The organism is Robbsia betulipollinis, assembly GCF_026624755.1.
In the GTDB taxonomy this organism is placed as follows: Bacteria; Pseudomonadota; Gammaproteobacteria; order Burkholderiales; family Burkholderiaceae; genus Robbsia; species Robbsia betulipollinis.
This window is the reverse complement of the sequence record NZ_JAPMXC010000001.1, coordinates 977697-1093039: the sequence shown is the minus strand read 5'-3', so window position 1 is coordinate 1093039 and position 115343 is coordinate 977697. Positions and strand designations below refer to the sequence as shown.

The following is a 115343-nucleotide window of genomic DNA, read 5'->3' as shown; positions in this document are numbered from 1 at the left end:
GGGTAGTCTCCGAACCGCGCGACATCGACAGCCGCACCGACCGGCTGTCGCGTGCCTACCGTATCAATATGAACGTGCTGGCGCTGGTGGCGCTGTTCACGGGTGCTTTCCTGGTCTTTTCGACCCAGGCGGCAAGCGTCGTGCGGCGCCGCGCGCAGTTCGCGCTGCTGCGTGTGCTGGGCTGGACGCGCGGGCAGTTGCTGCGTCAGGTCCTGCGCGAAGGCGCATTGCTGGGCGTCGTCGGCGCCGCGCTCGGGCTCGCCGTGGGCTACGCGCTCGCGACCGCCGCGTTGCGGCTGTTCGGCAGCGACCTCGGCGGCGGCTACTTCCCCGGCGTGCGGCCGCAGATTCATTTCTCGGCGCTCCCCGGCGCGATCTTCTTCGCGCTGGGTGTGGGCGTCGCCGTCGCCGGCAGTCTGGTGCCCGCGGCGGAAGCCGCGCGCGCCCGCGCCGCGGCCGCGCTCAAGGCCGGCAGCGAGGAAAACGCGCTGGCGCCGCTCGCCGCGCCCTGGCCGGCGCTCGGCTGCTTCGTCGCCGCGGCGGTGCTGACGCAACTTCCGCCGCTGTTCGAAGTGCCGATTCTCGGTTATCTGGCCGTCGCCTTGCTGCTCATCGGCGGGATCGCGCTGATGCCGCGGGTGACGGCGCTGGTCTTCGGCGCGCTGCTGCGCCGGCGCGCGCACACGCGCGATGCCACGGTCGCGACGCTGGCCCTCGCGCGGCTGGCCAACGCCCCGGGCCAGGCCGCGATCGCGATGGGCGGCGTCCTGTCGAGCTTCGCACTGATCGTGGCGATGGCGGTGATGGTCGCCAGCTTTCGCGAATCGGTCGATGGCTGGTTGACGCATCTGCTGTCCGCCGATCTCTACGTCCGCATGGCGCCGAACGGCGACACCGCCGGCGCCGGTCCCGGCGACCAGCAACGCATCGCGACCACGCCCGGCGTGCGACACGTCGATTTCATGCGAACCGCAAGCCTGACGCTCGACCCCGCCCGCCCCGCCGTCGCGCTGCTGGCGCGCGATATCGACGCGCGCGACCCCGGCGCCAGCCTGCAGCTCACGTCGTCCGCACTGCCGCCCGGCGCCTGGCATCCGGGCGACATCCCCATCTGGGTGTCCGAGGCGATGGTCGATCTGTATGGCTACCATGTCGGACAGACGCTGAACCTGCCGCTCGCGCCGCCGCCGGACACGCGCTCCGGCGGCGCGGACCACCTCGACAAACCGCGCTTCGTCGTGGCCGGCATCTGGCGCGACTACGTGCGCCAGAGCGGCGCGATCGCGTTGCGGCGCGCCGACTACCGCCGCCTGACGCACGACGACACCGTGACCGATGCCGCGATCACCACCGCGCCGGGCGCGGACGTCGGTCCGGTGATCGCGGCGCTGCGCCGCCTCCCTTTCGGCACGGCGCTGAGCTTCGCCCAGCCGGGCGAGATCCGGGCCAAGACCCTGACGATCTTCGACCGCAGTTTCGCCGTGACCTATCTGCTCGAAGCCGTGGCCATCATCATCGGTCTGTTCGGCGTGGCCGCCACGTTTTCCGCGCAGACCCTCGCGCGGGCACGTGAATTCGGCATGCTGCGGCATATCGGGCTCACGCGCCGTCAGGTGCTGGGCATTCTCGCCGCCGAGGGCGGCATGCTGACCGCGCTGGGCATCGGCCTTGGCGCGGTGCTCGGCTTCGCGATCAGCCTGATCCTGATCGACGTCGTCAACCCGCAGTCGTTCCACTGGACGATGTCGCTGCACATGCCGTGGACGGTGCTGGGCATCGTTGCCGCGACCATGCTGGCGGCGTCGTGCGTCACGGCCGTCGTCGCCGGACGCAAGGCCCTGTCGGTCGATGCGATCCGGGCGGTCAAGGAGGATTGGTGATGATCGCGCCTTTGCGTGCTTCGATCAGCGGCGGTCTGGCCGGCACGTGCGCGGCCTTGCGCGCGCTCTGGTGCGCGGCCTGTTTCACCATGTTGCCGGGAGCCATCGCCACGGCCGGTGCCGCCGCACCCGTGGATGCCGCCCCGGTGAACGCCGCCGCGTCTTCCCATGTCCCCGCTTTCGCCACCGTGGTCCCCGGCCGGCCGATCGTCTTCCCGCGCGACGGCGGCGCGCATCCCGCGTTCCGTACCGAGTGGTGGTACGCGACCGGCTGGCTGGTGCGGCCGGACGGCCGCCCGCTCGGCTTCCAGATCACCTTTTTTCGCTCGGCGACGGGTACCGATCCCGCCAACCCCAGCGCATTCGCGCCAACGCAGCTGATCATCGCGCATGCGGCATTGAGCGACCCGGGCCTGGGACATCTGCTGCACGACCAGCGCATCGCGCGCCAGGGGTTCGACCTGGCCTACGCCAGGGAGGCCGGTACCGATGTCAAGCTGGACGACTGGCATCTCGTCCGTGCGGCCGACGGCCACTATACGGCAACGGTCCAGGGTGCGGGTTTCACGCTGAATCTGACCTTGACGCCCACCCAGGCGCCGCTGCTGCAGGGCGACGCCGGGTATTCGCGCAAGGGCCCGCTGGCATCGCAGGCCAGTTATTACTACAGCGAACCGCAACTGCGGGTGAGCGGTGCGATCGGCGTCGACGTCGACGTCGGCGGGGGCACGGGGGGCGCGGGCGGCGCGAATACCGACAGCGCGACGGCGGCGGATGGGAAAGGCACCGGGGCACTCGCACCCGGACAGCACGGCGGCGCGATCCGCCAGACGCCCGTCACCGGCCTCGCCTGGCTCGATCACGAATGGTCGAGCACGGTCCTCAGTACCGACGCCACCGGCTGGGACTGGCTGGGCGCCAACCTCGACGACGGCTCCGCGCTGATGGCCTTCAAGGTGCGGGCGCGCGACGGTCACGCGGTCTGGGCCCACGCGGCGCTACGTGGACGCGACGGACGGATCACCGCGTTCGGACCGGATGCGGTAACGTTCACGCCGCTGCGCGAGTGGTCGTCACCGCGCACGGCGGCCCGCTATCCGGTCGCGCAGACGGTGAAGACCGGCGCGCTGACCTGGCAACTCGACCCGCTGTTCGACGACCAGGAACTCGACTCGCGGCAATCCACGGGGGCGGTGTATTGGGAGGGCGCGGTTCGCGTGCGCCGGAATGGACAAAGCGTCGGCAGGGGATATCTCGAAATGACGGGGTACGACGGCGCGCTGAAATTCGAAAAATAAACACCGGAGACGGCTCGACGGGCGGCGCCCGGCCACCGGCTCGACCTTCGGAGTTCTACCCGGAACAAGGATCGTCGCTCCGCTTGGCAACGGCCGCCCGGATCATCAACTCCGGAAACCCCGTTCGCGCATCGCGCTCGCGCGAAAACGCGTACTCCGGAAGCACCAGCACCACCAGTTCGGCAGTCGTGCGCACCGCGCAGCCGGGCGACACATGTCCTCCCGAGACCTGCCCGCGCGCATCCGCCACGCTCATGTGCAGATGTGCGCCATCGGGCGCAAGCGAACCGGCGAGCGTGAGGATTTCCAGGTCGCCGCGCAGCGTGGCCGGCGCATCGACGCCGGCGAAACGCAATTGCGCGACGCTCAGACTGCCGATGCCCTGGATGACGAACGCCGCGCGCCAACCGCGCACCCGCGCCATCGCTTCGAGGGCGCCGCGCAAATCGTCGCCCGGCAGCAGGCGTAAGGGACAGGTTTGCAGGATCGATTCTCCCATCGCATGGATGATCTCCGTCGTCACGGATCGCGCGCTTCGGAAGTATAGTCGACACATGCCGCCCGTTGTCACGCGCGAGGATTCCCCTGAATCCACGCTGGATCACCGCACAGACCCCACCGGACGCCGCCATGACCTCCTTCGCCACGCTGCATGCCCTGCGCGCGGAACCGGCCTTCGACGCCGACCTCCTGCTGCGCGGGGCGCCCTGCGCCCCGCACGCGGGCGTGCCTCCCGGCTGCGTGACGGTCGAGATCGACGGCAGCGCCGACCACCTGCGCTTCTATGGCCGGTTCGACCGGCAATCGACGCTGCCGCCGGTGATTTTCCTCGATGGCGACATGCTGGGAGGCAGCCGCTTCGATGCGACGCTGCTGGCCGACGACGACTATGCGCAGCGCTCGCCCGCTTCCCTGCAACGGGAAGCCGAGCAATACGCGATCGCCACCGGCCGTCTTTTCGTGCATCTCGCGCGGCCGGGGGTCTACGGCTCGTCCGGGGACCACACCCAGCGCCGGCGCCCTCGGGAGATCGCGCTCGTGGATGCGGCCATCGATCAACTCAAGCTCGCGTTCTCGTGGGACCGCATCGATCTTTGCGGGTTTTCCGGCGGCGCGCATCTGGTGGCGGCGCTCCTGAGCCGCCGCAGGGACGTGCGGCGCGCGGTGATGGCCTCGGGCGTGCTGGCGGTGCGCAGAAGAATGAACGAGGAAAACGCCCGGACCGACGTCACCGGCTATGCCGACTTCGTCGACCCGCTGGATCTGGTCGCCGACGTCGCCGCGCATGCGCCCCGCGGCATCGTCGTCCTCACCGACCCCGACGACGCGGTGGTCTCGGCGGCCGTGCAAACCGCGTATGTCGATGCATTGCGCCGCGCCGGCGTCGCGGTGGATTACCGGATGATGTCGGCGGCCGACCCGGCGCACCACGACCTGCGGCTACCCGCCATCATGTGCGCGCTCACCTCCTGAACCCGCGCGAGCGTTCGGCTGGCGTCGCCGCGCCCGGCGTTCGGGCACGGCCCTGTAGTAGGATGGTTCGCCTACCCTCCCGCCGCCTGACCCGGCTTCCCACTCCAGCCCCATCGAACGGACCGTCATGACCATCGAACTGAAACTCCTCGCCTGGACGCTGATCCTCGCCATCGTGCAGATCTTTCTGCCCTCGATGCTGCGCAACCGGGAGACCGGCACCGCCTACAACGCGGGGCCGCGGGACGAACCCGGCCCGCCCGTGGGCGTGCTTACCGGCCGCATGATGCGGGCGAAAAGCAATCTGTATGAAACCCTGCCGCTGTTCATCGCCGCGATCCTCACCGCCCATATCGCCGGCCGCGAGGGCAGCCTCACGCATATCGGCGCCTGGCTGTACCTCATCGCGCGCGTGATCTATGTGCCGCTGTATGCCGCGGGCATTCCGTATATCCGTTCGATGGTCTGGCTGGTGTCGCTGCTCGGCGTGGTACTCGCCATCGCTGCGTTGTTCTGATCGAATTTCCGATGGCCTACCCCGGCAGAGGAGCCGGGACAGACCGCATGCGGCCCCGTGACAGGATGTCGGAACCGCGGCGCCCGTCTGGCGCCAGTCAGGCGGAACCGTCCCGGTGCCCCGGTTTCAAGCTCCTTAAAGTCGCGACCCTGACCAGCCAGCGTCGTATCGCCTGTTCCTCATCGTGGGACAGATCTGCCGTCAACGTCTGCTCTACCGCAGACACCCGCACTTTCGCCCGCGCCAGCAGTTCACCCCCTTCCCGGGTCAGGCTCAGTTGCTGAATACGCCCGTGAACCGCATGCGCATGGCGGGACACCATGCCGTTTTTCTCCAGATTCGCCACGATGACACTCAGCGTCTGCGGCGTGAGTAGCGCCAGCCGCGCCAGATCCGCGTTCGAATGACCTGGATAGGCGTGCAGCATCGTCAGCACGGCGAACTGCGGAAGCGTCACCTGCAGGTCGGCCAGCGCTTGTTCGACATGGGCGCGGTGCGCGTTACCCGCCTGGCGCAACAGATAGCCCAAATGCCCTTCCGTGCCGCGTTTGCCCTCCCCTGCGGCAGGCGGCGTGATGGCAGCGCTTGTTTTGCTCACGATGTCAAAGCTCTGATAATATGTTCGTACTCTGATAATAGCAGGATAACCGGACACGTTTCATGTCGGAAAACCATGCACGGGTCGACTACCCCGAGTTCGCCGCGCTGGCACCGCAGGTTCACGCCGCCCTGCTTGCGCTCGGGCAGGCCGTGGATGCCAGCGGGCTGGACAAAACCCTCACCGAAATCGTCAAGCTGCGCGTCTCGCAACGCAATGGTTGTGCGTTTTGCATTCAGTTTCATCTGGGCGTAGCGCGCAAGCTGGGCGTACCGCAGGCGAAGCTCGACCTGCTTGCCGCGTGGCGGGATGCCGGCGTGTTTTCGCGGAGGGAAATGCGCGCGCTGGCCTGGGCCGAATGCCTGGACGACCTCACGGGTGCCGGCGGGGCCGACGATGTCCATGAAGCATTGTCCGAATCATTCACGCAGGCCGAGATCGTCATGTTGACGACTGCCATCGCATCGATCAACGCCTGGAACCGGCTGGGCGTCGGACTGCGCTTCGCGCCGCTGGCCTGACGTGTGAACCGCAGCCCGAAGCGCACGTACCTGTCACGGGAACGCGCCGGTCCAGACGCGACGCCGGCTAGGGCGTCGCCGGCGTGCAATACGCGGAGAAGCCCGGACGTGCGGCAAGCCGGTCGAAGTACGCCAGCAGCGCGGGCAGCGACGCGTGCTCCTGCGGCGTGCAGAACCAGCGGTTCACCGACAGCGCGATCGCGATATCCGCCAGCGAGAAGGTCTCGCCCGCGATGAATGCCCCGCTTTTATCGAGTTGCCGCTCGATGATGCGCATGTGTTTCGCCCAGTCCGCGAGGGACCGGGCGACGGCGTCCCGGTCGTCATGCGCGGGAGAATGCCGCACGAGGGCCATGAAGGCATAGGACCATGCGCGATTTAGATCGGTCGCCTGCCAGTCGAGCCACTGGTCGACCCTGGCGCGCTCGCGCGGCGGAGTGGGATACAGCGCCTCGGCGCCCTCGCGCGAAGCCAGATACCGGATGATCGTGTTCGACTCCCAGAGCACGAAATCGTCATCCTGCAGCACCGGCACCAGTCCGTTGGGATTGAGCGCGAGAAAGGTCGGGCTATCGAGCGTCAGCGCGCCGGTGCCCCAGCTTTCATGCGCGAAATCGCGCCCGAGTTCGGCGCAGGTCCACAGCACCTTGCGCACATTGATCGACGAATCCCTACCCAGAATCTTCAACATCGGCCATCTCGATGGTTGTCGGAATGGCCAGTGTAAATCGTTCGGCGGATCGAACGCCGAAACCTTACCCTCGAATTGCCTAGGCGAAGGCCAGGGCGTCCTCGCTCTCGTCCGCGCCGGCATACAGACCGCAGGCCATGAGCACCGATTCCAACGCTTCCCGCCGTACCGGCTTTTCGACGAAGGCCACCGCGCCGCTCGCGCGGATCTGACCGCGCATGCCCGCGGGCGCTTCGTCGGACACGATGATGACGGTGGTGGCGGCATTGACGCGTTGCAGCGCGTCCATCAATTCCAGCCCCGTCATGCCCGGCAGCATCAGATCCAGGAACATCACCGCGGCGTGCCCCTGGCTGCAGGCGGCCAGCGCTTCGTTACCCGTGCTGGCTTCGGCCAGCGTAACGTCCCAGTGATCCGGCATCGCGGAAATCAGGCTTTCGCGGGCGGAGGCGGAGTGATCGGCAATCAGAACAGAGAGGCTCATGATGGGCTACCGTTTCGGTGTCAGGTAATTGTTTCCAGTATATCGACCCGTATCGGTATAAATTAACCCTCGTTTTCCCTATCAGGTTAACGCTGAGGCGAGATCGCAACACCTTCGCGCGTCTCGTTATAATGCGCGCACCCGTGCCCGGGGACCGTTCGCTACCCCTTGTTCCGCGCTACCGGAGTTCGATTTGACCACCCGTTCCATCGTCGCCTTCCCGGACCCGCGTCTGCGCGTCCCGGCCCATGCCGTCACGGTCTTCGACGCCGCCCTCGCCGCCCTGGCGGCGGACCTGCTCGATACGCTGCACGCCGCCGACGGCATCGGCATCACCGGCCCGCATATCGGCGTGCCGCAGCGTCTCGTCGTGCTCGAACTACCGGAGGCGCCGGCCTCGCAGGTCTACGTCAATCCGTGCATCGTCTGGTCGTCGAGCGAGACCGTCCAGCACGACGAAGGCAGCGTCTCGATGCCCGGCGTGATCGAGCGAATCACGCGGGCCGCCGCGGTACGCGTGCGCTACGACGACCTCGACGGCCGGGAGCAGGTGGAGGAAGCGGAAGGCTTGCGCGCGGTCTGCCACCAGCATGAAATCGATCAACTGGACGGTATTTTCTGGATCGACCGGCTGTCGCGGCTCAAACGGGAGCGCGTGCTCGCGCGCTTCGCGAAGCTCAGACGCGGCTGAACGTCGGCGGCACTTCGAGCAGAGAGCCCTGGCCGCCGGGCCCCCTCACAAGTCCAGATCGGACAGACCGGGATGGTCGTCGGGACGGCGCCCCAGCGGCCAGTGAAACGGGCGGTCCGACTCGTTTCTCGCCGCCTTGTTTCTCAATATCCCACCGTGCCCAGCAGCGCGGGCGTGCCGAATTCCCCGATCGACGCGTTCGACCGCTCGAAGTAAAGCGTCCAGAACTGCTTCAAGGCGTTTATCGTCTGCGGATCACGGTAGACGTTCCTGACCTTTGCATCCCCAGCCAGCAAACCCGCGCCAATCACATAAACCCGCGCTCCGCCGAAATCACCAATCATCCCCGCGGCGCTCGCCTTCTTGATTTCCACGCGCGGGTCGATTCGGCGAACGGCGTCATGGGCGTAAAAGCTCGAAACAGAACTGTTCTCGAGCATGTCCGACGCCAGCAGCACAACCTTGTCGGAGGCAGGCGATGCCCGGACTTTGTCGCTGATATCCTTTAAGGCCGCCAGGATGTCCGACTTCGCCAGATCGTTCGTCGCCATTGATTCGACATGCGTGACATCCGAAAGCAACACCTTTCTTGCGAATGCCGCTTGCCCGGTCATGCACGCGTCAAAGCTGCGCAAGGCACGCTCGCTGATATCGTTGCGCACTTTTTCCGGCATTTGCGACTCGATCACCCCGCGCGTCACGACCTCCGTGTAATGCCCTTGCGAGAAGGCCGAGAAATCGAAAAGCGTGTAGGCCCCCGCAGGTCGAATGGCCTTGCCTGCCATCTCCATGATTTGTGCCCGCAGCTTCTCGTCGAATACCGTCGTCTGATCGATGGCGATGAAAAGCTCGTGAGCGGCGCCCCCGGCCATCGGCTCGATGTGGTTGGCAGCGTAGCAACTCGGAATATCGTTCGTGACGCCGGCATATGCCGACGCGGCTATCGCGCTCAGGCAGACTGCCGCTGTTGCGATGCTGAGGTATCTGCTCATGTTTGTCGCGTCAGGCCTTGAAAAGATCATCGAGTTCGGACTCGAGCGTGAGCCGCGCCTGTTGCGCGCGTTCCTTGCGAAGCTTGATCGCCGCGAACACTTCGGCACGCACCGAGGCGTCGAGCCCGTACATCAGCGCTTTCTTGCGCGCCACGTCGGGCTCGGCTTCGATCCTCGCGACGACTGCGTCGATGCGCGCAGTCGCCGACGCGTCGCCGACAGTTGCGGCCGGTCCCGGGGCTATCTGCGGGTGTGCATCCGGCGCGAGAGCGTCGACAGCGGCGTGTCCCGCCACGGCCTGTCCCGCCGGTCCCCGCGGCGCCGGCCGATCGGTCGCCGGCGCTGTTGCCACGGCGGACGCGCGAACCGGAGCGCTTTCCAGATCCGTGAAGGCGCGATGCGCAAGGACGTAATCCCTGAAGGTCTTCGAAAACGTCTTGCCTGAGATATCCGCGTTCTCGGCCATCTGTTTCTGGAGATTCTCGAGTTGCGACTGTGCGATCGCCCGAAACGGCGCGTAGTAAGTGTTGTAGTCCTCGAATGTCTTGAAGCCTTTCGTGGTTTTCCATGCAGCGAAACTTTCCCGGCCGCCGAAACCCCACGCGAAGCCGCCGAAAATGCCTACGATCTGCGTCACCACGAAAATCACCGCCAGCGTGATGAACGCCGCCGCGCCTTCGCTCCGGGTTGACGACGACGCCTCTTCCTTCGCACGGTCGTCGGCGGCTTTCTGGCTGGCGACAAGCTCGGCCGGCATCGAATTCGCCGTCGAGAACGGATTGCCGGCGTCGGCGCCCTGCTGCATGCCCATCGTCTCCCGCGTCTGTTCCGCGTTGAGATTGCTCCAGCGCATCCACGTCGACGTTCCCGCGATGACGATGATCACCGCGACAGTCAGGACGACCATGAAATAGCTGTGACTGGTCCCGACGCGATTTGCGACCTGCGTATAATCGGGTTCGCTGTCATCAACGGATTGATCGTCATCGAGCTTGACCTTGCGGCTGGAAAACCGCTCCTGTGCCTTATCCTGCTTCCATTGCTTCCTGCATCGCGCGACGAGGTTGGAGCGATAAAGCTGATGGCCCGCGACGTGCGTCAGGAACACCATGATCACGCATAGCACGAACACGATTGCCAGCATCAACAACGTGTGCGTGTTGGCGCTGCCATCTCGGGCCATCCAGCTGCCCAATAGATAGGAAAACCCCAGACCTTCCGCGATCACCAGCACGCTCAGAAGCGTGAGGAGCCACAACGGCGTGGGCGAGCGTCCGCCATCGTCCGACTTCCCGAGGTAATCGTTGCGCTTGCTGAATTCGGTTTTCGAAAGATAGGAGATGAACTTGTTGTAATCGCCGCACAGCGTGCGCTCGGAATCGGTCCAGCCATCTTTACCATGGATGCCATGGCGTGAAAGACGCGCCGTCTTTCCGAGAACCGGGAACGTGTAATTCCAGTGGTTCAGCCAGAACGCAAGCGTCGAACGGAAGGAAAATGCGCCGATTGCAAGTAATACGACAACGACGCACCAGATAGCTGGCCCAAGGTTGGCTTGAATGAAATCCATCATGTTCCCTACTCCTTCTTATCAAGTGCGCGCGATGACCGGCACGTAGTTCACCGTGAAATACTGATCGTTCCTGCGGCGCACGAGCTCGCCCGAAATTGCTTTGCCGTTGGAGAAGAGAATGTCCGCGCAGTCGAAAACGCCGCGATCGTTCACGAAGACGCGGTACAAAACGCCCTCCCTGACCGCGTAGGCATTGACCTCGGGTGACAGCGTCAGTTGCGGCGTACCGCTCGGGCCGGCGCGCAGGTCGTCGTTTTTCCATACCAGCAGTGTCGGCCTCGCGCCGGCCGTCGTGCCGTTGCGCAGAACCGAGACGTCCTTGAGCGCGAGATACTGCCCATTCAGCGTCGTGCCCCAGCTGCTGCCGTACAGATTCGGCAAATGATCCCGCACGGGCACCGCACGGTCGTCGACCACGGATTTCAGTGCCCGTGAAACGCGCGCCCGATCATTTATGCAGCTCTTCGCCACCGGCGCCTCGTCGGCAACCGCCGAGGAAAGGAACGAGAACGCCGGGGACGAGGGCGGGAGAGCGGCGAACTGAAGGCCGAGCGTCGCCGAAGGCACTTCCCGCCAGCCAAAATCGATGCCGTTGGCAGACGGGGACCGCACGGACGCGGCGGCGGTTGCGGGTAGGGCATTCGCCGCCGTCGCGATGTTCGCCGAAACGCGCGGGGATCCGGCGCGCGTGATTGACGGATCCGTCGCCGCGCCATGTGCCGCCCTGCCGGCCGACCTGCCGGATGTCGCGCGCTCGGCGCCGCCTGTAGCGACCTGCTCGGCATGTGCCGTCACTGCCCGGTAGTATTGATATTTTGGCGTGCGACTGTTTGCGTAACTCTGGAGGATGTCGGTTCTGGCGCCAGCGAGATCGACGATCTCGACCCGGCGATTGGCCGAGCGACCCTGCTCCGTATGGTTGTCGGCGATCGGCAACGTCTCGCCGGCCCCCTGGTAGAACACATTCTCCGGTGCAATTCCGTGGCTCGCGAATAAACGCGCGACCGCTCGGGCGCGACGCTCGGACAAATCCGCGTTTAACTCCGAGCTGCCTGTGTCATCCGTATGGCCGATGAGAAGAATCTTCGTTCCGGCCGCAGCGGCTTTATCGGCCGCGCTCGATGCCTCGGCCACGCGGCTGGAAGTGCGGTACTGTTCGGCAATTTCAGCGAAATAGCCCGCCGCCTCCGCAGTCAACACCGCCGATCCCGTGAGGAATTGGGTGTGTTGCGCGGTATCGACGATCGTGAAGGAACTGCCGACCTGCTCGGTCTTGCCTGTTTCCTGCGCGCGCGATTCGAGCGCGCTCGCTGTATAGGTGAGGTCATGCCTGGCGGCGATCTTCGACAAGGCGCAGCGCCGGCTATCCACCGAGTGTCCGATGAGGCCTCCGGCCAAACCGCCGGCGGCACCAGCGATCGTCGCGGCCGCGACCTTGTTCTTGTTGGCAATCACCGCGCCCAACACCGCACCCAGCCCGGCGCCCACTGCGATGCCGATATTCCGGTTGCTGTTCGCGCAAGGGTCCGGATTTGCAAAGGTGCTCTCGAAAACATTCGATTCCGGGTCCGTTCGCCCGTCGCGCGTCTGCTGGAATCCGCTGGGGTTCGCACATCCCGATAATGCAAAAGCAGTGACCGTAGCAAGCCAAAGTGGCCGCGCCTTTCCTATTTTTTTCACTGAAAACCCCTCGAACATTTATTTTTGTTTGTAAAAACCGATTCGATCGAAACAATTGCCGTGCCGCAATCAAAACAGGCACATCATAGCGGGGTTCGGATGAACTTTGAAGAATCCGGTTTTTATTGAATCGGAGGGTTTTAAAAAAACTTTGACAATTCCGGCGAAATTCACGGGAAAACAAAAAGCAGAGTTTTGTACGCTAGAATTAATTCATCAATTTCGATTGCAAAAGGTCGTGGATCGGTTCGACGATGTCAAAACAAGACCGCAGTGCCGGTAGGCGTTGCCGCATGAATCGGCTGCCGCGCGTCGGGCTGATGTTGACGCGCAACAAACGGTGCGGCTGTCGCGGCTCAAACGGGAGCGCGTGATCGCGCGCTTCGCGAAGCTCGGGCGCCGCTGAACGTCGGGCTGAACATCCGGCAGGAATCCCGGCGCACCAACTCCCTCACAAATCCAGATCGGACAGACCGGGATGGTCGTCCGGACGGCGCCCCAGCGGCCAGTGAAACTTGCGGTCCGCCTCGCCGATCGGCAGGTCGTTGATGGAGGAGAAGCGCCGCGTCATCAAGCCGACCGCGTCGAACTCCCAGTTCTCGTTGCCATAGGAACGAAACCAGTTGCCGGAATCGTCGCGCCACTCGTACGCATAGCGCACGGCGATGCGGTTTGCGGTGAATGCCCACAATTCCTTGATCAACCGATAATCCAGTTCCTTGCGCCATTTGCGCTCGAGGAATGCCTGGGCCTCGTCGCGGTCCCGCACGAATTCCGCGCGGTTGCGCCACCGGGTGTCCAGCGAGTACGCAAGCGCCACCTTCGCCGCATCGCGGGTGTTCCAGCCGTCTTCCGCCAGACGCACCTTGCGCGTCGCGGACTCGTGCGTGAAAGGGGGCAACGGCGGGCGGGTTTCGGTGGGAGCATGCATGGCAGGGGTCCTATTGAACGGTGTAACCGATACATAGCACAAAAGGGTTATCGAGATAAGCGGTATGGCCCGCCCCCGGGCCCGCGGAAAGCGCCGTCATGCGCGAAGGGACGAATCGCCACGACAGGGCCAGTCGCGCCGCCCACGACGGGGGGGGCGCACATCCCCGCCACTGTCGGTCCGCTCACAAGGTCATATTGCTGACATGGGCCGCGACGACGCGCCAGCCTTCCGGCATGCGCACCCAGGTTTGGCTCTGGCGTCCGATCGCCAGCGTGCCCGCGCGGCGGTACTCGATATTCGCCGTGGCACAATCGCGGCCGAACGTGGTGATCACGGTGCGCAGCACCGTACGGGCAAGATTCGTCGACGGGCGCCCCTGCCGAAACGCCGCGATGTCCTCGGCACCGTAGAGGACCTCGCCCACCCCGTAGCGCAGCGTGTGCGGACTGGCCCAGAAGAGTTCATCCAGGACATCGATCTTGTTGTTGACCAGGGCGTCTTCATAGCGCGCGAAGACGGCCGTCACTTCCGCCACGACCTCTGGAAGATTGATCGGGTTCGATTCCATCAGTTTGTTTTTCCGATATGTACCGGTTATCAGTCAGGCTGTCGGGTTCGCTGAACCTGGCGCCAGCCACCATGGCGAATCCCTCGATATCGAAGCGATGCCCCATGCCTGCAGGGACGCGCCGGACCGCCCGGTCCGATCACCCGGCAATGGGTCTCGACCGACGGGTCCACTGCAATTTCCTACAGGCGGGATCGAGATCCCGAAAAACTCGTCGGCCCGCTCGAGGGCGCCCTGCATAACGGTGCATCCAGCAAACCGTTGGCCAGCAGCGGCGACCGGCGTGCCGGCAATCCCGCCCACAGGCGCACGGTGTCTTCCGTGCGCCTGGACGCGGCGAGAATCGGATCCACCAGCTTGCGCCACATGGCGGTCTTCGACGAAACGATGCGGATGTTCTGCATCATCCCCTGATCCTCGTGATCGAGAATATGGCAGTGCATGACGAATTCGCCCGTGTAGTCCTCGTACTTCGTATGCAGGACCGCGGTATAACCCGCCTTGATGAACATCGTGTCGCGAAAGACGTGATACAGGCTGCAGTATTGCGTATCGCCGGTCGCGATTTCCGCGGCGGTGCAGGCGCCTGTCGTATCGTAGATCGACGTGCCCGCGCCGTTCAGGATATCGACGACCTCGAAGGGGTTGATGTGGATGTGGAAGATATGCCCTCCCGCCGCCGAGGCGGATACCCGCCACTCGTCGACGGTACCCAGCGTGGCCGTGTAGTCGATGCGGTTCGGGTCGTAGCTTTCCCCATTGATCACGAAGCGGCTCACCCCCGTGGACCTGTCGATGCTGAAAACGGTCGGCACCTTCTGGCTGACCACGCCCGCGATCTCCGTCTGCGGCGCAAAGGCCGTCGTGTTGAGGTTGCGCAGATTCGCCAGCACATCGCCGGGCAGATCCGCGTTCGCCGTCGTCAGCTGATTGCGCAGATATTGCCAGTACTTGGTGTGCCCGGCCCCATCGGTCGCGTATTCGGGAATGTTCACGCCCGGCCCCACCCGCGCGAATGACAGGAGCCGCCGGTCCTTGATCCGGCTCGCGCCCGCGCGGAAGTTGACCGTGGTTGCCGCGTCGGCCGCCTCGTCCAGGATGCAATACAGACCCGGCGAGGGAAAGGCGACCAGGACATCGCTGCGATAGCCCGGGTTGAGCGGGTTGACCGCCTTTTCGACGATGGCGCTTCGCGTGAGCCCGTCGACGGCGATTTCCTCCTGCTCCACCACCTCGCCGCTGCAGATCCTGTCCAGCGTGGTGGTCTGCCCGGCGGGAGACTTGCCGCTCAGCAACGCCGTCACCGCCCGCGTGGCGGCATCGAGCTGCGGGGTTCCCACGGTTCCCGTCATGTTCATGCCGAAGGCACTCAGGTCGGCCTTTACGATCTTGAAATTGATCGAGTCGCGGTTGCCGCCGTGAACCAGCCGCAATCGACGAATTTCCCCGGCAGGAACCACACCGTTCGACGACGGAAAGACGGGCTGTACCACGCCGTTGATCTGCGTGTAGCGCCCGGAGATCGACCAGGTCGAATTGAATTCACCGGCGTAGGCGGGGCGCGGGTCCGCGATGAAATTCAATTGCGCGGTGTAGTTGCGCAACTCGCCGACTTTTCCGCCAGGACAGCGCCAGGCGTACGTCGTCGGATCCGCGATGGGCGCGGTGGCGGTCGCGTCCTGGAAACATCCGTATTCGATCTGCTGAAACAGAAAGACGTGTTCCGGAAAGGCCGCTTTCGTAACCGGCCGATGCAGGATGGTGTCGATGTCGGCCACGCCGCCGTTCTGCCCGCGGGCCGCGGCGGTCCGTGTCCCGCGCACGATCAGGACACCTTCCATGCCGCTCGTGACATCGATGGCGGTCGAGCCATGGCTATGCGAGTGATACCAGAAGGTACCGGCGGGATGATTCGCCGGAATATCGTACCGGTATTGAAAACTGCCGCCCGGCGCGATGTGCAGCAGCACATTGTCCGCATGACCGGAAGGCGACACGTGCAGCCCGTGCAGATGAAGATTGACCGTATTGAAACATGCCGGCGTGGTGGGATCCATCACCGCGGGACACGTCGACGCCGTCTCCGCCGGCAAATCGTTTCTCAGGGACACCCGCAGCGTGGCACCGGGGTTGATGCTCACGGTGGGACCCATCGGACAACCATTGTAGCTACGCAGATTCACCTTGTCGTATGCGTTCGTCGCAGGGTTGTAGAGGCTGTAGGCGCCATACTGGACGTCCAGCAGAAGCGACGTCGACCTGCCGCCGGGATTATCGCCCGACGCACATCGGGCGCTGTTGAAACCACGGGACGATCCGTCGGCGAGACGGGCCAGGGCGTTTTCGGTCATTGCCTGAGGAAGATCGCTCAGATTGATGAATGAGCGTTCATCTGCCCGTGCCGGGCCGCTTGCCAGCAAAAAGAGCAGCGCGAATGCGCCTGGCAGCGCCGCCCGGGGCGTCGAAAGCATTGCCGCCGCGCGCCTCCCGCAGCGCGCCATCCTTGCGGAATCGCCTTGTCGTACTGGGTCGGCCGACCTGCTCGGGTCGGCGGCGACGACCAGTCTGTTTTTTGGCATGGGGGATTATTACTTTTTGATGTCAGTTATATTACTAGGGCATTTCGCCTGCAATGAATCGAAATGGCAGTTATCGTTACTATTGCATGGCGATAGGACAAGAAGAAATGTTATATGCCGGCGGCCGCACAATAGTTTCCTGTCCTGACGTCGACGGCGATGTCCGCGCCTCGCTCCGGCGTTTCTTTCAGTGCGTTTCCAACGGTAAAAAGTCATGACCTCCACCCGACGCATGCATCTCGGCGCCTTCATGCGGCCCGCCAGCATCCACACGGGCGCCTGGCGCTATCCCGGCGCGTATCCCGATGCGAACTTCAACTTCGTGCATCTGCGGGACTTTGCAAGACGGCTGGAAGCAGCGAAATTCGATGCGTTTTTCATGGCGGATCACCTCGCGGTGCTGAACATGCCGACGCCCGCCCTCATGCGCAGTCACACCGTGACGTCGTTCGAACCGTTTACCCTGCTCTCGGCGCTGGCGGGCGCAACCGAGCGCATCGGTCTGATCGCCACGGCGTCGACGACCTTCGACGCGCCGTACCATGTGGCGCGGCGCTTCGCCTCGCTCGACCATCTGAGCGGCGGGCGCGCGGGCTGGAATATCGTGACGACGGCGAACCCGGACGCGGCGCTGAATTTCGGCTTCGACAGCCAGATGGATCACGACGCGCGTTACGCGCACGCGCGCGAGTTCTACGATGTGGTGACGGGCTTGTGGGACAGCTTCGCCGACGACGCCTTCGTGCGCGACGTGGCGTCCGGCATCTATGTCGATCCCGAAAAAATGCACGTGCTGAACCACAAGGGGCCGCACCTCGCGGTGCGCGGGCCGCTAAACATCGCACGCCCGGTGCAGGGCTGGCCGGTGATCGTGCAGGCGGGGTCGTCGGAATCGGGGCGGCAGTTCGCGGCAGAACACGCCGAGGTGATTTTTGCCGCGGAGGGTTCCCTGGAAAAGGGCCAGCGGTTTTACGCGGACATCCGTGCGCGCATGCGGCGGATCGGCCGCGCGCCCGAGGGCCTGAAGGTACTGCCCGCGGCTTTCGTGGTGGTGGGCGACAGCCTCGCCGACGCCCGGCGCAAGCGTGCCCACCTGGATAGCCTCGTCCACTACGACAGTGGCATCGGCTCGCTGAATGCGGCGCTCGATTACGATGTCTCCGGTTTCGATCCCGACGGCCCGCTGCCGGAGATCCCGCCGACCAATGCCAGCAAGAGCCAGCGCGACCGGATGGTGGACCTGGCGCGTGCGCAGAACCTCACGATCCGGCAACTGGCCGAACGCGCGGGAAGCTACGCGGGGCTGGCCTTCGTGGGCACGCCGCAAAGCATCGCCGACGAGATGGCGGCCTGGCTGGACGCCGACGCATGCGATGGATTCAATATCATGTTCCCCTGGCTGCCCGGCGGACTCGACGACTTCGTCGATCGGGTCGTGCCCGAGTTGCAACGGCGCGGGCTGTTCCGCACGGAATACGAAGGCCACACGCTGCGCGAGCACCTGGGTCTTGCCCGCCCGGCGAATCGCTTCTTTCCCGCTGGGTGATCGCGATTTGTCATGCTCGCGCGCGTCGCGCGGGCGCGGCCGGCCGCTCATTCGCGGAATCGCGGCGCCCGCACGCGGGCCGTGGTTCGCGCCGATGGCGTTCTATCCGGTAGCGCCGCCGGCACGGACCGCCACCGCGGGCCGGCCGGCCACCCAGACCAACACCGCCGCGACCACGAGTCCCGCCGTCGCCAGCCACAGCGACGGCGTCAGCGAGCCGACGGCATGCGCGATCGCCGACGACACCAACGGCCCGAGCAGTTGACCCAGCGCATAACCCGTGGTCAGGAGCCCGACGACCTTCGGCGCATGCCTGGGCGCGAACGCGCGCCCCATGCCCATCGTCAGCAGCATGACGGCGAGAAAACACCCGCCGCACAACAAGGCGCCCAGCGTCAGGCCGACCGCGCCGGGCAGCACGATCACGCTCGCCACGCCCACCGCCTGCGTCAACAGCGCCGCCGCCAGACGCCAGCGCAGGGAGCAGGATCGGCCGATCACGATCACGCCGCCCACGCCGAGCGCCGCCGCCGTGCCGAACACGGGCCAGAAGAGGTCCGCGACGATGCTGTCGTGAAAGCGCGCATGGGCCATCTGCGCGAGAAAGGTGGCGGGCAGGATATAGCCAAAGCCCGCCAGCGCGTAGGCGAACAGCAGCTTGCGCAGCGGCGGCGTCAATACCCACGGGTCGTGGGCGATGTGGGCCGACGCACCGCGCGCGGCGATGTCGCGCGGCAGCGCGCCGGAAAACAGCAGGGTGATGGCGAGCGCGACGCCGCCATAGACCAGCCAGTCCGCGGCCGAGGTCCAGTGCAGACGGCCCAGCGCCATGGCCAGCAGACCGGTCAGCAGGATACCGACGCCCGGGCCGGCGAACACCGTCGCCGATAGGCGCGGCGCGCGCGCGGCGAGCTGTTCCTGCGTCCAGGTGGTGACGGTGACCAGCGCCCAGGCGCCACCCATACCGGCCACGAAACGCAACAGCGCCTGCCAGTAAAAGTCGCCGGACAGGGCGGAGACGCAGGTCGCCACGGTCGTCGCCCACAAGCCCATGCGCAGGTACCGCGCATGGCCGGACGACAAACGCATCGCCCAGGCGGCGCCCACCAGATAGCCGACGTAATTGAGCGAGGCCAGCACGCCCGCGGAAGCGAGCGTGACGTGGCCTTCGTTCAGCATCAACGGCAATTGCGGGGTGAGCGCGAAGCGCCCCATGCCCATCACCGCAATCAATACACAAAAGCCCGTCAGGGCGACACGTCCAGGCTGCACGATCGGTCTCCAGGAAAGAACGTCATACTATGCAGCGCCACCATTTCTGTAAAATGAATAATTCAGAACAAGTTGTTCACTTTGGAAGAGCATATGGAGTTGGCACAGCTGGAGATCTTTCGTGCGGTGGCGCAGCACGGCTCGATCGCCAAGGCGGCGCGGGCGCTGCACCGGGTGCCGTCCAATCTGACGACGCGCGTGCGTCAACTCGAGGCCGAACTCGGCGTCGCGTTGTTGATCCGGGAAAAACAACGCATCCGGCTGTCGGCGGCCGGGACGAATTTCCTGGACTACGCGTCCCGTATTCTGGATCTGACCGACGAGGCGCGGCGCTGCGTCACGTCGGACGAACCCGGCGGCCGGTTCACGGTGGGCGCGGTCGAGAGCACCGCGGCGTTTCGTCTGCCCGAGGTGATGGCGGCCTACCACCAGCGTTATCCCGCCGTCTCGCTCGAGCTGTTCACGGGGTTGTCCGGGCCGGTGATCGACGAGGTGGTCGCGGGACGGTACGCCGCCGCTTTCACCGATGTCATCAGCCTGCATCCGGCGCTCGAAGGCGTCCCGCTTTACAAGGAAAACCTGGTGCTGATCGCCGCACGCGACCAGCCGGCGATACGGCGGCCCGCGGACATCGCGGGGGGCGCCATCTTCACGTTCCGGCAGACGTGCTCGTACCGGCGCCGTTTCGAACGCTGGTTCGAAGCCGACGGCGCGATGCCCGCGCGCATCGTCGAGATCGAGTCGTATCACAGCATGCTGGCCTGCGTGAGCGCGGGCGCGGGCGTGGCCCTACTGCCGGAACGCGTGCTCGCCGGTCTGCAGGGCGGCGGGCGTGTTTCGGTGCACACGCTCGACGCGCCCCACGGCACCGGCGAAACCTGGCTGGTCTGGCGCAAGGGGACGATGACCCCGAATCTGCGCGCCCTGCTCGCGCTCTCGGCGCCGGAGGCATTGCCGGTGTCAACGAACGCGACGGCGCACCGCCGGTTATGATGGGAAATACGCCTGTTTCATGCGCTCCCCGGCTCCACGCCCAGGCAACCCCGCAGCGCCGCTTCCCACCCTCTCGTCCGGTATCCAGGAGTTCACCATGCTGCACATTCCGACCTCGCTGCCGCCCGAGTGGGGCGTCGGCGCGGTCTTTCTGAGCGTACTAGTCGTGCAGCTCGGGGTGCCGATCCCGGCCGCGCCGATGCTGATCGTCGGCGGGACGATGATCGCCGCGGGCGAGGCGTCGTTCCCGCGCATGCTCGCCGCGGCGATGATCGCGACGCTGATGGCCGATTCGCTCTGGTTCGCGACGGGCCGCGCCCATGGGCGAAAGATGCTGAACCGCCTGGTGCGCTTCTCGCTCTCGCTGGATGCGGCGGTCCGCATCGCGCGGGGCCGCTTCGAACGCTTCGGCGCGCCCCTGCTGGCCGTCTCGAAATTCGTCCCCGGCCTCGGGCTGGTGGCCCCGCCGCTGATGGGCACGACCTCCGTGGATGTCCGGCTGTTTCTTTTTTGGGACGGTGTGGGCGCGGCGCTATGGGCGAGTTTCTGGTTGCTCGGCGGCGCGGCGCTGCGCGACCAGATCGCGCGCTTCTTCGTTTTCGCCCGGCACAATGGCGGTACCGTGACCGATGCCCTCCTCGTGCTGGCAGGGGTCTTCCTGCTGTACCGCTGGCTCAGGCGGCTGCGTTTTCGCCAATGGCTCGCGCGGGTGGGCATCACGCCCGACCAGTTGGACGGGATGATGCGCTCGGCCTCGCCGCCGGTCATTTTCGATGCCCGTCCCGAAGTCATTCGGCGGGCCGAGGCCTACCGGATCCCGGGCGCGCTGCCGCTCGATCTGACGTCGTCGTCGAAGCTCGACGACGCCCTCCTCGAACGGCCGATGGTGGTGTACTGCGTGTGCCCGAACGAAGCCACCGCCAAACGCATCGTCAGCCAACTGCGCCGCAAGGGCATCCATCACATTCGCGCCCTCAGGGGCGGACTGGACGCCTGGGAGAAACGCGGTTTCCCGCTTGAACCGATCCCGGCCGGGAGCGCGACGGAAGACCCGCCTGCCTTTCCGCGGTTCTTCGCGGGCGACCCCCTGATCGCGGACGACTACACGGTGCGCGCCACTACGGCAAAGTAGCTTCCGGCGGGGCCGCGCGCGGTGCGCGGTTCGCCGTCACGGCACTGCCCGCCGAGGCGACGATGACGCTGGTGATCGCCGCCCATTGAATCACCGTCAGGCGCTCGCCGAGCAGGATCCAGGCGGCGAGCGCGGCCACGACGGGTTCGAGACTCAGGAGAATGCCGAAGGTCTGCCGCGGCAGATGCCGCAGCGCGGCCATGTCGAGCGAGTACGGCAACGCCCCGGACAGGATCGCGACGCCGAGCGCCAGCGCCAGCAGCCGGGGGTCGTGCAATGCGATACCGATGTGGCCGGCACCGAACGGCGCGACACAACACGCCGCGGCGACAAGCCCCCAGGCCACCGCCTGCCCGCCATGGCCGCCGCTCAGTCTTTGTCCCACCAGAATGTACAGCATCCAGCACAGACCGGCCCCCAGCGCGAAGGCGATACCCTGCGGATCCAGCGCGGACGCCGTCGCCATTCCAGTGTGGATCGGCAGAAGCACCGCGATGCCGGCCACGGCGAGCGCCACCCAGACCAGTTCGATGGCACGCCGCGAGGACAGCAGCGCCAGCGTCAGCGGCCCGATGAATTCGATCGCCACGGCGATGCCGAAGGGAATGGTGCGCAGCGCCTGGTAGAACGACAGATTCATCGCCCCCAGCAGAGCGCCATACAGGATGATGGTGCGCGCGCGCCGCCCATCGCACGGCTGGCGCCACGGACGCTGGAGCGCCAGCATGATCGCCGCGGCGAACCCGACGCGCAGGAAGGTGGTGCCGGCCGCCCCGATGAGCGGAAACAGCGTTTTTGCGAGCGAGGTCCCGATGGCGAGGGACACGATGCTGCCGACCAGGCACAGCATCGGCAGGAAATGCGGCGCGCTCGGGCGGTCGCGACGGCTGCTGACCTTCATCTGAAACCGTTCGAATGAGGAAGGGGCCTCATTGTAGCGTCCACGCCGCCCCAAAAGGGTGCGCTGTGCGCGCCGCGCGGAAACGTTCCCCTCGCATGGGCGAGTGCAGTATCCTACGGGCGCACTACGTCCGATACGTCCCTACAACGCCGGCATCCGCGGCCTCCACCGCGAGCCGGCGGACTTTCCTTCCATCGTCACGGCACGGCCCCTCTCCTATGCGCAACGCGCCCGAACACGACGAGGCGTCCGCCCCCCCGCCCTCCGTCGTCGGTCCCTCCAAACCCCGGCTGGCGGGGTTCCTCGGCGCGGGCCTGATCACGGGCGCCTCGGACGACGATCCGAGCGGCATCGCCACGTACAGCCAGGTCGGCGCTGCGTTCGGCTATGGCCTGTCCTGGACCCTCCTGTTCAGCTATCCGCTGATGGTTTCGATCCAGATGATCAGCGCGCGGATCGGACGCACCACCGGGCAGGGCATCGCCGGCGTGTTGCGCCAGCATTATCCGAACTGGCTCGTGCAGGGGGTGGTCGCGCTGCTGCTGATCGCCAACGTCGCCAACCTCGGCGCCGACCTCGGCGCGATGGCCGACGCGACCGGCCTGCTGCTGCCCGGGCCGAAGTGGCTCTACGTGCTGCTGTTCTCGGCGATCTGCATCGCGATGCAGGTCTTCCTCAGATACAGCCGCTATGTGGCGGTACTGAAATGGTTCACCGTCTCGCTGTTCGCCTACCTCGCGGTGCTGGTGGTCGCGCATGTGCGCTGGCGCGAACTCGCCACGCAGTTTTTCATGCCGCATATCCAGTGGAACGCGGCCTATCTGGTCGCGGTGGTGGCGATCTTCGGCACGACGATCAGTCCTTATCTCTTTTTCTGGCAGTCCGAGGAAGAGGTCGAGGACATGCATGCCCATCCCACCCGCCTGAGCCTGATCGACGCGCCGGAGCAGGCACCGCAGGCGCTCAGGCGCATCCGGCTCGACACGATGGTCGGCATGGGTCTGTCGAACGTGGTGGCGCTGGCGATCCTCGCCACGGCGGCGGCCACCCTGCACATACATGGCGTCCTCGACATCCAGACGTCCGCGCAGGCCGCGCAGGCACTGCAACCGTTCGCGGGCCGTTTCGCGGCGGTGCTGTTCACCTGCGGCATCATCGGCACCGGCCTGCTGGCGGTGCCGGTCCTGGCAGGTTCCGCCGCCTATGCGATCGGCGAAGCGCGCAGCTGGCCCGTGGGGTTTTCGCGCAAACTGGGCGAGGCCAAGGCGTTCTATCTGACGATCTCGGCGGCCACGGTGCTCGGCATGATCATCAATTTCACCGCCATCAATCCGATGAAGGCGCTCTACTGGAGCGCGGTGATCAACGGCGTCATTGCGGTGCCGGTCATGGTGGTCGTGATGCTGGTCGTCGCCCGCCAGGACATCATGGGCGCCTTCGTGGTGCGCGGCTGGCTGCGCGCGCTCGGCTGGCTGGCCACCGCGGTCATGTCGGTCATCGCGGTCGCCATGGCGGTCACGAGTCTCTAGCGAAAAAATCCGGCATGATGGACCATGCGGCCGCCCATGGGCGGTCTCTCATCATGACAGCCGCACCTTCGAGGAATTTCCATGCTGACCATCCACCATCTCGGCATCTCGCAATCCGAGCGGATCATCTGGCTTTGCGAAGAACTGAACCTTCCCTACGAACTCAAGCGCTATCCACGGGACCCGGTGACGATACTGGCGCCCGCCGAGTTCAAGGCGCTGCATCCGCTGGGCACCGCGCCGATCATCACGGACGGACCGCTGGTGCTGGCCGAATCCGGCGCCATCATCGAATACATCCTGGCGAAATACGGCCAGGGCCGCCTGGCGCCCACACCCGATGCGCCGGAATTCGCCGACTATCTGTACTGGTTCCACTTCGCGAACGGGACGCTGCAACCGGCGATGGGACGCAATATGTCGCTGCGTCGCCTGAACCTGCCGGCGGACAATCCGGTGCTCGCGGGGGTCAAGGCACGTCTCGACCATGCCTTCGACCTCGTCGAAAACCGGCTCGCCGCCGTGCCGTATTTCGCGGGTGACGCGCTGACCGCCGCCGATATCGCGATCGTGTTCTCGCTCACGACGATGCGGCACTTCCTGCCGATGTCGCTCGCGCCCTATCCCCACATCCTGGCCTACCTGCAACGCATCGGCGAACGCGAGGCGTACCGGCGGGCGATGCGCAAGGGCGACCCGGACTTCACGCCGATGCTGACCTGATACGCGGTCGCGCGCAGTACCGGGCCGCCGTCAGGACATTTCGACGGCGGCAGGACCGGTCAGATCGAGCAGCAGCGACAGCGGCTCCTGGAATACGGGATCGCGGGCGAATTCGGCCGGGGGATTGTCGATCGCGGTCTGGATGAACTGGCGCAGCACGCCGGTATCGAAACCCGGCGACAGCTTGATCGATGCGACGATGGCGAACAGCGCGAACTGCACGCCGGACCGATAGCTCTGCAGCTCGTCCAGCGCCTTCGCGTCGGTCTCGACATAGCGCTCGATATCGTGAAGGGCGTTGAAGAACGGATCGTTTGTACTCGACATTCGGAACTCAGGCGAAGGGAAATGGGTGAAGCTGCGGCGTCGAACGGGTCGTCATTCTACCGTTTCCCGTTCCCGACCCTACAATGCGCTTGCCGCGAAAGTGTCGCATTGCCGCACATCCCCCGAATCCAGTCCGCGCTTGAGCCAGCGCTGGCGTTGCTCGCTGGTGCCATGGGTGAAGGAATCCGGCATCACGCGGCCGCCGCTCTCCTGCTGCAGGCGGTCGTCGCCGATGGCGGCGGCGGTTTGCAGACCCTGCTGGATCTCGCCCGGTTCGATCAGTTGCCGGTTGTCACGCTGCGCGACGGCCGCCCACACGCCGGCAAAGCAGTCGGCCTGCAGTTCGACCCGCACCGATAGCGCATTGGCCTGCACCGTCGACATCCGCGCGCGCGCCCGATCGACCTGATCGGAGATCCCGAGCAGCTTCTGCACGTGGTGGCCGACTTCGTGGGCGACCACATAGGCCTGGGCGAAATCGCCGCCCACGCCGAACTGATCGCGCATCTGCTGGTAGAACGACAGATCGATATAGACGCGTTGATCCGCCGGGCAATAGAAAGGTCCCATCGCGGTCTGGCCGGTACCGCAGGCGGTCTGCGTCTGGCCGCTGTAGATCACGAGCGTCGGGTCGGTGTAGTTGCGCTGGAGCTGGGTTTGGAAGACTTCCTGCCAGGTCCGTTCGGTATTGCCCAGCACCTTGCGCACGAACACGGTTTTCTCGTCCTGTGCGATGGCGTGATTCTGCGATGGCGCGCCCGGCGTCTGCTCGCGCTGTTGGGTGCTCACGCCGCCGCCTGACAGGGCATTGAGCACCACCGACGGGCTGATGCCGAAGAAGTAGGAGGCCGCCAGCGCCACCACGACCGTGCCGATGCCGATGGACCGGCCGCCGAACCCGAAGCCGCCACCGCCACCACCGCCATCGCCGCGGCGGTCCTCTACGTTCTGGCTTTCCTGATCATTGTCGAGACGCACGGGTCTGATTCCCTTTCGCAAATCGGGGAGTAAAGCACGAATCGCTCCAGAACGGAACCGGCACGGCATGCAAGGAAGCGGGGCGGCAAGACGGGAGAGCGAGACGCCGCGGCGCCGACGCGCGGCACGTCGTTCGGTCGTTCACCGCCCCGCCGCCCCCGGCCCTCCTCAGGGCGCGGTTTGCAGCACCGGACGCATCAGGATCTCCTCGACCTGCACGTTGCCCGGTTGCGCGAAGGCATACACGAGCGCCTGGGCGACATTCTCCGAGGTCAAGGCATCGAGTTGCGTGCGCCGGCTCCGCATGGCCTCGCTGACTTTCTCGCCGAACTCGGTCCAGACGGCGCCCGGCTCGATCACCGATACCCGGATGCGCTCCGGTCCCAACTCCTTGCGCAGCGCATCGTGGAATCCCACCACCGCGAACTTCGTCGCGCTGTAAACCGACCAGTTCTCGACGCCATACCGGCCGCCCACGCTCGACACCGAGCAGATCATCGCGCCGTCCCGGCCCCGCAGCAAGGGAATCGCCGCCTGCGTGCAGTGGAGCACGCCATAGAGATTGGCGTCGATCATCTGCTTCCAGTCGGCGGGATCGCTGTTCTCGAAGCGGGCGTTGATGCCCAGACCGGCGTTGTTGAACAACAGGTCCAGACCGCCGAAACGCGCACGCACCGCGTCAAACAACGCCTTGACCTGCGCGGCGTCCGCCACGTCGGTCTCGATCACCGATGCGGCGCTGCCCAGATCCGCCGCCAGGGCGTCGAGCCGGTCGCGGCGGCGCGCGGCCAATACGACATGCACGCCCTCTTCGACCAGCAATCGCGCCGCGGCGTCGCCGATACCGCTGGAGGCGCCCGTGATGACCGCGACCTTACCCGTCAGATCCTGCATTTTCATGGGATATCCTTGCACGCCGTGGCGACGCGACGTCACGCGGGTCGCCGTCGAACATCGGCGGCGTCAGTAATTACCGTGGGCGAATTGCGCGGCCGATACCCATTTCAGCGGCGGCGGCGCGCTGGAGACGACGCCGGGCTCGTCCTTCGGCCGGACGCACACCTGGCCGTTCACTTTCGCGCCCATCGAGTAACTTTTATTGGCGAAATAGCAATAGGTGAAGGGGTCCTGCGCAGCCTCGCCCGGCGTCGATCCCGATTGCGACGGCGCCGCCACATCGATGCGCACACGATCGAGCGCGGAAGTGCCGGAGGTCGCCGAGGTCGTCTGCGCATGCGCGCAGGCAGTGGCAATCAACAGCGAACCCACCATCAGGTATTTCAATTGACGAACTGTCATGGCGTGACGCGCTCCGGTTTATCGTACTGGACGGATACGCCAGGCTCCGGCTTTACGCCTGGATCAGAAACCGCGAGCGCTCCTGCCCGATGATCCAGCCCGGCGTGCGACCGCGACCCGACCAGGTCACGCCCGTTTCCGGATGCTGATACATCGCCGCGCTCGGCTTGCGTTGCGGAGCGCCCACCCGCGGCGCCTTCATGTGCAGGCCCAGTTCCCGTTCCGTGAACGCGAACATCGCGATCTTGGTGCGGATATCGGCAACCACCTCGGCTTTTTCCGCCTGACGCGTTGCTGCGATCTTATCGTCCAGCGCGGCTTTCTGCTTCAGGAGTTTTTGCAATTCGTTCATTCGACACCTCTTAAATTCGGCAATTTCGGAAAATATAAACAATCATGCATTTATACCATCAAACCGAAAACGCTTCAGAGATCTCGATACGGCGCAATGGGGAGAAACGACAGACGACCGGCTTCGAGCCGTCTGTCCCGCCGCGACGCGCATTGGCGGCGCTTCGTCGCGAGTGAATGGCGTCTATTTAACCGATACGCCATCGAAGCGTATATAACCCAGCGGCTCGATCTTCAGACCGACGACTTCCTTGCGCACGGGCTGATAGACGGTCGAATTCGCGATCGGCGAGAACGGCAATTGATCCGCAAAGATCTGCTGCGCCTTCATATAGATCTTGGTGCGCTCGCCGATATTGGACGTGGTGCGGCCTTGCAGCACGAGATCGTTCATCGGCTTGTAGCACCACTTGGAGAAATTGCTGCCCTTCACCGCCTCGCAGCCCAGCAGCGTGCCGATCCAGTTGTCGGGGTCGCCGTTGTCGCCGGTCCAGCCGATGAGCATCGCTTCCTGTTCGCCGGCATGGCCACGTTTCAGGTATTCGCCCCATTCGTAGGTGACGAGTTTGGCGCGCACGCCGATTTTCGCCCAGTCCGCCTGGATCATCTCGGCCATCACCTTGCCGTTCGGGTTGTAGGGCCGCTGCACCGGCAGAGCCCACAGGTCGATATCGAAACCGTTCGGATAGCCCGCCTTCGCGAGCAGCGCCTTGGCTTTCGCCGGATCGTAGGCGGCACCCCGGATACTCTTGTCGTACGACCATTGCGTGGGCGGCATCGGCGCCGACACCGCCTGTCCCGCGCCCTGGTAGACGGATGCGATGATGGCCTTCTTGTCGATCGCCATGTCGAGCGCGCGGCGCACGTCGACATTGTCGAGATGCGGCTTCAGGACGTTGTAGGCGAGATAGCCTTCGTTGAAACCCGCCTGGGACGGCATGTCGATCCCCGCATCGGCCTTGAGCGCGGGGACGTCGGCCGGACGGGGATAGCTCATCACCTGGCACTCGTTGCGCTTGAGCTTCTGCACGCGCACGGCCGCATCCGGCGTGATCGCGAAGATCAGTTTCGACAGTTTGACCGCGCCCGGTTTCCAGTACTGCGAATTGCCGTCGAAACGGATCGTCGCATCCTTCGTGTATCCGCGGAAGACGAAGGGTCCGGTGCCCACCGGGAATTGATTGAGATCGCCCGGCCGGTTCGCCTTCAGCAACTGGCTGGTGTATTCGGCCGACATGACCGACGCGTACTCCATCGCCAGATTCTGCAGGAACGGGGCGTTCACTTCCTTGAGCACGAACCTGACCGTGTAGGGGTCGACTTTCTCGACACGGGCGATCAGCTTGTCGAGACCCATGTCGGTGAAATACGGGAACGCGACCGGATTGGCCTTCTGGAACGGCTGATTGGGGTCGAGCATGCGTTCGAACGTGAAAATCACGTCGTCCGCGTCGAAATCGCGCGTCGGCTTGAAATAGGTGGTGGTGTGAAACTTCACACCGTGGCGCAGGTGAAACGTATAGGTCAATTGGTCGGGCGAGACCTCCCAGGATTCGGCCAGACCCGGCTCGACTTTCGTGCCGCCGCGCTCGAATTCCACCAATCGATTGTAGACGGTGAAGGTATTCGCGGTGAAATCGGCGCCCGTCGTGTATTGCGCGGGATCGAAGCCGGCCGGACTGGCTTCGGAACAATACACGAGCGTACCCGCCGCGTGCGCGCTCATCGCGCCCGCGGCCAGCAAGGCCAGCGAAGCGGCCTTCAGAGTGGTTTTCAGCATTGTCGGTATGGGGTTCATTGTTTTCATCGGACACTTCATTGGATACTTCATCAGACATGCTTCCCGTCGGCCGGTCCGGACCGGGGAAGGCGCGACGCCGCCAGGGAACCCGGTTCGGTCCGCTGGCGGCGTCGGCGTGCGGCATCAGTGTAGCCGCACGTAATTTTTTTGGGCAAGCGATCTTCGGCGCGACCGCGCCAGGGAAAATCCGTGACTCAGGGTTTCTGCTCGATCGCGTACAGGCGCGTGGGCAAGGCGTTGGGGCTGCCCGGTTTGAACCAGTTCATGTCGGGAATGCGCGAGTCGGTGACGTACATCGTGCCGTCCGGGCCGAGCGCGAAAGTGTCCGGCCAACGCATGTGCGGATCGCGCAGCAGGGTGCGCAGGGTGGCGCCCTCGCGCACCTTGATCGAATGGTCCTCGACGCCGGATATGAACAGCCGTCCCGTACGATCGAATTCGAGCCCGTCGGCGGGACCGTCGACGCCGACCGCCTCCACCTTCGCGGCGACCTTCTGCGGGCTCAGCGCCGTATCCAGCAGGCTCTGGGTGGGAATGCGATACAGCGTCCTGCCCTTGACCGCCTGCCAGTACAGGAAAGCGCCGTCGGCGCTCAACGCGATGCCGTCGGCGGAGAACTCGACGCCGCGTCCGTCGGGACGGCGCAGCGGCTCATCGTCGAGCATCACGGTCACGCTCTTGTCGGTCTGCGTGCTCGGGTCGTTGTCGAGCACGCGCCGCGCCTTGCCGGTTGGCAAATCGACGATCACGAGGGCGCCACGCACGCCGGAATCGGTGATATACGCGGTATGCCCGTCGGGACTGAAACGCACGTCGTTCAGATAGCTGCCCTGCAGGGCGATGGTCGCGTCGAGGGGAATGATCTGCGACACGCGGTTCGTCGCGAGATCGATGCGCACCAGCTTGGCCGCGCCGGGGACGACGACAGACTGCGCCGGCGCGCCGGCATCGAGTACCCAGAGACCGCCATGCTTGTCCGCGACGACGGACTGCACGCACACCCAGTGGTCGCCCGGGGAGATCTGGTCTTTTTTCGCGTTGCGCCAGCTGTTCCACTGCGCGTCGGGGTAGGGCTGCACCTCGCCATCCGCACCCAGCTGCGCGACCGATATCGGCGCGTCCTCGGTCCAGCGGGGGAAGTTCACGAAGATGCGGCCATCGGCGGCCACCGTGACGCCCGTGACCTGGTGTTTGAACGACGCGATCTTGTGCAGCCGGGCATGCCCGACTGGCGCGGCGGCGCTGTCGGCCGCGCCTTGGGCGAAGGCGGGCGACGCCGCCAGCAGCAGGGTCAGCGTAAGCGGAGTGAACGTGGACAGGCGCATGAAAGGCGGTTCCAGATCGAGGTGGCCAGGGGTGAAGTTTCCTTACACGAGCCATAAGAATACCCGAGCCGTCCCCGCCGCGCCGTCTTATCGCGCCGTCCCGCCACGCTGTCCCGAAACGGCGCAATGTCGCCCACCGCACGCGACCCGGGGCCGCAGCCGGCGACGCCACGGACCGCGCGCGGGTCGGGATCACGGCGCCGCGGCGATCACCTCCGCGACCGTGGCCGTCAGTTTCTTCGCATAGGCGATATGCAGAAACTCGTTGGGGCCGTGCGCGTTCGATTTCGGACCCAGCACGCCGCACACCATGAACTGCGATTTCGGGAAACCGTCCTTCAATACCTTCATCAAGGGAATCGTGCCGCCCTGCCCCATGTAGGCGGCGTCCGCGCCGTAATGCGCGCGCGACGCGTCGTTCAGCGCGCGTGCGAGCCAGGGCGAGAGCTCCGGGGCATTCCATCCGGTGGCGGCACCGGCGTCCGGGCTGAAGGTCACGCGGGCGTTGTACGGCGGATCGACCTCGAGCAGCGCCCTGAGTTTTTCGACCGCCTCGGCGGCGTCCACCAGCGGCGGCAGGCGCAGCGACAGCTTGAACGCGGTACGCGGACGCAGCACGTTGCCGGCATCCTCAAGCGCCGGCAGGCCGGCCGCGCCGGTGACCGCGAGCGAGGGCAGCCAGGTGGATTCGAGCAGCGCGCGCTGCGGATCCGTGGTGGTGGGCAGCGCCAGGCGGCCGTCCATGCCGCAGGCCCACGGCACGTTGCGCCACACCTCGTCGCCCAGGATACGTCCGGTCGCTTCGGCTTCGCGCAGCCGGTTAGCCGGCGTCGGGCAGTGGAAATCGGCCGGCAGCAATTCACCGCTCGCCGCGTCCTCCAGCCGGTCGAACAGCTGACGCATGATCCGGAAGCTCGACGGTGCGATGCCGCCATAGCCGCCCGAATGGATCCCTTCATCCAGCACCTGGACTTCGAGATTGCCCGACACCAGCCCGCGCAGCGACGTCGTCAGCCAGAGCTGATCGTAGTTGCCCGCGCCCGAATCCAGGCACACGACCAGGCTCACGCTGCCCAGACGATCGCGCAGCGCATCGACGTACGGCAACAGATCGTAGCTGCCCGATTCCTCGCAGGTTTCGATCAGGCCGACGCAGCGCGGCCGCTCGATGCCCTGCGCATCCAGCGCCGCGAGCGCGGTCAGCCCGGCATAGATCGCGTAACCGTCGTCCGCACCGCCCCGGCCGTAGAGCTTGCCGTCGTCCAGCTTCGGGGTCCACGGTCCGAGGTCGCTGCGCCAGCCGTCGAACTCCGGCTGCTTGTCCAGATGCCCGTAGAGCAGGATGGTGTCGGTACTGCCCGATTTCGTCGCAGGCGATTCGAAGAAAATGACCGGCGTGCGGCCGGGCAGCCGCACGACCTCGACTTTCAGCCCGCGCACCGCCTGCCGCTGCGCCCACTGCGCGGCATCGGTGACCACCCGTTCGAGAAACCCGTGTTTCACCCAGTCGGGATCGAACGCCGGGCTCTTCGCCGGCACCGCGATGTAATCCGTCAGGGCGGGCACGATCTCGTCGTGCCATTTGCGCTCGACGAACGTCGTCAGCGCGGCCTGATCGAGTTGGCGGGCGGTAACGGGGGTCTCGTAGTCGCTCATCGCGGGGCTCCGTGGCGTGGAAAACTGCATGATAGTCCGAACCGCCGAAGCTTGACGCGGGCCGGTCCGTCCCGATCATGTCACTGCCATGGCCAGCAACACCGCGACCAGCAGCCCCAGATAGACCTTCGCGTAGAGGCCGTCGGGCAGCCGGCCGATGCAGGGGCTTCCCAACCGAATCCCGCACCACGACCCGGCCACCAGCACGGCCAGCGCGCGCAGGTCGACGTAGCCCAGATGCCAGGCGCCCAGCGCGGGGCCGCCCCGCCAGGCGAGCGCCGCGTAGGCGGCCGCGCCGGCCACTCCCACGGGCAACGACAACGGGTTCGCCAGCGCCGTGGCGCGCACCATGTCCAGGCCACGCCGACGCATCAACGGCACCGTCATCACGCTGCCGCCCACTCCCAGAAAGGCCGCGACCGCGCCGACCGCGCCTCCCAAGAGCATCGATTCGGCGCGCGACGGCGCCCGGGCCCGAGGCGCCGGGCGCGCGAGAAAACCCGCACGGCACACGCAGTCGAGGATCGTGATCCCGAGATACAGCACGAATGCCCACCGCAGCCATGCGCCGTTGACCGCCGCCGCGGCGGCGGCACCCACCATCGCGCCACACGCGATGCCGGGCAGCAGCGGCCGCGCCTGTCGCCAGTCGATATGGCCCGCGCGCCGATGCCGCAACGTGGCGAACCACGCGCTGAAGATCATCACGCAGGTCGAGGTGGCCACCGCGATCTGCATCGCGTGCCGACCCGCCGCCCCGTGCGGCCCATCCACTGCAAGCAGCAACCGATACAAAAGCGGCACCACGACGAAACCGCCGCCGAATCCGAACAACACGGTGGTCACGCCGGAAAAACAGGCGCATATCGCCAGCACGATATATGGCGTCATGACATTGGATCTCGCAAAGGAAGCGGCAGACACGCTCACGATACGGCGAGGAAGGCGTGGCCCGCTTGCGAGGAATGGTCAATAATGTTTGCGTTTCGGCCAACCTGCCCGCTCGTGATGCGCAACATTCCACTGGACGCGCTGGACGCCATCGCGCGCCCGGTGCTGGCGATCGGCACCGATTATCCGAAAGGCACGTTGCTCGACACGCACCGTCACCGGCGCGCGCAGTTTCTCTATGGCGCGACCGGCCTGATGGAAGTGGGCACCGACGACGGCGCGTGGGTGATCCCGCCCCATACCGGCGTGTGGATTCCCGCCGGCAAACCGCATCGCGTGCGCATGGTCGGCGTGACCACGCGCAGCCTGTATATCGCGCCCCGGTGCGCGCCGCGCAAGGGAACGCAGTGCGAGGTGCTGAAGGTGTCGCCCCTCCTGCACGCCATGCTGATGGACGCGGTCGACGTGCCCGCCCTGTACGACCGGCGTGGCCGCGATGGCGCGCTGATGCAACTCCTGCTGCACGAGGTCGCGCGCGCGCCCGCGCTGCCTTTTTTCGCGCCGATTCCCCGTGAGGCCGGTCTGGCCGCGCTGTGCCTGGCCTTTTTGCATGCGCCGCAGATTCGCACTTCGCCGCAAAGCTGGGCACGTCGCCTGCATCGAAGCGATCGCACCTTCAGTCGGCAGTTTCGCCAGGAAACCGGCATGGCGTTCGGCGAGTGGCGCCAGCAGGCCTGCCTGCTGGCCGCGCTGTCGCGGCTGTCCGCGGGACATGGCGTCACCGAAGTGGCGCTCGAACTCGGCTATGACAGCCCCGGGGCGTTTTCGACGATGTTCCGCCGGAAACTGGGCATGCCGCCGTCGCTTTTCCCGGGCGCGGCGCGTTTTGCCGCGCGGCGCTGAGCGGACGACCGTGCCGCTAGGTGGCGCGCACGACCACGCCGCGCCGCCGCGTGGCGCACCGTCTCGTGCCCCACTGCACCAGCAACGCGAGTGCCACCGCCTCGGCAAAAGCCGGAAGGGGCCGCTGGTAAAGCAGGGAAAACGACAACGACAGGCAAAACGCGGCGAACGAGAAGCGCCCCAGCACCATGCCTCTGAGCAACGCGATGACATACGGCGGGCCGTGCGCGCGGTGCGAAGCGACCGAGAGAACGATGCTCAGCAAGGGAAACACCGAGAGCAGGCCGCTCCATTGCGGCCCCAGTCTCTGCGACAGCGACGTGACGCCAAGCGTCAGCACCGACCCCGCCACCATCCTGCCGAGCAAATCGGCGCGCGTCAGGGGCATCCCGGCGGGGAGCGCCAAACTGCGCGGCAAGAACGACTGTCCGATGCACACCGCGAGCAGCGCGGCGGCTGTCGCCCATAGCGGCGAGGGTGGCAGCCGTGACAGTGCGCACGCGCAGACGAACCACGCGGCAAGCCCCGCGCCCAGCGCCCACGGCCAGGCACGGGCGCGGCACGTCCACGCATAGGCAAAATTGAACGCCTCCGAGGCCAGGATGGCGGCCACGGCCAGCGTGGCGGCTCGCGCGCCGAAAAGGGGGCCGTGCGCCAGCACGAGAAGATACAGGATTGGCCCCGCCACCACCGGCAGACCCGCCAGCCAGCCGGCGACGGCAGGCCCCCACCATCTGCCCGAGAGCGAAACGGCCAGCAGGAAAAACGGCACCAGCGTCAGTTTGAGGGCGAGCATCGGGCGAGGATCCGAGGCAAAACGGCATCATACCGGCCGTCTGCCCCACGCGGCGCGCGAATCCGACGGCGCGCGCCCGTCGGCGAGGTGCCCGCGTGGCAATCAATCGCCGCCAGGCAGGTCGAACGTCCCTTCCATGACCTGCACGCAGTGCCCGCCGACCCGCACGGCCCGCTTGCCGCCAATCGTCTCCGCCGTGACGAAGAGCGTGCTTTGCCGACCCATGTCGCTACCCTGCCCCACCGTCATCGACAACCTCGGCAGATCATCCAGATGCGCGAGAAACGCCACCAACGCGCCGGCGGCGCTCCCCGTGGCCGGATCCTCGGTCATATGCGGGGTAAACATGCGCGACTGGAGGTCGGTCGACGATTCGACGCCATGCGGCGGCACCGCGCGCGTATAGGCATAGATGGAGACCGCTCCGTCCAGCGGCATGAGGTCCCGGAACGCGCCGCGATCCGGCATGCACCGCGACAACGCTTCACGCGAGCGCAGTTCCACCACGAGGAACGGCAGCCCGACCGACACGACACGCGGCATGTGGGCCTCGGTGCGAATAGCGTCCGACGACAGCGACAGGCACGCCGCCACGCGTGCGGGCGCCACCGCCGAGGCCAACGACAGCGGCTCGGGCGCGATCAGTTCGGCCCCCACCACCGCCCCATCCTGCAGCAACTGACGCACGGGAACGAGGCCCGCCAGTTCCTCGAAACACAACGCCTCGGGCAGCGGCGCGGATCGGTCCGCCGCGGCGCGCGCCAGCACGAAGGCCGTGCCGATGTTGGGATGCCCGGCAAACGGAATTTCACGGCTCGCGGTAAAAATCCGCACCCAGGCCGTGTGCGCCGGATCGCGTGGCGGCAGAACGAACGTGGTCTCGCTGTACGCGAATTCATTGGCGATCGACTGCATCTGGGCGGTCGACAGGCCCTGCGCGTCGAGCACCACCGCGACCGGGTTGCCCTTGAACGTTGTGAAGGTGAACACGTCCGCGGTAACGTAGCGTCGCTTCATGCATTTCTCCTCATCGGGGCGCTGCCGGCGCGCCCGCGCTGTCCGTCCGCAGCAACGTTCGTGCGAGAACCGACCCGAGCAAACCCACCGCGCCGAACACCGCCCACATCTCGAACGCGGGACGGTGCAGTATAAGCCAGCTGCCCACGTAATATCCGGCGCAGCCGGCCAGCGCGCCCACGGCGCTCAATGCGCCGAAAAACGTCGCCTCGCTGCCATCGACCAATAAATAGCCAAGGCTCAAAACCTGCGCCAATTGCCGGTGGGCGTTTTACGATCGCACGCGCAACGCGAGCAGGCGCTGGTGCGGCATGACGAAGGACGGACCGGGAGGGCGGGCGTGCGGCACGATCGCGAAGGTCGGCGCTTACCGCGCGCGCCAGATAGCGAAGCAGGGAAAGACGTCCCCGCGTTAGAATTCACTCCTGCTGCGCAGCCCCGGGGTACAGACCCATGGACCGCTTCGACATCCCGAACATCGTATTTCAAGGACCCCTGTGAAAACGAAAGACGCGATCTTGCTGGTCATCCTTGCGGCGCTATGGGGTGCCTCGTTTCTTTTCATCCGCATAAGTGCGACGGACTTCGGCCCCATCCCCCTGATGACCGTACGCGTGACGGTCGCAGCGCTGTTCATGAGCGTCATCTTTTTTCTTAAAAAAGGAGGCGTGCGCGGCGCGTCGGGAAAGATCCTGCCGATCTTCGTCATCGGCGTTCTCAACCAGGCCATCCCCTTCTGCCTGTTCGCCTATGCCGAATTGTCCCTCTCCGCCGGGGTCACGTCCGTCGTCAACGCGACCACGCCACTCTGGGCGTCGCTGATCGCATTTTTCTGGCTCGGGGACCGCTTGACGCGCGGCCGCATCGCCGGGCTCCTCCTCGGCTTCCTGGGCGTCGTGATCCTCGTGTGGCACGATCTGGCGCGCCTCGGCACGCCGAGCGGAATGGCCCCGCTGGCGGTCCTGGCCGCCACCTTCTTCTATGGCGTATCGGCGAATTTCAGCAAGCGATTCCTGCGCGGCGTCGACTCGCTCACGGTGGCGACGGGAAGCATGATCGCCGCGGCCGTGGTCCTGCTGCCGATGGGCGCGGTACACTGGCCGGCCGCCGCGATTCCCGCCGGGTCCTGGCTATCGGCGATCGCCCTGGCAATCGCCTGCACCGGCGTCGCCTACATCATCTACTTCCATCTGATCGCCGCCGTCGGTCCCGCGAAAGCCGTCTCGGTGACGTTTCTCATACCGATTTTCGGGATTCTATGGGGCATGCTGTTCCTCCACGAGACGCTGAGCGTGTCGATGGTTCTGGGGTGCGCGGTGGTGATCGTCGGCACGCTTTTGGCAAGCGGTATGATTCGGCGCCCCCTTTCCTTTGGAAGGCCGTCTTCCCGAAACCTGCGTAAGTAGGCCCCGATCCACGCCCACTGGCCGGCACGCCGGCGCGGACGCGAGAGCGCCGACGATTGCGGGTACCATGAAGACTCACCTCATCGACCAGGAGGCTTCATGTCAGTGAATTACGGCGTACTCAAAGGCACGGTAACCGGGCATCTGCGCGATGCCGACGACGATCATTACCAGATTCTCGTGCAAGGCGGCGACACCATTTTCCGGATCGCGTCGAACGTCAAATCGTCCGCGCCCAAGGCGCCCTCGATCGTGCTGTTCGAGGAACGGGACGCGTTGCCCACCGCTTTCGTCAGTGGCGTTGCCGCCCTGGCGCCGGGCTTCACGAAACTGCCGTCGACCCCCGGCGGTCTCGCGATCGACTATGTTCGAAGCGGACTGGTGGATACGAAGACCATGACCCCGGTGCCGCCGGATGCGACCGGCACATCGAAGAACGATTTGAAGGATACGCTCGAAGGCGCGGTCGTGGCGGCCATGGCCATGGCGGGTTCGCTCGTGTACGCGTTCGGCTCGCGCTGGGGCCCCGAGGAAGGCGTCCCGGATCAATACTTCAAGTTCGTGCCGGGAAATGGGGTGCACGACATCCATATGAATCAGGGCAACGGTGGCGGCTATACCCAGGACAATGGCACCTACCAGGACGGTGCGTTGATGTTCGCGTATGCGGACGGCACCTGGCGCGCGTTCTTTTTCGCGTTTCAGTCGCAAAGCTTCGATACGGATGCCCACGGCAACCCCGTATAGGGAAGAAAACGAGGAAGGCCCGTGGTCGTGGCGCACAACGCCAACGCCACGGACAACCCCGCCTTCCCCGCCACCCGCCTCACATGTCGGCGGGTACTTCGCCACCACGCTGCGCCTGCGCGAGCGCACGGATCAGGCCCTCGCGATCCAGGGAAACGCAATAGCACGGCTGGGCACGTTCGAATCGCCAGCTATCCGCCAGACTCCCACCATCGACCGTATCGAAGCCAAACCGATCGAGCAGGCGAATCGCCGCGGCCTTGGCATCGACATCGTTTCCCGCCACCGGCAGCGCCCGACGATCGTGCGCGCCTGCCGGCCGACCATCGCGTTCCAGATCCACCGCCTGAATGGCATTGAACGCTTTCACTATCCGCGATTGCGGCAAGTGCCGGGCGAGCCGTTCGCTGGTGGTGATGGCCTGGCTGTCCAGTTCGTCGATATGGCCGTCGCGTTCCGGATAATAATTGCCGGCGTCCAGCACGATCCTGCCCTCCAGTGGCGCCACGGGAATCGTCGGATATTGATAGAGCGGTATCGCCACGACGACGATATCGCCGAAAGCGATCGCGTCTGCCACCGTGCCGACCTCGCACCCGATGCCGCTGGGTATGCTGGCGAGGGAACGGGGACCGCGTGAATTGCTCACCATGACCTGATGTCCCGCCGCCACACCGAGCTTTGCCACTGCCCGTCCGATGAATCCCGCGCCAATGATGCTGATTTTCATAGTGTCATGCTCCTTGTGGGTAAGCGCATTTTCAGCGCGACGCATTGCGTTCAGAGCATCTTAGATTGATCGCTATAATGAGATAAATAGCGTTCCGATGCTTTCATTCGCAACCGGGAGTGGGCAATGCTTGACCGTTTGACCAGCATGTCGGTTTTTCTAAAGGCAACGGACGCAGGCTCCTTCGCGGCGGCCTCGGAAGCGCTCGGTGTCTCACCACAGATGATCGCGCGGCATGTGGCGCAGTTGGAGGACCGTCTTGGCGCACGGCTGCTCAACCGCACGACCCGCCGGCAGAGCCTGACGGAACTGGGTGCCGCGTATTACCAGCGCTGCAAGCTGATTCTTGCGGACGTGGAGACGGCGGATTCGCTCGCGGCCGAAATCCACGCGGTTCCGCGCGGCCGCCTGCGCGTAACGGCGCCCTTGACCTTCGGCGCGCAACGCCTGATGCCGATGATCACGCGCTATCTACGTGATCACATGCAGGTGGAAATCGATCTGGTGCTGACCGACCGCTGCACCGATCTGATCGACGAGGGCTATGAGGCGGCGTTTCGCATCGGGCCGTTGCTCGAATCCCGGTTTGCGGCACGTACCTTGTCGCCCTACCGGCTGGTCGCCTGCGCGTCGCCGGACTATCTCGCGCAACGTGGCGTTCCGGCGGTGCCGGCGGATCTGGCAAAGCATGAGTGCCTTACCTATGTGTATCCGGGTCGCACGACCGATGCCGAATGGCGATTCACACGGGAGGCTCAGGCACAGACCGTTCGCGTGCGCAGCCGCCTGCACGTCAACGATGCGAAAGCGTTGCTCGCGGCCGCCCTCGACGATTTCGGCGTCGTTCTCGGACCGGAAGATATACTGAGTCCCTGGCTCGCCGCCGGAAAGTTGGTCCAGGTGCTGCCCGGCTACGACGCGCCTTCGCGTCCGATGCATCTGCTGTTCTCGCCGGATCGGCGGCCAACGCCGAAACTGCGCAGTTTCATCGATGCGGCAGTGACGGAATTTTCGTCCCGCGGCGCGGCGCATCCTTCATGACACTGGCCTCCATGACCGAATCTTCCATCGATATCGTATCGTTTGACGGCAGCCATGCCGAAGGCGTCCTGGCGCTGATCCTGCCCATTCAGCAAATCGAATTCGGCGTGCCGGTGACGCTCGACGCGCAACCGGACCTCCTCGACATCGACCGCTTTTACCGGCAGGGCAAAGGCAATTTCTGGGTCGCGCTGGCGCAAGGAAACGTGGTCGGCAGCATTGCCTTGCTGGATCTGGACAACGAGCAGGCCGCACTTCGCAAAATGTTCGTCGCCGAGGCGTATCGCGGGAGCGCGCACGGCGTGGGTCTCGGCCTCCTGCGCACGCTGCTGCAATGGGCGCAGGAAAAGGGCATCGTGGAAACCTTTCTGGGGACCACCGAACAATTTCTCGCCGCGCACCGCTTTTACGAGAAAAACGGTTTCGAGCGAATCGCGAAGGAAGCGCTGCCGGCGCGTTTTCCGGTGATGACCGTCGATACGCGATTCTATGTCCATCGCGCCATTGAATGAGATTCGGCATTGATGGCCCGCACCGCCTGACCCCGCGTCGCCGTGGGGTCAGGCAATCCAGCTCAGGCGATCGTAAACCGCGACGCGTTGCTCTGCAGAATCCGCGACTGCTCCGCCAGCGACAGCGCCGCCGCCGCGGTCTCCTCCACCAGCGCGGCGTTCTGCTGCGTCACCTCGTCCATCTGCACCACCGCGCGATTGACCTGCTCGATCCCGTCGCTCTGCTCCTTGGAGGCGGCGGCCAGACCGTTCATGATGCCGCTGACCTTCTGGATCGCCTGCACGATGTCGTCCATCGTGCGTCCCGCCGTCTCGACCAGGGACGAACCGTCGTTGATCCGCACCGTGGCGCCGTCGATCAGACCCTTGATTTCCTTGGCGGCGGACGCCGAGCGCTGCGCCAGCATCCGGACTTCCGTGGCGACCACCGCGAAACCGCGGCCCTGCTCGCCCGCCCGCGCGGCTTCCACCGCCGCGTTCAACGCGAGAATGTTCGTCTGGAACGCGATGCCCTCGATGACGCTGGTGATCGACGCCATCTGCCGGGAGCCGGCATCGATGTCCGCCATGGTCGCGACGACGCGATGCATGAGCGTGCCGCCCGAGCGCGCGACATCGCCAGCCCGATCCGCGAGGACCTGCGCCTCGCCCGAACTCGCGTGATTCTGTTTCACGGTGGCCGTGAGTTGCTCCATGCTCGCCGCGGTCTCCTCCAGCGCCGCGGCCTGGGACTCGGTGCGGCGCGACAGATCCGCGTTTCCCGAAGCGATTTCGCGGGTCGCGGTGGCCATCGCGTCGCTGCTGCCCAGCAGGGCAGCGATGGTCTCGGTCAACCCGTCCCGCATCGTTTGCAGATGGCGCATCAGATCCGCCATCTCGTCCCGGCCGCTGCTCGCGATCGGGTGCGTGAGGTCGCCGCGCGACATCGCCGCGCACGCTTCCCTGGCCCGCGCCAATGGCACCGAGATGGCCTGCCGCAGCCCCCACACGCACAATGCCGCGATCGCCAGACTGATGGCGAGGAGCGCGGCGGAGGCGATACCGATTCGATTCAGGTCCCCCTGGAACCGGTCATAATTTCCCGCACCCTGCGCCATCAGATAGCTGTTCAACGCCGTCGTGCTCTTGGTCAGGGCAAGGGCGAGCGGCGGCGTGATGTTCATGCCCACGTTATCCGCGGTCTGCATGTCGCCGCGATCGATCGCCTGTATCGTCGGTTCGATGCCCTGGCTCATGAGGCGCGTGAAATCGTTTTCGACGGCTTCCGCGAAATGCTGCTCTTCGGGCTTGTGCGGCAGGCTCTGGTAGTGTGCATAGGCCGCCTTGGCGCCGCTCAGATAGCCCTGTATTTTGGCGGAGAGCGCCTGACTTTCCGGAGAGCCCGGCTTGAGCGGATGCAGCACGCCGCGGTCCATCGTCACGCGGGCGACCGCCAGATTGTATTTGAAATCGCCGATGGCCACCGCCGCGGCGAGCTGGACGCCATACGTTTCGCGTAAAGCGGATTTTCCGGAACGCGTGCCGATCTGTCCGAGCGCGGTGGCGATCACCAGAAGCGCCAGCAGCGTGGCGAATGCGACGGTGAGGCGCAATTTGATGGAAAAGCGGGAAAAGAACTCGAACGCCGTCATGGGGCTGCTCCGGAAAACGACACTGATACACAGGCTCGTTTAACGGCAATCCCGGAGCAAAGTTTAAGACAATCGGACGTTTCGCGATTCGTTATGGCTTGATCCGGTTTTCCGGCCTTGATATCGGGACAGCAGGTAAAGTCCCGCGCGTTGCTGGTGACCGGAACGACGTCCGGTGCAATCGTGTCGAGCATGAAACGGCGCATCGCAACGCCTCGCGCTCGACCGGGTCCCGTTCGCCGCGCCCCTCGACCATGAAACTCGCCCCGAATTTCGCGAATTTCCCGAGCACCCCGGCTGGCGGCCGACGCGCGGGCCGAATACGAAGTTCATCGCCGACCCGCTCGATTTCGAGTTCAACGTCGCTGTGGTCGCAAGCGCGGTCGGCCGGTACGCGCGGTCCGATCGTTTATTGAGAAGGCACCACCCCGCGCGGGCCGGTCAGCACCGTTTCGGTCACGTTCGGCATGGCGGACAGCTCCCGCGCGGTGAACGGAAACCGCGACCATGCCTTGCGCGCGTAGGCGCGCGTCGCGACGCCGGCCTGCCCGGCGGTGGCATCCGCCACGCCCGTGCTCAGCAGGGTGTCCGCGTGCGGGCCGTCCGCGTCGAAGCTGACGACCTGCATATAGCTGTTGCCGTGCGCATCCCGATTCAGGGAATAGCCGTCGCGATCGAGCGGGTGCATCGCGCACGCGACGGTGAAATAGCCCTGCTGGTCGCACCCGCCGTACAGCGGCACTTTGTCCGCGCCGTGGCCGACATAGAGCAGATCGCCCCGCATCGTGTCCAGCGCGACGCCGTGGCGCTGCATGTTCAACACCGCTGCGGCCAGGGCGACGCCCAGCGCTCGCCCGGTGGCCGGACGCGTCATGTCGAAGCCCGCGGGCGTGGTCAGATCGAACGCCACCGCATGGTGCGCAAGATCGGGCAGGCGGACGGCGCGGATCCAGAACTCATCCCACAAATTGGCGCCGCGCGCGGCGACGTTGGCGGTGCCATCCCAATGACGCAGGACCTCGCAGGCAGGGGCGAGATCCACCGTCACCGGTTGCGGCAGGGCGGCGGCGTCCAGCGGATCCTGCGTCACGGTGACGGAGGACGCCCCGTCGCCGCGACATACGGCATCCACCAGCGGTTGCCGATACAGGCGCGCGGACATCGACTCGCTGGAGAGGACGGTGTGTTCGAGCGCGGCGCGCCCGACGCGAGCGCGTGACCCAGGCGGGTACGCAACGACTGCGGCGTACCGGTTTGCCCGGTCACCAGCGGGAAACCGGTCAACGGCGTCTGGGGATGCGTGAGCCAATAACTTCCGTTGAAATTGCCGACATAGTCGCGACGCAGCAGGCTGGGCATCGCGTCGACGGGAAGACGCCCCACCGCGCCCGCGCCGGGAAGGGTTTGCGCCGTCCAGTCGCAGGCGGCGCGCGACCCGTCGAGGAACGGCACGCCGGGCAGCCGGGCATCGACCATGCGACCGGCCGGCGTGGTGCACGCGGCCAGGGTCGTATCGTTCACCCCCGGCACGGCACCGATATCGCCAAACCAGACGCGGGCATCGTTGCGACCGATGGCGAAGGTATTGACCCAGGGCATCGCGACATCGCGCTTTTGAATGGCGATGAAATCATCGAGCGAGCGCGCCTGGTCCCAGTCGAGAAAATTCGCGAACGCGGCGCGGTTGCCCGCATTGACGTCGGACAGCGCGAACGCCTGCGTGCCGTTCCAGGCCAGCGCCGGCGACATGGGCGACAGGTCGACGATGGGGCCGAAACGCGAGCGGTACAGGGTGCGTGTGACCGGCGTGAGCGCGCCGGTGCCCGGGTCGCGCGCCTGCACGGTGATGCGCACGGCCTGCATCGCTTCCTCTTGGCCGTCGTAGCGGTAATGCGTCGGCTCGCCGGGCACCAGCGACAGCGCGAAAATGCCGAAGCGGCGCGCGCTGGATACGGTGTGCGTCCAGGCGATGTCCTGGTTGAAACCGATCATCACCAGGGGAACGCCCAGAAACGCGGCGCCGGCGACATCCAGCTGGCCCGGAATCGTCAGGTGCGCCTGATAAAAGCGATCGGGGCCGTGCCAGAACCAGTGTGGATTGCCAAAGAGCAGGCTGTGGCCATCTTGCGTCGCATCCGCGCCGAACGCCATGGCGTTGCTGCCGATGCCCGCGTGACCGCCGACAGCGAACGGCGCCACGCCGGAAGGCGCGCGCGCGCCCGTTTCCCGCAGCGCGATGCTCGCGTCAGGACGGTATGGCGCGGGCGACGCGGACGAGGACCGCGCGGCAGGCGATCGGGCGACAGGCCTTTGTGCCGCCGGCGGTTGCACGCCCGACGGTTGCCCGCTCGGCGGTTGCGCGGTTGCGATCTGCGCGAGAAACGGCATCGTGCCGCCCGCCAGATTCGCCGCGATGAAGCGGCGATAGACATCGCTCGCCGAGATGGGCTTGACCCATTCCCCGGCGGCGCAGGCGGCATGCGCGCCAGGGAAGCGCCCGCGCTTCAATTCCGAGATATACCGGTTGTAACCGTCCGCATAACCGGCGATCAGCGCTTGCTCGCGCGGCGGTTGCGCGGCGCGATAGGACGCGACGGCCGCGTCGTCGATCACCGAACGGAAGAAAAAGTCCGCATCGAGATTGCGCGGACGGCCGAACGTGGCTTCGGTGGCGGGCCGATTCTGCGGACCGAAATAGGCGGACCGTTCGCCGCGCCAGGTGACGAACGCGTCGGCCAGGGTGCATGCCGCGTCCTGTGCCTGCGCATAGCCATAGCCATAGCCCAGACTGCCCCAATCGTCGGCCCGGATATGCGGGACGCCGTCGGCGGTGCGATGAATGTCGACGCGATAGGGGCCGGCCGCGCGGTCGGCGGCGTGATTCGTGACGGAAGGCCCCGCGCACGCAGCCAGCGCCACCGCGGCGGCGCTGGCCGCCACGACGACGCCACGCGTCGCCACGGAACGTAAATTCAGAACGGTCATAGCGGAAGATCGATCGGGTGGGACGCGCCATGCGCAGCACGCGAGGACGACGGGGGCGGCCGCGGCGCCAGCGTTTGCCCGGCGCCCTCCTGCACGACCTGACCTTGGTCGAGTTTGATGAAACGGTCGGCGAGCGAGAAATACCGGTCGTCGTGCGTGATCACCAATACGGTCTTGCCCCTGGCTTTCAATTCAGGCAACAAGGTGCGGTAGAACACGTCCTTGAAGGTCGGATCCTGATCGGCCGCCCATTCGTCGAACACATAGAACGGCCGGTCTTCGAGATACGCGACCAGCAGGGCAAGCCGCTTGCGCTGGCCCTGCGACAACGCCGTCGTGGAAAAGCGGCCGTCGCGGATCGTCACTTTGTGCTGGAGTTGCAGCAGTTCCAGCAGTTGCTGCGCTTTCGCGTCGAGGCCCGCGATCTGCATGCCGTGCAGCTCGTCGAACAGGAAAAAATCGTTGAAGACCACCGCGAAGTGCTGGCGATAGCGATCGCGCCCGGCTTGCGTGACGCACTCGCCGTCGAGTCGCACCGTGCCGCTCTCGGGTATGTACAGGCCGACCAGCAGCTTGGCGAGCGTGGTCTTGCCGCTGCCGTTGCCGCCGATCAGGTAGACCACCTCCCCCGGAAAGAAGGCCAGATCGATGGGGCCCAGCGTGAATACTTCGTTTTCCTTTTCACGAAAATAGCTGTGCGTGACGGCTTCCAGCGCGATGCGCGAGAAAGCCCGCGCGGGCTCCGCTGGCACGACCTGCTCGGCGGGGAGATCGCGATTGAGTTGATGCACGCGCTCGAGCGCCACTTTCGCCGACCCGATCGACGGGATCGCCGAGAGCAAACCCTCGATCGGCATGATCAGATACAGGAAGACGACCGCATAACCCGATAGCACGCGCGTGGGCACCGGCTCGAATTGCGTGTACAGAAACAGCACGCAGCCGATGAAGGCCAGCAGAATCATGCTGCCCCAGCTCGCGGCGGCCGTATAGAGGACGTAGCCGCGCGTGCGTTGCGCGCGCACCGCCTCCACACTCGTGGCCAGCGAGCCGTCGACGAACGCGTCCTTGCGGCGGCGATGCAGCTTCAACTCCTTGGCGCCGTCGAACAGGGCACGAAAATCCTTGACCAGTTCGTCCTCGCGTCGGCGCGACCCGCGCAGATGGAACATCGCGCGGTTGTTCGCCCAGCGAAAACCGAGCGAGCCGACGAGTATCGTCAGCACCGCGAACAGCAATACCTGCCACGACAGATACCCGAGATACGCCAGGCACCCGACGACCACGGCGCTATTGGTGGCGAGCACCGGCAGGTTGAGAAACAGGACGACGATCGTGTCGAGATCCTGCGTGAGGACCGTCAGGGCCTTGGCCGAGCCCTGCCGCTCCAGGCTCTGATAGGACGTGTCGGTGACGTTGCGAATCGTCGTCATGCGCAACGCCGCCTTGCTGGCCTGGCCGAGCCGCACGAAAATCGTCTGCGACAGCGTGCGGGCCACCATCACCACCAGCGCGAGCGCGAGGAACCGCCACCCCAACGCGGCGAACCCGTCGGCGGGAGCGCCCAGCGCCTGGTTGATGACCGCGACCAGCCCCGCGTTGCTGAGGCCGCCTACGACGCCCGCCAGGAGCGCCAGCAGCAGCATCCCGCGCGATTGCCGGATCAGGTTGAGAAAAAGGGACATGACAATCCTTAAGTTCGTACGAACGGCGACGCTGCGCCGCGGGACCTCGGAAACGGACGTCCCGTACGGACACGGCGGCGCGCACGGGGGTTATAACGAATTTCGCGGATGGCGACAACGATCGGCGCGTCGACCGGCCTCCGCTCGCGCGGCGGACGCGCCTTCACAGCTGCGCCAGGATATCGCGCATTTCATCGGCCATGACCGCGTCCTGCGCCGCTGCCGGGCGCAACGCCCGGAGCGTGTCGGCCAGGGCATGCAACGGCTGGTTGCTCATCAGATCGGCAAGCGGCGCGTCGCATCCCAGCCGCGTGCGAATCGCCGATTGCACCTGCATGGCCGCGAGCGAATGCCCGCCCAGCGCAAAGAAGCGGTCCGTGCGACCGACCGGCGACGTTGCCAGCACCTGTTCCCATATCGCGGCAAGCGTCGTTTCGATTTCTCCCTGGGGACGTGTCGCAGGATCGGACGGCGCGGGCGGATCGACGGGCTCGGGCAGTGCGTGCCGGTCGATCTTGCCATTGGGGTTCAGCGGCAGCGCGTCCAGCACGATGACCGCCGAGGGCACCATGTAGTCGGGGAGCCGCTCGGCCACCCGCGTGCGCAACGTCGTGGCGGCGTCGGCCGCCGCGCCGCCGGACCTGTCCCGCGCCAGCGAGACGTAGGCGAGCAGGCGAAGACCGCCGGACGCGGCCCGGGTCACCACCGCCGCTTCGCGCACCTCGGGCTGGTGCAGCAGGCACGCTTCGATCTCGCCCGGTTCGATACGGAAACCCCGTATCTTGACCTGGTGATCGTTACGGCCGAGATACAGCAACTCCCCGTCCTCCCGCCAGCGCACGATATCGCCGGTGCGGTACAGACGCGCGCCAGCGATCACGTCGGGGGCCGCCGCGGCGCGCGGATCGGCGATGAAGCGCGACGCGGTGAGCCCGGGCCGATCGTGGTAGCCTCGCGCAAGGAGTGCGCCACCGATGCACAACTCGCCCACCGCACCCATCGGCGCCAGGTTCGATTGCGCGTCGAGGACGCAGACTGTCCGGCCGCCCAGCGGCCGTCCCAGCGGGACGCCGCCCGGCCACATCGACGCGGCCGCCGTGCCAGCCGTGCCAGCCGTGCCATTGGGCGTGCAGTCGAACGCGGTCGCTGTGACCGTCGCCTCGCTCGGGCCATAGGTATTGACCAGCGTGATGTGCCCGAGTCCGGCGGCGTGCCAGGCGCGCACGGCGTCGGCGGGCATGGCCTCGCCGCCCGCGTGCACCCGCCGCAACGTCGCGCAGGCCTGGCGCGCCCCGGGTTGCCCGGCGAAATCCTGCGCGAGGGCATGCCAGTACGCGGTGGTCAGATCCGCCACGGTGATGCGTTCGCGGGCCAGCTCGGCCTGGAACTGCGCACTGCTCCACAGGTCCGGGCCCCGCAAGACCAGCGTCGCGCCCACGCACAGGGTGGGAAACACCTGCTCGATGAAACCGTCGAAGTTGAACGTCGAGAACTGCAGGACGCGATCGTCGGACGTCACGTCGAACCAGCCGATGCCGAAGTCGGTGTGGCGGGCGAGCGCATCGTGCGTGATGCCCACGCCCTTGGGCTGTCCGGTTGAGCCGGAGGTGTAGATGAGATAGGCGAGCTGTTGGGGATGCGGCGGATGGGGGCCTTCGTCCGTTTCTCCGGCCGGCGCGGCGGTGCGGGTTTGTGCGATGGCGGTGACGTCCAGGGTGGTCACGCCCAGGCGCGCGAACGCGGCGCGAGCCGTCGTGCCTGTCCCCCTGTGCGTACCCGTCGCGTCCGTCGAGCGCGTCCCATCCCGCCCGTTCGTCGCATCCGCATCCGCCGTCAACGCCCATTTCATGCCGCTGTCCTGGATCATGAACGCCAGGCGCTCGTCCGGGTAGGACGGATCGAGCGGCACGTACGCGCCGCCGGCCTTGAGCACGCCCAGCACCGCGACGATCATGTCCAGGGACCGCGCCATCGCGATGCCCACACGGTCGTCCGCGCCGACCCCGGCCGCGCGCAGCGCGTCCGCGACCCGGGCGGCGCGGCATTCGAGCGTACGGTAGTCCAGCGACGCGCCGTCCAGCACCACCGCTTGCCGGTGCGGGCGCAACGCGGCCTGCGCGGCGATGCGGGTGCAAACGTCCGGCGCGACCGGCACGTCGACACCGCGGCCCCAGCGCGCGAGCAGCGCGCGTTCGGCGTCGGGCAGCATGTCCAGCGAGCCGAGCGTGGCCTGCGGATGCGCAACGAACGCATCGAGCAACATCGAGAGCTGCGCGGCGATCCGCTCGATCTGCGGCGCGTCGAACGTGTCCCGCGTGTAATCGAACGCGATGCGCAGACGCGCCTCGCCCGACGCGAGCGACCCGGATTCGGCTTGTGCGGCGTCGCCTCGCGCCGCGCGGTGCTGATGCTGCCCGGGGCCGCCGGCCTGCGCATGGGTGATCGACAGCGTCAACGCATAGCTGGTGCGGTCCTCGTTGCGCAGCCCGGAAAAATGCAGGTCCCGCGTACCCGTCGCGCTCAGGATCTCGTCGACGGGATAGTTCTCGAACACCAGCAGGCTGTCGAACAGCGCCTGCCCGCCCTCCAGCCCGGCCCACCGCTGGATGTCGTAGAGCGCGACGTGCTCGTGCTCCCGCGCCGCCACGCCCGCTTGCTGCAGGCGCGCGAGCCACGCCGCCACGCTCAGCGACGGCTGCGGCGCGCCGATCACGGGAATCGTGTTGATGAAAAGACCCACCATGCGCTCGACGCCGGCAAGCGTTTCCGGGCGGCCCGCGACGGTCGCGCCGAACGTGACGGTCCGCTGCCCGGTATAGCGCTGCAAGAGGATCAGCCACGCGGCCTGCACCAGCGTATTGAGCGTCACATGGTGCGACTGGGCGAAGCGGCTCAGCGCGGCGGTGCGCGCGGCGTTCCACGCGAGCGACACGGTGCCATGGGTGTGCGCTGCCTCGTCCGCGCCTTTTTTCGCCGGCGTGTTCGTTTTTCCGTGCGCGGTCCGGGCGGGCGGCAAGGCCGCGCCAAGCAGCGTCGGCCCATCGAGCAAGGCGACCTGTTCGCGCCACCACGCTTCGCTCGCGGCACCGGCGCCCGAAGCGAGATGCGCGATGAAGGCGCGATACCGCCCGGCCGGTTCGGTTGGTGCGCGGCCCTCATAGGTGGCAAGTACCTCGGCCAGCAGCTGCGCGGCGCTCCAGCCATCGATCAGCGCATGATGGAACGTCCATACGAAATGGTGGCGTGCCGCGCCGGTGCGCAGCAATGCGACCCGCCACAGCGGGGGCCGCGCCAAATCGAAGGGCTGGGCGAGCTGGTCCGCGGCGAAGCGTTCGAGCCGCGCCTCCCGCGTGCCGGGATCCGCCGCGCGCCAGTCTTCGGCGCGCAGCGGCAGGCTCACGGCGCGCGTCACCCATTGCCGCGGCGCATCGTCCAGCATCAGAAAGCCCGTGCGCAGGGCGTCGTGCCGGGACGCGGCGGATTCCCATGCCGCGACGAAGCGCGCGGCGTCGAGGCGGTCGATGTCGACGCGCAGCTGATTGACGTAGGCCCCGGATTGCCGCCCCAGCAAACTTTGGAACACGATGCCGGTCTGCATCGGCGAGAGCGGGTAGAGGTCCTGCACGGTTTCGAAGGGGATCGGCAACGCATCGAGCTGCGCCTGATCGAGCCCCGCGAGCGGGACGTCCGACGGCGTGAGGCCAGACGCGCCGCTTTCGCAGTGCGCGAGGATGCCGGACAATTCGGCGCGCAGATCCGCGGCCAGGGCGGCGAGTTCCGCGCTGCCGTACCGGTCCCCTCGCGGATGCGCGAGCGTCAGCGACAGCGCGCCGTCGCGCACCTGCGCGGCGATGTCCAGTACGTGGGTAGCGCGATTGCGCGCGCTCGACGCCGCGCCGCCGGTCTCGTCCGCCAGCCGCCAGATATCGCGCGCGGCAGCCGGCGCGGTGGCCGACGCGGTGGCCGGCGCGGTGGCCGACGCGGTGGCCGACATTCCCGCCGCGTCTGCCGTCATCCGGTCGAGCTGCCCCAGATAGTTGAAAAGCACCTCGGCATGCCCGACGTCGGCCAGCGCCTCGCGCTGCGCCGCCGTGCCCAGGTACTTCAGCATCCCGAAGCTCATGCCGCCATGGGGCACGGCGCGGCGCGCCTCCTTCACGCGCTTGAGTGCGGCGCCGATGTCGCCCATGGCCGCGAGCCGGAACGGATACACGGTCGTGAACCATCCGACGGTCCGGCTCAGATCGGCGGGACCGAAATGGCTCTCGCGTCCGTGGCCTTCGAGATCGATGCGCAATTCCGCGCGTTCGGCGAAACGGCACAGCGCGCGGCCGGTGGCCGCCAGCAACACGTCCACCAGGGCGAGCCGGTACGCGCGCGCCCCGCTCAGCTGCAAACGATGCGTCGTATCGCGGTCCAGCCGCACCGTGGCGTGGACCGGCGCATCGACCGGCGCATCGATCTGTCGCGCGCTCGGCGCGGCGTTGCCCACCGCACGCGCGGGCAACGCCGCGTCGAGCGCGCCGGTCGCCCGCCAGTACGCGGCGTCGGCCGCCAGCGCCGGGCTGCGCGCCGCGCGCTGCAACTGCCGCCCGAATGCCTGGTAAGACAGCGTGGGCGCGGGCAACGATGCCGCCGCGCCCGCACGCCGCCGCAGATAGACCTGCTGCACATCATCGAGCAGGATGCGCCACGACACGGTATCGACGACGAGATGATGCGCGGCGATGAACAAGCGCCAGCTGCCGTCGCTGACCGCGAGCGCCAACGCCCGGATCACCGGACCCTGGGTCAGATCGAGGCCGCGCTGCGCCACGTCGCAGTGCGCGTCGATCTCCTCCGGAGCCACGTCCGCGAGGAGCGGCAGCAGAGAAGCGTCCGAAGCGGATGCGGGGGATGCGGGGGATGCGGCCGCATGGTACTGTCGCCAGCCGGCGCCGCCCGGAAGGGCGCAATCGGGCGCGAACCGCAACTGCAGCGCGGGATGATGCGCGATGACTTCGCGCAGCGCGTATTCGAGCGCCGCGACGTCGGGCGCCGCGTCGAGGTGCAGCAGGACCGACTGGTTCCAGTGGTGGCGATCCGGAAACGGTTCGGCGAAAAACCACGCCTGGATCGGCAGCAACGGCACGGGCGCGGCACGGTCGATCGGTTCGTCGACCCCGTACCCGGTCGGCGCGTTGCTCTCCAAAGGCGTCGCGCACGCCGCCAATTGCGCGATGGTCTGCTGCTCGAAGATCTCGCGCGCGCTCACGCTCAGCCCGGCCCGCCGCGCCTGGGCGACGATTTGCAGGCTCATGATCGAATCGCCGCCGAGTTCGAAAAAGTTGTCGTGACGGCCGATGCGCTCGCGCCGCAGCAAACGCTGCCAGATCGCGGCCAATTGCGCTTCCACCGCCCCCTGGGGCCCGGCGTCGTCGACGGGCGGCGCCGCATCGGGCACGGGCAATGCCCGCCGGTCCACTTTCCCGTTGGGGCCGAGCGGCCAGTCGTCGAGCAGGACGATGGCGCAGGGCACCATGTAGTCGGGCAGGACGGCCGCGAGCGCCGCCCGTAGCGACGAAACGCTTGCCACCACGCCCGGCAAGGCGGTCGCATACGCGACCAGACGCCGTGCGCCCGGACCTTCCACCACCATGACGATGGCACCGCTCACGCCCGGTTGCGCGCGCAGGCGCGCCTCCACCTCGCCCGGCTCGATCCGGAAACCGCGAATCTTCACTTGCTGGTCCTGACGTCCGAGGTACAGCAACTCGCCGTCGGCACGCCAGCGCACGATGTCGCCGGTGCGGTACAGGCGCGCGCCGGGTACGCGCGAGAAAGGATCGGGGACGAACCGCTCGGCACTCTGCGCGGGCTGATCGAGATAGCCGCGGGCGAGTTCGAGGCCGCCCAGGTGCAATTCGCCCGGGACGCCGGGCGGCACCAGGTTGAGACGCGCGTCCAGCACCCACGCAGTGCGCGTTCCCACGGGCCGGCCGATGGGCATGACGGTCAGGGCCGCATTCGCCGCGTCGTCGCGCGCTTCCCATACCGTGGGGGTGATGACCGCCTCGGAGGGACCGTAGGCGTTGAACGCGCGTTGCGCCGCGAGCCGGGTGCGAACCGCCTCGAACCCGGCGGCGGACCACGCTTCGCCACCGACGATGCAGACGCGGACGTTCACGGCCCCGGGCGCGACCTCGCGCGCGAAGGCGTCGGCGTAAGCGGGCGGCAGATCGAGCACGGTGATGCCGTGCGTGCGGATTTCCTGCGTGAGGCGTTGTACCGACCACACTTCGTCATCGCGCAGCAGCAACGCGGCGCCGTGCATCAGGGGCATCAACAGTTGCTCGGCGGCCGCGTCGAAGCCGATCGAGGCAAAATGCAGGCAACGGTCTTGCGCCGTGATGCCATAGCGCGCACCGATGGCCGTGCAGTGCCGGGCCAGCGCGCCATGCGGAACCGCCACGCCCTTGGGCCGTCCCGTCGATCCGGAGGTGTGGACGATGTAGGCAAGGTTGTCCGCGCGTGTTTTCGGCGTGGCGGCGTGAGACGGATCGCATGCCGGATCATATGCCGGATCATATGCCGGATCGCATGCCGGATCGTTCGGCGCCGCCGCGGCGATATCGCGCGTATCGATCTCCAGCACGCGAACCGTCGTCGATGTCGGCAGACGCGGGCGGGCTGCCGCGTCCGTGAGCAGGAGCGGCGCGCCGCTTTCGGCGAGCATGAGGGCCAGGCGTTCGGTGGGATAGGCTGGGTCCAGCGGCACGTAGGCGCCACCCGCCTTCAGCACCGCGAGCAATGCGACGACCAGCGCCGGCGAGCGCGACAGCGCCAAACCGACCCGCACCTCGGGGCCCACGCCCGCGCGTCGCAACCGTGCCGCCAGTCGATTGGCGGCCGCGTCGAGTGTTCGGTAATCCCAACGCGCGTCGCCGTGTATCACGGCAAGCGCCGTCGGCGTTTGCGCGGCGCGCGCGGCGAAGACCTCGTGCACCAATGCCTGCGCCGGGGCCGGCACGGCATCCTGCTGCGCGATGTCCCGATCCGCGTCGTCCTGTCGCGCCGCGAACGTGCTCCATGCGCGCAACTGTTCGCGCTGCGCGGCATCGAGCAGTTCCACATCTCCCGCGCATTGCATCGTATCGTGCGAGAACGCCGCCAGCATGTTCAGGTAATGCGTGGCGAACCGCGCCATCGTCGTCGCCTCGAACAATTCCCGTGCGTAGATCAGCTCGACGTCGCATGCGCCCGCGGCGTCCTCCACCACGTTCAGCGTCAGTTCATAGGGGGCGGCGGCATCGGGCAGCGCGTGGCGCTCGACGCCCAGGCCGGGCAGGCCGTCAAGCGCGCGCCAGTCGCTGCGCTGGTGGTTGAACATTACCTGGAACAGCGGCGTGTGATCCAGACTGCGCTCGGGGCGCAGGGCGTCCACCAGCACGTCGAACGGCAGATCCTGATGCGCCTGCGCGCCCAGCGTCGCTTCGCGCGCACGCTCCAGCAAGGTCCCCAGCGTGTCGTGTCCCGTCACGCGCGCGCGCAGCACCTGCGTGTTGACGAAAAATCCGATCAACGGCTCGGTCTCCACCCGATGCCGGTTCGCCACCGGCACGCCCACCCGGATGTCGTCCTGTCCCGTGTAGCGGTGCAGCAGTGCCTGGAACGCGGCGAGCAGCACCATGAAGGGCGTCGCCGAACTCGCCTGCGCGCGCGCCCTGAGCGCCTGCGACAACCCCGCGGGCAGCCGCACCCGATGCCGCGCCGCACGGTACGACGCGCGCGCCTGGCGCGGCGCGTCGGTGGGCAGCGCGAGCACCGGATGCGTCTCGCCCAGCGTCGCGCGCCAGTACGCGAGCTGCCGCGTTTGCTCGCCCGCTTCCAGCCAGTCGCGCTGCCACGCCGCGTAGTCCGCGTACTGCACCGGCAAGGCCGCCACGCACGGCGCCCCGCCCGCGAGCGCGGCGCGATAGTGCGCCACCAGCTCCTCGAGCAGCACCTGGATCGACCAGCCGTCGGCCACGATGTGGTGCAGCGCCAGCGCCAGCAGGCAGCGCCCGCCGGCGCCCGCCGCGCTCGTCTCGTGATGCAGCGCCGCGCGCAGCAGCGGGCCCTGCTCCAGGTCGAAGGGCGTGTCCGCCCAGGCACGCGTCACCGGTTCGATCTGCGTCGGCGCGAGGCGCGCCTCGCGCCAGTCCAGCCGTCCGGCCGCATCGATCCATTGCTCGACCCGCCCCGCCTCGTTCGCCACGAAGCGCGTCCTCAATACTTCATGCCGCGCGACGATCGCTTCCAGGCTCGCGCGCAATGCCGGCGCGTCCACCGTGCCCGTCAGCCAGAGTCCGCCCGCGATGTGATACGCGCTGCTGTGCGGCGCCAACTGCCACAGGAACCACTGCCTTTGCTGTGCGTGGGAGGCCGGCGTGCCGACGCCGGCCGGCCGGTGGCGACGCACGATCGGCAACTGCGAACAGCTGACCCCCTGCTGCGTCATTTTTTCCCAGAACAGGCGACGTTTGTCGGGCGTCAACTCGCTGAACCGTTCGGCGATGCGCCGCGCTGTATCCTTTTCCATGACCGAATTCAAAGTGTATCCATAAAAAGATCCAGGCCCTGCAACACGGCATCGCCAGGCTGATCCGCACGCGCGCGCTCGATCGCGGCGGCGTGTCCGGCGAGCGTCGTCGCTTCGAAGAGCGCGGCGAGCGGCAGACCGACGCCCAGCTCCAGGCCGATGCGGGCGTTCAGACGCACCGCCAGCAGGGAATGCCCCCCGAGATCGAAGAAATCGTCGTGCCGTCCGATTTGCGCGACGCCCAGCAAGGCGCTCCAGATCGTGGCCAGTTGCGTTTCGACGCCGGGGCGCGGCGCTTCCCCGTCCGCGTCGCCCGCGACATCGCTCGCCGGCTCCGGCAGGGCGCGTCGATCGAGTTTGCCGTTCTCACCCAGCGGCAATGTGTCGAGTACCACGATGCGCCAGGGCACCATGTAGTCCGGCAGCGTGCCGGCGAGCCGCGCGCGCAGTGCCGCCGGTTCGGGCACGGCGCCGGTGACGTACGCCACCAGCCGCTCGCCGGATGTCGTCACCACCGCCTCCCGCACGCCGGGTTCCTGTCTCAGGACCGCCTCGATCTCGCCGGGTTCGATGCGCAGGCCGCGGATCTTCACCTGGTGATCGAGCCGGCCGAGATAGTCGAGCGCGCCGTCTTCGCGCCAGCGCACCAGGTCGCCCGTACGGTACAGGCGCGCTCCGCCGTCCCGCGAAAACGGGTCCGGCACGAAACGCTCGGCCGTCAGGGCGGGTTGCCGCAGATAGCCGCGCGCCAGCCCCGCACCGCCCAGATACAGCTCGCCCGGCACGCCCGGCGGCACCGGCGACAGCTGCGCATCGAGCACCCACGTTTGCGTGCGCGCGATCGGCCGGCCGATCGGCACCGGCCGGCCGGGTTCGTCGACGCAGGTCCAGGCGGTGACGTCGATGGCCGCTTCCGTCGGCCCGTACAGGTTGTATAACGCCACGCCCGGCAGGTCCCGAAACACGCGCCGCTGCAGATCCGCGGACAATGCCTCGCCGCTGCAGATCACCCGGGCGAGCGTGCCGGCGCACGCCGCGCCCGCGCCGCTGTCCATGAAGGCCTCCAGCATGGAGGGCACGAAATGCACGGTGCCGACCTGCTGCTCGCGAATGATGGCAGCAAGCCGCGACGGGTCGCGGTGCGCGCCGGGTTCCGCGAGCACGAGGCGGGCGCCCACCATCAGCGGCCAGAAGAACTCCCATACGGAGACGTCGAAGCCGAAAGGCGTTTTTTGCAGCACCGCCTCGCCGCGCCGCAGGTTATAGGCGTGCTGCATCCACGCCAGCCGGTTCCGCAAGGCGGCGTGGTGGTTGCCCACGCCTTTCGGACGGCCGGTGGAACCGGAGGTGTAGATGACGTACGCCAGGTTGGCGCCGTGCAGCGGCGGCGCGGGATCGCCGGCAGCGAACGCATCGGTCGCGATCGCATCGAGCGCGACGCACGGCGTGCCGTCGATCTCCGGCAAGCTCAGGCCGGATTGCCGCAGCACCAGCGCCGGCCGGCTGTCGGCGATCATGTAGGCGAGCCGATCGGCGGGATAGGCCGGATCGAGCGGCACATAGGCGGCGCCCGCCTTGACGATGGCACACAAGGCGATGACCAGTTCGAACGAACGTTCCGCGGCCACGCCCACGCGCGATTCGACGCCGATGCCCTGCGTGCCCAGCCAGTGCGCGAGCTGATTGGCCCGCGCGTTCAATTCGCCATAGCGCATCACCGCCGCGCCGCACACCAGTGCGATGTCCTCCGGATGACGGGCCGCGTGCCGCTCGAAATGCCGGAACACCGGTTCGCTGTCGGCACTGTCGACGCCGCCGGCGGGATGGCGGCTCCAGCCCGCGATCATGTCGGTCTCCGCGTCGTCCAGCAGGACGACGTCGTGCAACGGCCGGTTCAGCCCGCCATGCGCGTAAGCGCTCAGGCAGCGCTGGTAATGCCGCACGAAGCGCGCGATCGTCGCGTCGTGAAACAGTTCGCGCGCATACGTGACCTCGACGCTCAGCGTGCCATCGGTTTCCTCGCGCGTATCCAGCATCAACTCGAACTGCGCCAGGGGTTGCGGCAGGCGGTAGCGCTCGACGCGCAGGCCGGGCAGGCCGTCGAGGGCGCGCCAGTCGCTGCGCTGGTGGTTGAACATCACCTGGAACAGCGGCGTGTGATCCAGACTGCGCTCGGGGCGCAGGGCGTCCACCAGTGCGTCGAACGGCAGATCCTGATGCGCCTGCGCGCCCAGCGTCGCTTCGCGCGCACGCTCCAGCAAGGTCCCCAGCGTGTCGTGTCCCGTCACGCGCGCGCGCAGCACCTGCGTGTTGACGAAAAATCCGATCAATGGCTCGGTCTCCACCCGATGCCGGTTCGCCACCGGCACGCCCACCCGGATGTCGTCCTGTCCCGTGTAGCGGTGCAGCAGTGCCTGGAACGCGGCGAGCAGCACCATGAAGGGCGTCGCCGAACTCGCCTGCGCGCGCGCCCTGAGCGCCTGCGACAACCCCGCGGGCAGCCGCACCCGATGCCGCGCCGCACGGTACGACGCGCGCGCCTGGCGCGGCGCGTCGGTGGGCAGCGCGAGCACCGGATGCGTCTCGCCCAGCGTCGCGCGCCAGTNGGAGATGACCTGTCATGTCGAATTGGCCCGGCAATTGAACTTGGATATCTGGTTCGCTGATCCGTACGCGCCATGGCAACGCGGCAGCAATGAAAACACGAATGGTCTGCTACGTCAGTTCTTGCCCAAAGGGATCGACCTGTCGGGAGTGAGCCAGATGCAACTCAACGACATTGCCAGATTGCTCAATGGCCGTCCTCGTCAGACACTGGGCTGGAAAACCCCGGAAGAAGTCATGGCAATGGAGTTGGCCGCCGAAGGATTCGCTAACCGTTGCACTTGACTGTTGAGACCGCCCTGTAGTTGATCTCGGCGAGGCCCGCCTCCCTGAACGATTCGACCATGCGCTCAGCCACCTTCGGCGTCACAGCCCACGACGCGTTGGTCACCATGCGCGTCTCTAGCCCCTTGCTTGCGCAGAATGCAATCGCATCGAGCAGGTCGGATTTTAGCAGCGTCGGCTCCCCTCCCGCGAAAATCACCAGCCTTAATGGGCTACCATGTTCCAGAAGATTGGTGATCGTTTCAGAAATGGTGTCTAGGGAGAGCCGTCCGCGCCGCTCCGGCGACGAATTCATCAGGCAATGGCCGCACGCTGCCGTACATTGATTCGTCGTCAAAACAGTGAATTGACTGACATCGACCATCTCATTTACCTCTCAAAATAAGCAAGTCGGATTTTTCGAGTGTTCCGCGTGGCGCGAGCGGGACAAGCATGCTGCGCCACGTTATCACTTGGGTCTCTCGTGTTGAGTTTGCAGCCGTGCGCACGGCTTTCGACATGCCGGAAGCCGTAGGAACGCAACCGACAACGGCGAGACGCTATCGCCTACGGAGTTGGGCTGCCTGAATCATGCCTAGAACCGTCTCCCGGAGAGACCTCCACATACCGCCAGGCGTATCCCGATGCCATTAATGAAACAGATCGGCCTTCAGGAGCTGCCATTTGTTGCTGTCACATGCCACTGTCAGTTCGATCTTCAGGTTCTTGTACTGCGCCAGCACCGTGATGCGTTCCTCGCCGTGCGCTTCGAGCGGACGATACTTCCATGCCAGATGCTTGAGCAGCGCGGCACGGCGATATACGTTCAGCCCGCGATCTTGCAGCGTATCAGTGAGCTTTTCGCTCGATACATTCTCGCCGATATGTATCTGAACACTGCCGGCCGCTTCATCGTCCAAATTTGCCGAACCGAAGCCGAGCGAGTTCGAATTGGAAATCGCATTAGCATTTGAGATGGCATTGACATTGGCGGTCGCGTTGGCGTTGGCAACCACATTGGCATTTGCTACGGTGATTACGTTGACCACTGCAACAGCTGTTGCCGCAATTCCGCCATGTACGTCGTCGATCCAATCGTCGCCGGTATCGTCACCGGCGGCTCGCTGGCCGCGCGAAAAGTCCGAATTAATTGGTCCCATTATGGAACTGACGATCACACGCCTTGCCGTATCGGAAACATTTTCAAGATAATGGGATAGCATAATCTGCTCGCCATTCTGATCTATCGAAAAATCCAACACATTTTCGCGAATTGTCTTGACAGGATTTTTCCTGAAATCCGACAGAAGTGTCGGATTTCCAGCCAGGGAGTTTCTTAGGCTTAACGAGTTCTGGTAAAAACCAACCTGTTCCATGTTCTTTCCTTATCTTAAATAAGAATTGCTATATAACAAGCTGATGACCGTAGGGACACCGACCTGCACCACGAACAAGCCGATATTGATTGCATCGTTTCCCGTTTTTCGCCAGCCCCCGACCACAACACTTACACAAAAAAACAGCAGCGTCGACAAGACCATGCACTCGCCATACAGCTTATTTGTTTTGTACCAGTTGTCCCCATTGGCGAGCGTCGAATGAGTGCGGACTCCATAAAACTCGTTGGGCGGTACCTTTTGCAGGATCAGCGGTATCGAGATGGCCAGCAGCAGCAGGCTGGCAACGGCGAGAAAGATAAATGTCTTTTTCATTGTCACCCACACTCCTTAGAAAATCGGCCAGCTGCCGACGTATTCGACCAATATTCACGGCTGATCAAAGCCCTTGCCAAATCGGCAAATTTGGTAAATACGATAAATAAAAGCTATTCAGGGGAGCTATTTGAAATAGCAAAGCCAATAATCTTTGGCAATAAAATTGACTATCATGATGCGCTCGGGAGTCATGATATATTGATTTATCAATCTTCAACAGTTTACAAGAATCATAAAAATAATAGATTGGGGAATTGATGTCAACAAAATTTTCACTTACCAGGCTTTCAATCGGCTTGCACAAATAATCTGAGCCCGGGCGGTCTCAACGGTCAAGTGCAACGGTTTGCTAATCCGGCATCGGCCAATTCCATCGCCATGACTTCTTCCGGGGTTTTCCAGCCCAACGTCTGACGGGGACGGCCGTTGAGTAACTTGGCAATGTCATTCAACTGCATCTGGCTGATTCCCGACAGGTCCATTCCCTTTGGCAGGAACTGACGCAACAAACCGTTCGTGTTCTCATTACTACCGCGTTGCCATGGCGCATACGGGTCCGCGAACCAGATGTCCAGATTCAACTGCCGGGCCTGCTCGACATGACAGGTCATCTCCGTGCCGCGATCGTAGGTCGGACTCTCGCGCAGGAAGGCCGGCAGCTTTTTCATCTGACGCGTAAAGCCTTCCAGGGCATCGCTGGCCGTGCAACCATCCATGCAGCACAGCACCACGAACCGCGTTTTGCGTTCGACCAATGTTCCCACGCACGAACGATTGGATGCGCCTTTGATGAGATCGCCTTCCCAGTGTCCAGGCCATTTTCGCGTGGCGATCTCTTCAGGCCGATGCACAATACGCAACTCATCAGGCACGAAGCTTTTGCGCCCCAGGCTGCGGTGAATCGCCCCGGATTTTGAGGAGGCACCAATTCTTGAGAGAATGGTGTCATGACGAAGACAAACAAATTTTCCCCAGAGATGCGCGAGCGGGCCGTGCGCATGGTGCAGGAACACCGTGGCGAGTACCCGTCATTGTGGGCAGCGGTCGAGTCCATCGCGCCGAAGATAGGCTGCGTGCCGCAGACGCTGTTGGATTGGGTGAAGCGCGACGAGGTTGGTAAGGGGCAGCGCGAAGGCCTGTCAAGCGACGAACGAGAGCGCCTGAAGGCGCTGGAGCGCGAGGTCAAGAAACTACGCCGCGCCAACGATATTTTGAAGACGGCCAGGGCACGTTCAACGGGTCGTTGCAACACCTTCCTATTAATATTGAATAAGGGAGGGTTAACGAATGGCACAAATGGGACGGCCTGGTTTGCCGGTAGAAGGTAAGGCAGAGGTGTGGCGGCGGTGGCGGGCAGGTGAATCGTTTCTTGGCATCGGACGGGCGCTAGGCAAGCCAGCGGGATCGATTTACGGTGTGATCCGTAAGCGTTCAGCCAGCACATCTTCTCCATCCGATCTAAAAGCGCGACGATTTCCGATTTCATAACGGAGTCGGAAGCGATGAGAGAAGAGCCGGATGTAGTCGAGGTCAAGCCGTCGACAGCACGTCGACGCTTCAGTAAGACGTTCAAGCGGGAGTTGGTGGAACAGACGTTGCGCCCCGACGTCTCGATGGCCGCGGTGGCGTTAGCCAACGGCCTCAACACGAACCAGCTTGCCCGGTGGCGGCGCGAGTATTTATTGGATACGGGTGTTAGTCCGATGCCGTTGCCCGCACTGGTACCCGTCAGGATGATCGAACCCGCTCCGCTCGCGGCGTCTCAGCCTGGGGCCACCCCGCCCGTGTCAGGCGAGATCGAGTGGCGGCAGGGGGCGAACACGATCGTGCTGCGTGGCACGGTCGATGAGGGAGCGTGGTGCTTGCTGCTGGCTCATCTACGAGGCGCACGTTGATCGGTCTGCCCGGTGGCACGCAGGTCTGGCTGATCGCCGGTGTCACCGACATGCGCCGGGGCTTCAACGGCCTGGCCGCTATTGTGCAGAACACGCTTGCCTCGAACCCCTTCGGCGGCCACGTGTTCGTCTTCCGTGGGCGCCGCGGCGATCTCATTAAAGTGCTCTGGTGGGATGGCCATGGCCTGTGCCTGCTGAGCAAACGTCTGGAGCGCGGGCGCTTCGTCTGGCCTCAGGTTGCCACCGGTGGTGTGCATCTAACGGCGGCACAACTCGCGATGCTGCTCGAGGGCATCGACTGGCGCCATACGGTACGCACCGCTCCGACGCTGGCTGCGTGAGGCAGAGGTTGTAAACGTCCCGCGGCGCCGGTAACATGGCGGCCATGGCCGCGTCACGTCCTCCTCCCGATCCCCTACCCGACGACGTCGAGGCGCTTAAACGCATGGTCGAGCGCCTGAGCGGCGAGGTCCGCGCACTCGAAGTGGCCGCCGACGTGCGCTCGTTGCTCATCGAGAACCTGCAGATCCAGATCGCGGCGCTGCGGCGGGCGATGTACGGCCGTAAATCCGAGAAGATGGAACAGGAGGTCGGGCAACTCGAGCTCAAGCTCGAGGAGGTGCTGCTCGACAAGGGTGAGGATCCGCCTCCGCAAACGCCCGAGACCATCGAGCGGACCCAACGCACGCGCAAGCCCCTGCCCGAGCATCTGCCGCGTGAGACGATCGATCACGCGCCCCCGCACGATCAGTGTCCGGACTGTGGTGGCGCGCTTCAAGTCATCGGCGAGGATGTCGCCGAACAGCTCGAGTACGTGCCGGCAAGCTTCCGGGTGATCCGTCACGTGCGCCGCAAGCTTGGCTGTGCCTGTTGCCAGACGCTCGTGCAGGCGAGCGCGCCGTCCCGGCCGATCGCCCGCGGCCTCGCCGGCCCGGGCCTGCTGGCTCACGTGGTGGTGAGCAAATACAGTGATCATTTGCCNCTGTACCGGCNGGTGCAGATCCACGCGCGAAGCGGCGTGGAGATCGAGCGCTCGACCCTCACGGAGTGGGTCGGTGGCGTAACGCGCTTGCTGCGCCCGCTGGTGGAGGCGCTGCGNCGCTACGTGATGGCCGGGGCCGCGCTGCATGCCGACGACACCCCAGTACCCGTGCTCGCACCAGGGCGAGGCAAGACGGCGACGGGGCGCCTGTGGGCCTACGTGCGTGATGAGCGGCCCAGCGGGAGTACGGCACTTGCNGCCGTATGGATGGCCTACACGCCGGANCGGCGCGGCGAACATCCGCAGAGCCATTTACAAGCGTTCGACGGCATCATCCATGCCGACGGCTTCGCGGGCTACGACAAGCTCTACGTCGACGGTACGCGCGTGCCGGCCGCATGCTGGGCCCACGTGCGCCGCAAGTTCCACGACATCACCCAGTCGCACCCGTCACCGACGGCCGGCGAAGCGGTGCGCCGCATCGCGGCGCTCTACGCGGTCGAAGCCGAGATACGCGGCCAACCGCCCGACCAGCGCCTGGCGATGCGCGTCGAACACACGCAACCACTGCTGCGCGATCTGCATGCCTGGATGCAAGGCTTGCTGCCGGCCCTGTCGAGCAAGTCCGCGCTTGCCGGGGCGATCCAGTACGCGTTGAAGCGCTGGGAGGCNTTGAACACGTTCGCNCGCGACGGCCGTGCCGAAATAGACAATAACGCAGTGGAACGCGCCCTACGCGCGGTCGCGCTTGGGCGTAAAAACTATCTGTTCGCGGGCTCGGATGCCGGTGGCCACCGGGCGGCGGCGATGTACAGCCTCATCGGCACAGCCAAACTCAACGGCCTGGACCCCGAGGCATATCTGCGCGAGGTGCTCACGCGCATCGCCGATCATCCGGTCAACCAGATCGATGATCTACTGCCGTGGACGCTGATGGGTTCAACTCCCGCGTCATCGCGCGTCTGAAAATAGGTCCCCGCTTACGAAAATAAGTGGGGACGTAACGGGCGGGCATCCCACGCTTCATCTAGCCCGAACTCAGCCAAATCCACCAAGCAAGATGCCTTGCCTGGACGCTTACGCCTAAGACTACATATAGTGAAAAGCGACGTACCTGCGCCGAAGGCAGGGCAGTTCGATATAAAGGTCAATTCCATCGCACTCGTCTCACAGGGTGCAGATGGTCTTGGATCTGCTCAGGATAGCGGTCATTTCATACTCCTGCGTCGCGTTATGCTACTGCTTGACGGTAGTATAAAGTAGGTGTATGGTACGGTCATGATCCTAAGTTTTCGTTGCTCCGACACTCAAACACTTTTTTCCGGGAAAAGAGTGGCTCGCTTTGTGAATTTCGAAAGCGTGGCGATGCGAAAATTGGCGATGTTGAATCGGGCAACAGTACTGGATGATTTACGCGTCCCACCGGCCAATCGTCTAGAGTTACTCCGTGGCGATAGGGCTGGGACATGTAGCATCAGGATTAACGACCAGTTTCGTATTTGTTTCCGCTTTCAAGATGGCAATGCATTTGAGGTGGAAATCGTTGACTATCATTAGGGGAAAAATATGAGCAGGGAGGTCCAATATCCCACTCCGGGCGAGATTCTTCAGGAAGAGTTTTTGGTCCCGATGGGAATTTCGATGTATCGATTGGCGAAAGCGATTGGGGTCGCACAAAGTCGGATCGGTGAGATCATCGCGGGCCAGCGGGCAATCAGCGTAGATACGGGCCTGCGGTTGTCTCGATTCTTTGGCACAAGCGATGGATTCTGGACTGGTCTTCAACTCGACTACGATATCGCAGCTAGGAAAGACGCAATGGGTGATGAACTGCTCAACATTGAGCGGTACACCACGGCAGTCGTTTGATGCACTGTTTTGCCATATTCGAAGGACGCTACAAGCCCGTTCCCAGGCCCGCGCCAGAATAGGCTCGAGCTTCCAATAAAGCCCAATTCAATGCCTGAAAACCCTTGAAAGGTCGGGAAGGCACGCTAATGGGGAAATTGGACATATGAAGCGTAAGTATATGAAAAGAATAGAGAAATTTTCGTTCTAATGCTGCATGGGGTGCAAGTGGTCGGAGGTTCAAATCCTCTCGCCCCGACCAGATTTAAGCCAACATAATCATATGGTTATGTTGGCTTTTGTCGTTTCTGGGGTTAAAGTTTTGAGGGCAGAAATGCGTGAAAGTATTAGACGTGTCTAATACTTTTAGTTTTTGATACGCGCTCGCGTGACTTCATGGTTCCAACCTGTCTCATCTCAAGGACGTGGATGACAGCCATAGCGTTGGGAACAGTCCTGATGACCCGTAACGGCCACGCCTCCCCAGTTCCTGTAAGTGCTGCGCTTCCATTTGGCGAACGAGAAAAATCGGCCAGACATCTATCAGGTGGAATTGTACGGCAAATAGCCGTACAATTTGGAAAAGGAGCTAGACCATGTCCACAAGTGCCACTGCTCGCCTAGAAGCTCGTATCAGTCTCGACCTTCATTCCTTGTTGAAGCGTGCTGCCGAGTTGCAGGGTAGAACCATGACCGATTTCGTTGTTGCGGCCGTCCAGGAAGCTGCCCAAAAGGCTATTGAACAAGCCGAGGTGATGCGCTTGTCGTTAGCCGACCAAGAGTGCTTTGCGCAAGCGTTGCTTTCCCCTCCGGCCCCCACACCGGCGTTGGTACGGGCCGTGGCGCGTCGCCGTAAGCTTTTGAGGCCCGAATGACTGACGAAACTTTCAGAGTTGTTGCTTTGAACAGCGATATCGAACGATCACAGTTCGATAGTGGCTCAGAGCCGTTGGATCGATATTTTCGAACGCAAGTCTCGCAAGACGTACGTCGACGGATTACGGCATGCTTCGTCGCGGTGACTAATGCTGGGAGAGTTGCCGGGTTTTACACTTTGGCGTCTACCAGCGTACTCCTTGCTGATTTGCCTTCTGCTGTTGCAAAGAAGTTGCCTCGGTATCCTTCTGTGCCTGCCATATCGATGGGACGCTTGGCGGTCGATCAATATTTCAAAGGTAAGGGATTAGGAGGGGCATTGTTAGCCGATGCGTTGAGCCGGGCTGTATGTGCAGAGATTGCCGCGTATGCGCTGGTCGTTGACGCGAAAGACGGAATTGCAGCATGTTTCTACAACCATCATGGGTTTATAACTTTTCCTAGCAACCCGCTAAAATTATTTTTACCTCTTGCAACGGCACGGAACGTAATAGTATAAAGTCGCGTTATCGACCATCTCATACTCTTGAGATGATTTGCAGTACTTATCTAATGCAGCCGGGAGCATTGCACAAGTAAGCGGGTCCTTCACGGTACATAGCCCGAGACATCGGATAAAAGTTCCAGGAAAAGCGCCTTGTCGACTGTGGGATGGTAGTCCCCCCACAGAATGACGGTCGTTCAAGGTAGAATTTTCTCGCAGCAGCACCGACAGGAAATTTTGCATGAAGACGTCTCGATTTACGGAAAGCAAAATCATCGCGATATTGAAGCAGGCAGAGGCTGGAACGCCGGTTTCAGAGCTCTGCCGCGAGCATGGCATGAGCAGCGCGAGCTTCTACAAATGGCGATCAAAGTACGGCGGCATGGATGCGGTGTTGATGACTCGAATGAAAGAAATGGAGATCGAAAACGCGCGACGGAAGAAGATGTATGCCGAGGAACGCTTGAAGGCGGAGGTCGTGCGCGAGGCGCTTGAAAAAAAGTGGTGAGGCCATCTCACCGACGAGAGATGGCCCACCGAGCGGTGCGAGAACGCGGGATGAACGTGCGTCTGGCGTGCATGACATTTGGTATTGGCGAGACCTGCTATCGCTATGAGTCGAAGCGCTGCGCCGAAAATGAGGTCATCGCTGATTGGCTGGTGAAGCTCACACACAATCAGCGAAACTGGGGTTTTGGCCTATGTTTTTTGTACCTGCGCAACGTCAAAGGGCTCGGCTGGAACCACAAAAGGGTTTATCGAATATACCGGCAGCTGGAACTGAATTCACGTATCAAGCCACGCAAGCGCCTCGTACGCGAGCAGCCAGAGCCATTAGCCGTGCCCACGGCACTGAGCGAATGTCGATCGATGGACTTCATGCACGACCAGCTCGCAGACGGCCGTAGCATTCGATTGTTCGACGTGATCGACGACTTCCAATCGCGAAGGACTATGCATCGATGTGGACTTCTCGTTGCCGGCACGACGCGTGATTCGCTCGTTGAATCAAGTCATTGAATGGCGTGGAACGCCGCTGAAAATTCGCTGCGACAACGGGCCGGAATATGTCAGCGGGGCATTGAAAGACTGGGCCGAAAGACCTGGCATCGCGCTGCAGTTCATACAGCCTGATAAGCCACAACAGAATGCCTACATCGAACGCTGTAACAAAACCGTGAGGTAAGATTGGCTTGCTCATTACCACTTCGACACCGTCGTCGAGTTGCAAGACTATGCGACCAAGTGGTTATGGTCATACAATCACGAACGACCGAATACAGCCATTGGCGGCATCCCGCCAAAGCAGAAGTTAACTATCGCGGTACGACCGTTAAAAATGGGGGGACTACCGCGGCTTCTTAAAAAATTCTCACGCATCGACATGATCACATTACGCCTACTTACTGAAAGCGACGCCGAACAGTTTAAATCATTGCGTCTCGTTGCAATTGAGAATTCACCAACAGCGATATGGCCAACGCGGGAAGAACAGATGGTTCTGACGCTGGAACAGATTGCTGACCGCATTCGAAAAACATCGATACAAGCCGTTTTTGGTGCTTTCGACGGCGAGGTATTGGTGGGCATCACGGGCATACGTCGCGAACCACTGCAACAAGTCGCTCATATGGCGACGGTTTGGGGCGTATTCGTTGGCCCTTCGCACCGCGGCCATGGAATTGCCCAAAAGCTTTTGGCGGCAGCGACAGCGCATGTGGCTGAGAAATGGAAATGTGTTCAATTGATGTTATGGGTAAACACGGAAAATACTCCTGCAAAAGGCCTTTATGCGTCGCAAGGATTCCAGAAGATTGGAATGGCGCCGCGGGCACTGCGAGTCAACGGGCGGTTCTATGACGAAGAACATATGTATAAGCCGCTGCTTTAACGATTGATGGGAAAAAGAAAATTGTTTTCAAAAAATTTACACCTCAGACGCCAGCGGTAGATCAAGTTTCACCGTCGAAACTGGGATGTCGCGTGATTTGATATATCCCGCTGTCGTCGCACGATCCGCGTGTGCGCCCGCTATCTGCAAAACATCCAGGTCATACCCCTGCCGTTTGGCATCGGTCATGGCCTTGGCACGAATGTCCTTCACGGTATAGGGTCGGTCTTCCGAATCCGCACGTCGCTTACCGTCACGCCGAGCATCGTGGCATGCGGCGTCGCGCTTGGGTTCCCCATGCCGATCGAGAACTACGTATTCGCTACGCACTCCGATAGTTTTTGCTCGGTCGAGAACTGCCGCTATCGGAGGAGTAATGGGCCAGTCAACCGCTTCACCAGTCGAGGACGCTGTTTTACTCGGCACGAAGTGAATGACGCCTTCTGTGTAATCCACCTGGCTCCAGCGCAGCTGGCGAATCTCGGTGGAACGTTGGCAGGTCTGAATCGCCCTGGGGCGATTCAGGCTCAGAGCCATTGAATCGATATTTTCGAACGCAAGTTCGCAAGATGTACGTCGACGGGTTAGGGCATGCTTCGTCGCGGTGACTGATGCTGGTCGAGTTGCCGGGTTTTACACTTTGGCGTCTACCAGCGTACTCCTTGCTGATTTGCCTTCTGCTGTTGCAAAGAAACTGCCTCGGTCGGGCTGTATGTGCGGAAATTGCTGCGTATGTGCTGGTCGTTGATGAAAAAGACGGAATTGCAGCATGTTTTTACAGTCATCATGGGTTTATAACCCTTCCCAGCAATCCGCTGAAATTATTTTTACCTTTTGCAACGGCACGGAGTGTAATAGTGTGAAGTCGCGTTACTGACCATCTCATACCCCTAGTATGGTCTGTCGTGCTTATCTAATGCAGCCGGAAACGTCGCGCAGGCATGTGAGTCCTTCACGGCACATACATAACACGGGACATCGGATAAAAGTTCCAGGAGAAGCGTCTTGTCGACCGGGTGGGGCCACCGGTCCGTTCGGCCCTCAAGCCGGTACCAACGCCCTTGGCCCCCGGCCCGATCGGCCACTCCGTTTTGATCGGAGTCGTCGCCGGCGAATTTGAACGGCGACATCAGATACGGTCACGCGCTGCGGATGCTTGCTCCGCCTTTGCGCCTGCGTCCGGCCAGCCGATGCTGCCCTGGTGACCGCGGAAGTTACGAAGCCACCAAGCCCAGTCCTGCGGCACCAGGGAAAACGGATCGTCGTGGCCGAGTTCGCGTGCGGCCCAGACCGGCCAGTGCGGATTGGCCAGGGCCGGGCGGCCCAGCATGACGAGGTCGACCTGCTCCTCGCGCACTGCCCGATCGGCATTGGCCGGTATGCCGAGGTTCCAGCTGGTCGCCACCGGGATGCCGACCTCGCGTCGCACGCGGTGTGCGCGCTCCAGCATGAAGCCGACCTCGTTCATCGGCGCCGCCACCATCTCGTCGGTGTTGAAGCCGAGCGAGAGGTCGGCGAGATCGAGCCCGTGCTCCTTCATCATCCCGATGGCGACGATGGAATCCTCGAACTGCGTGCCAGCGGGATGCAGGTCGTCGGAGCCGAGCCGCATGGTCAGCGGATAGCGCTCCGGCCAGACTGCCCGTACCGCGTCGAGCGCCTCCAGATGGAAGCGAACCCGGTTCTCGACGCTGCCGCCATACTGGTCGGTGCGCTGGTTGGCGAGAGGAGAGAAGAAGCTGGCGCCCAGATAACCATGCGCGTAGTGCATCTCGAGCCACTTGTAGCCTGCTTCGAGCGCACGGCGTGCGGCATCGGCATAGGACTGGTGCAGCGCCTTGATCTCGTCGACGGTCAGCGCATGCACCGGGTAGGTGTGGCCACCGCCGCCATAGGGGATCGCCGACGGGGCCTTGCAGGTCCAGCCGTCCGGGTGGTCGGGCGGCAGCTGCCGCCAGGTGCCCTCCGAATTCGTGCCCTTGTGCGGCGGCAGCTCGCTGCCCTTGCGCCCGGTGTGGCCAAGCTGGATCGCCGGCACGCCGCCCATGCGCTCGATGATCGCGGCCACACGGGCGTGACCTTCGATCTGGTCATCGCTCCAGATCCCGGCACAGGATTTCGTGGTGCGCCCATCCGGCGTGATCGCCATCTGCTCGCCGAACACGAGGCCGAAGCCGCCGGCGGCGCGAGCACCGAGATAGCTCACATGATAATCATCGAGCCTGCCCTCGACGGAACTGTACATGGTCATCGGCGACATCGCGATGCGGTTGCGCAGCGTGACATCCTTGAGCGTGTAGGGACTGAACAGATTCGGCATGATGGCCTATCCTCGGGCGGCGTTTTCCAGCGATTTGGCAAGCATCGCGTCAGGCACTGCGTAGGGTTCCAGACATCTTCGATGGAACGTCATGCGGAGCACAGTAGGTGGGCCATGGGCCCGTACACCAGCTTGACAGCGACATGATGGCGAATGAGAAGACGGGGCTAACCAGTAGGACTTCGGTAAAGACATCTTATCGTGGACAAAATTCTTGCCCATGGATGTATGACCCATCGGAACCTGCACACATCAGGCTGTTAAATTGAATGCCTGTACGGGCGTGCGCATTCCCGACGCTTGGTGCCGGTACCGGTGGTTGTAAACTGGCTTCAGTCTCCGATCGTGCGACTCGCGTGCTGCAAGCTCTCGAAGCGATGCCGGTCGTGCACGGCTCTTTGAGCGTGCAGATCACGCGCTCGACCATGCCGTTTTGCTGCGAACAGTGCGGCGTGGTGAACGGCTGCGACAGCCCGTAGTTCCTGACCAGCGCTCGTTTGGCGCCTGTGCGACCGAGGGCAGCGCATGAATCCTGGGTCTGAAGCCAAGGGCCCGTTCGTCAGCTTCTATCTACTACTCGATCTCTGAAGGCGAAAGATCGAACGCTGGGCTGACCTCCGCGACCGTTTTGTACTCAAGCATTAGTCCCACCATCAACGGTAAACACTCCACCCGTGGCGAAGCGGCCGGCAGGCGATGCCAGAAACGTCACCATTGCGGCAATATCAGCCGGCTTCCCGTAATGCCCCAATGCCGTCATTCGACGATTCATCTCGGAGAAATCGCCGTTATCGGCGGGGTTCATATCGGTATCGATCGGGCCCGGTTGCACCACGTTGACGGTGATGCCGCGCGGACCGAGTTCGCGCGCAAGACCTCGTGTGAACGACAGCAACGCGGATTTGGTCGCCGAGTATGCGGTCACGCCGCCGACCGCTACGCGCTCGGCAAGGCAAGAGCCGATGGTGATGATCCGGCCGCCTTCGGGTAGAAGGGGGATGGCCGCCTGCGACGCCAGCCACGGAGCCCGCACGTTGACGTTCAACAACGCATCGATATCGTCGAGCGACATGTCGACAAAGTCGCCGCCCCGCGCAATCCCGGCGTTGTTGACGAGAATATCCAAGCCATTCAAATGTTCTGCGGCATTCGCGACCGAGCGTTTCACCGCGGCCGCATCGGCACTGTCGGCCTGGATGGCGAACGCCCGTCGGCCTTGCTTTTCGATCGCGGTCACCACCTCTGCGGCGTGATCCGCGGACCGCTCATAGGTGATGGCGACATCTGCGCCGCGTTCGGCCAACGCCCATGCAATCGCTGCGCCGATTCCGCGTGAACCACCTGTCACCAATGCGTGCTTGCCTGTCAAATCCGTTGCCAAGGAGGTGAATGCCGTCAAAGTAGTGCTCCAGTTGTCTTCAGTAAAGGGCTGCTGTCTGCGTCACCAATTATGCAGTGATCGTTGCATAAATGTATATCGTCTTGCCGCTGATAGTCAAATGGTTTATACAGTGAACGATGCAGAAACCAATTTCGACCCAGTCCCTCGTTCCGGATAGCAAGACGACCGCGACACGCGCGCGGGGTCGTCCACGTGCGTTCGACCGTGACCTGGCGTTGCGCGAAGCGATGCGCCTGTTTTGGGAAAAGGGCTATGAGGCAACTTCCCTGAGCGATCTGACCGAAGCGATGGGTATCGGGGCGAAGAGCCTTTATGCGGCGTTCGGCTCGAAGGAGTCGCTGTATGCGGAGTCCCTCGCACATTACTGCAAGCACTCTGAATCTTTCGTCTGGGCTGGATTTCAGGCGGCAAAGACGGCACGCGAGGCGATCACCGCTTTTCTGACGGATTCGGCCGAGGCGTTGGGGAATGCGGCCAGCGACTTGCCGCGCGGCTGCATGGTGACCTTGTCGGCGGTCGGCAGCGAAGGGTATGCAACCTTGGGCACACAGGTCCGGGCAGCACGGGGCATGACATTGTCACGCTTGACCGAGCGCATCGCGCAGGCGATTGCCGCGGGCGAGCTGGCCGCGTCGGTCGATGTGCATGCTTTGGCGCGCTTCGTTCAGGCAGTGCAGGGCGGTATGTCGATCCTGGCGCGCGATGGCGCGACGCGGGAAGAGCTGCTCGCCGTGGCACGGACCGCAGTATTGGGATGGGATGCACGTGTGCTCGAATGATGCCGGTTGCGCCGTGTCCCGGGACGATGTGCGATCTGGCGCTCGCGTCTCGCCCTGCATGCCCGGCAAAACGACATGACGATCTGGCAGGCCTGTGCCCAGGCGCCGCACACGACGGATTGCCACGACAGTCTGAAGAAGGCGCGAAACCTCGAGGACTGGAGTCCCGACGGTTTCACGCCTGTGCGGGCGTGATCGTTACGGTGATGAGTGGGGGGCGGCGTTGTTCTAGCCGGGCAGTGTCGGTACGGGTCGCGCGGAGCCCGAGCCGGTGGAAACCCACGCATGCGTTGCGGTGCGCGCGAGCCGGGTGCGGATCGCGCGCACCGTCGTTATCTCGCAAGCCTGCCCGTCTCACTCCACAATGATGTTCACCACCCGCGAAAATCGCCCCGTCGCGGTCATGATCTCGTAACGGAAGTGGTCGGTGCCGTGAAATCCAGGGTCGGACGCGTAAAAAATTTGCGTGCCGTGGATTTTTCCATTGTCGCAAAACACGGGCGTGTCGCCGTCTGGCGCGACGAAGGTACCTTGCTTGATATCGAGTGTCCCGTGTCGCGGTGCATCGAGCATTTTGACCATGGGCGACCCGCCATCGGTCTTGCACGGTTGCTGCCAATCGGCATGTGCGGCAATCATTGTTGCGGTACCGCTTGCAACGTTCCGCTGTACGTCGAGCAATTCTGTTACGAAGCCGTCGGAGTCGTCCTGCCCGACTTTCGCGACTGGCGCCGAAGCCGCAAGGCGTGGCGACATGGTGGTGGTTGGGGCCGCAGCGGCAGTGGGCGCCGACGTCGCAGTGGCGTGTACCGGTTCAGCACGGGTGGACGACGACGGAGCAACGCGCGATGCTTCGGCGACCGGCGACCAAACCGCTGTACGCGGTGCCTTCGCAACGAACGAAGACGCTGTCTCCGAGTTGAAGTTATTCCTGCCCGAAACCGTGATATCGACCGGATAGTTGAATCCGGCACCCGTTCCAAGGTCGACGCCCGCACCGATGAAACCACCGAACACGATATTGCCGAACATCCAGCCTCGGACCGATGATATCGCTGTGGCATCGCCGAACGGGTCGCCGAATTTTTTGCAGGAAATCGACAGGTCGCCGTATGCCCGATGTACGACAAGACTGCCCGGCGTGGTCATATACCAGGTGCCCTTCGCATTCTGTAGTTTGCAGCTGGCACCATTGATCATTTTTCCATCGGCCGATTGTGTCTGGATGGAGACCGATTGCTGCATTCCTCCTACAATGGACGCACAGCCAGCCGTCAAAAGTACCACGCAGGAAAGCCCGCCAAGGGATAGCCGCCGTATGACTCGCCGCGTTCTCATTCTTGTTCTCGTTCGTGGCGCAACTATTCGATTTTTTGAATTTGCTGGTGTAGCCGCTTTCGGCTTGCGGCCTCACCCGATGAAATCGCTTTATCGACTTCATTTGCCATTGCAGAAGGAACCCTCTTTCTTTCTCCAGCGTCAAGGTTCCGACGGCAGGCGGCGACCCGGACAGGGTGGTCGCAGCCGGTGCAGTTTCCGTTACCCCGGTAGACGATCGAAATGGGTCTTCCCGTTCAGCGTTCCTGCAGACGATGCATCAGCGGCTTGAGCGCAGGATAGAGATCGGCATAGATCTGGAACCGGTCATCGTAGCGCGCCTGGCGCGCCGGGTCGGGCCGGGCTCTTTCCACGAGAGTGACCCAGCCTTTTTTCGCAGCGTCGCGGTCGACGAGCCCGGAGCCGAGCGCGGCGAGCAGCGCGGCACCCAACGCGGCCTCGACGTCCTCGGCGATCGACAGCACCGGAAAGCCGGTGATATCGGCGATGATCTGCATCCAGAGGTCGGAGTGCGCGGCGCCGCCGACGACGATCAGCGATGCGTCCAGCGATTGCGCGCCGCGCCGTCCGGCTTCGATATTGTGTCGCAGCGCGAAGGCGACGCCTTCGAGCACGGCGCGGTAGAGCGTGGCGCGCGAATGGGTGAGGCTCAGGCCTACGAACGCGCCGCTGGCCTGCGGATCCCAGACGGGACTGCGCTCGCCCATCAGGTAGGGCAGGAAGAGGACGCCGTCGGCACCGGCCGGCACCTGTGCGGCGTCGGCTTCGAGAAGACGGTGCGCATCGTGGTGCGGGGTGTCGCGGGCCGCGGCGACTTCGGCCTGACAGAACTGCTCGACGAACCAGGTGACGGACGCGCCTGCGGTGAGCGCGCCGCCGAAGACGTACAGGTCGTCCCGGCCGTTGAAAACGTGCGGCATGCTGACCAGGCCGTGACGGGCGTCCGTTTGCTGGTTGATGTAGCCCCAGCACATGCTGGTGCCGATCATCGCGACATGTTGCCCGGCCTGCGTGACGCCGGCGGCGAACGTGGCCACGGCTGCATCGACGCCGCCGGCGATGAGGGGGGTGCCCGGCGCGAGTCCGAGCGTCTCTGCCCAGCGCGGCAGCAGGCCGCCGACGACCTCCGAGGAGTCGACCAGGCGCGCGGGCATCATCGCCGCAGGAATGCCGAGCATGTCCAGCGCTTCGTCCGACCACTGCCGGCGCCGGATGTCGTAGACCCCGCCGATATTGCCGGCGGACGAATGATCGACCGCGAGTTCGCCGCTCAACTGCTGGATGATGTAGGCGTTCGGCGGCAGGAGATACCGGGTGCGCGCCCAGATGTCGGGCCGGTTCTCGCGCAGCCAGAGGATTTTGGTATAGCCGTAATAGCTGTCGAGGCCATTGCCGGTGATGTCATACAGGCGCTCGACGTCGAGCGTGCGGCGCACCCAGTCGACCTCTTTTGTCGCGCGGCGGTCCATCCAGATCAGGCAGGGGTGGAGGACCGTCATGTCGTCGGCGACCGGAATGCCGGAGCCGCCATACAGGCTGCTGATGCACAGGCCGGCGATCTGCCCGGGGTCGATGCCCTGCGCGCGTGCCTGCGCGACGCACAGCGCGATGGTGCGCGTGACCGCGTCGAGCCAGACGGCCGGCCACTGTTCGGCCCACAGCGGCGCGGGCGTGTCGGGACGGTACGCGGCGCTGTGATGCGCGACGATGCGTCCGGTGGTGTCGGTGAGGAGGGCTTTGGTACTCTGGGTACCGATGTCGATGCCGATTACGTAACGCATGTCTCTGGCTCGCTGGAGGGTGGCGGCGGGGTGGTAACCCGAAACGGTCACTGCGGTTTCAACAATACCTTGATCGAGTCGAGCGAGTCGGCGACCCGGATGGCCTCGTCCCATTCCTCGAGGCTAAAGCCGTGCGTGACGATGCCCCGGGACGTGACAAGTCCGCGGGCGAGCAGGTCGATGATGGCGGCGTCCTCGAGCGTGATGCCGTCGGGGGTGCGGTGGACGAGGGCCGTTGCTGGAATGCGCATGTAGTGCGCGGCATCTGCCAAGGTGTGAACGGCCCCGGCCCGGCACGTCGCTGCCGGGCTTTCAAAGCCGGCCCGGGACGAATGCCGGACGGGTGAGCTGAAGCCGTCGTCAATCATGGTTGACGGCAGTCGCCTTCCGCTTGCCCGTCACCCAACGCGCGGCGCGTCGAAGTAGTCCGCCCGTACCGCCGCACCGATCATATTGACGATCAGGCGGCCCGCGGTGATGGACGTGATGTTGTTGACGTCCAGGGACGGCGTGATCTCGACGATGTCCATGCCGACCACGCGTCCCTTTTTGACCAGTCCGTGAATGAGCTGGCGCATTTGCACATAGGTGATGCCGCCCAGCGCCGGGCCCGCGACGGCCGGCGCGATCGCCGGGTCCAGGCCGTCGGCATCGATCGTCAGATAGTAGCGGCCGCCGTCGGCAATGCGGTCCAACACGGATTGCATGCCTTTTTCGTGCACCTCGTACGCGGGGATCAGGTTCGAGCCGTATGCCACCGCCGCGTCGTAGTCTTCCTGGCGGCCGCTGCCCTGGGCGCGCAAGCCGATCTGGAAGATGTCGCCGATGTGCGCCATTTCCGATGCCCGGCGAATGGGGCTGGACAGGCCTTCCCGTACGCCGTTGATCTCGTCGCGCCAATCCAGATGGGCATCGATCTGGATCAGGGTGATCGGGCCCTGGTCGTCGTAGGCGCGCAGCACCGGGATGGGAATGGCATGGTCGCCGCCGAGGATGATCGGCATGGCGCCGGCCTTCAGTATTTTGCGAACGGCGAGTTCCGAACGCGGGCCATGGGTGTTCAGATCGCGCGGGTCGATGGGGACGTTGCCGCAGTCCACGACCTTCAGGGCGCGGTTGTCATAGATGGGGCCGCCGACGTCGAAGTCGTAGTGGTGCAGTGCCCGGCAGATGCGATCGCTCATCGCACGGATCGCATCCGGTGCGGTGCTCTGGTCGTTGCTGATGTGTTCGCCGATGTAGGCCTGCCCGAAAGGAATGCCCAGGATGGCGATATGGGCGTCGAGGGTATCGAGGTCGCTACAGATGGGCGACCAGAGAAAGCTCTGGTGCTTTTTCGAAGGGGGGTGGGTAAGCGGGAATGTCACGGTGAGGCTCCTGATAAAGTCGGTTCGACACGCATCGCTGCGGTGCAGCGGAAAGGGCGGTTGCGGAACATCCGCGGTTCAGCCGGACCAACCCGGCAGTTTTGTAAACAGCGTGCGGGTGCATGAACATTGATCGAGCGCGCGCAAGCGTTCCAGTAAATCCCCGGATGCAGGCAGGCCCCAGACCGGGCTCACGCATTCGACGAACTTCTCGTCGAGCTGTCGATCGGACAGCGGTCGCGAACCGGCGCCCGGCGGCATGGCGCAAAACCGCTCGACGGTGGCGCCGTCGCGGAATTCGACACGTACCCACGCGCCCTCGGGGGCGCTGCGGGAAAGAGCGGGGTCATCCCAGCGGGCGCTGGATACCATGTGGACGCGCTGCATCATGGCGATGACATCCGGGCGTCGCAAAATGGAGGCGTGCAGCTGCGCGCGCGCGACACTGCCTTCGATGACGGTTGCCGCCATGGCGAACGTCATGCTGAATTGCGCCTGTTGCGGCGTATCCGGCAGGATATATCCGAGATTCTTTACGACGATCGGTGGAACGTCGCATACGATGCGATCGATTGGCGCGTTGCCCGGCCTCTCGATCAGGATGTGCTGCAAGGCATCCACCGCGGCGTGGGACGAGAGACAGACCGGCATGCGCTTGATGTCGATGCCCGGCGATAGGAGCCGCCATTCCCGCCCGAGCATGGCGAAGGCGTCGCGATCGCACTGTCCATCGCCGACGAGACCTGCGAGGCCATTGGCGGCCTCGACGGCATTCAGGGGACCCGTGCATCCGGCATCCGCCAACAGCGCGGTCAGGATGCCGGCCTGCGCCGTGCGCCCCACCATGAGGGGCTTTGCATCGGTGCCAAAACCCGCTTTGGCGCCACCCGCGCCGGTCAATGCCAGACCGAGCGCGGCCTGGGTGGTGACGACGTCGAGTCGCAGCGCATGGCAGGCTGCTGCGCAGGCGCCCACGCTGCCGAACAAACTCGTCGTCCACCAACCCCGGTCATAGGGGACCGTCCCGAGTGCAGTGGCGAGTGCGAATTCGCATTCGACCCCCACGATATAGGCGTCGATCATCGCGGCACCGGAGCGCGCGCGATCCTGCGCCATGGCCAGCGCGGCAGGAACGACGACGGCCGAGGCATGCACGAAACCGGCATAGCTGTTGTCGTCCCAATCCAGCGCGTGCGCGGCCACGCCATTGGCCAATGCCGCCGTCGCGGCATGACGTCGGGCATGAACGGGGCCGAAAACGGTTGCGTCGCCCGCGCTGCCGCACAGGAGCGCGACATCGCGCGCGCTGCGTGCGACGGGCAGGGCGCTGCCGGCGACGCCGACCCCCACGGTGTCGATGAAGGCGCGCTTCGCGACGGATCGGACCTGTGCCGGTATCGACTCGGTGCGCACCGACGTCAGCCAGCGCGCCATCGACGCAATCGGATGGATGCCTGTCTGCATGCAACGTTACTCGGGCAGGTCGCCCGACGGCGCACCAAGCCATTTCATGGATATCGCGTTGATCGTGCCGTCGGCCTTCGCGGCTCTCAGGATGCCGTTGAGTTTCGCGACCAGGTCGGGATTGCCCTTCGGCACGCCGATATAGCAGGGCGAATTCGACAGGACGGCTTTCAAACCCAGATCCATCCCGGGGTGCTGCTTCTCCATCGCGGCCGCGACGGTCGTCCCGATCGCCATCATCTGCGTTTGCCCGGAGAGAAAGGACTGGACGGTCGTATTGTTGTCCTCGTAACGATGAATCACCGCGCCGGGCGCCTTGGTGCTGACTTCCTGATCCTGCATGGAGCCTCGGGTAACCGAGATCGTCTTGCCGTTCATATCGGCGAAGCCCTTCACGGGAAGTTCTTTTCTGCCAAAGACGGCATCGAAGAAGGGCGCGTAGGCGATGGTGTAATCGATGACTTTTTCGCGTTCGGGGGTTTTACCCAGCGAGGAAATCGTGATGTCGGCCTTGCCGGTCTGCAGATAGGCGACACGGGTGGGCGCGGTGACGGGAACCAGTTGCAGATTCACCCCGAGCTTTTTCGCGACCAGCTTTGCGGTATCGATGTCGATGCCTTCCACCTGCATGTCGGGGCCGACGGAGCCATAGGGCGCGTAGTCATTTGGTACGGCGACGCGAAGGGTTTTGCTGCTGACGATGTGCTGCAGCAAGGTCTCGGCCCGGGCCGCCGGCGCAACCAGCATCGAAACGGCCGCCGCGGCGGCCAGCGCTTTGATAATCGGCTTCATTGATGTTTTCCTCGTGGGGTGAATAACGGGAAAGGCGCCCGTGATCGCGAAGTGCATTGACGCTAGCGTCCGTCCCACCATTCGTCCAGACCGGTAAGCTGGGCCTCGGACGCCGAGACGCGTGCTTCGGTGTCGGTCTTGGGGTCGGTCGCCAGCAAGGCGATGAGTATCTCGGTTACCAGCAGGGCGGGCACGATGGTGTCGAAGAACGATGCGGTGCCGTTGCCAACGAGAATCGTCTCGCATGCCAGGCGTCCGACCGGCGAGGTGGGACTATCGGTGATGGCGATGATCGGCACGCCTTTTTTGTGCAGAAAACCCGCGAGCGCGACGGCGCGCCGGGAATAACGCGGCAGGCTGCATACCAGCGCGATGTCCTGCGTCGACGTTTGATGCAGGAGGGTCATGACGCCGCTATCGCCGGCACCGTCGACCAGCCGCACGTTCCCGGCGAAGTAGGAGGCGACGTGGCTGAGCTGATACGCGACGGCAAACGACGATCTCAGCCCGAGACAATGGATCTGACGCGCGCGGCGAAGTTTGCGTGCCGCGCGAATGATCGCGTCGACGTTGTCTTTTTCGTAGATTCTCTGGATGTGATCGACGGCGCCGTGAATCAACTCCTGGACATGCGCCCGCTCGCCGATTTTTTCGTTGAGCAGAACCATTTTTTGGGCGCGACCGCCGTAGGGCGAGCCTTGCGAGCGCATCGTTTCCACGAATGCGGACTTCAACGGTTCATAGCCGCTCAGGCCCAGCCGCTTCGCGAGTCGCGTCATGGTGGCCGGCGCGACGGCGCTCAGGCGGGCGAGATCGCGCATCGACATCACGGCGACCTTGTTCGGATGGGCGAGGATATAGTTCGCGGCGATGCATTCCTGCTTTGAAAGCGATTCGAATCGCTCCTTGATGAGCTGCAAAACCGTCGATTTGTCCATGCGCTGTACTCTCGAAGTGGGGCCAGAATACAGTCGACTGTCTCACGAAAATTATTCGGTGAAACACTTGAATCAGAGGAATCGGGGTCGAGAGACGTCGTACCGATGCGATGAGCGGGGAGGGGACCCGGGGACGGTCCATTGGTGGGTGGGGAGGGGACGCGAACTGAAACGATTGAAACAGCGTTTTCTTATTTTTATGCGTTTACGCTGCGTTTTTGAAGCGGGGCGGTACGGGGTTGCGGCGGCCGCGCTGCGGGTGCGGATGCGGATGCGGATGCGTTCGGACGTATGCAACGAAGCGATCCCGTGGCGTCGGCGATTCTGCCCGACGCCACGTGCGATGTCTCGGGCGATTTAGCGCTGCAGTCATTCCACGATCGTGGAAAATCAGCGCAATCTACATCACTGAACGACGATGTCCACCACGCGGGTGAATCGCCCGGTAGCAGTCGCAACCTCGTACTGGAGGCGGTCGGTGCCATGAAATCCCGGGTTCGGAGTATAGAAAATCTGCGTGCCATAAATCTTTCCGCTCGTGCACGTCGGAGAGGCGTCCTCGACCGGCGCAACGAATACGCCCTGTCTGATTTCCAGCGTTCCGTGTTGTGATTCGCCAAGCACTTTGACAACGGGCGTGGCGCCGCGGGTTTTGCACAGTTTTTCCCAATCTGCGTGTGCGGCAACCAGCGTCGCAACGCCGCTTGGGACCTCCCGCCGTATGGTCGGCAATTCGCTGGCGTCTCGATCGGCTCCGTCGTCCGCGACCTTCGCGACGGGCGACATCATCAAGACAGACGATGACGCGACGGGAGATTGTTTCGCGACGGGAGATTGTTTCGCGACGGGCGTCGTTTTCGCGACGGGCGGCGTTTCCGCGACGGGCGTCGTCGTCGCCACGGATGCGGACTCCGCGGGCGAGCCGATGTCGTTCTCGGACGAAACGGTGATATCGACCGGATAGCCGAATCCGGCGCCCGTTCCGATATCGACGCCTGCCCCTATGAAGCCGCCGAAAACAATATTGCCGAGCATCCAGCCTCGAGCCGATGATATCGCGGTTGTATTGCCGAATTGCTTGCCGGATTTTCTGCAGGAGATGGATAAATCGCCATAAGCGCGGTGCACTTCGAGGCTGCCTGGCGTATTTATATACCATGTGCCTTTCGCGTTCTGGAGTTTGCAACTGGCACCGGTAATCATTTTTCCATCGGCCGACTGTGTCTGGACAGATACCGATTGATGCATTCCGCCGACAATGGAAGCACAACCGGCTGTCAGAAGTATCGCGCAGGAAAATCCGCTAAAGGATATCTGCCGTACGACTTGTCGTATTCTCATTGTTGTTCTCGTTCGTGGCGCAACTATTCGATTTTCTGAGTTTGCAGGTGTGGGTGGATGCCCTTTCCCGCATGCGGCTATACTCGATGAAATCCCTTTATCGACTTCATTCGCCATTACTTGAGTAAACGATCGAATTAATCGCCATGCGCTGTGTGGCGATCCCCCTGACTGTCGCGTGATTTCAGCTGACAGGCGATGGTTGCAGGAGCGGGCGTCGCTCTTTTGCGCATTTCCGATATGGCGCGTGTCCCGAGGATATCGAACGATCGCTCACTGCGCCGTCGTTATCCCCCGCGGCGTCGAAGGTACCCATTTCGACCATGCCCTGCGGTGTCACGCGCTGGCATTGCAAGGTCTGGAACACGATGGCATCCGCGGGAACGCGCCCCGGGGCGACCCGTGTGCCGCCCCCCGACAATGCCATCAGCGTACCGGGGGCCGGCGTACCGTCTTCCACGCGCGCGGTCTTGACGGCATGCTCCGGGGAGCATGGTCAATCCCTGCGAAGTTGCCCCTGCGTAGAACGACCCGCGCGCCGACGCCCGCGAGATTGGTGGGATGGACGTCCACCAGACCAGGCCGAATCTTTCCAGCCGGCCGGACGCTCAGGCATCCAATCCGCTGAACGACGCCAGTTTGTCCAGGTCGAGCAACCGGATCTGGCGCGGCCCGACGCGCAGGATGGCGGCCTCGCTTTCCAATAGGTGCAACGCCCGGCTGATCGATTCGACCGATAGCCCGAGATAGTCGGCGATGTCCTGGCGCGCCATCGGCAGACAGAGCGGGTCGGCCGGACTTTTCAATGCATCCCTCAGCCAGAGCAGAAAGCCGGCGACGCGGGCATGGGCGGCGTTTTCCGCCAGCGTGATCGCATGGTGCTGCGCATCGCGCAGGTCGTGGCAGAGCTTGAGCACCAGGCCGACGCTGAGCGTTGGATCGTGGGTGAGCGTGTCGCGCAGCGCATCGATCGGAATCCTGTAGGCGACGACCGGACTCAGGGTCTCGGCGGTGGCGATATACGCGCCGTGCGTGCTCAGGCCGAGCAGGTCGTTCGGAAAGAGAAACGCCGTGATGTGCCGGTTGCCGTTCGCCAACAGTTCGTAGGTGAGTACCGCGCCGCCGACGATGTTGTAGACGCAGTCCGCGGACTCGCCCTGGCGGTAGAGCACCTGGTGCGCGGGCAGGCGGACCAGTTCGGAGATGCCCGCAAGCGCGTCCTGCGCCTGCTCGGTCAGCAGTTCCCGCGCCGCGGGGTGCGGGCTTTTCTCGAACGGCAAGGCGACGATCGACGGTCTGAGCCGACCCTTCGCTATCCGTAAGTTTTGCGGATTCGGATGCGCCATGGGTTCGCACGACCTCGCTTTTCATAGATGTGTCGGCAACGATTCTAACGTATATCAATATCTCCATAGGACTGTCCAGCGTTCGAGCGTTACGGCCGCGCCATTCGACCGGGCGGTCACCGGGCCCGGCAGGTAAGATCGTATAAAACCCCACGGACCGCCATGCCCGTTCCTGCATCGACACCCGCCACGTCTCCCGTCACGTCTCCCGTCGCGCCGCCCTTGTTCGTGTCGCTGCGGCGCGTCATCGCGCTGGCCGCGATCGCCGGCTATGTCGAAGTCATCGGTTTCCTGGATATCGGCGGCGTCTATCCCGGCATCATGACCGGCAACACGGTCGAGCTTGGCCTGACGTTCGCGCGAGGTCAGTGGCCGCGCTTCTTGCTGATCGGCCTCGCGGTGGCGTTGTTTTTCATCGGCGGCATCGTCGCCAGCCTGTTGAAGCGGCATCTGCGCCGGCCGGGGGTCGAACTGGTCGTGGCGGCGGCGGTGCTGGTGGCAGCGAGCGTGGTCCGGCTGCGTGCCGGGGCGGGCGTGCCGCTGGAGCTGCCGTTGCTCGGCCTGGCGATGGCGATGCAGGGAGAAACCGTGTCGACATTCGGCGGGGTGTCGATCCAGACCATCGTCGTGACGAACAATATGGTGAAGTTCAGCGACGCGCTGGTCGGACGCTATCTCTCGGGCTGGTTCGGCCGGCGGCCGGGCGAGAAGGTCCCCTCGCTGGGCGAGGTGTTGCTGCCCGGTCTCGCCTGGCTCTTCTACGGTCTGGCGGCCGGCGTGGGCGCGCTCGCGGCCGGCTTGCGTCTGCCCCTGCTGGCGCCGGCTGCGCTGCTGGTGCTGGTGGCCGGCGATCTGTTGCTCACGGGGCAGGACGCGCCGAAGTCCGAGCCACGGCCCGCGCCGTCATCCATCGCCGGCGACGCACCGAAGCGCGAACGGGTGTGACGCACCTTTGCAGGCAAGGCTGTTTCCGGGATCGGGAAGGGGCTGTCGCCCTATAGTCCGGTCGCCCTATAAATCGGCAGGGGCATCGCGCCGCGTCAATGGTGCCGCAACGGCGTTGACTCCGTCACGACGAGCTGGCGGGCAGGAAGCCATTCGCTGCCGTCGCCCCGGGGCCAGTGGACCAGCGCTCGGCCCCACGGACTGATCGCTTCGACGCGTCCGTCCGTGTGGATGAGGCTACCGAAGTGCAAGTGGTTCACGCGCGCACCCATGACGACGCCGCGCGCGGGAGGATTCAGCCAACGGCCAATTGCTGCAATAAGGTTGCCCATGCCAGGCTCCGCTTCTCAAATTGGATCTCTGCATGGTGTCATATCCTCGGGATGGCAAAAGCCTGAACAAAAGGCGTTTTCCGGCTGTTTCCGGTGCGGATGTCACGCCGCCGGACTGCACACGAAGCTGCTCGCGGCATTGACGTCGCCGCCCGCGTAGCGGACCCACGACGGATAACGGCACAGCGGCCGGGTACGGCCGAGCGTTGCCGTGTTCAGATCGCTCATCGTGAGCGCATCCGGCGTGACGCCGCGCTCCACCCACGCCTCCAGCGCGGGCAGCGAGTCGATCGCCGGGTCGAACGGGCCGGTGCCATGGCCGACGCCCGGCAACTGGAAGTAACGCACGAAGCCGTTGACGCGTGTTTTCCCGAAGCGGGTGACCAGGGTGTCGTAATACGCGGCGCTCGAATCGGTGCTGACGATTTCATCGGCGAGGCCGTGCGTCATGATGATCTTGCCGCCCCGGGCCTGGAAGATCGCGAGATCCGGATTGGTGGCATCGGTCAGCGCGGACAGCAATTGCACGCGGGATTGATAGGTGCCGGGGCTGACGGGGTCGATCGACAGCGAATCGATCGTCGCGTCGCGGGTCAGGAAATACTTGACCCATTGATCGCCCGTCACCCATTGGTTCGCGTCGGCCTTGGTCGCGGGATTCGCCGGTTGCGCGCGGGTGCCGAGATCGCGCGTGGTGTAGGGTCCGGCGAAGACCGATCCGGCGAGCAGGTTGTAGCCGGGGTAGACGGTCACGCCATTGGCGAGCGGATAGGGCAGGACCAGGGGCGCGGCGATCGTGTCCACCGTGGCGATCTGCGCGTCGGACAGGCAGGTGTCGCCGGCGTCCACGCCACCGGCGCAGCGCAGCGACGCCAGGATCGCAGCGGATTGGGCCTTGCAGGCCGGGACATCGGCGATCAGGCCGTCGGTCGCGCCGTCGAGCGCGTCGCAGCGGGCCATCACGGCGTTTTCCAGCAGCACGGTCTTCGCCACGTCGAGCCAGCCCACGCCATTGTTCAGATAGAGCGCGCGGCCCAGGCGCACATTGCTCAGCCGCAGGCCGGTATAGGCCAGGGCCGGCCGGTTGACGACGATGCCGTCGTAGTCCAGGGGCCAGCGCTGGATCGCGCTCAGGCCGTCGCGGCCGCCGGTCGAGCTGCCGAAGAAATAGGTATGGGTGGGCTGCGTCGCGTAGCGCGCGAAGATCAGGGCGCGGGCCACATCGTGAGTTTTCTTCAGATCCAGGCCGCCATAGTTCGCAAGCTGTTCGTCGTTCTGCGCGAAGGTGCCGTTGGTGATGCTCGAACTCTGATGGCCCGAGTCGTCGCCGAACGTGACATAGCCCCGTTCGAGCGGCGTGGCAGAGCCGGTGGGTGCCATGTCGAGCGCCGCGACGCCGGTGATCAGGGTGCCGTCGAAGCCGCCGCCGCCGTATTGCAGCGCCCGGTGGTTCCAGTGGGTCGGCAGATTGACCTGAAAGGTGATGTTCTCCGCGGTGGGATCGACCGGTGCGATCGTGCCATTGATGCGGCAGTACTCGGCGCCACCCTCGACCAGCGTGGCGGCCGTGACGACCGCCCCGGTCGTCGGCTCGCCGATCGCCGCCGCCGGCAGGCGCGCGCCGAGCAGGGCCGAGCAGGCGGCGGTGGGCGTTTTGGCCTGCGAGCTGGCTTTGACCAGGGCCGCGGCGGCGGCGAGTTCGGAGGGTGTGGTGCTGCCGCCGCCGCACGCGGCCAGGCCCAGCGTTCCGGCGATCAGGACCGGGATCGGGTGGATTCTCATCGTGTCTCCTTCCTTGGAGTGACCCGGCCGCCTGCGGCGCCCGTGTCCCCGTTTATTCATGTTATGGAATGGTGCGCTCCCAGATTACGAATTGTTACGCGGAAAGTACAATACATACGAAACCCATGTCGCATACGTCATGGATATCGCAGGGCGCACGCAAGGCGTCATACGGCGTTGAAGCAGCGTCGAAGCGATGGCGGGGGTTCAGCGGCATGCGGGATCGAATCGCGAGATCGGGGTGTCAGCCGGCGCGGGCGTTTTGAACGATCATGGGAAGGTACATTCCCCGCGCGGCAGGCGGCAGCGCGGCGCGACCTTTTCCCCGCCACCGAAGGATCTACCCATGTCGAAGAAAACGAGTTGGCTCGCGGGCGTTTTGCTCGCCCTGGCGGTGGGCTTGCCGCTGTCCGCGCTGGCGCAAGGCAGCCCGGCCGCGACCGGTGCGTCGCCGCCCGTGCCGGTAGGCGACGGTACCTTCCTGCTGACCATCTTCCTGCGGCACGACGAATCCAGGCCGCTACCCAGGATCAACCAGCAGCTCGCCGAGCAGGGCTATTTCAAGACGTTCCCGCCCCCCGGCGTACAGGTCGTGTCGTGGTACGTGATGATGGGCATCGGGCAGGTGGTGACGTTGCGGGTCCCCGCGGAGAAATTGCGCGAGGTCAACCGCGCGATCGAAACGACCGCATGGGGCGGCTATCGCACCGAGTTCTATCCGACCTACGACTACAGGGCGGTCGCGCAGAAGATGCACGAGGACGCCCTGGCGAAATAGCGCGCGACGTTCAGCGTGTGCGGAACACGCCCACTGCGGTGCGCAGTTGCCGGGACTGTTCGTCCAGCGATTGCGCCGCCGCCGTCGTCTGCTCGACCAGCGCGGCATTCTGCTGCGTGCTTTCGTCCATATGCGATACCGACCGGCCGACGCCGTCGACGCCGCTCGCCTGTTCGGCCGAGGCATGCGCGATATCGTTGACGATGTCGTTCACGCGCCGCACCGAACTGAGGATTTGCGCCATGGCTTCCGCCGCGCCGTGAATTTCGGTGGCACCGGTGTGCACGCGCTCGACCGAGGCACCGATCAATCCCTTGATCTCCTTCGCGGCGCTGGAGGAGCGTTGCGCGAGCGAGCGCACTTCCGTGGCCACCACCGCGAATCCCCGACCCTGCTCGCCGGCGCGGGCGGCTTCGACCGCGGCGTTCAGGGCGAGAATGTTCGTCTGGAAGGCGATGCCCTCGATCACCGAGGTGATGTCGGCGATCTTGTTGGACTCCGCGGTGATGCCCGCCATGGTACGTACGATGCCCTGCACCATCGTGCTGCCGCGCTCGACCTCGGTCGCGGTGGTGGTCGCCAGCGTGCGAGCCTGTTGCGCGCTGTCGGCGGTATTGCGCACGGTGATCGCGACCTGTTCCATCGACGCGGCGGTCTGTTGCAGCGACGAAGCCTGTTCCTCGGTACGCTTTGCCAGGTCGGCGCTGCCCTGGGCGATCTGACCGCTGGCGGTGGAGACGCCGTCCGCATGTTCACGCACATCGTCGACCACGGTACGCAGCGCAGTCTGCATCCGGCCGAGCGAGGCGAGGATACTGTCGGTGTCGCCGGTACGCAGGTTCAGGGGCAGCGCCAGATTGCCGTCGCCGATCGCCGTCGTGATCCGCTTCACGTCCTGCGGCTCGCCGCCCAGCGCGAGCGTGATATGACGCGTGATGCGCCAGGCAATGACCGAACCGAGCAGGATGGCGGCGATGCTCAGGCCAACCATCAGATACTGGAAGTTCACGCCGACACTGCGCGCCGCCGCGGTCTGCGTGCTGTTCAGCCCTTCCTCCATGTCGATGAAGCCGTTGATCGAGGCGAGCCATTCGATGAAGGCGGGGCGTGCCTGCGCGAGCACGAGCGCGATGGCTGCCGGGGTCTCGCCGCGCTGTTGCATGGCGATCGCCTGATGCACCAGCGGCATGGTCCGCGCTTCGGCCGCCTTGATCTTCTGCAACTGTTCCTGCTCGGCCGGGGAGACGCCCGTGCCCGCGGCGAACAGCCGATCCATCGGCTCTGCGGATTGCTGGTAGACCGCTTCGAGTTGCGCGATGTGGTCGACCACCGTGGGCAACTCGCTCGCCGGCACGAGCAGGATGTCGCGCACGGCGATCGCGCGATCGTGCACGCTGCCGCGGAAATTGATCGCGTAACGTTCTTTCACGCCATTGACGTCGTTGATCGTGATCAGACTGTTGTTGATCTTGTTGACCTGAACGATGCCGACCCCCGTCAGCACCACCAGCGAAAGCAGGAGCGTGGCGAATCCGGTTGCGATCCTGGACGCGAGTGTCGATTGAAAGAACATGCGAGTGATTCCTCTTGATGTCTACCGTATTTTACGGTTCCTCTATAGCGGCAGATCGATCCCGAACTTGAGCATCAACCTGATGCGGAATCACACCGTCAAAAACGATAGCTGATGCCGATCTGTACCACCGGGTAGAGGCGATAGTGCTGGATCGTGTCGCGAATCTTGTTCTCTTCGTCCACCACGGCCGAGCCGCCCAGCACCGCGAGCGCTTCGGGTCCGGAGAAGCTCACCCGCGGCCGGCCGTAGGCGACGCCGATGTCGGCGACGAAGCCCAGACCCTTGCTGACCGGCTTGTGACCGAAGCCCAGACCCAGATAGGGCATGACCGTGGGAAAGCGCGCCTGCATCGACACCGTCTGGCCGGCCAGCAAGGCTGCCGGGAAACGCGTGCCGTCGAGCGAGTAGTAGCCGTTCTCGGGCACCGCGTCGCTTTCGAGGCGGTCGCGGTTGAACAGCGCGCCGGTGGTGACCCGAAAACCGCTGCCGGCGAACGGGAACAGGTCCAGATACAGGCCCGCGTGCCGTACGTGCATCGTGCCGTGGAACTCGTTGTCGCCCGCATGGAAGTCGTGGGTCACGTTGAAACCGTCGATATCGGTATGCAGGCCCGCCCAACTGGTCAGACCCAGCGCCGCGCCGATGCCGCCGCCTTGCGTGCCGCCTTGCACAAACACTTCCTGCGCCATCGCGGGGGCAGCGCTGACGATCGCGGCGGTCATCGCGCCGAGCGCGATTCCTTTCAGGTAATTCACGTTACGGTCCTCTTGGGGAGTGCTGCGTGGGGTTACGCAACGTGACTGTAACGATTCGAGAAAAAAACCATCCGGGGATCAAAACGGTATTTCTCGGTCATTTCCCACGGTCTGCGCGCCGCCTTTTGTCCGGCGCGCGGGATCGCCACGTGTTTTCTGCGTTGCGATGCCGGGCAAAGGCGATCCACAGGACATGACGTCACGCATAGAAACGTTGGTTTTTCGTCACTTTCACGAACTTGCGCGTCTTCCGCAATATGACAGTGCGTAACGGTGCATGACGACGATGCGCGTCGCACCCCATTTCGCAGGGGGTTGTCCGGGTCTGCGTTACACGGCTGCAAGCTGCGAACGATTGGTAATCGATTGCCGATCCCGGCCCTCTCGTCACGCGTGGCCCGGCACGGTGTAATGGCTCCGTTCGAAACCCTGTATTTCTGGAGAAATGGCATGAAGAAGTCCCTATTGGCCCTGGGTGTGCTCGGTACGATGGCCGGCGCCGCGCACGCGCAAAGCAGCGTGACCCTGTACGGCTTGATCGATGCGGGCGTGACCTACACGAACAATTCGGCGGGCAGCAAGAACTTCGCGATGACGAGCGGCGCCGTCAATGGCAGCCGCTGGGGCCTGCGCGGGTCGGAGGACCTGGGCAACGGCCTCAAGGCCATCTTTGTTTTGGAAAATGGTTTCAGCATCGCCAATGGCACCATGGGCCAGAACAGCCGTGAGTTCGGTCGTCAGGCCTATGTCGGCCTGTCGAGCACCCAGGCGGGTACGGTCACCCTGGGCCGGCAATATGACTCCGTCGTCGACTACATGGGCCCGATGTCGCTCACGGGAACCGGTTCGGGCGGAACCTACTTCGCGCACCCGTTCGACAACGACAATCTGGACAATTCTTTCCGGATCAGCAACTCCGTCAAGTACCAGAGTGTCGATTACAACGGCTTCAAATTCGGCGGCCTGTACGGGTTCTCGAACGACGCGGACGGCTTTGCGACGAATCGGGCCTACAGCGCGGGCGCATCGTACACTTTCGGCGGCTTCAACGTTGCCGGTGGCTACCTGCAGTTGAACAACTCGGGCACGACGCTCAATTCGACCGGCGCGGTGTCGTCCGACGCGACCTTCACGGCGGCACGTCAGCGCACCTTCGGCGGCGCGATCAATTACGCATTCGGTCCGGCGGTGGTGGGATTTGTCTATACCCAGACGCATCTGGACGGCGCGACCGGCATCAGTGCCTCGTCCTCGGGCACGACCAATGGCCTGACGCTGAGCAACGGCAGCGCGCGGTTCACGAACTACGAAGCCAACGTACGCTATAACCTGACACCCGCCTGGTCATTGTCGGCGGCTTATACCTTCACCGATGCGCATCTCGACGGCGTGGATCCGAAGTACAACCAGGTGGGCGTGCAGACCGCGTACGCGCTGTCCAAGCGTACCGACGTCTATATGGAAGGGATCTACCAGCACGTCAGCGGCACCGGCGACTCGGGCCTGACGGCGAGCATCAACGGTTTGACCGCGTCCTCGACGAACAGCCAGGTTGCGGCGACCGTGGGTATTCGTCACCGCTTCTAGGCCGGTGCCGGGACGCGTCAGATCAGGTCGATCACGCGGACCAGAGAGAACAACGCTTCCTGGCGTTCGGCGTCGGATTCGTCGAACGCCAGGGTGACGACGTCGGCGATGGCGCGGGCCTTGTGTTCGAGGAACAACTGCTGGCGCTCGGGTTGCCGGCGCAGGCAGCTCAACAGGTTCAGGGACGCAATCGCCGTGTCAAGTGAGGTCTGTCGCATGATGGATTTCAACGTGGCGGAAAGGCCGGACCCGACCATCGCGAAGGTCGCTGGGGCTCGCGATGGGACTTGCGCGGTGGCTCGCGTAGTGGCTCGCGCTGTGATTTGGTTAATTTGATTCATCAAACATAGGATGGCAAACCTATTAAGTGAATAGGATGATTCCTATAGGATGAAGAAATCTCGGCCCCCGTCAAGTGCGCCACATGCCCAAAAAAAAGCCGGCCTTCGCAGGAAGACCGGCTTTTTCACGGCTGCGCTACCCCCCCGGATGGCGGGGTGTCGCGGCTTCGGCGATCAGGCTGCGACCGCTTCCTTCACGGCCGGGGCCGTCTCTTCGCTGTCCGAGTGACGGATCAGGTGGTCGAAGGCGGACAGCGCGGCCTTCGCGCCTTCGCCCACGGCGATCACGATCTGCTTGTACGGCACGGTCGTCACGTCGCCTGCTGCGAACACACCCGGCACGGATGTCTGGCCCTTGGCGTCGACCTGGATCTCGCCATGCTTGGACAGTGCCACCGAATCCTTCAACCACTCGGTGTTCGGCACCAGACCGATCTGCACGAAGACGCCTTCGAGCGCGATGTGCTTCGTCTCGCCGGAACTGCGCTCCTTGAATGCCAGGCCATTGACTTTCTTGCCGTCGCCGGTGATTTCGCTGGTTTGCGCATTCATGATGATGGTCACGTTGCTCAGACTGCGCAGCTTCTTCTGCAACACCGCGTCGGCGCGCAGCTCGGTGCCGTATTCGATCAGCGTGACATCCGAGACGATGCCCGCGAGATCGATCGCCGCTTCCACGCCGGAGTTGCCGCCGCCGATCACCGCGACGCGCTTGCCCTTGAACAGGGGCCCGTCGCAATGCGGGCAGTAGGCCACGCCGTGGTTGCGGTATTCGCGCTCGCCCGGAACGTTGATCTCGCGCCACCGCGCGCCGGTCGCCAGGATGACGGTCTTGCCGGTCAGCACGGCGCCGTTCGCCAGCTTGATCTCGATGTTCTTCGGGCCCTTCACGAGACTCTCGGCGCGCTGCAGGTCCATGATGTCGACGTTATAGCTCTTGACGTGCTGCTCCAGCGCCGCCGCGAATTTCGGTCCCTCGGTTTCCTGCACGGACACGAAGTTCTCGATCGCCAGAGTATCCAGCACCTGACCGCCGAAGCGCTCGGCGACCACGCCGATGCGGATGCCCTTGCGCGCGGCGTAGATCGCCGCGGCCGCTGCGGCCGGTCCGCCGCCCACCACCAGGACATCGAACTGTTCTTTCGAGGCCAGCGCCTCGGCCTTGCGGGCCACCGCCCCTGTGTCGAGCTTCGAGAGGATTTCCTCGACGCTGGTGCGACCCTGGCCGAAGACCGCGCCATTCATGTAGACGGTGGGGACCGCCATGATTTCCTTCTTCTCGACTTCGTCCTGGAAGAGGGCGCCGTCGATCGTCACGCTGCGAATGCGTGGGTTGATCAGCGCCATCACGTTCAGTGCCTGAACGACTTCCGGACAGTTCTGGCACGACAGCGAGATATAGGTTTCGAACGCGAAGTCGCCATCCAGATTGCGGATCTGCTCGATCACATCCTGTTCGAGCTTGATCGGGTGGCCGCCGACCTGCAGCAGTGCCAGGACCAGCGAGGTGAACTCGTGTCCCATCGGGATTGCCGCGAAGCGGATGCCGACATCGGCGCCCGGACGGTTGATCGAGAAGGACGGCTTGCGGTGCTCGTCGTCTGCCCGCTCCGTCACGGTGATATGAGCCGACAGGTCGGCGATTTCGCGCAGCAACCCCTGCAGCTCGAACGACTTCTCGCTGTCGTCGAGCGATGCGACGATCTCGATCGGCAGCGTGACCCGTTCGAGATAGCCCTTCAACTGATTTTTGAGATTTGAGTCGAGCATGGCTTGTGAAATTCCGTGAGAATGATGAAGCGAGGCACAGGACGAGGGCCGCGTTCGGGCGCTACGCGCGGGGCGGCGCGCCCGGGGGGCCCCTGGACGGTTCGTCCAAGGTGGCGATGGCCGGCTGTTTTCCGGCCGGTTCGTCCGGCCGAACTGCTGCGCCGGACTATCGCGTAGACTGCGTGTTGCGGATCGCGACGATCAGATCTTGCCGATCAGGTCGAGGGACGGCGTCAGCGTGGCTTCGCCTTCCTTCCACTTCGCCGGGCAGACTTCGCCCGGGTGGGCGGCGACGTACAGCGCGGCCTTGACCTTGCGCATCAGTTCGCTGGCGTCACGGCCGATGCCGTTGTCGTGAATCTCGGCGACCTTGACCTTGCCTTCCGGGTCGATCAGGAAGGTACCGCGATAGGCCATGCCTTCTTCGTCGATCAGCACGTCGAAATTGCGCGACAGGATGTGCGTCGGGTCGCCGATCAGCGGGTAGGTGATCTTGCCGATGGCAGGCGACGTGTCGTGCCATGCCTTGTGCGCGAAGTGGCTGTCGGTCGAAACGCCGTAGACTTCGACGCCCAGCTTCTGGAACTCTGCGTAGTGGTCGGCCAGGTCTTCCAGTTCGGTCGGGCACACGAACGTGAAGTCGGCAGGGTAGAACGCGACGACGGACCATTTGCCCTTCAGGCTTTCCTCGGTGACGGGAACGAACTTGCCGTTATGGAAAGCGGTCGCGTTGAAAGGCTTGACTTGCGAATTGATGATCGGCATCTCTTTTCCGTTTGGTTGAAGTTAAACGTGATTCGATGGACACAGTATGTGCCACCGGCTCCCATTTTAAAAGTTAATTAAATAAAATGAAACGATTGTTTTTGACTATCGCGGATCGGGGTATTTCTGCCCTGCAAACGCCTCGATCCGGCGTCGCCGGCATGCCCTTGCGCACAATCCCATGCCGTGCGCCGGAGGCCGTATGAGCGACGCGGACATGCCGCACACCGAGGCCGTCCACCGGCAGCATACCGCGCTCAGCGTGCTTTATGCAGCGTTGACCGTGCTCGCGATATGGGTTGTGCATGAATTCGTGCCGGCCGTTTTGTGGGCCGGCGTGCTGTCGATCGCGCTCTGGCCCCTGTTCGAACGCATTGGGCGCTGGCCGGTGCTGCAGAGCCGGCCACGGCTGGTTGCCGCGGTCCTGGTGGTGTTGGTGGCCATCGTGTTCGTGGTGCCGCTGGTTTTCGGCGTGGCGAATCTGAGCGGCGAGATCCACAATTTTTATGGACAGATGCAGTCCATCGAGCGTGACGGCCTGCCGCCGCCCGACTGGCTGGCGAAGTTGCCCTTCGGCTCGCAGCAGGTCACCGCCTGGTGGCGCGCCAATCTTGCCGATCCGCATTCGGGAGGGGCCTTGCTCGGGCGCCTGCCACGCGGCTCGCTGTTGATGTACGGCAGCCATTTCGGCAAGCAACTGGTGCATGCGCTGGTGACGTTCGGCTTCATGCTGATGGTGATGTTCTTCGTCTTCTCCGCCGGCCCGACTTTGCGCGTGCAATTGCTGCGCGCGGCGCGACGCGCCTTCGGCGACGATGGCGCGAGCCTCGCCACCCGGATGGCGATCTCGGTGCGCGGCACGGTGAGCGGCCTGGTGCTGGTCGGATTGGGCGAAGGCGTGCTGCTCGGCGTGGCGTACTTCTTCACGGGCGTGCCGCATGCGGTGCTGCTCGCGGCACTGAGCGCGGTCGCGGCGATGCTGCCGTTCTGCGCGCCGGTGATCTTCATCCTCGCCGCGCTCTATCTGCTCGCGCAGGGCTCCACGGTCGCGGCGATCGTGCTGCTCGTGGTGGGTGTGGTGATCGTTTTCGTCGCCGAGCATTTCATCCGGCCGATGCTGATCGGCGGCTCGTCGCGGCTGCCTTTTCTACTGGTGCTCTTCGGCATCCTCGGCGGTTTCGGGACCTTGGGCCTGCTGGGCCTGTTCGTCGGACCGGCCCTGATGACGATCCTCATGGTGCTGTGGCAGGACTACGCGCAGCGAAAGTAAACGCGGAACGGGACGCCCGCTGGGGCGCCCCGTTCTGTGTATCGCATCATGCTGTCGCGTTACGCCATGTCACGCGCCGCGTGGCGTGGTCCCGCACATTTGGCGGCGGGCAGGCTCACGTCGGGGCTACCAGCGGGCTGCCGGCGTCAGCATTGGGTGTGAAGTCCCGCTCAGGCGAGGTGCGGCGCGCCCGGCACCGCAACCGCGCCGTGCGGGCCACCGCCGCCATAACCGCCGGGACCGCCGTGGCCACCGCCGCCCCAGCCCGGGGGCGGGCCCCACCAGCAACCGCCCAGGGTGCTGGCCGCCACGACGATCGCAGTCAATGTCAGGAATTTACGCATACCATTCTCCTTGTGTCTTACAGGGTCAGCATCTACGAGGTGCAGCGAGCGCCGCTGCAACGGGTCTTGGAAGACCGATGGGCGAACAATAGCAGCGCGCGATGCCGCGGTTGCTACAGTTGGTAACAATCGCAACCAGTTCTGTCTTCCTGTGCCCGGTGCCGCGGCAGTACTTTCCGGATCCACCCAGAGTGTCCGCCGCGCGGCGCGCTCATGGGCAACACGCGCGGGTACCTGTCGTGGCTGCGCCGATACAAACGGACATACATGAGGCTGGGACGTAATGTGATGTAATGAATCCCTACACAATCGTACGGTGAATTGCTGGAGAATGATTTCCATGCGCTTCCGTACAAGCGTGGTGGTTTCAGGAGTCCAGGAAATGAAAAAAATTGCGATGGCACTGATGTTGGCGGGTGGGATGGCGGCAGCCGGACAGGCGAGCGCGCAGGGCTGGCATGGCGGCGGCGGGGGGTGGGGCGGTGGCGGCGGGGGTTATGCCGGCGCGGCCGTCGTCGGCGCCGTCGCGGGCCTGCTGGTCGGTTCCGCCGTGGCGAGCGCGCCACGTCAGCAGGTGATCTATGCCCAGCCGGCTTATGCCCAGCCGGTCTACGCCGCACCGCCGCAGTATTGCTACGATGCCTATGGCCGTGGCTACGCGTGCGCGCCGCCGGTGCCGGTCTACGGCCCGCAGCCGGGCTGGTGATCCTGCCTCACGGGCAGTAGGCCCAAAGGAAAAAAGCGCGTCGACCTACCGGTCGACGCGCTTTTTTCATGGTTTCAATGGAAATGCTGCTGCGCGGGTTCCGCGTCCTCCGGCATCTCCGCATGCACCACTTCGCCCACCGGGTCCGCATACAGCGGCACGCCGCAATCCTCGCAGTAGTCGGGATCGAAGCGTCCGGGGTGGCGCCGGATATCGGTCACCCCCGTCTCGCGCAGCAGGCCGACGATGGCTTCGAGCGGAGCATCCGGGGGCGGCCCGTCGCCTTCCTGCAACGCCGCAGCATCGGCCTCGGCATCGCTTTCCCGGCCGTAGAGCGGCCAGACCACTCCATACAACACCGCATTGCTGCCCCGGCGGGTGAAGCCGACACGGTATTCGTCCACGTGCTGTTCGCCAAAGCCGCCCACCACCGCACGCAACTCGCTCGCGCTGGTCTGCAGCGTTTCCTCGAGATAGCGCACGGCCGTGCGGATCGTGTGGGGCCGGATGCGTTCGTCGGCATCGCGGCATGCCGAATGATAGGCGTCCGGCAGCAGGCATTCGAATTCGCAACCCGGCAGGACGTTGGCCAGGGTGGGGCCGGCCTGATCACGCCATTGTTCGAGACAGTGGACCCGTTCGATACGCTGTCCCCGCGCTGCCTCGTCGCTGCCGCTGCCCGTTTCCTGCCAGTGAAACAACGCGGCACCCGCGGGCGCGGCGATCACGCCGAGCAGGAAGCGAGGATCGGCCAGAATCGGCGCGCTCTCCGGCATGCCACCGGAACCCACGCGCGGCGGGGCGCCACTCAGGGCGGACTGCGCGAGCTGCTGCGTCAGACGGAACGCATCCGTATGCGCCCGCGGCAACTGGTCGATGCTGTACAGATAGGGAACCAGCGCGACACGCGTGCCGGCGGCGGCCAGATGGGCCTGGAACTGATTGGCGATGGCGTCGAGCGCATCGCGCTTCAGCGGTCCGGACGGAATCAGAAAACGCGTCCAGGCGAGAATCGGCGCGGCCACCAGGACGACGTCCCAGAGCTGGCCTTCGTGTTCGATCTGCACCGATTCGCTCTGCGTCTCGGCGAGATCGGCCAACGCGCCATAGGCTTCGGCGTGCTTTTGCTGTAGCTGGTCGAGCGCCGCGTCGAGCGTCGGCTGCTGACCGGCACGCAGCAGCCGGGTGAGCAGGGCGTCGAGACGATTTTCCCAGAAGCGGTCTTCGACTCGGCTGCCCGAGGCATACAGGGCCAGCGACAGACCGACCAGCTTTTCGGCGTCGGCGGGAATTCGTTTTGCGGTACGCGGGCGCATGACTGAGAGGTTCGTTCCTATAGGCTAACCTCGTATTTTAATCCTAACCGCGCATAGGGGTTTTCTTTTCCCGCCATCGCGCCGTCCGTGGCGATGCTTGCCAGGGCAGGCGCCCCGTCCCCGGAATGCAAACGACCCGGCGAGCCGGGTCGTTTCGTGTCGCGGCCGCCGTTACCGCCTTCGGGGCGGTTGCGGCATGCGGGCTCAGGCAGCCAGCAATTGGCGCAGAACGTACGGCAGGATGCCGCCGTGCTTGTAGTAATCGACTTCGATCGGCGTATCGATGCGCAGCAGAACGCCCGCGCGATCGGTCTTGCCGTCGGCGCGATGGATGACCAGCGTCACTTCCTGCTGTGGCACGAAATTGTCGCCCAGACCTTCGATATCGTAGGTCTCGTCGCCGGTGATGCCCAGCGATTGCGCGCTCTCGCCGTCCTTGAACTGCAGGGGCAGCACGCCCATGCCGACGAGGTTCGAACGGTGGATACGCTCGAAGCTGCGGGCGATCACGGCTCTCACTCCCAGCAATTGCGTGCCTTTCGCCGCCCAGTCGCGCGAGCTGCCCGTGCCGTATTCCTCGCCACCGAAGACGATCGACGGCGTGCCGCTCTCGACATAGCGCATCGCCGCGTCGTAGATCGACAGCTGTTCGCCGCTCGGTTTGTGAATCGTCAGGCCGCCTTCGATGCGCACGCCTTTCTCGTCCAGCGGAATCATCAGGTTCTTGATCCGCACGTTCGCGAAGGTACCGCGCATCATCACTTCATGGTTGCCGCGGCGTGAGCCGTAACTGTTGAAGTCGACCTTCTTCACGCCGTTCGCCTTGAGCCAGACGCCGGCCGGCGAGCTTTCCTTGATCGAACCCGCCGGGCTGATGTGGTCGGTGGTGACCGAATCGCCGAAAATGCCGAGCGCGCGCGCGCCGGTGACGGGCGCGATCGACGCTGCCGGGGTCATGCTGAAATCGTCGCCGAAGAACGGCGGCTCGGCGATGTAGGTCGACTTCGGCCAGTCGTAGACCTGGCCGTCCGCGCCTTCGATCTTGCTCCAGAGGTCGCCTTCCTCGGTCAGCTGCGAGTAGTTCTTGCGGAACACCTCGGAATTGAGCGCGAATTTCAGCAGCGACTGCACTTCCTCGCTGGTCGGCCAGATATCGCCGAGGAAGATGTCCTTGCCCTCGGCATTGCGCCCGACCGGCTCGGTCATGAGATCGCGCGTGATGTTGCCGGCGATCGCGTAGGCGACCACGAGCGGCGGCGACGCGAGGAAATTCGCGCGGATGTTCGGGTGGATGCGCGCCTCGAAGTTCCGGTTGCCCGACAGCACCGCCGCCGCAACGATGTCGTTGGACGTGATGGCCTCGTTCAGCTCCGGCGTCAGGTCGCCGGCATTGCCGATGCAGGTCGTGCAGCCATACGCAGCCAGGCTGAAGCCAAGCTGGGTCAGGTAGGGCAGCAGGCCGGTGGCGGTCAGGTACTCGGTGACGATGCGCGAGCCGGGGGCCAGCGACGTCTTGATGTGCGGCGCGACCGTCAGGCCCTGCTCGACGGCCTTCTTGGCCAGCAGGCCGGCGGCCAGCAGCACGCTCGGGTTCGACGTGTTGGTGCACGAAGTGATCGCGGCGATCAGGATGTCGCCGTTGTGCACCGAGATGCCGTCCGTCGTCTTGTACGCCTGGTCGAGCTGCGCGGCGGCCTTGGCGAAACCGTTGTCGGCCACGGGCTTGGAGAACAGGTCCGTGAAGGTGCTCTTGACGCTGCCGATTTCGATGCGGTCCTGCGGACGCTTCGGGCCCGCCAGCGACGGCGTGACCGTCGCCAGATCGAGACTCACGACCTTGGTGTAGTCGATCGAGCCGGAGGCCTGAACGCCATACAGTTCCTGCGCCTTGAAGTAATTCGCGAACGCGGTGATTTCTTCCTGCGTGCGGCCCGTACCCTCGAAATAGTCGATCGTCTTGTCGTCGACCGGGAAGAAGCCCATCGTCGCGCCGTATTCCGGCGCCATGTTGCCGATCGTCGCGCGGTCGGGCACCGAGAGGGACGCCGTGCCTTCGCCGAAGAATTCGACGAACTTGCCGACGACCTTCTCGCGGCGCAGCATCTCGGTGATGGTCAGCACGAGATCGGTCGCGGTCACGCCTTCGCGCAAATGACCGGTCAGTTCGACGCCGACGACGTCCGGCGTCAGCAGATACACCGGCTGACCGAGCATGCCGGCCTCGGCCTCGATGCCGCCCACGCCCCAGCCCACCACGCCGATGCCGTTGATCATCGTCGTGTGGCTGTCGGTGCCGACCAGCGTGTCGGGATAGTAGACGCTATCGGCGCCGTCGGCACGTTTGTGCACGCCGCGCGCCAGGTATTCGAGATTGACCTGATGGACGATGCCGATGCCCGGCGGCACGACTTTGAACGTGTCGAAAGCCTGCATCCCCCACTTCATGAACTGATAGCGTTCCTTGTTGCGTTCGAACTCGAGCTTCATATTGAGATCGAGCGCGTTTTCCTGGCGGAAGTAGTCGATCTGGACCGAGTGGTCGACCACCAGATCGACCGGCACCAGCGGCTCGATCGACTTCGGCTCCTTGCCGGCGCGCTGGGCGACGCCACGCATCGCCGCGATGTCGGCGAGCAGCGGCACGCCGGTGAAATCCTGCAGCACGACGCGTGCGACGACGAAGGGAATCTCGTCGGTCCGCTTCGCGTTGGGCTGCCAGCGAGCGAGTTGCTCGATATGTTCCTCGGCGACCTTCTTGCCGTCGAAGTTACGCAGTACCGACTCCAACACCAGGCGGATCGAGACCGGCAGGCGCGACACGTCGATCCCGAGCGATTTACCGAGCTGTGGCAGCGAATAATACTTGCCGGTGCCGGCGCCGCTGTCGAATTCCTTGAGCGTTTGGTGGAGATTGTGGGCCATGGTTTGTCCTTGGTGTTGACGCGTCGTTACCGCGTGTCTCGAGGGGAGGAGTGGTCCGCGGCCCGGTTCCCGCGGAATGCGGGGACCGGGTGCGGTGCCTTATTTTTTGTGCGTTACTTGTTGGGCAGCAACTCGTTCGCCTGCGTCGGCGCGGGAGCGTTCTGTTCCAGCATCGCCGTCGTCTTGCATTCGTCGGCCAGGCGGGTACGGTCGCCGCGGTCGTTGAACAGCATGGCCTTGACGGGAATCACCACCAGATCCATGCCCGATGCGGGATCGTAGAAACGGTCCGCGCCGGTCGTGGTCGGCACGCGCGGCAGCTTGTAGTTGCGGCCGTCCCAGAACAGCGTGAGGATCTGGTCGCGCTTCATGTCGCCGGCCAGGAAGAGGTTGGCGTTGTCGTCGCAGCGCCATTTCTCGGCGCCGGCGGGCATCGTCGCGGCAACCGGCGCGGCGGCGACGGCCGTTTTGCGGCCAGCGTGGCGCGAGGCGCGGCGTTCGCTCTTCTTCACGGTTTTCTGGGGGGCTTTCTTCGGGGCTTTTTTCTTCGCCGCCGCTGGGCCGGTAATGGTGATCTGCGCGAATGCCTGCGTGGAGAATCCGCTCGCTGCCAACATGCAGGCGCCGGCGAGAACTGCGGCCATCACTTTCTTCATTTTCAAAATAACCTTTCAGATGTGTCGTTTGAGAGTCGTGCCACGGGGGAGCATCGAAGCCCGACAGGCGCCGCGGAATGCGGAGCCAGGCCGGTGTTTCCGAACGCAGGCGCTATTCTGGCGCATTCGGTGCCCGCTCTCTTGAAATTTGCGTGCCGCCGGCCCCGGAGCGTACGCCAGGCGTTGTCATTGCGCATCGTCGGCTGCCGGAAAAAAGTCCGCGGCGCGCGGCGGTAGCGGCCGGCCCGCCCGCCGCGCGCGCCGCAGGACCGACCAGTAATAGCGGTAACTGGCGCGATCGTGCAGGCGGTCCCGATGCCGGATCGGTCCCCAGCCGGCGCGCGTCGCGGCATCGAGAATGTCGGTGGCCAGCGCGATGTCGTCGTCGTGAGGCGCGAACGCGGCGACGATCGGCGCGACCTGTTCCGGGTGGATACTCCACATCCGCGTGAAACCGAATTGATCGCGTGCCCGGCGCGCATCGTCGGCGACGGCGTCCGGATCACGCAAGGCGGTGCTGACATTGTGCGAGGGCACCTTGCCATGCGCATGGCATGCCGCGGCAATGGCCAGCTTCGCGCGCATCACCAGCGGGTGCTCGAATTGTCCGGGGGAGCGCATGGCGCTGTCCGGAATCGCGCCGTGGTGGGCGGAGACGAAATCCATCAGGCCGAAGCTCAGCGCCTCGACCGGCGGCAACGCGGCGATCGCCGCCGCGTCGGCCAGCGCGCCGTGCGTCTCGATCAAGACGTGGATGGGAATCGCACGGCCGATGCCGGCATGGCACCGCGCCGTTTCGACATACGCGCACATCTGCGCGGCCTCGGCCACGCCGCGCACCTTCGGCAGCGTAATGTAAGCCGGCGCGCGTCGCGCGTGCTGCAATACGATGCGCACGTCGTCGCGCCAGGCGGAATGGCGAAAATCGTGGATTCGCAGGCCGACGCGGCCGTGCGCGTTGTCGCTGCCGTCCAGCAGCGACGCGGCCATTTCGGCGTGCGCCGCTTCGTGGCCCACCTCGGCGCCGTCCTCGCAGTCGAGGGTGACGTCGAACACCGGGCCCAGTTGCCGTTGCAGCGCGAGCGAACGGCGCATCAGCTTTTCGCTGCCCGCGTAATGATCGCAGGCCGGCAGCAGGATGGGCGGCGCATCGCCGTCGTACAGCACTTGAGCGGGTTGCAGCACGCGCATGGCGTCGGCTCGACAGCTCGGCCCGGGATGACCGCGTGCCGCCTTGGGCGGAGAGGGGTCACATGGCGGAGCACCAGGCCCGTTCGGGCCGAATTGCGCCGCCGCGCCGGCGAACCGGGCGGCGGCGCTCCGTTCACCTGCGGCAATCAACCCAGCAGATGCTTGACGCCGTCCTGCTCTTCACGCAGTTCATCGAGTGTCTTGGCGATCTTTTCCTTCGAGAAGGCGTCGATCTCCAGGCCCTCGACCAACTTGTACTCGCCATTCTCGGTGGTCACCGGCATGCCGAAAACGATGTCTTCGGGAATGCCGTAGGCGCCCGACGACGGAATGCCCATCGTGACCCACTTGCCCTGGCTGCCCAGTACCCAGTCACGCACGTGATCGATGGCCGCGTTCGCCGCCGAGGCCGCCGACGACAGACCGCGCGCCTCGATGATCGCGCCACCGCGCTTGCCGACGGTCGGAATGAAGACGTCGTTGTTCCAGGCGTCGTCGTCGATCAGCTGTTTCAGGCCCGCGCCGTCGGCGGTCGCGAAACGGATGTCCGGATACATCGTCGGCGAATGGTTGCCCCAGACGATCAGCTTCTCGATGCTGGCGACCGGCTTGCCGGATTTCGCCGACAACTGCGACAGCGCGCGGTTATGGTCCAGGCGCAGCATCGCGGTGAAATTCTTCTTCGGCAGGTCCGGCGCGGATTTCATCGCGATGTACGCGTTCGTGTTCGCCGGGTTGCCCACCACCAGCACCTTCACGTCGCGGCTCGCGACCTCGTTCAGCGCACGGCCCTGCACCGTGAAGATCTCGGCGTTGGCGCTGAGCAGATCCTTGCGCTCCATGCCCTTGCTGCGCGGCCGCGCGCCCACCAGCAGGGCGATGTCGGCATCCTTGAACGCAACCTTCGGGTCGTCCGTGACGACCACGCCCTGCAGTAGCGGGAATGCGCAGTCTTCCAGCTCCATCACCACGCCCTTCACCGCGCCCTGTGCCTGCGGCAGGTCGAGCAGCTGGAGGATGACCGGCTGGTCGGGGCCGAGCATCGCGCCGCTGGCGATGCGAAACAGCAGGGAATAACCGATCTGACCGGCGGCGCCGGTGACGGCGACGCGCTTCGGGGCATTAGCCATGAAAATCTCTCCAAAAACGGGCATGGGTGGGCGTTTTCCGAGGCCGGCCAGCGTTTCCTGCCCCGGCGCGAAGTGGCGGGACGGGGGCGCGTTCTGCCCGCAGGTCCAGCGGCTTCGGCAGGGGCGGGCGCAATGGCCGGCCCTGTCTCTCTATTCTAGGCGCGTGCCGGCGGAATCGCCACGCGCGCCGTTGGTCACCACAGTCGCGAAGGAGTTTAGGATCCGATTCGTGGAAAGTCAAACCTTATCTTATGTCTTATATAAGACTGCAAAATTCCGTCATGCATGCATGACAATTCATTGGACGCGGCCGCGCCGTTCGTGATGAAATATTACGATGATCGCCACGCCGCCCAACCCGCATGCCATCGGCCTCGCCGCCATTGGCGGGGAAGAGAGACAGGATGGGACCCGGGATACGCCGCCGGAGCATGTCCAGCCTGACTTGCCGCGGACCGAAGCAAAACCGGAAAACGCCGCCATCTCGCCTACCTTCAGTCCCCTGTATCGCCAGATCAAGGCCCTCATCACGCAGCGTCTGGAATCCGGCGAATGGCGCCCGGGCGACATGATCTCGAGCGAAATCGAACTCGCGACGCGCTACCGCGTGAGCCAGGGCACCGTGCGCAAGGCCATCGACGAACTCGCGGCGGAAAATCTGGTGCTGCGTCGCCAGGGCAAGGGCACGTTCGTCGCCACCCACAACGAGGATCGCGTCCAGTTCCGCTTTCTGCGGCTGTTGCCCGACGATGGCGAGATGCGGCCCCATGTCAGCGAATTCCTGGAGTGCAGGCGTGTGCGCGCGCCGGCGGAAATCGCGCGGCAGCTCGACGTGCCCGCAGCCACCCCCGTCCTGCGGATCAAGCGCGTGCTGCGCTTCGAGGAGCGGCCGACGGTGTTCGAGGAGATCTGGCTGCCGGGTGCGACGTTTCGCGGTCTCACGATGGAGCGTCTTGCCGGCTACAAGGGGCCGTTCTACGCATTGCTGGAAACCGAGTTCGGGACACGGCTGGTGCGCGCGAGCGAGCGGGTGCGCGCCGTCGCCGCGCAGGCGCCGGTCGCCGCCGTGCTGGGCGTGGCCGTGGGTTCGCCACTGCTGAGCGTGGAACGAAGCGCGTTTTCGTACGGGGACCGGCCGGTGGAGATCCGGCGCGGCTGGTACGTGACCGACCACTATCACTATCAGAACGATTTGAACTGATCCCGGCCGGCGGGCGGTCCAGTCGCCCTGAAGCGGGCCGCCGGCGGCCGGTACGTAAGGGGGTCACGCGGGCAATGCCGCATTATTGCGGTTACATTGCAAGACTATGCGCTGAAACGTCGCAGCGCGTTTGGCAAAAAGCGCTAAAATTGCGCATCCGTTACAACTTGGGGTCTAGCAATGCCTGAAGCAGTAAAAAAACCGCGGCCGGAGTTCAGGAACATCGGCATCGCGCAGCTCGGCGGGTATCGATTACCGCTTGCCGGCAAGGTTTCGATCTTGCACCGCCTGAGCGGCGGACTTATGTTCCTGTTGTTGCCGTTCGCGCTCTATCTCTTCGAGCAAAGCCTGACCTCCGAAATCAGCTTCGCCTCGCTCAAGGCCTTCTTCGGCCATGTGATCGTCAAACTGATCGTCCTGGTGCTCGCCTGGGCCTTCACCTTCCACTTTTTCGCCGGATTGCGCTTCCTGCTGGCCGACACCCACCGCTTCGTCAACAAGGAAGGCGGACGCAATACCGCTACGGTCGTGCTGGTGGCGTCGACGCTGGTGACGATCGTCATCGCGCTCAAACTGTTCGGGGTGTTCTGAGATGGCAGGTAAAAACAATATTGGCGCGAAGCGCCTGGTCGTCGGCGCCCACTACGGTTTGTTCGACTGGCTCGTGCAGCGCGTGACCGCGGTCGTGATGGCCGTGTTCACGGTCGTGCTGCTGTTCTGGTTCTTCGCCGCGCATGACTTTTCCTACGTCGGCTGGGCGTCGATCTTCGCGCATCAGTGGATGAAGTTGCTGACCTTCGTCACCGCGCTGTCGGTGTTCTATCACGCGTGGGTCGGGATCCGCGACATCTGGATGGATTACATCAAGGCCGCCGGCGTGCGCCTGATCCTCCAGGTCCTGACGATCGTCTGGCTGATCGCCAGCGCCGGTTACGCTGTACAGATTCTCTGGAGAGTTTGAGCATGGCTGCAATCAAGAATTCGCTTCCCCGTCGTAAATTCGACGTCGTGATCGTGGGCGGCGGCGGCTCGGGACTGCGCGCTTCGTTGCAGCTGGCGCGTGCCGGGCTGTCGGTGTGCGTGCTCTCGAAGGTTTTCCCGACGCGTTCGCACACGGTGGCGGCGCAGGGCGGCATCGGCGCCTCGCTGGGCAATATGAGCGAGGACAACTGGCACTACCATTTCTACGACACCATCAAGGGGTCGGACTGGCTGGGCGATCAGGACGCGATCGAATTCATGTGTCGCGAGGCGCCCAACGCGGTCTACGAACTCGAACACATGGGCATGCCGTTCGACCGTAACGCGGACGGCACGATCTATCAGCGGCCATTCGGCGGCCACACGGCGAACTACGGCGAAAAGCCGGTGCAACGCGCATGCGCCGCGGCGGACCGGACCGGTCACGCGCTGCTGCACACGCTGTATCAGCAGAACGTGCAGGCCAAGACCCATTTCTATACCGAATGGATGGCGTTGGACCTGATCCGCGACGGCGAAGGCGATGTACTGGGCGTGACCGCGCTGGAGATGGAGACGGGCGACGTCTACATCCTCGAAGGCAAGTGCACCCTGTTCGCCACCGGCGGCGCGGGACGCATCTACGCGGCATCGACGAACGCCTTCATCAATACCGGCGACGGCCTGGGCATGGCGGCGCGTGCCGGCGTGCCGCTGCAGGACATGGAGTTCTGGCAGTTCCACCCGACCGGCGTGGCGGGCGCGGGCGTGCTGATCACCGAAGGCGTGCGGGGCGAGGGCGGCATCCTGCGCAACTCGGACGGCGAACGCTTCATGGAGCGCTATGCGCCGACGCTGAAGGATCTGGCGCCGCGCGATTTCGTCTCCCGTTCGATGGACCAGGAAATCAAGGAAGGGCGCGGCTGTGGCCCGAACAAAGACTACGTGCTGCTGGATCTGTCGCATATCGGTGCGGACACGATCATGAAGCGGCTGCCGTCGATCCGCGAGATCTCGATGAAATTCGCGAATGTCGACTGCATCCGCGAGCCGATCCCCGTCGTGCCGACCATTCATTATCAGATGGGCGGCATCCCGACCAATATGTACGGTCAGGTGGTGGGCAAGAACGGCGCGCCGGACGCGCCGGTGCACGGCTTCTACGCGGTGGGCGAGTGTTCGTGCGTATCGGTGCATGGCGCGAACCGGCTGGGCACGAATTCGCTGCTCGATCTGGTGGTGTTCGGCCGCGCGGCGGGCAATCACATCGTCAAACACATCGCGGAGCTCGGCGACCACAAGCCGCTGCCCGACGACGCCGCCGATTTCACGCTCGCGCGTCTGGCGCAGCTCGAGGGCACGAATTCCGGTGAGTATTCGCAGGACATCGCCAACGACATCCGCAAGACCATGCAGGCGCATGCCGGCGTGTTCCGCACCTCGGAGCTGCTCGCGGAAGGCGTGGGCAAGATGGGCGAGCTGATCGAGCGCTGCAAGCACGTGCACCTGAAGGACAAGTCGAAGGTGTTCAACACCGCACGGGTCGAGGCGCTGGAACTGGCCAACCTGATCGAGGTGGCGAAGGCGACGATGATCGCCGCCGAGGCGCGCAAGGAAAGCCGCGGCGCGCATGCGCATCGCGACTACGAGACGCGCGACGACGAAAACTGGATGAAGCACTCGCTGTTCTACAGCGCGGACGGCCGGCTCGATTACAAGCCGGTGAAGATGACGCCATTGACTGTCGAATCGGTGCCGCCGAAAGCGCGGACCTTCTGATTGCCGGGGGGGCGGATTCCGCTCTCCCGCACCGGACCCAGAAAGGATTGGATCATGAGCAAACGAATCTTTGAAGTGTATCGCTACGACCCGGATCAGGACGCGGCGCCGCGGATGCAGACCTATGAAATCGAGATCGATTCGCACGAGCGGATGCTGCTCGACGCGCTGGTCAAGCTGAAGGCGGTCGACGAGTCGATCGGTTTCCGGCGTTCGTGCCGCGAGGGCGTGTGCGGCTCCGACGCGATGAACATCAACGGCAAGAACGGTCTGGCCTGCCTGACCAACATGAACGACCTGCCCGAGAAAATCGTGTTGCGGCCGTTGCCGGGTCTGCCGGTCATCCGCGACCTGATCGTCGACATGACGCTGTTTTTCAATCAGTACAATTCGATCAAGCCGTATCTGATCAATGACACGCCGCCGCCCGAGAAGGAGCGGCTGCAGACGCCCGAGGAACGCGACGAACTCGACGGACTCTACGAGTGCATCCTGTGCTCGTGCTGTTCGACCGCGTGCCCGAGTTTCTGGTGGAACCCGGACAAGTTCGTCGGCCCGGCCGGATTGTTGCAGGCGTACCGTTTCATCGCCGACAGCCGTGACCAGGCGACCGGCGAGCGTCTCGACAATCTCGAGGACCCGTATCGTCTGTTCCGCTGCCACACGATCATGAACTGCATCGATGTCTGCCCGAAGGGCCTGAACCCGACGAAGGCCATCGGCAAGATCAAGGAACTGATGTTCCGCCGGGCCGTTTGAGGTCGACGATGGCAACCCGCGCCTACGACGACACGCCGCACCAGGCCGATCCGCTACGGCGCACGCGCCTGCGCTGGCGCGCGCGCCGCGGTCTGCTCGAAAACGATCTGATCCTGCAACGGTTCCTGGACCGGCACGAGCACGACCTGAGCGACGCGGATGTCGCCGGGTTGACCCTGTTGCTGGATCTGCCCGATACCGATCTGTTCGATCTGTTGCTGGAAAAAAGCGCGCCCCAGGGCGCGCTGGCGATACCCGATGTCGAACGCGTTCTTGCGGCGCTGCGCGCAGCCTGACGTGACACTCAGCGACACTTAATTTGATCAAAGGAAGAAGCTCATGACGCCGTCAGACGTAAAAGCCACCCTATCGTTCTCGGACGACTCGCCCAGCGTCGAGATGCCGATCTACAAGGGCACCGTGGGCCCGGATGTCATCGATATCCGCAAGCTGTACGGCCAGACCGGCAAGTTCACGTACGACCCGGGATTCATGTCGACCGCGGCCTGTAATTCCGCGATCACCTATATCGACGGCGACAAGGGCGAACTGCTGTATCGCGGCGTCCCGATCGAAGATCTGGCCGTCAAGGCCGACTTCCTGGAAACCTGCTATCTGCTGCTCAAGGGCGAGTTGCCGAACCAGGAGCAGAAGGACGAGTTCGTCGAACTGGTGACCAAGCACACGCTGGTGCACGAGCAGATGCACTTCTTCTTCCGCGGCTTTCGGCGCGATGCGCACCCGATGGCGGTGCTGACCGGCTCGGTCGGCGCGTTGTCCGCGTTCTATCACGACTCGCTGAACATCAACGATCCGCATCATCGCGACGTGTCGGCGATCCGCCTGATCGCGAAGCTGCCGACGCTGGTGGCGATGGCGTACAAGTACACGATCGGTCAGCCGTTCGTCTATCCGCGCAACGACCTGTCGTACAGCGCGAACTTCATGCGCATGATGTTCGCGAACCCGTGCGAGGAATACGTGGTCAACGACGTGCTGGTGCGCGCGCTCGATCGTATCCTGATCCTGCACGCCGACCACGAGCAGAACGCATCGACCTCGACGGTGCGGCTGGCGGGCTCGTCGGGCGCGAATCCGTTCGCCTGCATCGCGGCGGGCATCGCGTGTCTGTGGGGCCCGGCGCACGGCGGCGCGAACGAAGCCGCGCTGAACATGCTCGAGGAGATCGGTTCGGTCGAGCGCATCCCCGAGTTCATCAAGCAGGTGAAGGACAAGAACTCCGGCGTCAAGCTGATGGGCTTCGGGCACCGGGTCTACAAGAACTACGACCCGCGCGCGCGCCTGATGCGCGAAACCTGCCACGAGGTGCTGAACGAACTGGGCCTGCATGACGACCCGTTGTTCAAGCTCGCGATGGAACTCGAGAAGATCGCGCTGGAAGACGAATACTTCGTCGCCCGCAAGCTCTATCCCAACGTCGATTTCTACTCGGGCATCGTGCAGCGCGCGCTGGGCATCCCGACGTCGATGTTTACCTGCATTTTCGCGATGGCACGTACCGTCGGCTGGATCGCGCAGTGGAACGAAATGATCGCGGACCCGGACCAGAAGATCGGCCGCCCGCGCCAGCTGTATATCGGCGAGACGTCGCGCGAGGCCAAGCCGGTCGGCGAACGCTGATCCACGCACGGGCGCCGCGGTTCACGACGGCGCCCGCCGGTCACCTGGACCGCCTCCCCACAGGCAATCGCAACGATTGCCTGCGCATGTAAATTCGCCTCCCGACCGTGGACGGCCGAATCACCCATAGCCCGCTATGGCATAATCCGAAGTCCCCCCCCAATATGCGGTAAAAACATCCGCTTCTCGAGATGGCCCAGACCCTGTACGACAAACTGTGGGACTCGCATGTGGTCCGCACTGAAGACGATGGTACGGCGACGCTGTACATCGACCGTCAACTGCTGCACGAAGTCACCAGTCCACAGGCGTTCGAGGGTCTAAAACTCGCGAAGCGCCCGGTCTGGCGGATCAGCGCCAATCTGGCCGTGTCCGACCACAACGTGCCGACCACGGGACGCGAGAACGGCATCGCCGACCCGATCTCGAAACTCCAGGTGGATACGCTGGACGCGAACTGCGACACGGCGGGCATCACCCAGTTCAAGATGAACGACCTGCGCCAGGGCATCGTGCACATCATCGGACCGGAGCAGGGCGCGACCCTGCCGGGCATGACGATCGTTTGCGGCGATTCGCATACGTCCACGCACGGCGCGTTCGGCGCGCTGGCCTTCGGCATCGGCACCTCCGAGGTCGAGCACGTGCTCGCCACGCAGACGCTGCTGCAGAAGAAAAGCAGGAACATGCTCGTGCGCGTGGACGGTACGCTGCCGCGCGGCTGCACCGCGAAGGACATCGTGCTGGCGATCATCGGCAAGATCGGCACCGCGGGCGGCAACGGCTATGCGATCGAGTTCGGCGGTTCGGCGATCCGCGCGCTGTCGATGGAAGGGCGCATGACGGTGTGCAATATGGCGATCGAGGCGGGCGCGCGCGCCGGCATGGTGGCGGTGGACGACACGACGATCCAGTACGTCCGGCATCGTCCGTTCGCGCCGTCCGACGCCGAGTTCCCGAGTGCCGAGCGCCAGTGGCGCACCCTGGTCTCCGACCCGGATGCGCATTTCGACCGCGTCGTCGAGTTGCAGGCGGCGACGATCGTGCCGCAGGTGACCTGGGGCACGTCGCCCGAGATGGTGACCTCGATCGACGGCCGGGTGCCGGACCCGGAGAACGAGAAGGACCCGGTCAAGCGCGATGCGATCGAGCGGGCGCTGAAGTACATGGCGCTGCAACCGAATGCGCCGATCTCATCGATCCGCCCGGACAAGGTGTTCATCGGCTCGTGCACGAATGCGCGGATCGAGGATCTGCGCGCCGCGGCCTATGTGGTGCAGCGCCTGGGCCGCAGGATCGCGCCGAACATCCGCGTCGCGATGGTCGTGCCGGGTTCGGGCCTCGTGAAGGCGCAGGCCGAGCGCGAGGGACTCGACAGGATCTTCGTCGACGCGGGTTTCGAATGGCGCGATCCGGGCTGCTCGATGTGCCTGGCGATGAACGCCGACCGGCTCGACCCGGGCGAGCGCTGCGCGTCGACGTCGAACCGCAACTTCGAAGGGCGGCAGGGCGCGGGCGGCCGCACGCACCTGGTCAGTCCGGCGATGGCGGCGGCGGCGGCGATCGAAGGGCATTTCGTCGATATCCGGCAGATGGGCTAAACGTATTTCGGCGCGCCATTTCGGCGGCGCGCCGCGCGGAGTGGATCAGTCATGGAAAAATTTGTCGTTCATACCGGCCTGGTGGCGCCGCTGGATCGCGCCAACGTCGACACCGACGCCATCATCCCGAAGCAGTTCCTGAAATCGATCAAGCGCACCGGCTTCGGTCCGAATCTGTTCGACGAGTGGCGTTACCTGGACCACGGCGAACCGGGGCAGGATTGTTCGCAGCGCCCGCTGAACCCGGATTTCGTGCTGAACCAGCCGCGCTATCAGGGCGCGACCATCCTGCTGGCGCGCGAGAACTTCGGCTGCGGCAGTTCGCGCGAGCACGCGCCGTGGGCCCTAGGACAGTACGGCTTTCGCGCGGTGATCGCGCCGAGTTTCGCCGATATCTTTTTCAATAATTCCTTCAAGAGCGGCTTTCTGCCGATCGCGCTGAGCGAGACGCAGATCGACCGGTTGTTCCGGGATACGTTCGCGTTCAACGGCTTCCAGTTGACGATCGATCTCGAGGCGCAGACGGTGCGCACGATCGACGGCAACGTGGAATACCCGTTCGAGATCGCCGCGTTCCGCAAGTACTGCATGGTCAACGGCTTCGACGACGTCGCGCTGACCTTGCGGCATGCGGACGAGATCAAGCGTTTCGAGGCCGAGCGCCTGCTGCGCCAGCCCTGGCTGGCGAACCGCGTCGTCGGCTGACGTCATGGGCGTGCGGCGCCATGCGGGGCGCCCCGCAAAGAGACCTACAGGAAAATCATCATGAAGATCGCGGTATTGCCGGGTGACGGCATCGGTCCCGAAATCGTCGCCGAGGCGACCCGGGTGCTGCACGCGCTGGGCGAGTCGTTCGCGCTGGAAGAGGCGCCGGTGGGCGGGGCGGGTTTCGAGGCGAGCGGACATCCGTTGCCCGAGGCGACGCTGGCGCTGGCCAAGGCCGCCGACGCGGTGCTGTTCGGCGCCGTGGGCGACTGGAAGTACGACACGCTGGCGCGCGAACTGCGCCCCGAGCAGGCGATCCTGGGCCTGCGCAAGCACTTGCAGCTGTTCGCGAATTTCCGCCCGGCGATCCTGTATCCGGAACTGGCGGCGGCGTCGTCGCTGAAGCCGGAGGTGGTGTCCGGGCTGGATATCCTGATCATCCGCGAATTGAACGGCGACATTTATTTCGGCCAGCCGCGCGGCCGCCGTGAATCGCCCGACGGTTTGTTCCCGGGCGCGCGCGAAGGCTTCGACACGATGCGCTACAGCGAGCCGGAAATCGTGCGCATCGCGCATGTCGCGTTCCAGGCGGCCGCCAAGCGCGGGCGCAAGCTGTGCAGCGTCGACAAGTCGAACGTGCTCGAAACGTCGCAATTGTGGCGGGAAGTGGTCACCGAGGTGAGCCGCGACTATGCGGACGTCGAACTGTCGCACATGTATGTCGACAATGCGGCGATGCAGCTGGTACGCGCGCCGAAGGCGTTCGACGTGATCGTCACCGGCAATATGTTCGGCGACATTCTGTCGGACCAGGCGGCCATGCTGACCGGCTCGATCGGCATGCTGCCGTCGGCGTCGCTGGATGCGCACAACAAGGGGCTGTACGAACCCTCGCACGGCTCGGCTCCCGACATCGCCGGCAAGGGTATCGCCAATCCGCTGGCGACGATCCTCTCCGCGGCGATGATGCTGCGCTTCACGCTGGGCAAGCCGGAACAGGCCGAGCGGATCGAGCACGCGGTCAAGAAGGTGCTGACCCGGGGACTGCGCACCGCGGACATCTGGACCGAGGGCACGCAGCGCGTCGGGACGCGCGAGATGGGCGATGCGGTGGTGGCCGCGCTGTAACGGCGCGCAGGGCAGGGCATGGCAGAAGTGGCAAGCGGCGGCCGGTGGGGCCGCCGGCCGATCATAACGAGTGGGTGATGCGATGAAGACGGTAGGTCTCGTAGGCTGGCGTGGGATGGTGGGATCGGTGCTGATGCAGCGGATGCAGGCAGAAGGCGATTTCGCGCTGATCGAACCGGTGTTTTTCAGCACCAGCAACGCGGGCGGCGCGGCGCCGTCGTTCGCCAAAAACGAGACCCGTCTGAAAGACGCGATGTCGATCGACGCGCTCAAGCAGTGCGACATCATCATTACCGCGCAGGGCGGCGACTACACCACCGAGGTGTTCCCGCAACTGCGTGCCGCCGGCTGGAAGGGCTACTGGATCGACGCGGCCTCGACGCTGCGGATGAACGACGACGCGGTCATCATCCTCGACCCGGTCAACCGCAACGTGATCGATCATGCGTTGCGCGACGGCACGCGCAACTTCATCGGCGGCAACTGCACGGTCAGCCTGATGCTGATGGCGCTGGGCGGCCTGTTCCGCGAGAACCTGATCGAGTGGACCACCGCGATGACGTATCAGGCGGCGTCGGGCGCGGGTGCACAGAACATGCGCGAACTGCTCGCGCAGATGGGCGCGCTGCATGGCGCCGTCAGCGCGGAGCTGGCGCAGCCGTCCTCGGCGATCCTCGACATCGACCGCAAGGTGCTGGAAACGATGACCGGCGCGGCCATGCCGACCGCGCACTTCGGCGCGGCGCTGGCCGGCTCGCTGATTCCATGGATCGACAAGGATCTCGGCAACGGCATGTCGAAGGAAGAATGGAAGGGCGGCGCCGAAACGAACAAGATTTTGGGCAGGATCGCGGGCCAGCCGGGTTCGGTGCCGGTCGACGGGCTGTGCGTACGCATCGGCGCGATGCGCTGTCACTCGCAGGCGCTGACGATCAAGCTGACGAAGGACGTGCCGCTCGACGAGATCGAATCGATCCTCGCCTCGGCGAACGACTGGGTGCGGGTGGTGCCGAACACGCGCGAGGCGACGATCCGCGATTTGTCGCCGGCGACCGTGACCGGCACGCTCGGCGTGCCCGTGGGGCGGCTGCGCAAGCTGTCGATGGGCAATGCGTATCTGTCCGCCTTCACCGTCGGCGACCAGTTGCTGTGGGGTGCGGCCGAACCGCTGCGGCGGATGTTGCGCATCCTGCTGGACGCGTGACGGGGATGTCCGCAGCGGTACTGGCCGGCTGGGCGCCCTGGCTGCTCCCGGCGCTGGCGATTGCCGCGCTGGCGCTGTGCGTGATGCGGGCGCGGCGGCGGCAGCGACGCCGCCGCCAGCGCGAACTGGTCGGCGCCGCACGCAGCGGTGTCGTGTCTCCCGCGATGCCGGCGGCCGCATCGTCGGGTGTGGTGCCTCCGGTCGTTGCGCCGTCGCCCGTCGTCGTACCGGCCGCCATCGCGCCAGTAGGCGTGTCTTCGAAGGCGGTACCGTCGGCAGCGGCGCTCCCCGTCGTTCCGCCGCCGACGGTGACGACCTCGGTCGCCTCGTCGGCGCACGCGGCGCGTTCGGCTGCCGCGCCTTCGGTCGCTTCGCTGTTGACCGCCGCGACGCCGACTGCGGTGCCGTCGACGGTCTCCGTGCCGCCGGCCCCGGCCGCATCGCCCGCGCCATCCATTCCGACCGCCGGGCCGATGGTCCGCAGCGGCAGCGCGGGACAGGTACCGGGCCCGGCTCCCGTTCACCGGAGCGGCGACGAGGCAGGCCGTCGCGAGATGGCGGCGCTGGAGGCATTGCGCGGTCTCGAATTCGGCGACCGCGAGCAAGCGGCGCTCCAGGCACAACTGGCGCGCGCGCCGCGCGACGTCGGCGCGCTGTTCGGCTTGTTGCAATGGCATGCGCGGCGCGGCGAGCGCGCGCAGGTCGAGTCGTTCGCGCATGCGTTGTGGGACGAGACCGACGCCGAGGGCGAACTGTGGCGGCGCGCAGCCGTGCTGGGCCGCGTCGTCGATCCCGATAATCCGCTGTACAGCGCCGATCCGTTCGCCGCGCTGGCCGAACACGCGGCGCGGCAGCCGGCACGCGCGCCGCTGGCGCTGGACGCGTTCGATCTGTCGCTGCCGGAAGAGAACGAACCGGCAATTCCGACGTCCTCGATGCCCGTTGCACGCCCTGTCGATGTCGACAGGGCGTCGCACGTGGCCGAGGCGCCGCCTGCCGGGTTCGATATATTCAATGCCCCGACCGCGCGGCTGCCGGCGTCGTTCGCGGGTCTGGACCTCAATCTCGACGAACCGTCCGCGCCCGCCGTTGCCGTGGACCGGCCGCGCAGGACGGCAGGCCGGCGCCGCGGTCGTGCCAAAGGGGCCCAGTCGTCCGATGTCTGATGCAATACTGAAAACGTCCGAAACGGGTGCAAGGGCCCATGGGGTCGACACCGCTGCGCCCGTGACGCGTATCGCGGCCGGAATCGAGTACGACGGCTCGCTGTTTCGCGGCTGGCAGGTCCAGCCCGATGGCCGAACCGTCCAGGACGCGCTGGAGAAGGCGCTCGCCGCCTTCACCTGCCACCCGGTGCGGGTGGTGACGGCGGGCCGCACCGATACCGGCGTGCACGCGCTCAACCAGGTGGTCCATTTCGACACGACGGTGACGCGCAGCGACTTTTCCTGGGTGCGCGGCGTCAACAATTTTCTGCCCCGCGGCGTCGCGGTGCAGTGGGCGAAACCGGTCCCGGCCGCGTTCAATGCCCGCTTCACGGCGTTCGAGCGCAGCTA

101 protein-coding genes and 9 pseudogenes (2 of these 110 cut by a window edge) are annotated in these 115343 nt (G+C 64.7%); 50 read left to right on the top strand and 60 right to left on the bottom strand.

The genetic code is table 11. The features are described from left to right. Both OVY01_RS04755 and OVY01_RS04750 read left to right on the top strand, forming a co-directional pair. On the top strand, positions 1-1880 hold the 3' portion of the coding sequence (locus OVY01_RS04755) for an FtsX-like permease family protein (protein WP_267846035.1). Its footprint begins 736 nt before the window's first position; the window shows 1880 of its 2616 coding nt (coding positions 737-2616); its start codon lies beyond the left edge, outside the window; the stop codon is at positions 1878-1880. Continuing rightward, complete coding sequence (locus OVY01_RS04750; RefSeq protein ID WP_267846034.1) at positions 1880-3178, top strand: lipocalin-like domain-containing protein; 1299 nt, start codon at positions 1880-1882, stop codon at positions 3176-3178. The genes OVY01_RS04755 and OVY01_RS04750 overlap by 1 nt, the downstream gene beginning before the upstream one ends. A gap of 55 nt (positions 3179-3233) precedes the next feature. On the opposite strand, the gene OVY01_RS04745 is transcribed toward OVY01_RS04750, so the two are convergent. Next, complete coding sequence (locus tag OVY01_RS04745; protein ID WP_267847668.1) at positions 3234-3662, bottom strand: PPC domain-containing DNA-binding protein; 429 nt, start codon at positions 3660-3662, stop codon at positions 3234-3236. 146 nt (positions 3663-3808) lie between these two features. On the opposite strand from OVY01_RS04745, the gene OVY01_RS04740 reads away from it, so the two are divergent. Both OVY01_RS04740 and OVY01_RS04735 read left to right on the top strand, forming a co-directional pair. Next, positions 3809-4651 carry an alpha/beta hydrolase gene (locus tag OVY01_RS04740; protein ID WP_267846032.1) on the top strand — a complete coding sequence of 281 codons (843 nt, stop codon included), beginning with the start codon at positions 3809-3811 and terminating at the stop codon, positions 4649-4651. A 127-nt stretch (positions 4652-4778) separates the two neighbouring features. Further along, positions 4779-5168: an MAPEG family protein gene (locus tag OVY01_RS04735; RefSeq protein ID WP_267846031.1), complete on the top strand. Its 390-nt coding sequence runs from the start codon at positions 4779-4781 to the stop codon at positions 5166-5168. 97 nt (positions 5169-5265) lie between these two features. Here the strand turns inward: OVY01_RS04735 and OVY01_RS04730 are convergent, their stop codons facing one another. Further along, positions 5266-5766: a MarR family winged helix-turn-helix transcriptional regulator gene (locus tag OVY01_RS04730; RefSeq protein WP_267846027.1), complete on the bottom strand. Its 501-nt coding sequence runs from the start codon at positions 5764-5766 to the stop codon at positions 5266-5268. 62 nt (positions 5767-5828) lie between these two features. Here OVY01_RS04730 and OVY01_RS04725 point away from each other — a divergent pair, with 62 nt between their 5' ends. Continuing rightward, positions 5829-6287, top strand: a complete 459-nt coding sequence (locus OVY01_RS04725; protein WP_267846026.1) for a carboxymuconolactone decarboxylase family protein — start codon at positions 5829-5831, stop codon at positions 6285-6287. Positions 6288-6354: 67 nt separating this feature from the next. Here the strand turns inward: OVY01_RS04725 and OVY01_RS04720 are convergent, their stop codons facing one another. Beyond that, positions 6355-6978, bottom strand: a complete 624-nt coding sequence (locus OVY01_RS04720) for a glutathione S-transferase family protein (RefSeq protein WP_267846024.1) — start codon at positions 6976-6978, stop codon at positions 6355-6357. 79 nt (positions 6979-7057) lie between these two features. Then, positions 7058-7462, bottom strand: coding sequence for a response regulator (locus OVY01_RS04715; protein WP_267846022.1), 405 nt, complete (start codon positions 7460-7462; stop codon positions 7058-7060). 193 nt (positions 7463-7655) lie between these two features. On the opposite strand from OVY01_RS04715, the gene OVY01_RS04710 reads away from it, so the two are divergent. Continuing rightward, positions 7656-8153, top strand: a complete 498-nt coding sequence (locus OVY01_RS04710; protein WP_267846020.1) for a peptide deformylase — start codon at positions 7656-7658, stop codon at positions 8151-8153. 45 nt (positions 8154-8198) lie between these two features. On the opposite strand, the pseudogene OVY01_RS04705 reads toward OVY01_RS04710, so the two are convergent. The 7 genes and pseudogenes from OVY01_RS04705 to OVY01_RS04675 all read right to left on the bottom strand — a co-directional run. Beyond that, positions 8199-8276: pseudogene (locus OVY01_RS04705) on the bottom strand (DUF1348 domain-containing protein); the annotation flags it as partial. A gap of 20 nt (positions 8277-8296) precedes the next feature. Further along, on the bottom strand, positions 8297-9145 hold the full coding sequence (locus OVY01_RS04700; protein WP_267846017.1) for a hypothetical protein: 849 nt from the start codon (positions 9143-9145) through the stop codon (positions 8297-8299). A 10-nt stretch (positions 9146-9155) separates the two neighbouring features. Further along, entirely contained in the window at positions 9156-10718 is a 1563-nt protein-coding gene (locus tag OVY01_RS04695; RefSeq protein ID WP_267846016.1) for a hypothetical protein, read from the bottom strand. An 18-nt stretch (positions 10719-10736) separates the two neighbouring features. Beyond that, positions 10737-12416 carry an OmpA family protein gene (locus OVY01_RS04690; RefSeq protein WP_267846015.1) on the bottom strand — a complete coding sequence of 560 codons (1680 nt, stop codon included), beginning with the start codon at positions 12414-12416 and terminating at the stop codon, positions 10737-10739. A 433-nt stretch (positions 12417-12849) separates the two neighbouring features. Further along, a complete protein-coding gene (locus tag OVY01_RS04685; protein ID WP_267846013.1) occupies positions 12850-13329 on the bottom strand; it encodes a nuclear transport factor 2 family protein in 480 nt (159 codons plus the stop codon). 184 nt (positions 13330-13513) lie between these two features. After that, positions 13514-13900 carry an oxalurate catabolism protein HpxZ gene (hpxZ, locus tag OVY01_RS04680; RefSeq protein WP_267846011.1) on the bottom strand — a complete coding sequence of 129 codons (387 nt, stop codon included), beginning with the start codon at positions 13898-13900 and terminating at the stop codon, positions 13514-13516. 182 nt (positions 13901-14082) lie between these two features. After that, positions 14083-16251: a multicopper oxidase family protein gene (locus OVY01_RS04675; protein ID WP_267846010.1), complete on the bottom strand. Its 2169-nt coding sequence runs from the start codon at positions 16249-16251 to the stop codon at positions 14083-14085. 25 nt (positions 16252-16276) lie between these two features. Between OVY01_RS04675 and OVY01_RS04670 the strand changes: the two genes are divergently transcribed. Continuing rightward, the gene (locus OVY01_RS04670) at positions 16277-16627 is read left to right on the top strand and encodes a hypothetical protein (RefSeq protein WP_267846008.1); all 351 of its coding nucleotides are present in this window, start codon (positions 16277-16279) and stop codon (positions 16625-16627) included. A gap of 66 nt (positions 16628-16693) precedes the next feature. Beyond that, a complete protein-coding gene (locus tag OVY01_RS04665; RefSeq protein ID WP_267846007.1) occupies positions 16694-18025 on the top strand; it encodes an LLM class flavin-dependent oxidoreductase in 1332 nt (443 codons plus the stop codon). A 102-nt stretch (positions 18026-18127) separates the two neighbouring features. Here the strand turns inward: OVY01_RS04665 and OVY01_RS04660 are convergent, their stop codons facing one another. Then, positions 18128-19297, bottom strand: coding sequence for a YbfB/YjiJ family MFS transporter (locus OVY01_RS04660; protein ID WP_267846005.1), 1170 nt, complete (start codon positions 19295-19297; stop codon positions 18128-18130). A gap of 93 nt (positions 19298-19390) precedes the next feature. On the opposite strand from OVY01_RS04660, the gene ptrR reads away from it, so the two are divergent. Continuing rightward, positions 19391-20290, top strand: a complete 900-nt coding sequence (gene ptrR, locus OVY01_RS04655) for a putrescine utilization regulator PtrR (RefSeq protein ID WP_267846003.1) — start codon at positions 19391-19393, stop codon at positions 20288-20290. A 97-nt stretch (positions 20291-20387) separates the two neighbouring features. After that, a complete protein-coding gene (locus OVY01_RS04650) occupies positions 20388-21422 on the top strand; it encodes a VTT domain-containing protein (protein WP_267846002.1) in 1035 nt (344 codons plus the stop codon). Here OVY01_RS04650 and OVY01_RS04645 read toward each other — a convergent pair. Then, positions 21409-22323 (bottom strand): EamA family transporter, encoded by a 915-nt coding sequence (locus OVY01_RS04645; protein WP_267846001.1) that lies wholly within the window; start codon positions 22321-22323, stop codon positions 21409-21411. The two genes, OVY01_RS04650 and OVY01_RS04645, sit on opposite strands and share 14 nt — an antisense overlap. A gap of 218 nt (positions 22324-22541) precedes the next feature. On the opposite strand from OVY01_RS04645, the gene OVY01_RS04640 reads away from it, so the two are divergent. Both OVY01_RS04640 and OVY01_RS04635 read left to right on the top strand, forming a co-directional pair. Beyond that, positions 22542-23852, top strand: coding sequence for an Nramp family divalent metal transporter (locus OVY01_RS04640; RefSeq protein ID WP_267845999.1), 1311 nt, complete (start codon positions 22542-22544; stop codon positions 23850-23852). A gap of 81 nt (positions 23853-23933) precedes the next feature. Next, on the top strand, positions 23934-24575 hold the full coding sequence (locus OVY01_RS04635; protein WP_267845997.1) for a glutathione S-transferase family protein: 642 nt from the start codon (positions 23934-23936) through the stop codon (positions 24573-24575). Positions 24576-24605: 30 nt separating this feature from the next. On the opposite strand, the gene OVY01_RS04630 is transcribed toward OVY01_RS04635, so the two are convergent. The 9 genes from OVY01_RS04630 to OVY01_RS04590 all read right to left on the bottom strand — a co-directional run bounded on the left by OVY01_RS04630 (position 24606) and on the right by OVY01_RS04590 (position 33203). Next, entirely contained in the window at positions 24606-24902 is a 297-nt protein-coding gene (locus OVY01_RS04630; protein ID WP_267845996.1) for a hypothetical protein, read from the bottom strand. 78 nt (positions 24903-24980) lie between these two features. After that, positions 24981-25880 (bottom strand): KPN_02809 family neutral zinc metallopeptidase, encoded by a 900-nt coding sequence (gene ypfJ, locus OVY01_RS04625; protein ID WP_267845995.1) that lies wholly within the window; start codon positions 25878-25880, stop codon positions 24981-24983. 168 nt (positions 25881-26048) lie between these two features. Beyond that, positions 26049-26780, bottom strand: coding sequence for an SDR family oxidoreductase (locus OVY01_RS04620; RefSeq protein WP_267845994.1), 732 nt, complete (start codon positions 26778-26780; stop codon positions 26049-26051). 63 nt (positions 26781-26843) lie between these two features. Continuing rightward, on the bottom strand, positions 26844-27179 hold the full coding sequence (locus OVY01_RS04615) for a hypothetical protein (protein ID WP_267845992.1): 336 nt from the start codon (positions 27177-27179) through the stop codon (positions 26844-26846). 52 nt (positions 27180-27231) lie between these two features. Continuing rightward, entirely contained in the window at positions 27232-27531 is a 300-nt protein-coding gene (locus OVY01_RS04610) for an H-NS histone family protein (RefSeq protein WP_267845990.1), read from the bottom strand. A gap of 183 nt (positions 27532-27714) precedes the next feature. After that, on the bottom strand, positions 27715-29310 hold the full coding sequence (locus OVY01_RS04605) for an ABC transporter substrate-binding protein (protein ID WP_267845988.1): 1596 nt from the start codon (positions 29308-29310) through the stop codon (positions 27715-27717). Between the two features lie 215 nt (positions 29311-29525). After that, positions 29526-30656: an SMP-30/gluconolactonase/LRE family protein gene (locus tag OVY01_RS04600; RefSeq protein ID WP_267845986.1), complete on the bottom strand. Its 1131-nt coding sequence runs from the start codon at positions 30654-30656 to the stop codon at positions 29526-29528. 192 nt (positions 30657-30848) lie between these two features. After that, positions 30849-32312, bottom strand: a complete 1464-nt coding sequence (locus OVY01_RS04595; RefSeq protein WP_267845985.1) for a M20 family metallopeptidase — start codon at positions 32310-32312, stop codon at positions 30849-30851. Positions 32313-32387: 75 nt separating this feature from the next. Beyond that, on the bottom strand, positions 32388-33203 hold the full coding sequence (locus tag OVY01_RS04590; RefSeq protein WP_267845983.1) for a sulfite exporter TauE/SafE family protein: 816 nt from the start codon (positions 33201-33203) through the stop codon (positions 32388-32390). A 117-nt stretch (positions 33204-33320) separates the two neighbouring features. Here OVY01_RS04590 and OVY01_RS04585 point away from each other — a divergent pair, with 117 nt between their 5' ends. Beyond that, positions 33321-34106, top strand: coding sequence for an AraC family transcriptional regulator (locus OVY01_RS04585; protein WP_267845981.1), 786 nt, complete (start codon positions 33321-33323; stop codon positions 34104-34106). Positions 34107-34122: 16 nt separating this feature from the next. Here OVY01_RS04585 and OVY01_RS04580 read toward each other — a convergent pair whose 3' ends face one another. The 3 genes from OVY01_RS04580 to OVY01_RS04570 form a co-directional block, all read right to left on the bottom strand. Then, complete coding sequence (locus OVY01_RS04580; RefSeq protein ID WP_267845979.1) at positions 34123-34902, bottom strand: hypothetical protein; 780 nt, start codon at positions 34900-34902, stop codon at positions 34123-34125. Positions 34903-35004: 102 nt separating this feature from the next. Next, complete coding sequence (locus tag OVY01_RS04575) at positions 35005-35919, bottom strand: PhzF family phenazine biosynthesis protein (RefSeq protein ID WP_267845977.1); 915 nt, start codon at positions 35917-35919, stop codon at positions 35005-35007. A 10-nt stretch (positions 35920-35929) separates the two neighbouring features. Further along, a complete protein-coding gene (locus tag OVY01_RS04570; protein WP_267845975.1) occupies positions 35930-36175 on the bottom strand; it encodes a hypothetical protein in 246 nt (81 codons plus the stop codon). 40 nt (positions 36176-36215) lie between these two features. Here OVY01_RS04570 and OVY01_RS04565 point away from each other — a divergent pair. From OVY01_RS04565 to OVY01_RS04555, 3 genes and pseudogenes are all read left to right on the top strand, one after another. After that, a pseudogene (locus tag OVY01_RS04565) lies at positions 36216-36335 on the top strand (hypothetical protein); the annotation flags it as partial. 81 nt (positions 36336-36416) lie between these two features. Next, complete coding sequence (locus tag OVY01_RS04560; protein ID WP_267845972.1) at positions 36417-37325, top strand: DMT family transporter; 909 nt, start codon at positions 36417-36419, stop codon at positions 37323-37325. 99 nt (positions 37326-37424) lie between these two features. Continuing rightward, positions 37425-38072 (top strand): DUF2278 family protein, encoded by a 648-nt coding sequence (locus OVY01_RS04555; protein WP_267845970.1) that lies wholly within the window; start codon positions 37425-37427, stop codon positions 38070-38072. A gap of 79 nt (positions 38073-38151) precedes the next feature. On the opposite strand, the gene OVY01_RS04550 is transcribed toward OVY01_RS04555, so the two are convergent. Continuing rightward, positions 38152-38847: an NADPH-dependent F420 reductase gene (locus tag OVY01_RS04550; protein ID WP_267845968.1), complete on the bottom strand. Its 696-nt coding sequence runs from the start codon at positions 38845-38847 to the stop codon at positions 38152-38154. A gap of 81 nt (positions 38848-38928) precedes the next feature. On the opposite strand from OVY01_RS04550, the gene OVY01_RS04545 reads away from it, so the two are divergent. Then, positions 38929-39843 (top strand): LysR family transcriptional regulator, encoded by a 915-nt coding sequence (locus tag OVY01_RS04545; RefSeq protein ID WP_267845966.1) that lies wholly within the window; start codon positions 38929-38931, stop codon positions 39841-39843. Positions 39844-39854: 11 nt separating this feature from the next. Continuing rightward, a complete protein-coding gene (locus tag OVY01_RS04540; protein ID WP_267845962.1) occupies positions 39855-40355 on the top strand; it encodes a GNAT family N-acetyltransferase in 501 nt (166 codons plus the stop codon). A 62-nt stretch (positions 40356-40417) separates the two neighbouring features. Here the strand turns inward: OVY01_RS04540 and OVY01_RS04535 are convergent, their stop codons facing one another. From OVY01_RS04535 to OVY01_RS04510, 6 genes and pseudogenes are all read right to left on the bottom strand, one after another. Beyond that, a complete protein-coding gene (locus OVY01_RS04535) occupies positions 40418-41986 on the bottom strand; it encodes a methyl-accepting chemotaxis protein (RefSeq protein WP_267845961.1) in 1569 nt (522 codons plus the stop codon). A gap of 208 nt (positions 41987-42194) precedes the next feature. Next, a pseudogene (locus OVY01_RS04530) lies at positions 42195-42392 on the bottom strand (AbrB/MazE/SpoVT family DNA-binding domain-containing protein); the annotation flags it as partial. 3 nt (positions 42393-42395) lie between these two features. After that, positions 42396-44971, bottom strand: a pseudogene (locus OVY01_RS04525) (penicillin acylase family protein). Next, positions 44968-46656, bottom strand: coding sequence for a cyclic peptide export ABC transporter (locus OVY01_RS04520; RefSeq protein ID WP_267845958.1), 1689 nt, complete (start codon positions 46654-46656; stop codon positions 44968-44970). The pseudogene OVY01_RS04525 and the gene OVY01_RS04520 overlap by 4 nt, the downstream one beginning before the upstream one ends. Before the next feature lie 163 nt (positions 46657-46819). Beyond that, a complete protein-coding gene (locus tag OVY01_RS04515; RefSeq protein ID WP_267845957.1) occupies positions 46820-55216 on the bottom strand; it encodes a non-ribosomal peptide synthetase in 8397 nt (2798 codons plus the stop codon). Between the two features lie 8 nt (positions 55217-55224). Next, entirely contained in the window at positions 55225-57789 is a 2565-nt protein-coding gene (locus OVY01_RS04510) for an amino acid adenylation domain-containing protein (RefSeq protein WP_432422181.1), read from the bottom strand. A 25-nt stretch (positions 57790-57814) separates the two neighbouring features. Between OVY01_RS04510 and OVY01_RS04505 the strand changes: the two are divergent. Next, positions 57815-58105: pseudogene (locus OVY01_RS04505) on the top strand (IS30 family transposase); the annotation flags it as partial. On the opposite strand, the gene OVY01_RS04500 reads toward OVY01_RS04505, so the two are convergent. The 4 genes and pseudogenes from OVY01_RS04500 to OVY01_RS04485 form a co-directional block, all read right to left on the bottom strand. Next, positions 58089-58469: a radical SAM protein gene (locus tag OVY01_RS04500; protein WP_267845955.1), complete on the bottom strand. Its 381-nt coding sequence runs from the start codon at positions 58467-58469 to the stop codon at positions 58089-58091. The pseudogene OVY01_RS04505 and the gene OVY01_RS04500 overlap by 17 nt on opposite strands. 265 nt (positions 58470-58734) lie before the next feature. Next, positions 58735-59460 carry a hypothetical protein gene (locus tag OVY01_RS04495; protein WP_267845954.1) on the bottom strand — a complete coding sequence of 242 codons (726 nt, stop codon included), beginning with the start codon at positions 59458-59460 and terminating at the stop codon, positions 58735-58737. A gap of 9 nt (positions 59461-59469) precedes the next feature. Further along, complete coding sequence (locus OVY01_RS04490) at positions 59470-59796, bottom strand: SdpI family protein (RefSeq protein ID WP_267845953.1); 327 nt, start codon at positions 59794-59796, stop codon at positions 59470-59472. 335 nt (positions 59797-60131) lie between these two features. Further along, positions 60132-60689 (bottom strand): annotated as a pseudogene (locus OVY01_RS04485) (IS30 family transposase); the annotation flags it as partial. Positions 60690-60746: 57 nt separating this feature from the next. Here OVY01_RS04485 and OVY01_RS04480 point away from each other — a divergent pair. The 10 genes and pseudogenes from OVY01_RS04480 to OVY01_RS04435 form a co-directional block, all read left to right on the top strand. Beyond that, a pseudogene (locus tag OVY01_RS04480) lies at positions 60747-61028 on the top strand (transposase); the annotation flags it as partial. 273 nt (positions 61029-61301) lie between these two features. Beyond that, positions 61302-61694: an IS66-like element accessory protein TnpA gene (gene tnpA, locus OVY01_RS04475; RefSeq protein WP_267845949.1), complete on the top strand. Its 393-nt coding sequence runs from the start codon at positions 61302-61304 to the stop codon at positions 61692-61694. Continuing rightward, the gene (tnpB, locus tag OVY01_RS04470; protein WP_267845946.1) at positions 61691-62035 is read left to right on the top strand and encodes an IS66 family insertion sequence element accessory protein TnpB; all 345 of its coding nucleotides are present in this window, start codon (positions 61691-61693) and stop codon (positions 62033-62035) included. Before tnpA ends, tnpB begins: the two co-directional genes overlap by 4 nt. A 44-nt stretch (positions 62036-62079) precedes the next feature. Then, complete coding sequence (gene tnpC, locus OVY01_RS04465; protein ID WP_267847666.1) at positions 62080-63642, top strand: IS66 family transposase; 1563 nt, start codon at positions 62080-62082, stop codon at positions 63640-63642. Positions 63643-63954: 312 nt separating this feature from the next. Further along, a complete protein-coding gene (locus OVY01_RS04460) occupies positions 63955-64233 on the top strand; it encodes a type II toxin-antitoxin system RelE/ParE family toxin (RefSeq protein WP_267845945.1) in 279 nt (92 codons plus the stop codon). Between the two features lie 9 nt (positions 64234-64242). Continuing rightward, the gene (locus tag OVY01_RS04455; RefSeq protein WP_267845944.1) at positions 64243-64545 is read left to right on the top strand and encodes a HigA family addiction module antitoxin; all 303 of its coding nucleotides are present in this window, start codon (positions 64243-64245) and stop codon (positions 64543-64545) included. Between the two features lie 575 nt (positions 64546-65120). Beyond that, positions 65121-65399, top strand: coding sequence for a type II toxin-antitoxin system TacA family antitoxin (locus OVY01_RS04450; RefSeq protein ID WP_267845942.1), 279 nt, complete (start codon positions 65121-65123; stop codon positions 65397-65399). Then, the gene (locus OVY01_RS04445; RefSeq protein ID WP_267845939.1) at positions 65396-65899 is read left to right on the top strand and encodes a GNAT family N-acetyltransferase; all 504 of its coding nucleotides are present in this window, start codon (positions 65396-65398) and stop codon (positions 65897-65899) included. Before OVY01_RS04450 ends, OVY01_RS04445 begins: the two co-directional genes overlap by 4 nt. 226 nt (positions 65900-66125) lie before the next feature. Beyond that, positions 66126-67208 (top strand): annotated as a pseudogene (locus OVY01_RS04440) (IS3 family transposase); the annotation flags it as partial. Between the two features lie 60 nt (positions 67209-67268). After that, on the top strand, positions 67269-67775 hold the full coding sequence (locus OVY01_RS04435) for a GNAT family N-acetyltransferase (RefSeq protein WP_267847665.1): 507 nt from the start codon (positions 67269-67271) through the stop codon (positions 67773-67775). Positions 67776-67811: 36 nt separating this feature from the next. Here the strand turns inward: OVY01_RS04435 and OVY01_RS04430 are convergent, their stop codons facing one another. Beyond that, on the bottom strand, positions 67812-68312 hold the full coding sequence (locus OVY01_RS04430; RefSeq protein ID WP_267845938.1) for a tyrosine-type recombinase/integrase: 501 nt from the start codon (positions 68310-68312) through the stop codon (positions 67812-67814). Between the two features lie 74 nt (positions 68313-68386). Between OVY01_RS04430 and OVY01_RS04425 the strand changes: the two genes are divergently transcribed. After that, complete coding sequence (locus tag OVY01_RS04425) at positions 68387-68638, top strand: hypothetical protein (protein WP_349293487.1); 252 nt, start codon at positions 68387-68389, stop codon at positions 68636-68638. A gap of 266 nt (positions 68639-68904) precedes the next feature. Here the strand turns inward: OVY01_RS04425 and OVY01_RS04420 are convergent, their stop codons facing one another. Beyond that, positions 68905-70095 (bottom strand): NADH:flavin oxidoreductase/NADH oxidase, encoded by a 1191-nt coding sequence (locus OVY01_RS04420; RefSeq protein WP_267845936.1) that lies wholly within the window; start codon positions 70093-70095, stop codon positions 68905-68907. Between the two features lie 356 nt (positions 70096-70451). Between OVY01_RS04420 and OVY01_RS04415 the strand changes: the two genes are divergently transcribed. Continuing rightward, complete coding sequence (locus OVY01_RS04415) at positions 70452-70574, top strand: hypothetical protein (RefSeq protein WP_267845934.1); 123 nt, start codon at positions 70452-70454, stop codon at positions 70572-70574. Positions 70575-70729: 155 nt separating this feature from the next. Here the strand turns inward: OVY01_RS04415 and OVY01_RS04410 are convergent, their stop codons facing one another. Continuing rightward, the gene (locus tag OVY01_RS04410; RefSeq protein ID WP_267845933.1) at positions 70730-71494 is read right to left on the bottom strand and encodes a 3-oxoacyl-ACP reductase family protein; all 765 of its coding nucleotides are present in this window, start codon (positions 71492-71494) and stop codon (positions 70730-70732) included. Between the two features lie 119 nt (positions 71495-71613). Between OVY01_RS04410 and OVY01_RS04405 the strand changes: the two genes are divergently transcribed. Next, a complete protein-coding gene (locus tag OVY01_RS04405) occupies positions 71614-72276 on the top strand; it encodes a TetR/AcrR family transcriptional regulator (RefSeq protein ID WP_267845931.1) in 663 nt (220 codons plus the stop codon). A gap of 354 nt (positions 72277-72630) precedes the next feature. On the opposite strand, the gene OVY01_RS04400 is transcribed toward OVY01_RS04405, so the two are convergent. The 9 genes and pseudogenes from OVY01_RS04400 to OVY01_RS04360 form a co-directional block, all read right to left on the bottom strand. After that, on the bottom strand, positions 72631-73521 hold the full coding sequence (locus OVY01_RS04400; protein ID WP_267845929.1) for a hypothetical protein: 891 nt from the start codon (positions 73519-73521) through the stop codon (positions 72631-72633). Between the two features lie 329 nt (positions 73522-73850). Next, complete coding sequence (locus OVY01_RS04395) at positions 73851-75395, bottom strand: FGGY-family carbohydrate kinase (RefSeq protein ID WP_267845928.1); 1545 nt, start codon at positions 75393-75395, stop codon at positions 73851-73853. A 47-nt stretch (positions 75396-75442) separates the two neighbouring features. Next, positions 75443-75577 (bottom strand): annotated as a pseudogene (locus OVY01_RS04390) (erythritol/L-threitol dehydrogenase); the annotation flags it as partial. Positions 75578-75793: 216 nt separating this feature from the next. Further along, entirely contained in the window at positions 75794-76762 is a 969-nt protein-coding gene (locus OVY01_RS04385; RefSeq protein ID WP_267845926.1) for an agmatinase, read from the bottom strand. Between the two features lie 78 nt (positions 76763-76840). Then, positions 76841-78226 carry an MmgE/PrpD family protein gene (locus OVY01_RS04380; protein WP_267845925.1) on the bottom strand — a complete coding sequence of 462 codons (1386 nt, stop codon included), beginning with the start codon at positions 78224-78226 and terminating at the stop codon, positions 76841-76843. A 6-nt stretch (positions 78227-78232) separates the two neighbouring features. Continuing rightward, on the bottom strand, positions 78233-79075 hold the full coding sequence (locus OVY01_RS04375) for a transporter substrate-binding domain-containing protein (protein WP_267845922.1): 843 nt from the start codon (positions 79073-79075) through the stop codon (positions 78233-78235). A 5-nt stretch (positions 79076-79080) separates the two neighbouring features. Beyond that, the gene (locus OVY01_RS04370; RefSeq protein ID WP_267845921.1) at positions 79081-79956 is read right to left on the bottom strand and encodes a MurR/RpiR family transcriptional regulator; all 876 of its coding nucleotides are present in this window, start codon (positions 79954-79956) and stop codon (positions 79081-79083) included. Between the two features lie 405 nt (positions 79957-80361). Continuing rightward, on the bottom strand, positions 80362-81297 hold the full coding sequence (locus tag OVY01_RS04365) for a hypothetical protein (protein WP_267845920.1): 936 nt from the start codon (positions 81295-81297) through the stop codon (positions 80362-80364). 608 nt (positions 81298-81905) lie between these two features. Further along, a complete protein-coding gene (locus OVY01_RS04360; protein ID WP_267845919.1) occupies positions 81906-82577 on the bottom strand; it encodes a Crp/Fnr family transcriptional regulator in 672 nt (223 codons plus the stop codon). A 228-nt stretch (positions 82578-82805) separates the two neighbouring features. On the opposite strand from OVY01_RS04360, the gene OVY01_RS04355 reads away from it, so the two are divergent. After that, entirely contained in the window at positions 82806-83588 is a 783-nt protein-coding gene (locus OVY01_RS04355) for a YoaK family protein (protein ID WP_267845917.1), read from the top strand. A gap of 434 nt (positions 83589-84022) precedes the next feature. Here the strand turns inward: OVY01_RS04355 and OVY01_RS04350 are convergent, their stop codons facing one another. Continuing rightward, entirely contained in the window at positions 84023-85702 is a 1680-nt protein-coding gene (locus OVY01_RS04350) for a tannase/feruloyl esterase family alpha/beta hydrolase (protein ID WP_267845915.1), read from the bottom strand. Positions 85703-86048: 346 nt separating this feature from the next. On the opposite strand from OVY01_RS04350, the gene OVY01_RS04345 reads away from it, so the two are divergent. Beyond that, positions 86049-86480: a hypothetical protein gene (locus tag OVY01_RS04345; protein WP_267845913.1), complete on the top strand. Its 432-nt coding sequence runs from the start codon at positions 86049-86051 to the stop codon at positions 86478-86480. A gap of 10 nt (positions 86481-86490) precedes the next feature. Here the strand turns inward: OVY01_RS04345 and OVY01_RS04340 are convergent, their stop codons facing one another. Then, on the bottom strand, positions 86491-88053 hold the full coding sequence (locus OVY01_RS04340) for a methyl-accepting chemotaxis protein (protein WP_267845912.1): 1563 nt from the start codon (positions 88051-88053) through the stop codon (positions 86491-86493). Positions 88054-88151: 98 nt separating this feature from the next. Further along, positions 88152-88811: a hypothetical protein gene (locus OVY01_RS04335; protein WP_267845910.1), complete on the bottom strand. Its 660-nt coding sequence runs from the start codon at positions 88809-88811 to the stop codon at positions 88152-88154. Positions 88812-89261: 450 nt separating this feature from the next. On the opposite strand from OVY01_RS04335, the gene OVY01_RS04330 reads away from it, so the two are divergent. Beyond that, positions 89262-90398, top strand: a complete 1137-nt coding sequence (locus OVY01_RS04330; protein ID WP_267845908.1) for a porin — start codon at positions 89262-89264, stop codon at positions 90396-90398. A 17-nt stretch (positions 90399-90415) separates the two neighbouring features. Here OVY01_RS04330 and OVY01_RS04325 read toward each other — a convergent pair whose 3' ends face one another. The 3 genes from OVY01_RS04325 to ahpC all read right to left on the bottom strand — a co-directional run bounded on the left by OVY01_RS04325 (position 90416) and on the right by ahpC (position 93274). Beyond that, on the bottom strand, positions 90416-90616 hold the full coding sequence (locus OVY01_RS04325; RefSeq protein ID WP_267845907.1) for a hypothetical protein: 201 nt from the start codon (positions 90614-90616) through the stop codon (positions 90416-90418). 297 nt (positions 90617-90913) lie between these two features. Next, positions 90914-92509, bottom strand: a complete 1596-nt coding sequence (gene ahpF, locus OVY01_RS04320; RefSeq protein ID WP_267845905.1) for an alkyl hydroperoxide reductase subunit F — start codon at positions 92507-92509, stop codon at positions 90914-90916. Positions 92510-92710: 201 nt separating this feature from the next. Beyond that, positions 92711-93274: an alkyl hydroperoxide reductase subunit C gene (gene ahpC / locus OVY01_RS04315; RefSeq protein WP_267845903.1), complete on the bottom strand. Its 564-nt coding sequence runs from the start codon at positions 93272-93274 to the stop codon at positions 92711-92713. 202 nt (positions 93275-93476) lie between these two features. On the opposite strand from ahpC, the gene OVY01_RS04310 reads away from it, so the two are divergent. Continuing rightward, positions 93477-94544 carry an AI-2E family transporter gene (locus tag OVY01_RS04310; protein ID WP_267845901.1) on the top strand — a complete coding sequence of 356 codons (1068 nt, stop codon included), beginning with the start codon at positions 93477-93479 and terminating at the stop codon, positions 94542-94544. Between the two features lie 170 nt (positions 94545-94714). Here OVY01_RS04310 and OVY01_RS04305 read toward each other — a convergent pair whose 3' ends face one another. After that, positions 94715-94888 (bottom strand): hypothetical protein, encoded by a 174-nt coding sequence (locus tag OVY01_RS04305; RefSeq protein ID WP_267845900.1) that lies wholly within the window; start codon positions 94886-94888, stop codon positions 94715-94717. A 382-nt stretch (positions 94889-95270) separates the two neighbouring features. Here OVY01_RS04305 and OVY01_RS04300 point away from each other — a divergent pair, with 382 nt between their 5' ends. Then, the gene (locus tag OVY01_RS04300) at positions 95271-95594 is read left to right on the top strand and encodes an ecotin precursor (protein WP_267845899.1); all 324 of its coding nucleotides are present in this window, start codon (positions 95271-95273) and stop codon (positions 95592-95594) included. 74 nt (positions 95595-95668) lie between these two features. Here the strand turns inward: OVY01_RS04300 and OVY01_RS04295 are convergent, their stop codons facing one another. From OVY01_RS04295 to OVY01_RS04275, 5 genes are all read right to left on the bottom strand, one after another. After that, positions 95669-96910, bottom strand: a complete 1242-nt coding sequence (locus OVY01_RS04295) for a DUF2863 family protein (RefSeq protein ID WP_267845898.1) — start codon at positions 96908-96910, stop codon at positions 95669-95671. Positions 96911-97114: 204 nt separating this feature from the next. After that, positions 97115-99832 carry an aconitate hydratase AcnA gene (acnA, locus tag OVY01_RS04290; RefSeq protein ID WP_267845897.1) on the bottom strand — a complete coding sequence of 906 codons (2718 nt, stop codon included), beginning with the start codon at positions 99830-99832 and terminating at the stop codon, positions 97115-97117. Positions 99833-99945: 113 nt separating this feature from the next. Further along, positions 99946-100488 carry a hypothetical protein gene (locus tag OVY01_RS04285; RefSeq protein WP_267845896.1) on the bottom strand — a complete coding sequence of 181 codons (543 nt, stop codon included), beginning with the start codon at positions 100486-100488 and terminating at the stop codon, positions 99946-99948. Positions 100489-100674: 186 nt separating this feature from the next. Beyond that, the gene (locus tag OVY01_RS04280) at positions 100675-101679 is read right to left on the bottom strand and encodes an HpcH/HpaI aldolase/citrate lyase family protein (protein WP_267845894.1); all 1005 of its coding nucleotides are present in this window, start codon (positions 101677-101679) and stop codon (positions 100675-100677) included. A gap of 146 nt (positions 101680-101825) precedes the next feature. Then, positions 101826-102809, bottom strand: coding sequence for a malate dehydrogenase (locus tag OVY01_RS04275; RefSeq protein WP_267845892.1), 984 nt, complete (start codon positions 102807-102809; stop codon positions 101826-101828). A 337-nt stretch (positions 102810-103146) separates the two neighbouring features. Between OVY01_RS04275 and OVY01_RS04270 the strand changes: the two genes are divergently transcribed. The 13 genes from OVY01_RS04270 to truA form a co-directional block, all read left to right on the top strand. Then, positions 103147-104010 (top strand): GntR family transcriptional regulator, encoded by an 864-nt coding sequence (locus tag OVY01_RS04270; RefSeq protein ID WP_267845891.1) that lies wholly within the window; start codon positions 103147-103149, stop codon positions 104008-104010. 180 nt (positions 104011-104190) lie between these two features. Beyond that, positions 104191-104601, top strand: coding sequence for a succinate dehydrogenase, cytochrome b556 subunit (gene sdhC / locus OVY01_RS04265; protein WP_267845889.1), 411 nt, complete (start codon positions 104191-104193; stop codon positions 104599-104601). A 1-nt stretch (position 104602) separates the two neighbouring features. Next, positions 104603-104971 (top strand): succinate dehydrogenase, hydrophobic membrane anchor protein, encoded by a 369-nt coding sequence (gene sdhD / locus OVY01_RS04260; protein WP_267845886.1) that lies wholly within the window; start codon positions 104603-104605, stop codon positions 104969-104971. Positions 104972-104973: 2 nt separating this feature from the next. Further along, positions 104974-106749, top strand: coding sequence for a succinate dehydrogenase flavoprotein subunit (gene sdhA, locus OVY01_RS04255; protein ID WP_267845884.1), 1776 nt, complete (start codon positions 104974-104976; stop codon positions 106747-106749). Positions 106750-106803: 54 nt separating this feature from the next. Then, positions 106804-107508 (top strand): succinate dehydrogenase iron-sulfur subunit, encoded by a 705-nt coding sequence (locus OVY01_RS04250; RefSeq protein ID WP_267845882.1) that lies wholly within the window; start codon positions 106804-106806, stop codon positions 107506-107508. Positions 107509-107516: 8 nt separating this feature from the next. Next, the gene (locus OVY01_RS04245; RefSeq protein WP_267845880.1) at positions 107517-107804 is read left to right on the top strand and encodes a succinate dehydrogenase assembly factor 2; all 288 of its coding nucleotides are present in this window, start codon (positions 107517-107519) and stop codon (positions 107802-107804) included. 43 nt (positions 107805-107847) lie between these two features. Next, a complete protein-coding gene (gltA, locus tag OVY01_RS04240; RefSeq protein ID WP_267845879.1) occupies positions 107848-109149 on the top strand; it encodes a citrate synthase in 1302 nt (433 codons plus the stop codon). Between the two features lie 191 nt (positions 109150-109340). Continuing rightward, positions 109341-110750, top strand: coding sequence for a 3-isopropylmalate dehydratase large subunit (leuC, locus tag OVY01_RS04235; RefSeq protein ID WP_267845877.1), 1410 nt, complete (start codon positions 109341-109343; stop codon positions 110748-110750). A gap of 51 nt (positions 110751-110801) precedes the next feature. Then, positions 110802-111455, top strand: coding sequence for a 3-isopropylmalate dehydratase small subunit (gene leuD, locus OVY01_RS04230; RefSeq protein ID WP_267845876.1), 654 nt, complete (start codon positions 110802-110804; stop codon positions 111453-111455). 60 nt (positions 111456-111515) lie between these two features. Then, positions 111516-112583 (top strand): 3-isopropylmalate dehydrogenase, encoded by a 1068-nt coding sequence (gene leuB, locus OVY01_RS04225; protein WP_267845874.1) that lies wholly within the window; start codon positions 111516-111518, stop codon positions 112581-112583. A gap of 82 nt (positions 112584-112665) precedes the next feature. Next, positions 112666-113787, top strand: a complete 1122-nt coding sequence (gene asd, locus OVY01_RS04220) for an aspartate-semialdehyde dehydrogenase (protein ID WP_267845872.1) — start codon at positions 112666-112668, stop codon at positions 113785-113787. Positions 113788-113792: 5 nt separating this feature from the next. Next, on the top strand, positions 113793-114953 hold the full coding sequence (locus OVY01_RS04215) for a hypothetical protein (RefSeq protein WP_267845870.1): 1161 nt from the start codon (positions 113793-113795) through the stop codon (positions 114951-114953). A 61-nt stretch (positions 114954-115014) separates the two neighbouring features. Then, positions 115015-115343, top strand: partial view of a tRNA pseudouridine(38-40) synthase TruA gene (gene truA, locus OVY01_RS04210; protein WP_267845868.1) — the 5' portion only. It continues 472 nt past the right edge of the window; only the first 329 of its 801 coding nucleotides appear in the window; it begins with the start codon at positions 115015-115017; its stop codon lies beyond the right edge, outside the window.

Bases quoted from the DNA above. Each gene is read 5' to 3' on its own strand.
- OVY01_RS04250 (WP_267845882.1), top strand. From the start codon at position 106,804: ATGAGCAAACGAATCTTTGAAGTGTATCGCTACGACCCGGATCAGGAC.
- leuB (WP_267845874.1), top strand. From the start codon at position 111,516: ATGAAGATCGCGGTATTGCCGGGTGACGGCATCGGTCCCGAAATCGTC.
- hpxZ (WP_267846011.1), bottom strand. From the start codon at position 13,900: ATGGAATCGAACCCGATCAATCTTCCAGAGGTCGTGGCGGAAGTGACG.
- acnA (WP_267845897.1), bottom strand. From the start codon at position 99,832: ATGGCCCACAATCTCCACCAAACGCTCAAGGAATTCGACAGCGGCGCC.
- OVY01_RS04445 (WP_267845939.1), top strand. From the start codon at position 65,396: ATGACTGACGAAACTTTCAGAGTTGTTGCTTTGAACAGCGATATCGAA.
- OVY01_RS04750 (WP_267846034.1), top strand. From the start codon at position 1,880: ATGATCGCGCCTTTGCGTGCTTCGATCAGCGGCGGTCTGGCCGGCACG.
- OVY01_RS04435 (WP_267847665.1), top strand. From the start codon at position 67,269: ATGATCACATTACGCCTACTTACTGAAAGCGACGCCGAACAGTTTAAA.
- OVY01_RS04550 (WP_267845968.1), bottom strand. From the start codon at position 38,847: ATGCGTCGCGCTGAAAATGCGCTTACCCACAAGGAGCATGACACTATG.
- OVY01_RS04735 (WP_267846031.1), top strand. From the start codon at position 4,779: ATGACCATCGAACTGAAACTCCTCGCCTGGACGCTGATCCTCGCCATC.
- OVY01_RS04540 (WP_267845962.1), top strand. From the start codon at position 39,855: ATGACCGAATCTTCCATCGATATCGTATCGTTTGACGGCAGCCATGCC.
- OVY01_RS04740 (WP_267846032.1), top strand. From the start codon at position 3,809: ATGACCTCCTTCGCCACGCTGCATGCCCTGCGCGCGGAACCGGCCTTC.
- OVY01_RS04585 (WP_267845981.1), top strand. From the start codon at position 33,321: ATGCGCAACATTCCACTGGACGCGCTGGACGCCATCGCGCGCCCGGTG.
- OVY01_RS04365 (WP_267845920.1), bottom strand. From the start codon at position 81,297: ATGAGAATACGACAAGTCGTACGGCAGATATCCTTTAGCGGATTTTCC.
- OVY01_RS04675 (WP_267846010.1), bottom strand. From the start codon at position 16,251: ATGACCGAAAACGCCCTGGCCCGTCTCGCCGACGGATCGTCCCGTGGT.
- OVY01_RS04715 (WP_267846022.1), bottom strand. From the start codon at position 7,462: ATGAGCCTCTCTGTTCTGATTGCCGATCACTCCGCCTCCGCCCGCGAA.
- OVY01_RS04600 (WP_267845986.1), bottom strand. From the start codon at position 30,656: ATGCGCCTGTCCACGTTCACTCCGCTTACGCTGACCCTGCTGCTGGCG.
- ahpC (WP_267845903.1), bottom strand. From the start codon at position 93,274: ATGCCGATCATCAATTCGCAAGTCAAGCCTTTCAACGCGACCGCTTTC.
- sdhC (WP_267845889.1), top strand. From the start codon at position 104,191: ATGCCTGAAGCAGTAAAAAAACCGCGGCCGGAGTTCAGGAACATCGGC.
- OVY01_RS04280 (WP_267845894.1), bottom strand. From the start codon at position 101,679: ATGCGCGTGCTGCAACCCGCTCAAGTGCTGTACGACGGCGATGCGCCG.
- OVY01_RS04380 (WP_267845925.1), bottom strand. From the start codon at position 78,226: ATGCAGACAGGCATCCATCCGATTGCGTCGATGGCGCGCTGGCTGACG.
- OVY01_RS04460 (WP_267845945.1), top strand. From the start codon at position 63,955: ATGATCCTAAGTTTTCGTTGCTCCGACACTCAAACACTTTTTTCCGGG.
- OVY01_RS04310 (WP_267845901.1), top strand. From the start codon at position 93,477: ATGAGCGACGCGGACATGCCGCACACCGAGGCCGTCCACCGGCAGCAT.
- OVY01_RS04580 (WP_267845979.1), bottom strand. From the start codon at position 34,902: ATGCTCGCCCTCAAACTGACGCTGGTGCCGTTTTTCCTGCTGGCCGTT.
- OVY01_RS04455 (WP_267845944.1), top strand. From the start codon at position 64,243: ATGAGCAGGGAGGTCCAATATCCCACTCCGGGCGAGATTCTTCAGGAA.
- OVY01_RS04720 (WP_267846024.1), bottom strand. From the start codon at position 6,978: ATGTTGAAGATTCTGGGTAGGGATTCGTCGATCAATGTGCGCAAGGTG.
- OVY01_RS04670 (WP_267846008.1), top strand. From the start codon at position 16,277: ATGAATGAGCGTTCATCTGCCCGTGCCGGGCCGCTTGCCAGCAAAAAG.
- OVY01_RS04665 (WP_267846007.1), top strand. From the start codon at position 16,694: ATGACCTCCACCCGACGCATGCATCTCGGCGCCTTCATGCGGCCCGCC.
- asd (WP_267845872.1), top strand. From the start codon at position 112,666: ATGAAGACGGTAGGTCTCGTAGGCTGGCGTGGGATGGTGGGATCGGTG.
- OVY01_RS04420 (WP_267845936.1), bottom strand. From the start codon at position 70,095: ATGCCGAATCTGTTCAGTCCCTACACGCTCAAGGATGTCACGCTGCGC.
- OVY01_RS04330 (WP_267845908.1), top strand. From the start codon at position 89,262: ATGAAGAAGTCCCTATTGGCCCTGGGTGTGCTCGGTACGATGGCCGGC.
- OVY01_RS04405 (WP_267845931.1), top strand. From the start codon at position 71,614: ATGCAGAAACCAATTTCGACCCAGTCCCTCGTTCCGGATAGCAAGACG.
- OVY01_RS04215 (WP_267845870.1), top strand. From the start codon at position 113,793: ATGTCCGCAGCGGTACTGGCCGGCTGGGCGCCCTGGCTGCTCCCGGCG.
- leuC (WP_267845877.1), top strand. From the start codon at position 109,341: ATGGCCCAGACCCTGTACGACAAACTGTGGGACTCGCATGTGGTCCGC.
- OVY01_RS04635 (WP_267845997.1), top strand. From the start codon at position 23,934: ATGCTGACCATCCACCATCTCGGCATCTCGCAATCCGAGCGGATCATC.
- OVY01_RS04535 (WP_267845961.1), bottom strand. From the start codon at position 41,986: ATGACGGCGTTCGAGTTCTTTTCCCGCTTTTCCATCAAATTGCGCCTC.
- OVY01_RS04400 (WP_267845929.1), bottom strand. From the start codon at position 73,521: ATGCAGCAATCGGTCTCCATCCAGACACAATCGGCCGATGGAAAAATG.
- OVY01_RS04650 (WP_267846002.1), top strand. From the start codon at position 20,388: ATGCTGCACATTCCGACCTCGCTGCCGCCCGAGTGGGGCGTCGGCGCG.
- OVY01_RS04395 (WP_267845928.1), bottom strand. From the start codon at position 75,395: ATGCGTTACGTAATCGGCATCGACATCGGTACCCAGAGTACCAAAGCC.
- OVY01_RS04690 (WP_267846015.1), bottom strand. From the start codon at position 12,416: ATGTTCGAGGGGTTTTCAGTGAAAAAAATAGGAAAGGCGCGGCCACTT.
- OVY01_RS04300 (WP_267845899.1), top strand. From the start codon at position 95,271: ATGAAAAAAATTGCGATGGCACTGATGTTGGCGGGTGGGATGGCGGCA.
- OVY01_RS04500 (WP_267845955.1), bottom strand. From the start codon at position 58,469: ATGGTCGATGTCAGTCAATTCACTGTTTTGACGACGAATCAATGTACG.
- OVY01_RS04630 (WP_267845996.1), bottom strand. From the start codon at position 24,902: ATGTCGAGTACAAACGATCCGTTCTTCAACGCCCTTCACGATATCGAG.
- OVY01_RS04615 (WP_267845992.1), bottom strand. From the start codon at position 27,179: ATGACAGTTCGTCAATTGAAATACCTGATGGTGGGTTCGCTGTTGATT.
- OVY01_RS04495 (WP_267845954.1), bottom strand. From the start codon at position 59,460: ATGGAACAGGTTGGTTTTTACCAGAACTCGTTAAGCCTAAGAAACTCC.
- gltA (WP_267845879.1), top strand. From the start codon at position 107,848: ATGACGCCGTCAGACGTAAAAGCCACCCTATCGTTCTCGGACGACTCG.
- OVY01_RS04425 (WP_349293487.1), top strand. From the start codon at position 68,387: ATGCTGGTCGAGTTGCCGGGTTTTACACTTTGGCGTCTACCAGCGTAC.
- OVY01_RS04520 (WP_267845958.1), bottom strand. From the start codon at position 46,656: ATGTCCCTTTTTCTCAACCTGATCCGGCAATCGCGCGGGATGCTGCTG.
- OVY01_RS04545 (WP_267845966.1), top strand. From the start codon at position 38,929: ATGCTTGACCGTTTGACCAGCATGTCGGTTTTTCTAAAGGCAACGGAC.
- OVY01_RS04325 (WP_267845907.1), bottom strand. From the start codon at position 90,616: ATGCGACAGACCTCACTTGACACGGCGATTGCGTCCCTGAACCTGTTG.
- sdhA (WP_267845884.1), top strand. From the start codon at position 104,974: ATGGCTGCAATCAAGAATTCGCTTCCCCGTCGTAAATTCGACGTCGTG.
- OVY01_RS04295 (WP_267845898.1), bottom strand. From the start codon at position 96,910: ATGCGCCCGCGTACCGCAAAACGAATTCCCGCCGACGCCGAAAAGCTG.
- OVY01_RS04685 (WP_267846013.1), bottom strand. From the start codon at position 13,329: ATGCATGCTCCCACCGAAACCCGCCCGCCGTTGCCCCCTTTCACGCAC.
- OVY01_RS04270 (WP_267845891.1), top strand. From the start codon at position 103,147: ATGATCGCCACGCCGCCCAACCCGCATGCCATCGGCCTCGCCGCCATT.
- OVY01_RS04610 (WP_267845990.1), bottom strand. From the start codon at position 27,531: ATGAACGAATTGCAAAAACTCCTGAAGCAGAAAGCCGCGCTGGACGAT.
- OVY01_RS04555 (WP_267845970.1), top strand. From the start codon at position 37,425: ATGTCAGTGAATTACGGCGTACTCAAAGGCACGGTAACCGGGCATCTG.
- OVY01_RS04275 (WP_267845892.1), bottom strand. From the start codon at position 102,809: ATGGCTAATGCCCCGAAGCGCGTCGCCGTCACCGGCGCCGCCGGTCAG.
- OVY01_RS04355 (WP_267845917.1), top strand. From the start codon at position 82,806: ATGCCCGTTCCTGCATCGACACCCGCCACGTCTCCCGTCACGTCTCCC.
- OVY01_RS04370 (WP_267845921.1), bottom strand. From the start codon at position 79,956: ATGGACAAATCGACGGTTTTGCAGCTCATCAAGGAGCGATTCGAATCG.
- OVY01_RS04285 (WP_267845896.1), bottom strand. From the start codon at position 100,488: ATGAAGAAAGTGATGGCCGCAGTTCTCGCCGGCGCCTGCATGTTGGCA.
- OVY01_RS04375 (WP_267845922.1), bottom strand. From the start codon at position 79,075: ATGCACTTCGCGATCACGGGCGCCTTTCCCGTTATTCACCCCACGAGG.
- OVY01_RS04695 (WP_267846016.1), bottom strand. From the start codon at position 10,718: ATGATGGATTTCATTCAAGCCAACCTTGGGCCAGCTATCTGGTGCGTC.
- OVY01_RS04350 (WP_267845915.1), bottom strand. From the start codon at position 85,702: ATGAGAATCCACCCGATCCCGGTCCTGATCGCCGGAACGCTGGGCCTG.
- ptrR (WP_267846003.1), top strand. From the start codon at position 19,391: ATGGAGTTGGCACAGCTGGAGATCTTTCGTGCGGTGGCGCAGCACGGC.
- ahpF (WP_267845905.1), bottom strand. From the start codon at position 92,509: ATGCTCGACTCAAATCTCAAAAATCAGTTGAAGGGCTATCTCGAACGG.
- OVY01_RS04245 (WP_267845880.1), top strand. From the start codon at position 107,517: ATGGCAACCCGCGCCTACGACGACACGCCGCACCAGGCCGATCCGCTA.
- OVY01_RS04590 (WP_267845983.1), bottom strand. From the start codon at position 33,203: ATGACGCCATATATCGTGCTGGCGATATGCGCCTGTTTTTCCGGCGTG.
- OVY01_RS04490 (WP_267845953.1), bottom strand. From the start codon at position 59,796: ATGAAAAAGACATTTATCTTTCTCGCCGTTGCCAGCCTGCTGCTGCTG.
- OVY01_RS04305 (WP_267845900.1), bottom strand. From the start codon at position 94,888: ATGCGTAAATTCCTGACATTGACTGCGATCGTCGTGGCGGCCAGCACC.
- sdhD (WP_267845886.1), top strand. From the start codon at position 104,603: ATGGCAGGTAAAAACAATATTGGCGCGAAGCGCCTGGTCGTCGGCGCC.
- OVY01_RS04340 (WP_267845912.1), bottom strand. From the start codon at position 88,053: ATGTTCTTTCAATCGACACTCGCGTCCAGGATCGCAACCGGATTCGCC.
- OVY01_RS04605 (WP_267845988.1), bottom strand. From the start codon at position 29,310: ATGCTGAAAACCACTCTGAAGGCCGCTTCGCTGGCCTTGCTGGCCGCG.
- leuD (WP_267845876.1), top strand. From the start codon at position 110,802: ATGGAAAAATTTGTCGTTCATACCGGCCTGGTGGCGCCGCTGGATCGC.
- OVY01_RS04345 (WP_267845913.1), top strand. From the start codon at position 86,049: ATGTCGAAGAAAACGAGTTGGCTCGCGGGCGTTTTGCTCGCCCTGGCG.
- OVY01_RS04645 (WP_267846001.1), bottom strand. From the start codon at position 22,323: ATGAAGGTCAGCAGCCGTCGCGACCGCCCGAGCGCGCCGCATTTCCTG.
- OVY01_RS04515 (WP_267845957.1), bottom strand. From the start codon at position 55,216: ATGGAAAAGGATACAGCGCGGCGCATCGCCGAACGGTTCAGCGAGTTG.
- OVY01_RS04640 (WP_267845999.1), top strand. From the start codon at position 22,542: ATGCGCAACGCGCCCGAACACGACGAGGCGTCCGCCCCCCCGCCCTCC.
- OVY01_RS04700 (WP_267846017.1), bottom strand. From the start codon at position 9,145: ATGAGCAGATACCTCAGCATCGCAACAGCGGCAGTCTGCCTGAGCGCG.
- OVY01_RS04620 (WP_267845994.1), bottom strand. From the start codon at position 26,780: ATGAAAATGCAGGATCTGACGGGTAAGGTCGCGGTCATCACGGGCGCC.
- OVY01_RS04595 (WP_267845985.1), bottom strand. From the start codon at position 32,312: ATGAGCGACTACGAGACCCCCGTTACCGCCCGCCAACTCGATCAGGCC.
- OVY01_RS04575 (WP_267845977.1), bottom strand. From the start codon at position 35,919: ATGAAGCGACGCTACGTTACCGCGGACGTGTTCACCTTCACAACGTTC.
- OVY01_RS04450 (WP_267845942.1), top strand. From the start codon at position 65,121: ATGTCCACAAGTGCCACTGCTCGCCTAGAAGCTCGTATCAGTCTCGAC.
- tnpA (WP_267845949.1), top strand. From the start codon at position 61,302: ATGAGAGAAGAGCCGGATGTAGTCGAGGTCAAGCCGTCGACAGCACGT.
- OVY01_RS04725 (WP_267846026.1), top strand. From the start codon at position 5,829: ATGTCGGAAAACCATGCACGGGTCGACTACCCCGAGTTCGCCGCGCTG.
- OVY01_RS04430 (WP_267845938.1), bottom strand. From the start codon at position 68,312: ATGGCTCTGAGCCTGAATCGCCCCAGGGCGATTCAGACCTGCCAACGT.